The 115072-nt window shown below is 63.4% G+C and carries 101 protein-coding genes and 1 pseudogene (1 of these 102 cut by a window edge); 53 read left to right on the top strand and 49 right to left on the bottom strand.

Translation table 11 applies throughout. The annotated features are described in order from the left end of the window. Both NKJ88_RS24950 and NKJ88_RS24955 read right to left on the bottom strand, forming a co-directional pair. Positions 1–454, bottom strand: a 454-nt coding sequence (locus NKJ88_RS24950) for a phasin family protein (protein WP_502904771.1), incomplete at its 3' end; no start/stop codon positions are given. A 107-nt stretch (positions 455–561) separates the two neighbouring features. Then, positions 562–1857 (bottom strand): DUF445 domain-containing protein, encoded by a 1296-nt coding sequence (locus tag NKJ88_RS24955; RefSeq protein ID WP_352445948.1) that lies wholly within the window; start codon positions 1855–1857, stop codon positions 562–564. Between the two features lie 295 nt (positions 1858–2152). On the opposite strand from NKJ88_RS24955, the gene rirA reads away from it, so the two are divergent. Continuing rightward, on the top strand, positions 2153–2614 hold the full coding sequence (gene rirA / locus NKJ88_RS24960; RefSeq protein WP_023823048.1) for an iron-responsive transcriptional regulator RirA: 462 nt from the start codon (positions 2153–2155) through the stop codon (positions 2612–2614). A 108-nt stretch (positions 2615–2722) separates the two neighbouring features. Here rirA and NKJ88_RS24965 read toward each other — a convergent pair whose 3' ends face one another. Genes NKJ88_RS24965 through hemP form a run of 5 tightly spaced genes read right to left on the bottom strand, consistent with a single transcriptional unit; the run spans position 2723 to position 6810 of the window. Beyond that, complete coding sequence (locus NKJ88_RS24965) at positions 2723–3511, bottom strand: heme ABC transporter ATP-binding protein (protein ID WP_352445950.1); 789 nt, start codon at positions 3509–3511, stop codon at positions 2723–2725. Between the two features lie 6 nt (positions 3512–3517). Beyond that, positions 3518–4612, bottom strand: coding sequence for a FecCD family ABC transporter permease (locus NKJ88_RS24970; RefSeq protein ID WP_352445951.1), 1095 nt, complete (start codon positions 4610–4612; stop codon positions 3518–3520). Positions 4613–4616: 4 nt separating this feature from the next. Then, positions 4617–5498 carry a heme/hemin ABC transporter substrate-binding protein gene (locus tag NKJ88_RS24975; RefSeq protein WP_023815472.1) on the bottom strand — a complete coding sequence of 294 codons (882 nt, stop codon included), beginning with the start codon at positions 5496–5498 and terminating at the stop codon, positions 4617–4619. Positions 5499–5508: 10 nt separating this feature from the next. Continuing rightward, on the bottom strand, positions 5509–6567 hold the full coding sequence (locus NKJ88_RS24980; protein ID WP_352445954.1) for a hemin-degrading factor: 1059 nt from the start codon (positions 6565–6567) through the stop codon (positions 5509–5511). A gap of 36 nt (positions 6568–6603) precedes the next feature. Then, positions 6604–6810: a hemin uptake protein HemP gene (hemP, locus tag NKJ88_RS24985; RefSeq protein ID WP_023673860.1), complete on the bottom strand. Its 207-nt coding sequence runs from the start codon at positions 6808–6810 to the stop codon at positions 6604–6606. A 273-nt stretch (positions 6811–7083) separates the two neighbouring features. On the opposite strand from hemP, the gene NKJ88_RS24990 reads away from it, so the two are divergent. The 4 genes from NKJ88_RS24990 (at position 7084) to hmuQ (ending at position 11115) form a co-directional block, all read left to right on the top strand. Next, a complete protein-coding gene (locus NKJ88_RS24990) occupies positions 7084–9213 on the top strand; it encodes a TonB-dependent hemoglobin/transferrin/lactoferrin family receptor (protein ID WP_352445956.1) in 2130 nt (709 codons plus the stop codon). 5 nt (positions 9214–9218) lie between these two features. Further along, a complete protein-coding gene (locus NKJ88_RS24995) occupies positions 9219–9653 on the top strand; it encodes a hypothetical protein (protein WP_023710743.1) in 435 nt (144 codons plus the stop codon). Between the two features lie 127 nt (positions 9654–9780). Beyond that, positions 9781–10746: an energy transducer TonB family protein gene (locus NKJ88_RS25000; RefSeq protein WP_352445958.1), complete on the top strand. Its 966-nt coding sequence runs from the start codon at positions 9781–9783 to the stop codon at positions 10744–10746. A 54-nt stretch (positions 10747–10800) separates the two neighbouring features. Continuing rightward, positions 10801–11115, top strand: coding sequence for a heme-degrading protein HmuQ (hmuQ, locus tag NKJ88_RS25005; protein WP_352445960.1), 315 nt, complete (start codon positions 10801–10803; stop codon positions 11113–11115). 45 nt (positions 11116–11160) lie between these two features. Here hmuQ and NKJ88_RS25010 read toward each other — a convergent pair whose 3' ends face one another. Both NKJ88_RS25010 and putA read right to left on the bottom strand, forming a co-directional pair. Then, positions 11161–12225, bottom strand: coding sequence for a glycosyltransferase (locus NKJ88_RS25010; protein WP_352445961.1), 1065 nt, complete (start codon positions 12223–12225; stop codon positions 11161–11163). A gap of 87 nt (positions 12226–12312) precedes the next feature. Then, positions 12313–15921 carry a bifunctional proline dehydrogenase/L-glutamate gamma-semialdehyde dehydrogenase PutA gene (putA, locus tag NKJ88_RS25015; protein ID WP_352445963.1) on the bottom strand — a complete coding sequence of 1203 codons (3609 nt, stop codon included), beginning with the start codon at positions 15919–15921 and terminating at the stop codon, positions 12313–12315. A gap of 164 nt (positions 15922–16085) precedes the next feature. On the opposite strand from putA, the gene NKJ88_RS25020 reads away from it, so the two are divergent. Then, positions 16086–16538: an Lrp/AsnC family transcriptional regulator gene (locus tag NKJ88_RS25020; RefSeq protein ID WP_352445965.1), complete on the top strand. Its 453-nt coding sequence runs from the start codon at positions 16086–16088 to the stop codon at positions 16536–16538. Between the two features lies 1 nt (position 16539). Here the strand turns inward: NKJ88_RS25020 and NKJ88_RS25025 are convergent, their stop codons facing one another. Then, positions 16540–17739 carry a cytochrome-c peroxidase gene (locus NKJ88_RS25025; RefSeq protein ID WP_023681738.1) on the bottom strand — a complete coding sequence of 400 codons (1200 nt, stop codon included), beginning with the start codon at positions 17737–17739 and terminating at the stop codon, positions 16540–16542. A gap of 4 nt (positions 17740–17743) precedes the next feature. Further along, positions 17744–18187, bottom strand: coding sequence for a FixH family protein (locus NKJ88_RS25030; protein ID WP_023739071.1), 444 nt, complete (start codon positions 18185–18187; stop codon positions 17744–17746). Positions 18188–18341: 154 nt separating this feature from the next. Between NKJ88_RS25030 and NKJ88_RS25035 the strand changes: the two genes are divergently transcribed. Then, positions 18342–19262 (top strand): sugar kinase, encoded by a 921-nt coding sequence (locus NKJ88_RS25035; protein WP_352445967.1) that lies wholly within the window; start codon positions 18342–18344, stop codon positions 19260–19262. Positions 19263–19266: 4 nt separating this feature from the next. Here NKJ88_RS25035 and NKJ88_RS25040 read toward each other — a convergent pair whose 3' ends face one another. From NKJ88_RS25040 to NKJ88_RS25050, 3 genes are all read right to left on the bottom strand, one after another. Continuing rightward, positions 19267–20292, bottom strand: coding sequence for an aldose epimerase family protein (locus NKJ88_RS25040; RefSeq protein WP_023823055.1), 1026 nt, complete (start codon positions 20290–20292; stop codon positions 19267–19269). Positions 20293–20485: 193 nt separating this feature from the next. Continuing rightward, positions 20486–21943 (bottom strand): NAD-dependent succinate-semialdehyde dehydrogenase, encoded by a 1458-nt coding sequence (locus NKJ88_RS25045; protein ID WP_023670445.1) that lies wholly within the window; start codon positions 21941–21943, stop codon positions 20486–20488. Positions 21944–22194: 251 nt separating this feature from the next. Further along, positions 22195–23145 (bottom strand): AEC family transporter, encoded by a 951-nt coding sequence (locus tag NKJ88_RS25050; RefSeq protein WP_023670444.1) that lies wholly within the window; start codon positions 23143–23145, stop codon positions 22195–22197. A gap of 145 nt (positions 23146–23290) precedes the next feature. Between NKJ88_RS25050 and NKJ88_RS25055 the strand changes: the two genes are divergently transcribed. The 7 genes from NKJ88_RS25055 (at position 23291) to NKJ88_RS25085 (ending at position 32080) form a co-directional block, all read left to right on the top strand. Continuing rightward, positions 23291–26305, top strand: a complete 3015-nt coding sequence (locus NKJ88_RS25055; RefSeq protein ID WP_352445969.1) for a caspase family protein — start codon at positions 23291–23293, stop codon at positions 26303–26305. Positions 26306–26403: 98 nt separating this feature from the next. Continuing rightward, positions 26404–26952: a histidine phosphatase family protein gene (locus tag NKJ88_RS25060; RefSeq protein WP_023670442.1), complete on the top strand. Its 549-nt coding sequence runs from the start codon at positions 26404–26406 to the stop codon at positions 26950–26952. A 209-nt stretch (positions 26953–27161) separates the two neighbouring features. Beyond that, positions 27162–27443, top strand: a complete 282-nt coding sequence (locus NKJ88_RS25065) for an acyl carrier protein (RefSeq protein ID WP_010909964.1) — start codon at positions 27162–27164, stop codon at positions 27441–27443. A gap of 55 nt (positions 27444–27498) precedes the next feature. Further along, positions 27499–28689, top strand: a complete 1191-nt coding sequence (locus NKJ88_RS25070; protein ID WP_352445971.1) for a beta-ketoacyl-ACP synthase — start codon at positions 27499–27501, stop codon at positions 28687–28689. Between the two features lie 42 nt (positions 28690–28731). Next, positions 28732–30003, top strand: coding sequence for a beta-ketoacyl-ACP synthase (locus tag NKJ88_RS25075; RefSeq protein ID WP_023700301.1), 1272 nt, complete (start codon positions 28732–28734; stop codon positions 30001–30003). Between the two features lie 36 nt (positions 30004–30039). Beyond that, on the top strand, positions 30040–31068 hold the full coding sequence (locus NKJ88_RS25080; protein WP_023815478.1) for a zinc-binding dehydrogenase: 1029 nt from the start codon (positions 30040–30042) through the stop codon (positions 31066–31068). A 4-nt stretch (positions 31069–31072) separates the two neighbouring features. Next, entirely contained in the window at positions 31073–32080 is a 1008-nt protein-coding gene (locus NKJ88_RS25085; protein WP_031199047.1) for a lipid A biosynthesis lauroyl acyltransferase, read from the top strand. A gap of 13 nt (positions 32081–32093) precedes the next feature. On the opposite strand, the gene NKJ88_RS25090 is transcribed toward NKJ88_RS25085, so the two are convergent. Further along, positions 32094–32525, bottom strand: a complete 432-nt coding sequence (locus NKJ88_RS25090; protein ID WP_023681747.1) for a L,D-transpeptidase — start codon at positions 32523–32525, stop codon at positions 32094–32096. A 223-nt stretch (positions 32526–32748) separates the two neighbouring features. Here NKJ88_RS25090 and NKJ88_RS25095 point away from each other — a divergent pair, with 223 nt between their 5' ends. The 5 genes from NKJ88_RS25095 (at position 32749) to NKJ88_RS25115 (ending at position 39384) form a co-directional block, all read left to right on the top strand. Then, complete coding sequence (locus tag NKJ88_RS25095; RefSeq protein ID WP_023751595.1) at positions 32749–34029, top strand: acetylornithine deacetylase/succinyl-diaminopimelate desuccinylase family protein; 1281 nt, start codon at positions 32749–32751, stop codon at positions 34027–34029. 121 nt (positions 34030–34150) lie between these two features. Continuing rightward, on the top strand, positions 34151–35626 hold the full coding sequence (locus NKJ88_RS25100; protein WP_352445974.1) for an ABC transporter substrate-binding protein: 1476 nt from the start codon (positions 34151–34153) through the stop codon (positions 35624–35626). Between the two features lie 325 nt (positions 35627–35951). After that, positions 35952–36899: an ABC transporter permease gene (locus NKJ88_RS25105; RefSeq protein ID WP_352445976.1), complete on the top strand. Its 948-nt coding sequence runs from the start codon at positions 35952–35954 to the stop codon at positions 36897–36899. Further along, positions 36896–37765: an ABC transporter permease gene (locus NKJ88_RS25110; protein ID WP_023706066.1), complete on the top strand. Its 870-nt coding sequence runs from the start codon at positions 36896–36898 to the stop codon at positions 37763–37765. Before NKJ88_RS25105 ends, NKJ88_RS25110 begins: the two co-directional genes overlap by 4 nt. Next, complete coding sequence (locus NKJ88_RS25115) at positions 37762–39384, top strand: ABC transporter ATP-binding protein (protein WP_023710756.1); 1623 nt, start codon at positions 37762–37764, stop codon at positions 39382–39384. The genes NKJ88_RS25110 and NKJ88_RS25115 overlap by 4 nt, the downstream gene beginning before the upstream one ends. 115 nt (positions 39385–39499) lie before the next feature. Here NKJ88_RS25115 and NKJ88_RS25120 read toward each other — a convergent pair whose 3' ends face one another. Further along, complete coding sequence (locus NKJ88_RS25120) at positions 39500–39931, bottom strand: TerB family tellurite resistance protein (RefSeq protein ID WP_023688142.1); 432 nt, start codon at positions 39929–39931, stop codon at positions 39500–39502. Positions 39932–40126: 195 nt separating this feature from the next. Between NKJ88_RS25120 and NKJ88_RS25125 the strand changes: the two genes are divergently transcribed. Both NKJ88_RS25125 and NKJ88_RS25130 read left to right on the top strand, forming a co-directional pair. Further along, the gene (locus NKJ88_RS25125) at positions 40127–40912 is read left to right on the top strand and encodes a TSUP family transporter (RefSeq protein ID WP_023823063.1); all 786 of its coding nucleotides are present in this window, start codon (positions 40127–40129) and stop codon (positions 40910–40912) included. A gap of 52 nt (positions 40913–40964) precedes the next feature. Beyond that, the gene (locus NKJ88_RS25130) at positions 40965–41135 is read left to right on the top strand and encodes a hypothetical protein (RefSeq protein ID WP_023670429.1); all 171 of its coding nucleotides are present in this window, start codon (positions 40965–40967) and stop codon (positions 41133–41135) included. A 148-nt stretch (positions 41136–41283) separates the two neighbouring features. On the opposite strand, the gene NKJ88_RS25135 is transcribed toward NKJ88_RS25130, so the two are convergent. Both NKJ88_RS25135 and NKJ88_RS25140 read right to left on the bottom strand, forming a co-directional pair. Continuing rightward, the gene (locus NKJ88_RS25135) at positions 41284–42753 is read right to left on the bottom strand and encodes a cobyric acid synthase (protein ID WP_352445979.1); all 1470 of its coding nucleotides are present in this window, start codon (positions 42751–42753) and stop codon (positions 41284–41286) included. 2 nt (positions 42754–42755) lie between these two features. Continuing rightward, positions 42756–43364, bottom strand: coding sequence for a dimethylsulfonioproprionate lyase family protein (locus NKJ88_RS25140; RefSeq protein WP_352445981.1), 609 nt, complete (start codon positions 43362–43364; stop codon positions 42756–42758). A 149-nt stretch (positions 43365–43513) separates the two neighbouring features. Between NKJ88_RS25140 and NKJ88_RS25145 the strand changes: the two genes are divergently transcribed. The 3 genes from NKJ88_RS25145 to mmsB all read left to right on the top strand — a co-directional run bounded on the left by NKJ88_RS25145 (position 43514) and on the right by mmsB (position 46028). Next, the gene (locus NKJ88_RS25145) at positions 43514–44683 is read left to right on the top strand and encodes an isobutyryl-CoA dehydrogenase (RefSeq protein ID WP_023744727.1); all 1170 of its coding nucleotides are present in this window, start codon (positions 43514–43516) and stop codon (positions 44681–44683) included. A gap of 28 nt (positions 44684–44711) precedes the next feature. Then, on the top strand, positions 44712–45080 hold the full coding sequence (locus NKJ88_RS25150; protein WP_023691031.1) for a four helix bundle protein: 369 nt from the start codon (positions 44712–44714) through the stop codon (positions 45078–45080). A gap of 63 nt (positions 45081–45143) precedes the next feature. After that, positions 45144–46028, top strand: a complete 885-nt coding sequence (mmsB, locus tag NKJ88_RS25155) for a 3-hydroxyisobutyrate dehydrogenase (protein WP_023805455.1) — start codon at positions 45144–45146, stop codon at positions 46026–46028. Positions 46029–46453: 425 nt separating this feature from the next. Here the strand turns inward: mmsB and NKJ88_RS25160 are convergent, their stop codons facing one another. From NKJ88_RS25160 to NKJ88_RS25180, 5 genes are all read right to left on the bottom strand, one after another. Further along, the gene (locus tag NKJ88_RS25160; RefSeq protein WP_023670423.1) at positions 46454–47833 is read right to left on the bottom strand and encodes an aspartate aminotransferase family protein; all 1380 of its coding nucleotides are present in this window, start codon (positions 47831–47833) and stop codon (positions 46454–46456) included. A gap of 52 nt (positions 47834–47885) precedes the next feature. Continuing rightward, on the bottom strand, positions 47886–47999 hold the full coding sequence (locus NKJ88_RS25165; RefSeq protein ID WP_245265757.1) for a capsid protein: 114 nt from the start codon (positions 47997–47999) through the stop codon (positions 47886–47888). Positions 48000–48040: 41 nt separating this feature from the next. Further along, entirely contained in the window at positions 48041–50110 is a 2070-nt protein-coding gene (locus NKJ88_RS25170) for a prolyl oligopeptidase family serine peptidase (RefSeq protein WP_352445984.1), read from the bottom strand. A gap of 97 nt (positions 50111–50207) precedes the next feature. Continuing rightward, the gene (locus tag NKJ88_RS25175; RefSeq protein WP_352445985.1) at positions 50208–51365 is read right to left on the bottom strand and encodes an MFS transporter; all 1158 of its coding nucleotides are present in this window, start codon (positions 51363–51365) and stop codon (positions 50208–50210) included. A gap of 111 nt (positions 51366–51476) precedes the next feature. Then, a complete protein-coding gene (locus tag NKJ88_RS25180) occupies positions 51477–52652 on the bottom strand; it encodes an MFS transporter (RefSeq protein WP_023691026.1) in 1176 nt (391 codons plus the stop codon). Positions 52653–52924: 272 nt separating this feature from the next. On the opposite strand from NKJ88_RS25180, the gene NKJ88_RS25185 reads away from it, so the two are divergent. From NKJ88_RS25185 to NKJ88_RS25200, 4 genes are all read left to right on the top strand, one after another. Further along, entirely contained in the window at positions 52925–54502 is a 1578-nt protein-coding gene (locus NKJ88_RS25185) for a trimethylamine methyltransferase family protein (protein WP_352445987.1), read from the top strand. Positions 54503–54575: 73 nt separating this feature from the next. Then, complete coding sequence (locus tag NKJ88_RS25190) at positions 54576–57146, top strand: GcvT family protein (RefSeq protein ID WP_023688129.1); 2571 nt, start codon at positions 54576–54578, stop codon at positions 57144–57146. A gap of 44 nt (positions 57147–57190) precedes the next feature. Then, entirely contained in the window at positions 57191–58759 is a 1569-nt protein-coding gene (locus tag NKJ88_RS25195; protein ID WP_023700319.1) for an ArnT family glycosyltransferase, read from the top strand. A gap of 55 nt (positions 58760–58814) precedes the next feature. Continuing rightward, positions 58815–60110, top strand: a complete 1296-nt coding sequence (locus tag NKJ88_RS25200) for a M24 family metallopeptidase (protein WP_352446018.1) — start codon at positions 58815–58817, stop codon at positions 60108–60110. Here the strand turns inward: NKJ88_RS25200 and NKJ88_RS25205 are convergent. Next, positions 60075–60902: a phosphate/phosphite/phosphonate ABC transporter substrate-binding protein gene (locus tag NKJ88_RS25205; RefSeq protein ID WP_023746821.1), complete on the bottom strand. Its 828-nt coding sequence runs from the start codon at positions 60900–60902 to the stop codon at positions 60075–60077. The genes NKJ88_RS25200 and NKJ88_RS25205 overlap by 36 nt on opposite strands. Before the next feature lie 86 nt (positions 60903–60988). Next, a complete protein-coding gene (locus NKJ88_RS25210) occupies positions 60989–61999 on the bottom strand; it encodes a fatty acid desaturase (RefSeq protein ID WP_027050294.1) in 1011 nt (336 codons plus the stop codon). A gap of 229 nt (positions 62000–62228) precedes the next feature. Here NKJ88_RS25210 and NKJ88_RS25215 point away from each other — a divergent pair, with 229 nt between their 5' ends. Both NKJ88_RS25215 and bmt read left to right on the top strand, forming a co-directional pair. Beyond that, positions 62229–63086 carry a helix-turn-helix domain-containing protein gene (locus tag NKJ88_RS25215; RefSeq protein ID WP_023681768.1) on the top strand — a complete coding sequence of 286 codons (858 nt, stop codon included), beginning with the start codon at positions 62229–62231 and terminating at the stop codon, positions 63084–63086. A 114-nt stretch (positions 63087–63200) separates the two neighbouring features. Next, positions 63201–64223 carry a betaine--homocysteine S-methyltransferase gene (bmt, locus tag NKJ88_RS25220; RefSeq protein ID WP_023746823.1) on the top strand — a complete coding sequence of 341 codons (1023 nt, stop codon included), beginning with the start codon at positions 63201–63203 and terminating at the stop codon, positions 64221–64223. Positions 64224–64231: 8 nt separating this feature from the next. Here the strand turns inward: bmt and NKJ88_RS25225 are convergent, their stop codons facing one another. From NKJ88_RS25225 to NKJ88_RS25255, 7 genes and pseudogenes are all read right to left on the bottom strand, one after another. After that, a complete protein-coding gene (locus NKJ88_RS25225; RefSeq protein ID WP_023753429.1) occupies positions 64232–64498 on the bottom strand; it encodes a hypothetical protein in 267 nt (88 codons plus the stop codon). A 240-nt stretch (positions 64499–64738) separates the two neighbouring features. Continuing rightward, positions 64739–66850 carry a vWA domain-containing protein gene (locus tag NKJ88_RS25230; RefSeq protein ID WP_023746824.1) on the bottom strand — a complete coding sequence of 704 codons (2112 nt, stop codon included), beginning with the start codon at positions 66848–66850 and terminating at the stop codon, positions 64739–64741. Between the two features lie 2 nt (positions 66851–66852). Further along, positions 66853–67413, bottom strand: coding sequence for an RNA polymerase sigma factor (locus NKJ88_RS25235; RefSeq protein ID WP_023696454.1), 561 nt, complete (start codon positions 67411–67413; stop codon positions 66853–66855). Between the two features lie 215 nt (positions 67414–67628). Continuing rightward, positions 67629–68807: a BaiN/RdsA family NAD(P)/FAD-dependent oxidoreductase gene (locus NKJ88_RS25240; RefSeq protein ID WP_023805464.1), complete on the bottom strand. Its 1179-nt coding sequence runs from the start codon at positions 68805–68807 to the stop codon at positions 67629–67631. A gap of 95 nt (positions 68808–68902) precedes the next feature. Further along, a pseudogene (locus tag NKJ88_RS25245) lies at positions 68903–69641 on the bottom strand (dienelactone hydrolase family protein). A 104-nt stretch (positions 69642–69745) separates the two neighbouring features. Further along, positions 69746–70432, bottom strand: coding sequence for a hypothetical protein (locus tag NKJ88_RS25250; RefSeq protein WP_023691016.1), 687 nt, complete (start codon positions 70430–70432; stop codon positions 69746–69748). Positions 70433–70521: 89 nt separating this feature from the next. Further along, on the bottom strand, positions 70522–72096 hold the full coding sequence (locus NKJ88_RS25255; RefSeq protein ID WP_023670403.1) for a trimethylamine methyltransferase family protein: 1575 nt from the start codon (positions 72094–72096) through the stop codon (positions 70522–70524). A gap of 261 nt (positions 72097–72357) precedes the next feature. Between NKJ88_RS25255 and NKJ88_RS25260 the strand changes: the two genes are divergently transcribed. Further along, on the top strand, positions 72358–73056 hold the full coding sequence (locus NKJ88_RS25260; RefSeq protein WP_023670402.1) for a cobalamin B12-binding domain-containing protein: 699 nt from the start codon (positions 72358–72360) through the stop codon (positions 73054–73056). A gap of 89 nt (positions 73057–73145) precedes the next feature. Here the strand turns inward: NKJ88_RS25260 and NKJ88_RS25265 are convergent, their stop codons facing one another. Next, a complete protein-coding gene (locus NKJ88_RS25265) occupies positions 73146–73286 on the bottom strand; it encodes an entericidin A/B family lipoprotein (protein WP_023670401.1) in 141 nt (46 codons plus the stop codon). Positions 73287–73351: 65 nt separating this feature from the next. On the opposite strand from NKJ88_RS25265, the gene NKJ88_RS25270 reads away from it, so the two are divergent. The 12 genes from NKJ88_RS25270 (at position 73352) to NKJ88_RS25325 (ending at position 83364) form a co-directional block, all read left to right on the top strand. After that, complete coding sequence (locus tag NKJ88_RS25270) at positions 73352–73981, top strand: DUF1638 domain-containing protein (RefSeq protein ID WP_023691015.1); 630 nt, start codon at positions 73352–73354, stop codon at positions 73979–73981. A 114-nt stretch (positions 73982–74095) separates the two neighbouring features. Continuing rightward, positions 74096–74671 carry a DUF4893 domain-containing protein gene (locus NKJ88_RS25275; RefSeq protein WP_023681777.1) on the top strand — a complete coding sequence of 192 codons (576 nt, stop codon included), beginning with the start codon at positions 74096–74098 and terminating at the stop codon, positions 74669–74671. Between the two features lie 110 nt (positions 74672–74781). Continuing rightward, positions 74782–75564, top strand: a complete 783-nt coding sequence (locus tag NKJ88_RS25280; protein WP_352445992.1) for a formyl transferase — start codon at positions 74782–74784, stop codon at positions 75562–75564. A 56-nt stretch (positions 75565–75620) separates the two neighbouring features. After that, positions 75621–75887, top strand: a complete 267-nt coding sequence (locus tag NKJ88_RS25285; RefSeq protein WP_023735234.1) for a type II toxin-antitoxin system TacA family antitoxin — start codon at positions 75621–75623, stop codon at positions 75885–75887. Further along, a complete protein-coding gene (locus NKJ88_RS25290) occupies positions 75875–76390 on the top strand; it encodes a GNAT family N-acetyltransferase (RefSeq protein WP_081731010.1) in 516 nt (171 codons plus the stop codon). Before NKJ88_RS25285 ends, NKJ88_RS25290 begins: the two co-directional genes overlap by 13 nt. A gap of 273 nt (positions 76391–76663) precedes the next feature. After that, a complete protein-coding gene (locus NKJ88_RS25295) occupies positions 76664–76966 on the top strand; it encodes a virulence factor (RefSeq protein WP_023670397.1) in 303 nt (100 codons plus the stop codon). After that, the gene (locus NKJ88_RS25300; protein WP_023735231.1) at positions 76959–77570 is read left to right on the top strand and encodes a methylenetetrahydrofolate reductase C-terminal domain-containing protein; all 612 of its coding nucleotides are present in this window, start codon (positions 76959–76961) and stop codon (positions 77568–77570) included. Before NKJ88_RS25295 ends, NKJ88_RS25300 begins: the two co-directional genes overlap by 8 nt. Continuing rightward, entirely contained in the window at positions 77567–78658 is a 1092-nt protein-coding gene (locus NKJ88_RS25305) for a methylenetetrahydrofolate reductase (protein WP_023681780.1), read from the top strand. The genes NKJ88_RS25300 and NKJ88_RS25305 overlap by 4 nt, the downstream gene beginning before the upstream one ends. 80 nt (positions 78659–78738) lie before the next feature. Further along, positions 78739–79713 carry a methyltetrahydrofolate cobalamin methyltransferase gene (locus NKJ88_RS25310; protein ID WP_023670394.1) on the top strand — a complete coding sequence of 325 codons (975 nt, stop codon included), beginning with the start codon at positions 78739–78741 and terminating at the stop codon, positions 79711–79713. Continuing rightward, a complete protein-coding gene (locus NKJ88_RS25315; protein WP_352445995.1) occupies positions 79664–81793 on the top strand; it encodes an ASKHA domain-containing protein in 2130 nt (709 codons plus the stop codon). Before NKJ88_RS25310 ends, NKJ88_RS25315 begins: the two co-directional genes overlap by 50 nt. A 186-nt stretch (positions 81794–81979) precedes the next feature. Next, positions 81980–82147, top strand: a complete 168-nt coding sequence (locus NKJ88_RS25320) for a hypothetical protein (protein ID WP_198029700.1) — start codon at positions 81980–81982, stop codon at positions 82145–82147. 251 nt (positions 82148–82398) lie between these two features. Next, on the top strand, positions 82399–83364 hold the full coding sequence (locus tag NKJ88_RS25325) for an alpha/beta hydrolase (protein WP_352445997.1): 966 nt from the start codon (positions 82399–82401) through the stop codon (positions 83362–83364). A gap of 125 nt (positions 83365–83489) precedes the next feature. Here the strand turns inward: NKJ88_RS25325 and NKJ88_RS25330 are convergent, their stop codons facing one another. Then, positions 83490–84389, bottom strand: coding sequence for a LysR substrate-binding domain-containing protein (locus tag NKJ88_RS25330; protein ID WP_023670389.1), 900 nt, complete (start codon positions 84387–84389; stop codon positions 83490–83492). Between the two features lie 202 nt (positions 84390–84591). On the opposite strand from NKJ88_RS25330, the gene NKJ88_RS25335 reads away from it, so the two are divergent. The 3 genes from NKJ88_RS25335 (at position 84592) to NKJ88_RS25345 (ending at position 86563) form a co-directional block, all read left to right on the top strand. After that, positions 84592–84777, top strand: coding sequence for a hypothetical protein (locus NKJ88_RS25335; RefSeq protein ID WP_023681786.1), 186 nt, complete (start codon positions 84592–84594; stop codon positions 84775–84777). 363 nt (positions 84778–85140) lie between these two features. Next, positions 85141–85275, top strand: a complete 135-nt coding sequence (locus tag NKJ88_RS25340) for a hypothetical protein (RefSeq protein WP_352446000.1) — start codon at positions 85141–85143, stop codon at positions 85273–85275. Positions 85276–85624: 349 nt separating this feature from the next. Further along, positions 85625–86563: a GlxA family transcriptional regulator gene (locus NKJ88_RS25345; protein ID WP_348524244.1), complete on the top strand. Its 939-nt coding sequence runs from the start codon at positions 85625–85627 to the stop codon at positions 86561–86563. A gap of 13 nt (positions 86564–86576) precedes the next feature. Here the strand turns inward: NKJ88_RS25345 and NKJ88_RS25350 are convergent, their stop codons facing one another. From NKJ88_RS25350 to NKJ88_RS25415, 14 genes are all read right to left on the bottom strand, one after another. Then, complete coding sequence (locus NKJ88_RS25350; protein ID WP_023823080.1) at positions 86577–87374, bottom strand: ABC transporter ATP-binding protein; 798 nt, start codon at positions 87372–87374, stop codon at positions 86577–86579. Next, positions 87371–88144, bottom strand: a complete 774-nt coding sequence (locus NKJ88_RS25355; protein WP_023670383.1) for an ABC transporter permease — start codon at positions 88142–88144, stop codon at positions 87371–87373. The genes NKJ88_RS25350 and NKJ88_RS25355 overlap by 4 nt, the downstream gene beginning before the upstream one ends. Positions 88145–88249: 105 nt before the next feature. Further along, the gene (locus NKJ88_RS25360; RefSeq protein WP_023823081.1) at positions 88250–89200 is read right to left on the bottom strand and encodes an ABC transporter substrate-binding protein; all 951 of its coding nucleotides are present in this window, start codon (positions 89198–89200) and stop codon (positions 88250–88252) included. Between the two features lie 99 nt (positions 89201–89299). Beyond that, positions 89300–90145, bottom strand: coding sequence for a DUF1194 domain-containing protein (locus NKJ88_RS25365; protein WP_023823082.1), 846 nt, complete (start codon positions 90143–90145; stop codon positions 89300–89302). Between the two features lie 91 nt (positions 90146–90236). Continuing rightward, complete coding sequence (locus tag NKJ88_RS25370; RefSeq protein ID WP_023823083.1) at positions 90237–92798, bottom strand: GcvT family protein; 2562 nt, start codon at positions 92796–92798, stop codon at positions 90237–90239. Between the two features lie 154 nt (positions 92799–92952). After that, complete coding sequence (locus NKJ88_RS25375; protein ID WP_023823084.1) at positions 92953–93708, bottom strand: FkbM family methyltransferase; 756 nt, start codon at positions 93706–93708, stop codon at positions 92953–92955. Beyond that, positions 93705–94931 (bottom strand): glycosyltransferase 87 family protein, encoded by a 1227-nt coding sequence (locus NKJ88_RS25380; RefSeq protein WP_023706096.1) that lies wholly within the window; start codon positions 94929–94931, stop codon positions 93705–93707. The genes NKJ88_RS25375 and NKJ88_RS25380 overlap by 4 nt, the downstream gene beginning before the upstream one ends. Positions 94932–94964: 33 nt before the next feature. Next, positions 94965–96395: an aspartate aminotransferase family protein gene (locus tag NKJ88_RS25385; protein ID WP_245259874.1), complete on the bottom strand. Its 1431-nt coding sequence runs from the start codon at positions 96393–96395 to the stop codon at positions 94965–94967. A gap of 67 nt (positions 96396–96462) precedes the next feature. Next, positions 96463–97470, bottom strand: coding sequence for an NAD-dependent epimerase/dehydratase family protein (locus tag NKJ88_RS25390; RefSeq protein ID WP_023700339.1), 1008 nt, complete (start codon positions 97468–97470; stop codon positions 96463–96465). Next, on the bottom strand, positions 97467–97910 hold the full coding sequence (locus NKJ88_RS25395) for an EamA family transporter (RefSeq protein ID WP_023700340.1): 444 nt from the start codon (positions 97908–97910) through the stop codon (positions 97467–97469). The genes NKJ88_RS25390 and NKJ88_RS25395 overlap by 4 nt, the downstream gene beginning before the upstream one ends. A 124-nt stretch (positions 97911–98034) precedes the next feature. Beyond that, positions 98035–99387, bottom strand: coding sequence for an FAD-binding oxidoreductase (locus NKJ88_RS25400; protein WP_023706098.1), 1353 nt, complete (start codon positions 99385–99387; stop codon positions 98035–98037). A 3-nt stretch (positions 99388–99390) separates the two neighbouring features. Then, positions 99391–100824 (bottom strand): UbiA family prenyltransferase, encoded by a 1434-nt coding sequence (locus NKJ88_RS25405; protein WP_023691000.1) that lies wholly within the window; start codon positions 100822–100824, stop codon positions 99391–99393. 206 nt (positions 100825–101030) lie between these two features. Next, complete coding sequence (locus NKJ88_RS25410; protein ID WP_023670370.1) at positions 101031–101294, bottom strand: hypothetical protein; 264 nt, start codon at positions 101292–101294, stop codon at positions 101031–101033. Between the two features lie 144 nt (positions 101295–101438). Then, complete coding sequence (locus NKJ88_RS25415; protein ID WP_023700342.1) at positions 101439–103928, bottom strand: mechanosensitive ion channel family protein; 2490 nt, start codon at positions 103926–103928, stop codon at positions 101439–101441. A 317-nt stretch (positions 103929–104245) separates the two neighbouring features. On the opposite strand from NKJ88_RS25415, the gene NKJ88_RS25420 reads away from it, so the two are divergent. The 5 genes from NKJ88_RS25420 (at position 104246) to NKJ88_RS25440 (ending at position 111027) form a co-directional block, all read left to right on the top strand. Beyond that, positions 104246–105505, top strand: a complete 1260-nt coding sequence (locus NKJ88_RS25420) for a sarcosine oxidase subunit beta family protein (RefSeq protein ID WP_023670368.1) — start codon at positions 104246–104248, stop codon at positions 105503–105505. Between the two features lie 11 nt (positions 105506–105516). Beyond that, on the top strand, positions 105517–105813 hold the full coding sequence (locus NKJ88_RS25425; protein ID WP_023670367.1) for a sarcosine oxidase subunit delta: 297 nt from the start codon (positions 105517–105519) through the stop codon (positions 105811–105813). Then, complete coding sequence (locus tag NKJ88_RS25430; RefSeq protein WP_352446005.1) at positions 105810–108821, top strand: sarcosine oxidase subunit alpha; 3012 nt, start codon at positions 105810–105812, stop codon at positions 108819–108821. The genes NKJ88_RS25425 and NKJ88_RS25430 overlap by 4 nt, the downstream gene beginning before the upstream one ends. Beyond that, a complete protein-coding gene (locus NKJ88_RS25435; protein ID WP_352446007.1) occupies positions 108814–109431 on the top strand; it encodes a sarcosine oxidase subunit gamma in 618 nt (205 codons plus the stop codon). Before NKJ88_RS25430 ends, NKJ88_RS25435 begins: the two co-directional genes overlap by 8 nt. Positions 109432–109584: 153 nt before the next feature. Further along, a complete protein-coding gene (locus NKJ88_RS25440) occupies positions 109585–111027 on the top strand; it encodes an MFS transporter (RefSeq protein WP_352446009.1) in 1443 nt (480 codons plus the stop codon). A gap of 18 nt (positions 111028–111045) precedes the next feature. Here NKJ88_RS25440 and NKJ88_RS25445 read toward each other — a convergent pair whose 3' ends face one another. Next, positions 111046–111750: a nitroreductase gene (locus NKJ88_RS25445; protein ID WP_023725586.1), complete on the bottom strand. Its 705-nt coding sequence runs from the start codon at positions 111748–111750 to the stop codon at positions 111046–111048. A gap of 282 nt (positions 111751–112032) precedes the next feature. Between NKJ88_RS25445 and NKJ88_RS25450 the strand changes: the two genes are divergently transcribed. Together NKJ88_RS25450 and NKJ88_RS25455 are read left to right on the top strand one after the other, a co-directional pair. Continuing rightward, positions 112033–112575, top strand: a complete 543-nt coding sequence (locus NKJ88_RS25450; protein ID WP_023815506.1) for a helix-turn-helix domain-containing protein — start codon at positions 112033–112035, stop codon at positions 112573–112575. 96 nt (positions 112576–112671) lie between these two features. After that, positions 112672–115072 carry the 5' portion of a GcvT family protein gene (locus NKJ88_RS25455; RefSeq protein ID WP_023823087.1) on the top strand. 53 nt of this gene lie beyond the right edge of the window, so 2401 of the gene's 2454 nt are visible here — the first part of the coding sequence; the start codon lies at positions 112672–112674; its stop codon lies beyond the right edge, outside the window.

Genomic DNA, 115072 nt, shown 5'->3' on the forward strand with positions numbered 1-115072 from the left:
GATGCGGCTGCGCAGGATTTCGATCGATTCGGTGCCGGATTTCTTGACCAGCTCGGCCACTTCGCCGGCATTTTTCAGGGCGGCTGCGCAGGATTTCGATCGATTCGGTGCCGGATTTCTTGACCAGCTCGGCCACTTCGCCGGCATTTTTCAGGGCGGCTTCGAAGGATTTCCTGGCGAACTCCGCCTGTTTTGTCATCAGTTCCTGGGGATTGCCCGGCGCCTTGTAGCTCTGCGCCATGTCGCTGACTTCACGCAGCGTGTCCTGCAGCATCTCGCGCTGTCTGGACAACAATGAGGTCGCGCCGGCAGCTCCCGCCCGCGCCGATCTTTCCAGGGCCTCGAGGTTCTTGCGATGATGCGCGAGGATCGCCTCGACATTCGGCACCTTCAGGTCACGGCCGAACCGGCTGAACATGTCAAGGAACGAATCGGAGTCGGGTTGTTTGGCCATTGCTCGTGCTCCCCAGTGTCGCAAATGCTGAACCCTGTTCTGGACAATAGCACTCGCGCGCCGTGTGTCCATTCGGACGCCCAAGCAATTCAGCGGCAAATGCAGCATCAGCCAGCGAGAAACAGCCTCTCCGCCGTGTAGAGCACGATACCCGCCAATCCGCCGATAATCATGCCATTGAAGCGGATATATTGCAGGTCCTTGCCGATGTTCATCTCGATCAGCCTCGTCAGTTGGGCAAGGTCCCAGCGCTTGACCTGGTCGGCGATGAATGTCGACACACCGCTCTTCTGGCTCTCGACGAACGACGACAGCGCCACGACAAAGCCCTGGTTCATGTCGGCCCTGATCTGCGGATCGCCTGAGAGATGGCGGCCGACCTCGACGAACATGTTGGCGAGATGCGCGCGAACAATCGAATTCTCCGCCTTGGCGTCCTGTTCGATGAACAGGCTGAGGCTCTGCCACATGTCGCCGGCGAGCGACTTCACTTCCGGCCGCGCCAGGAAATCGCGTTTCAGCTTCTCGGCCCGTTTGGCGTATTGCTTCGAGGTTCTGAGCCGCTCGATGAAGCTGTGCGCGAAACGGTCGAATTCGGCGCGCATCGGATGGTCGGGATCGGCGCGCACCTCGTCGAGCAGCGAGCCGGCGGAAGCGACGATCTTCTTCAGCAGATAGGCGTCGGCTCTGAACAGGTTGAACAGCGACGGCAATTCCTCGCGGATTTTCTCGCGCATGGTCGCCAGCGCCTCTTCATCGTTCAGGAACCGGCCGATCACCCTGGTGAATTCGTCGAAGAGTTTCTGGTGGCGGCGGTCGTCGGTCAGTGCCGACAGCAATTCGGCCGCGAGCGGCGCCAGCGGCACCTTGTCGATCTGCTCCAGCATGCGGCTGGTGACGAAGCCCCGCAGGCCGGATTGCTCGATCGCCGCAAGCGTCTGCGGGACCAGCCGTACGACGAAGCGCGACAGGCCGGCAGAGCGTTCGGCGTCAGTCAGCCAGTCGGCGACGAGTGCTGCAAAATCGACCTCGGCCAGCTTTTCCCGCACCGGCCCGGGCGCCAGAAAATTGACCTCGATGAAGCGGCCCAGATTATCGGCGATGCGGTTCTGGTTCGCTGGGATGATGGCGGTGTGCGGGATCGGCAGGCCCAGCGGCCGCTTGAACAGCGCCACCACCGCGTACCAGTCGGCCAGGCCGCCAATGGTCGCCGCCTCGGCGAAGGCCGCCACGAAGCCCAGCCACGGATACTTGGCCTCGAACGATTTGGCCACGGCAAAAACCACGACGCAAAGCACCAGCGCAGCCGTGGCGAGGAACTTTGTCCGCCGCAACGCGAAAAGCTTGGCGCCCGTCTCGGCATCAAAACCGCCAGGCGCCAGGGACGAAGCCGATTGGGACATGATACGCCGCTCCTCATCGATCTCTTGGCTATCTGGCATGGGCTATTTAGGGGGTGTTTGGGCCCGTAGCATGATCGGATGGGCCGATTTCGGCCGGGAATTGCCGGTTTCGCACGCAAAGTTGACAAGAATGTTCATCTATCATGCAATCCCAGTCTGGAATTGTTCCAAGGTATAGGCCATATTCCGATCAGGCCAGTGTGGGCGAATCCGAAACTCCGGGTGAGAAAGCCGCACCAGCACAATCTAAAATCTGGTGCAGTTCCAACGCGCCAGCACTCGGGTGAGGAATGAAATGCGGCTGACGCGCCAGACCAACTACGCCATGCGCATCCTGATGTATTGCGCCGCCAACAACGATCGCCTGAGCCGCATCCCCGAGATTGCGGCCGCCTATTCGGTGTCGGAGCTTTTCCTGTTCAAGATCCTGCAGCCGCTGGTCGAGCATGGCCTGGTCGAGACAGTGCGCGGCAGGAATGGCGGCGTGAGGATCGGCCGCCCCGCCGAGCAGATCAGCCTGTTCGACGTCGTACGGGTGACCGAAGAGAGCTTTGCCATGGCCGAATGCTTCGAGAACGATGCCGCCGAATGCCCGCTGGTCGACAGCTGCCAGCTGAATTCGGCGCTGCGCGAGGCGCTCAACGCCTTCTTTGCCGTACTCTCCCGCTACACCATCGCCGATATGGTGGCGGCGCGCCCGAATGTGCGTCATTTGCTCGGCATCGACATGCTGATCCAGCGAGCACCGGCCGCCTGAGTTTTCTAGTGCATGTCGCTCAAAAGTGGCCCCGGTTTTGAGACAACGACATGCATAAAGACAAAGACCTAAAGCGCGTCGCCTGAGTCCGTTCAAACGCGACGCGCTTTAGGCGGCTGACTGCGGCAAGACAAACGGCATGTTCGCCGCCGGCAACACACCGACCCTTAGCCGACAATCGAACACCTTTTCGATCAGATCGTCGCTCAGGACCTCCTGCGGTGAACCGTCGGCGGCGAGCCGGCCGCGATGCATCACGAAAATCCGGTCGGCATACATGGCCGTCAGATTGAGGTCGTGCAGGATGGCGATCACACCGCCGCCGCGCCGGGCGAAATCGCGGGCGATGTTCATGATGATCAGCTGGTGCTTGATATCGAGGCTGGAGACCGGCTCGTCGAGATAGAGATAGCGCGGCTTGCCGTCCAGCACCGGCGCCCAGACCTGGCACAGCACGCGCGCCAGCTGCACACGCTGTTGTTCGCCGCCCGAAAGCTCCTGATAGAAGCGGCCGGCAAAGCCGTCGAGGTCGACCCGCGCCAGCGCCCGCTCGGGCAGACGATCATCTTCGCCCGGCAGAACGCCGGAACGGCCGCCGATAAGGCCGAGCCTGACCACTTCGTGCACGGTGAAGGGAAAGGACAGGGTAGTCGCCTGCGGCAGCACGGCACGCACGGTCGCGGCCTCCACCGGCCTCATCGCGGAGAGGTCGCGCCCGTTGACGGCCACTGTCCCCGTAAACGCCAGATCGCCCGACAACGCCTTCAAGAAAGTCGTCTTGCCCGAGCCGTTCGGTCCGACGATGGCGGCGATCTCGCCCGGCCGTGCGACAAAATCGACATTAGCGACGATGCGTTTGCCGCCCATCGCCACCGAGACATCGCGTGCTTCGATCATGCCGCCTCACAAGTCGATTACGCCGCGCTTGCGCAGCAGGATCCAGAGGAAGAACGGCGCGCCGGCGATCGCCGTGACGATGCCGATTGGCAATTCGGCCGGCGCCACGATGACGCGGGCAACTGCGTCGGCAAGAAGCAGCATCGAGGCGCCGAGCAGCGCCGACGCCGGCAAGAGATAGCGATTGTCCGGACCGATCAGCAGCCGCAAGAGATGCGGCACGACGATGCCGACAAAACCGATGCCTCCGCTGACTGCGACAGAGGCGCCGACCGCTGCCGAGACGCCGACGATCGCGGTGTATTTCAGCCGCTGTACCGGGATGCCGAGATGTCCGGCCGTCGCCTCGCCGAGCGCCAGGGCGTTGAGGCCTTTGGCCAGGAACGGCATTGCCGCAAGCGCCAGCACGATGATCGGCCCGACGGAAGCGATCTTCGGCCAGGTCGCGCCGCCAAGCGAGCCCAGCTGCCAGAAGGTCAGGTCGCGCAACTGCCGGTCGTCGGCCATGAAAATCAGGATACCGGTCAGCGCCATGGCAAGGGCTGCGAGCGCAATGCCGGCAAGCAGCATGGTGGCGACCGAGGTGCGCCCCTGCCGCGTGGCGACGCGGTAGAGCACCAGCGTCACCGCAAGGCCGCCGCAGAAAGCGGCGAGCGGCAAGGCCATGCCGCCGAGCGCCAAAGTGAGCGGCGCCAGCCATGTTGTGCCGAGCACGATGACGGCGACGGCGCCGAGGCTGGAACCGGCTGAAACGCCGATCAGGCCGGGATCGGCGAGCGGATTGCGAAACAGGCCCTGCATGACCGCGCCCGATACGGCCAGCGCCGCACCGATCAGCACGCCGAGCAGCACGCGCGGCATGCGGATGTCGTAGACGATCAGCCGGTCGCGGGCGCCAAGCGCGGCGTCGGCCGGCACGGCGCCGGTTAGCCAGTCACGAATGACACCGACGGCCGATGCATCGGAAGCGCCCGACCTCAGAGACAGGAACAGCGAAAGGGCAAGGGCCACGCACAGGAGCAAAATAACCAGGCGCGCGCGCCCGGAACGATCGCCCTCGGCCATCTTGCGCGCCGTGCCGGCGATCGACTGATCCACCATCGGCTCAGTCCGTGACCTGGCTGCCATAGAGCGAGACTGCGAGATCGTGGATGGCATCGGCCGTGCGCGGCCCGAAGCCGAGCAGATAGCTGCCATCCATCAGGATCAGTTTGCGGCCTTCACCCGCCGGCGTCGAGGTGATCGACGGGATGGCGAAAAGCTCGGCCTCCGCAATCGGCGGTCCGGCATTCTTCATGGCCAGGATCACGTCCGGCCTGGCGGTTACGATGGCCTCGTCGGACATCTGCTTGTAGCCGGAAAAACCTTCGACGGCGTTGACCGCACCGGCGAGCTTGATGATGCCATCACCGGCGGTGTCGGTGCCGGCGGCCAGGATCTTGCCGCCCTGGATCGACAGCACGAACAGGATGCGCTTGCGCTGCTTGATCGACGCCGTCTGCTTCTCGGCCGCCTTCAGCTTGGCGTCGGTCTCAGCCACCAGCGTCTCGGCCTTGGCGTCGACGCCGAGCGCCTTGCCGACGATGCGGATCTTTTCCAGGATGCCGTCATGGCTGTAATGCTCGGGCACGTCGATGAACGGAACGCTCGACTTTTTCAGCACATCGACCGCTTCCTTCGGCCCACTGCCATGCAGCGCCAGAATGCCCGAAGGATTGACCGACAACACGCCTTCCGGCGACAGCTGGCGCATATAGCCGACGTCGGGCAGCGCGACCGCGGCGGCGGGGTAGCGGCTGGTCGAATCGCGGGCGACGAGATGACCTTCCTCGCCAAGCGCGTAGACGATCTCGGTGATCGAACCGCCGATCGCCACGATCCGCGACGTGTCGGCAAACACGGCCACGTTCTCGCTGGCCGGCACTGGGGCGGCAATAAACAGCGACAGGCCCATGGCCGCGGCAAGCGTCCTGAACAGTGAAATCATCGTCGTTTCCTCAGGCTGCGGTCGGGCTTGGAATGCGCGGCAGGTTCTCGGCAAGGAACCGCCAGTCGTCGCGCTCGCCCTCGCCTTCATGGCGCTTGCCGAAGAACTGGATGATCATCTTGCCGTCGGCGCCATAGGCTTCGAGCGAGGTGACATGACCGTCCTTGGTCGGTTTGCGCACCGCCCACACCTCCTGGATTTGGTCGGTGCGCAGATGCAGGTGGAACGTCTCGTCCATCACGTTGATCCACGGCCCCATCGGCCTGATCGACTTGACGGGACCGGAATGGATCTGGATGCAGCCTCGGTTTCCGACAAAACACATGATCGGCATGCCGTCGGCGGCGGCATGGTGGAACATGGCGCCGATGGCGTCATTGTCGAGCAGCCAGGCATAGTCCTGGCCGACCATGCGCACGGCCTGGCGGCGGGTAAGCTTCAGCGTTTTCAACATGCCAAAGAACTGATGCACGTCGGTCAGCCGGCTCCAGCGGTCGCGCAGATCATCGATGTCTGCGGCAATGCCCGACGTCTCCGCGTCGTCGTCGGCCACGCCTGCGATAGACACGGTCGCCTCCTGGTTCGGCGATTCGAGTGCGGCCACGAGCTTCTGGTAGGCATAGAGATTGGACGCCGGCCGCAGATGCACCTTGTGCACCGCATCGCCGGCCGCGTCGAAGAATTGCAGGCTGCGGCGGATGTCGCCGCCGTCGCGCTTTTCCACGGCAAAGCCATGCGCCCAGACTTTGGGAAAAATGCGCAGGTCGATGTTTTCGCCCAGCACCATGGCATTGTGCGCGCCTGTGACAACCTTGTCGTAGACGCCGATCTTCTCGTGCACCGCGCTTTCGTTGCGGGTCAGTGCCATCACTTCGCCAACGGCATCGAGGCCTGTCAGAAGATCGTTGACCCTGGGCTCGACGCGCACGACGCCGTCGCCGCAATGCGCGGCCACCAGCTCGGCCTCGGAAATACCGAGCTCGGCGGCAAGATCGCGCTCGCGCGCTTTCGGATTGTCTGCCCGCGCCCGCCGGATTTCATGCGGGGCGGGTTTTGCGCGCTGGTCCATGTCCTGCTTACCTGTCTGCCGTGTTTGGTCGTTTCGTCACTTGTTGAGGATGAGCTTGCCCTGGCGGGTGATCTTCAGCCGATAGAGCGCGCCATGGTGCTCGATGCCGATCTCGTGCTCGCCCTGGAACAGCGTGTTGGAGGACAGCGTCCGCACCGCCAGCGGCACCCGGTCGAAGCGGGTCGGCGTCTCCTCGGAACGGCGGACGCGGTAACGGAAGTCGTTGGGATTGTGGGTGTTCATCTCTTTCGATCCCTTTCCTGTGCCGGGCAACTGGCTAGGCGTTGCAAAAATGCCGATTCATTTCTTGACTCGCATAATCATGTTTATTAGTCAGTGCAATACCGGACCAAATGAGTCAACATTTAAGACGCCGGACAGAATGAAAAATGCCAGCGAGCACCAAGCCAGCCAGCATCGAACCTGGAATTTTGGAGTTGGGGCATGGGCTTGGGAAATTGTGGACGACTGGGTCTGGCGAACGCCGATCCGGTGCATCGACCTATGGCAAAGGCAATGGCAGCCTTGCTTGCGGGGGCAGCGACGATCGCGCTGCTGACATCGCCGGCCAGCGCTCAGCCGGCCGCTGACCAGGCCGACCAGACCAGGAAAACCGAGGACACCAAGCCGGCGCCCGCCGGCGCGACCCTGCTGGACAAGATCCTCGTCATCAGCCGCACCGGCGAGACGGCAATCGAATCGCTGGCCTCGGCCAGCCATGTTGACCAGGAACAGCTCGACCGCCGCATGGCGACGACGCCGAACGAAATGCTGCTCGGTGTGCCTGGTGTCGCCGTGCAGGCCGATGCGCGACGCGTCAGCTCCAGCATCAACATCCGCGGCCTGCAGGATTTCGGTCGCGTCGCGGTCATCGTCGACGGTGCCAGGCAGAATTTCCAGCGCTCAGACCACGGCACGCAGTCGACCTTCTATGTCGATCCCGAGCTCATCAAATCCGTTGACGTCATTCGCGGACCGACCGCCAACACCTACGGCTCCGGCGCCATTGGCGGCGTCGTCTTCTTCGACACCAAGGATGCGGTGGATTTCCTCAGACCGGGCGAAACCTGGGCCGGCTCCGTCACCGGGCGCTATGAAAGCAACGGCAAGGGCTGGACCGCCAGCGCCAGCGGCGCCTACAAATTCAACGACGATTTGGATGTGCTGGGCAACATCGTCTACCGCGACTACGGCGACTACAAGAATGGCAGCGGCGACACCGTCGCCGGCACCGGCTTCGACCTGCTGAGCGGCCTGCTCAAGACCACAATCCGCCCCAGCGAAGACAGCGAATTGAAGCTCGGCTGGGTCGGCTCGAGCGACGGCTGGACGGAAACCAGCGGCGGCGTGCCGGCCAACGACGTCTACGTGAAGTCGAACACCTTCACCGCCCGCTACAACATCACCGACGACGCCAGGAGCTGGCTCGATCTCCACATCAACGCCTCCTACAACAAGACCAATCTCGACCTCACCACGCTGGTCCCGCAGAACCGCTTCGATCCGACGACCGGCCTTCCCGTGCTGCTGCCCGTCGGTTCGACCTCGACCTTCGACGTTGGCACGGCCGGCGTCGACATCTGGAACACGTCGCGCTTCGAAACAGCCGGTGTTGCGCACGAATTGACCTATGGCGGCGACTGGGTGGGTGACGATGTCGAGACCGGCGGCACCGCCGGCGGCGACAGCTTCTACACCCCATCGGGCAAGCGTAGTGTTTCGGGCGCCTACATCCAGGACAAGCTCACCTGGGACTGGCTCGAGGTCATTGCCGGGCTGCGTTACGACAATTACAGCCTCGAAGACAGCACCCACGAAACGTCAGGTGATCGTCTGTCGCCGCGCATCACCGTTGGTGTCACGCCCTTCGAAAGCGCCAGCCTGGCGGGCCTGCAGTTCTATGGCACCTACGCGGAAGGCTACCGCTCGCCGTCGCTGACCGAAACGCTGATCAGCGGCAACCATCCGGCAGGCGTCACCTTCCCGTTCCTGCCCAACCCAAACCTGCGGCCTGAAACCGGCAAGACCACCGAGTTCGGCGTCAACTACAAGCTGAACGACCTTATCGAGGCCGGCGACGCGTTCCGGCTCAAGGCCGCCTACTTCCACAACGATGTCGACGACTACATCGAAGGCGTCACACTGTCGGCATTCGACCCGACCAGCGGCTGCCCGTTCGGCCCCGGCGTTCCGATCTGCTTCCAGTACCAGAACGTCGCCCAGGCCAAGATAAACGGCTTCGAACTGGAAAGCGTCTACGATGCCGCCTGGGGTTATGCCGGGCTCTCCGCCTCGATCACCAACGGACACACCATCTCCGATGAAGGTGAGCGCGCCGACCTTGCCACCATCCCGTCCTCGCAGGTCACCGGGCAGCTCGGCTTCCGCTTCCTTCAGGACAAGCTGACCGTCGGCGGCGAGGTGCAGTACAACAGCAAGCCGAAGGGCAACCCCGTAGCCAAGGATTATACTCTGGTCAACGCCTTCGCCAGTTACCAGGCCACCGACAATCTGAAGGTGGACTTCCGCGCCGACAATTTGTTCGACGTCAAATACACCAACCCGCTGAACGGCGGCACCACCGCCGTCATCTATGAACCCGGCATCACGCTGAAGCTGGCCGCAACCATGCGCTTTGGAGGCTGACACCCATGACAAGTTTGACGGCATCGCTTCGGCTCCTGACCTCGACGCTGGCGATGTCGCTTGGCTTGATGCCGGCGTGGGCTCAGTCCGCGCCGGCTCCGCAACTCAGCCTCGAGCTCAATGCCGCGCAGCCCTCCGAAAAGGGTTGCCGCCTGACCTTCGTCGTCAACAATGCGCTCGGCGCCGATCTTTCCAAGGCGGCATTCGAGATCGCGCTGTTCAACGAGGCCGGCATTGTCGACCGCCTGAGCGTGCTCGACTTCAAGGACCTGCCGGCCGGCAAGACCAAGGTGATCCGCTTCGACCTCGCCGGCACCGACTGCACCAAACTCAGCCGCGTGCTGATCAACAGCGCCACCGAATGCGCCGGCGTCGAACCGGGCGCCTGCATGCGCGGCCTGAAGACGCAGACCAAGACCGGTATCGCATTCGGCGTTTGAGGTGGGTCTGCATCCCGCCTTCCTGCACGACAATGCGACACGACCAGTCGCAGCTCCGCCGTTATGGCCGGCAACCGATCTTGATTTGACAATCCCGCCGCGCTCGCGGCAGGTCTCGCCGCAAACCATGCAGGACATCACCCCCCTCCCCGACGCCGGCAACGAACCGGCGATAACAATGGACGAGCTCGTACAGCCGGCGGCCGCGGACCGCAAATGGACTGTGGCGATCGTCGCGTCCTGCCTGCTCCATGCCGCTGCCGCAGCGGCGTTCATGGTCGCACCCGCCGGGACATTTGATACCGGGAAGGCAATACAGGCCGAAGGCGCCGATCGATCAGGCGCAGACGTCCTCGGCACCGCTTTGCAAAACCCGGTACCCGACGCGATGGATGTTACCCTGGTAACCGATCCGCAGCCGGCCAAGCCCGTCCAACCCACGCCGCAAACCGAGGCGCCTCAAGCCGTAGAGGAGCCGGCGGCGCCCAAATCTGCGCCGGAATCTGCCAACCAGGCAACCGTCGCTCCCGATGCACCAACGGCCGCCATCCCGGATGATCAAAGTGTCGCCCCAGAGGCTGAGACGCCTGCACCGTCACCGGTTCAAACGCAGAGTTCGGAGGCGTCTCCCGCCAATCAGCCTGCCGTTGAATTGCCTGCCGCGAGGCCACCAGTCCCAAGCCCGAGGCCAAGTACATCAATATCGGGCGCACCAATATCGGGAGAGACTGGCGGCACGGCAGATGGCGAGGAGCGCGAGGCAACGGCGGTTGCCAGCAAAGGCGGAAAACAGAGCGCGGCGGGCAATTCGATGGAATCCGGCTACAGCGTTGAAGTTCAGAACAAGCTTGTCCGCGCCAACCGCCACGTTTCGAAGGCGGTTCAAGCCAAGGCTCGCAACAATGCCAGGGTCTATTTCGTCGTCATGGCCGACGGCAGCGTCAGCGACTTGCAGCTTGTCGAAAGTTCAGGGTCTGCCGAGCTAGACCAATTCGCTTTGAAACTGGTGCGCCAGCAAGCCCCGTTCCCGCCCATTCCACCCGAGACCGGATTATCAAGTTGGGTGTTCAGGGCGCGGATCGGTCCGTTTTAAACAGCTTGTAGACCTTCGCCAAATGGCATCGTCCACCAATTCGAGAGGAAGCCAATGTACATCGCCATGAACCGCTTCAAGGTCCAGAATGGCTCGGAGACCGCCTTCGAGGATGTCTGGAAGAACCGCGATTCGAGCCTCTCGGAGATGAAAGGCTTCAGGGAATTCCACTTGCTGCGCGGCCCGGTCAACGAGGCCGAGGGTTACACGCTGTTTGCCTCGCACACGGTGTGGGCAAGCCATGAGGATTTCGTCGCCTGGACCAAATCCGAGAATTTTCGCGCCGCCCATCGCAACACCGGCACCTCGAAGGTGCATTATCTCGGCCATCCGCAGTTCGAAGGCTTTTGGGTCGTCGAAGGGGCCTGATTGAGATTTCACCCGTCGACGAGATCTGACGACGGTCAGATGCCGTCAGGTTCCGGTTGAATTCCGGCCGCCCAGTCGCCGAAGCCACTGGGCAATGTGCAGGCGCAGCCGCCGCCAGGGCTGTCCGCGTGTCAGGTAGCGCGCCAACCGCGGATCACCGGCCAACTCCGGGAACTGGCGCACATGCTGCGTCAGGAATGCAGGTATGAAATTGCGCCCGTTGAGATCGCTGAGCCAGGCAGAATTCGCCAGCAAATAGTCTGCGGCATCCGCCGCCAACACGCTCCTGTAGCTCCTGTATGCAGGCGTTTGCCGCACATTGCCGCCAGCAAAGGCAGTTCCGGTGGACAGGTTGGAGCCATGCAGGCGATAGAGGCCGAGACCTTCTGACAGGATGAGGCTGCCGCCGGCCTGGTGCGCGAGTGTCGCCGTCAGATAATCCGTCCCGACCTTGGCCTTGAACGGGAAGGACAATACCGGTTCCAGCGCGCCACGCCGGTACATGATCGCCGAGCATTGCGACCACAGCCAGCCCGTCACCGCAGGTGCGAAATAGGTTACCGGATGCTCCGATGCGTAGGCGATCCCGGGCGCCATGCCGGCAAGCCGGCCACCGGGCGCGATGGCGACGCCACTGCGATCCGCTCCGGACCGCGGTTTGCGCAAGGCAAGGAAGGTACCGCCCAGCAAGGTGCCGTCGCCATCGACAAGGAACACATCGGAACTCGACAGTGCGGCCGAATGCGTCGTGTTGAGGTGGGCGGACAGATGCGCGAGGAGAAAATCCGGCAGCCACACGTCATCGGCGTCGAGAAACGCGACGAAGGGCGCGTCGGTTGCGGCAAAGCCGTCGCGGAATCCCGCGGTCTGGCCGCCATTCTCCTTGCGCGCCAACAGGCGCAGGCGCGGGTCTTCTATATCCCTTAGAAGCTGTCGGACATGGTCGGCCGAGCCGTCCGTCGAGGCATCGTCGACGATGACGCATTCCCAATTCCGGTAGGTCTGCGCAAGCACCGAGCGGATCGCCTGTTCGACGTACGGCCGATAGTTGAAGCAGGTGATGACCACCGCCACGCGCGGCAGCTCAAACGGTCGGGACGTGTCTTCCATCTGTTCGGCTGCCCCGCTCGAGTTGCTCTCTGTCCCTTGCGCATACCCTTGCAACCCGACGCAGGCAAGCGAGCCGCGAAAAGCCCCCTAGGCCGCCGCGAGCAGGCTGGCATTGCCGCCGGCAGCCGTGGTGTCGACGCAGACAGCGCGTTCATGCGCATAGGCAGCCGGGTTGAGCACCTCGCTGACCAGAGGCACGATCGGCCCGCTGCGGTCGGCAATGACCTTGCGCACGATCCGCGCCGCCTCGGGCCTGCCCGAGAAGGCGACGACATCGACGCGCAGCGAACGCGCTTCGACTGGGTCTGGCCGACCGTCTATGGCCGCCAGCGGCAACCCCTTGCCGGTCAGCGCCGACAGTGCCGCCGGCGCGCCCGGCGCCACGGCCAGCACCGCATTGCCGGCGGCCAGCGCCTGGATCGTCTGGGCAAGCAGCGTTTCGGCGTCCGGACCGAGGCACAGCACCCGGCCGCGCGGCGACAGCGACAGCGTGTTGGCCTCGCCGGTCGGTCCGGGCAGGTCGACCTGGCCGAAATCGATGGCGGCTGCAGCGCCGATCGCTGCAGCGCCCTTGCCGCGCAGATGCTTTCTCAAGATGGCGATGCGGTCCGGCCGCGTCGACCAGCCGCCAAGCGTCGGATCGGGCAGATTGTCGGCCAATTCGGTCGCCGTCACCTTGTGGCCCTCGGCAATCTCCGTGCCCGCCTCCGGCCCCTTGCGGAACCGCCGGAGATAATGCGGCCCGCCGGCCTTCGGCCCGGTGCCCGAAAGCCCCTCGCCGCCAAAGGGCTGCGAGCCGACGACGGCGCCGATCTGGTTGCGGTTGACATAGATGTTGCCGGCATGGATGCCGTCGACGAAATGCTGGACGCGGCCTTCTATGCGGGTGTGCAGGCCGAAGGTCAGGCCATAGCCCTTGCGGTTGATGGCGGCGATGACGGCGTCGATCCCGTCGGCGTCGAAGCTGGCGACATGCAGCACCGGACCGAACACTTCGCGCTCCATCTCCTCGATGCCCCTGACCCGGAACACATGCGGCGCAACGAAGCGGCCGTCCTTCGGTGCTTCGAGCTTGGCAATCAACCGGCCCTGCAGCCCCATCTTTGTGCAATACTCGCTGATCGATTCCTGCGCCTCGTCATCGATGACCGGCCCGACATCGGTCGAAATCTGCCAGGGATCGCCGATGGTGAGCGCTTCCATGGCGCCCTTCAGCATCTCCAGCATCTTCTTCTCGACATCCTTTTGCACGTAGAGCACGCGAAGCGCCGAACAGCGCTGGCCTGCACTCTGGAAAGCCGATGCCAGTATGTCGCGCACCGCCTGTTCGGGCAGTGCGGTGGAATCGACGATCATGGCATTGAGACCGCCGGTCTCGGCGATCAGCATGGCGTCCGGCGCGGCCGTCTCGGCCAGTTGCTTCTCGATCAGCTTTGCAACCTCGGTCGAGCCGGTGAAGCAGACGCCGGCAATGCGCGGATCCGCAGTTAGCGGTCCGCCGACCGCCGGACCGTCGCCCGGCAGAAGCTGGATGACATCTTCCGGAACGCCGGCCTCGCGCAGCAGCTCGACGGCGCGGAAGGCGATCAGCGGCGTCTGTTCGGCTGGCTTGCCGATGACCGAATTGCCGGTGACGAGCGCTGCCGCGATCTGGCCGGTGAAGATGGCGAGCGGGAAATTCCACGGCGAAATGCACACGATCGCGCCGCGCGCCTCGCTGCCCGCTTCGTTGTTGGCCGCTTCGGCAGCGTAGTAGCGCAGGAAGTCGACGGCTTCGCGCACTTCAGCCACGCCGTCGGCCAGCGACTTGCCGGCTTCCCTTGTAGCCAGCGCGAAAAACTCGACCGCATTGGCCTCATAGAGGTCGGCGGCGCGGTTGAGGATGGCGGCGCGCTCCGCAACGGGACGCTTCGCCCAGGCCGGCTGCGCTTCCACAGCAAAGCGCACCGCGGTCGCGACCTGCTTGGCAGCGGCTTCGGCGACCGTGCCGACGATCTCGGCAGGCTTTGCCGGATTGACCACCGGGCGCTGCTTGCCGTAGCCGGCGGCGCGCGTGATCGGCTTGGCATGCCAGCGCTCGGGCCCGGCAAAGGCCGCCTTGGCCTTGTCGATCGCCGCCAGCGTCACCGGATCGGTGATGTCGAACCCCTTCGAGTTGCGCCGACCAGCGCCGAAGATCGTCGCAGGACGAGCGATTGCCGGATTGGCGGCGGGGCCCTGGCTCTCGACCGTCTCGAGCGGATCGCGCGCAATATCCTCCGGCTCGACGTCCTCGTCGGTGAGCTGATGGACGAAGGAAGAGTTGGCGCCGTTTTCCAGCAGACGGCGAACCAGATAGGCCAGGAGATCGGAGTGCGCGCCGACCGGCGCATAGATGCGGCACCGCGTGCCTTCGGCCTGGCGCACCGTCTCATGCAGCGCTTCGCCCATGCCGTGCAGGCGCTGGAATTCGAAAGCGTCGCGATTTGTCGCCATCGACAGGACGGCGGCGACGGTATGGGCGTTGTGCGTGGCGAATTGCGGATAGATGCGGTCGGTCATCGACAGCAACTTTTTGGCGCAGGCCATGTAGGAAACATCGGTGTTGGCCTTGCGGGTGAAGACGGGGTAGCCGGAAAGCCCGAGCGTCTGTGCCCGCTTGATCTCGGTGTCCCAATAGGCGCCCTTGACCAGCCGCACCATGATGTTGCGGTCGTACTTTTCCGCCAGCGCATAGAGCCAGTCGATGGTGAAGGCCGCGCGCGGGCCGTAGGCCTGGACGACGACGCCAAAGCCATTCCAGCCGGCAAGCTCCGGCTCGGACAACACACGCTCGATGACGTCGAGCGACAGGTCGAGCCGGTCGGCCTCCTCGGCGTCGATGTTGAGGCCCATGCGCGAATGGCGTGCGGCCAGCGCCAGCGACAGCAGCCGCTCGGCCATCACCGGCAGCATCTTTTCCTTCTGTGCCTCTTCGTAGCGCGGATGCAGCGCCGACAGTTTGACCGAGATGCCGTGGTTCTGGCGGATATCGGGACCGTTGGAGCCTGAATCGAGCGAGGAGATTGCATCGGCATAGGCCTTGAGGTAGCGCAGCGCGTCGGCCTCGGTGCGGGCCGCCTCGCCCAGCATGTCGAAGGAATAGAGATAACCTTTCTGGATCATCGACTTGCCGCGCTTGACGGCTTCCGCAATGGTGCGGCCGAGCACGAACTGCTCGCCCATTTCGCGCATGGCGGCGGCGACCGCCTTGCGGATCACCGGTTCGCCCAGCCGGCGAACCATCGAGCGCAGCGTGCCTTCAATGCCGCCCTCGCCTTCGTCGAGCACACGGCCGGTCAGCATCAGCGCCCAGGTCGAGGCGTTGACGAAGATCGAGCTCGAACCGCCCGAATGCGCCGACCAGTCATGCGGTGCGATCTTGTCGGCGATCAGGTCGTCCATAGTCTCGGTGTCAGGCACGCGCAGCAGTGCCTCGGCCAGGCACATCAGCGCCACTCCTTCCTTGGTGGAGAGGCCGTAGGCCGAGAGAAAAACCTCCATCAGCCGCGGGTCGGACGAGCCGCGCACCGCGCGCACCAGATCCGCGGCACGGGCCGAGACGGCTTTGCGGTCATCGGCCGAAAGTTCTGTCGCGGCAGCCAAGCGCTTCACAGCCGCGTCTTCGTCGGGCAGGTAGTTGGCGCGGATCTGCTGGCGGATGGTGTCGAGCGGCATGGCGGTCCTGCGGAGCAAGCATCTGGGAGCGGGCCGGCGGTCGCCGGACCGAATGGCGCAAGCTAGCACAGAGCCGTATTTTCGGCCGGTCCAAAGAAATCGACATGGCAGGCCGAATAATCTATCATTGCGGCTCAATTGTTATCAGATGGGCTGTGATATCCGTGACAGAAGACCAATTGGACCGCATCGACAGAAACATCCTGTCGGCGCTGGCGCGCGACGGGCGGCTGTCCATGTCGGAACTGGCCGGCAAGGTCGGCCTGTCGAAGACGCCCGTGCAGGCGCGGGTGAAGCGCCTGGAGAAGGACGGCTATATCAGGGGCTATCAGGCGATCATCGATCGCGAGCGCATGGGCGAAGGCCATGTCGCCTTCGTCCAGGTCAAACTGTCGGACACGCGCTCGGCCGCGCTCGATGCTTTCAACCGTGCGGTGCAGGCCGTGCCGGAGATCGAGCAGTGCCACATGATGGCGTCGAGCTTCGATTATCTCCTGAAAGTCCGTACCACCGACATCGCCGCCTATCGCCGCGTGCTCGGCGAGCGCATCTCGGCACTGCCGCAAGTTGCGCAGACCTCGACCTTCGTGGCCATGGAGACGGTGAAGGATCGCTAGCTCACTCCGACAGCGTCTTCAAAAACGCCACCAGCGCCGCGCGTTCGCGATCCGACAGTTGCAACGGGTGCACTTCGGAGGTGCCTTCAACGGCCGCCTCCGCCTTCGCGTAGTGCGCCACCACCTCCTCCAGCGAGGAAAACTGTCCGGCATGCATATAGGGCGGCCGCGTTGCCGCGCCCCGCAGCGACGGCGTCTTGTAGGCGCGCATCAGTTCGGGTGCTGCCTTGACGATGAAGCGCAGCTCGCCGCAGGCGCCGGCGTCGCCATCGCGGAAGGCGCCGAAGCAGTTGAATGGGTCGGCCTGAACCTGGGCCACCGCATCGAAACGGCCACGATCCAATGGCAAATCCCTGACCGGCGGCACGCCGGTGTTGTGGAAAGCGTTGTCGGTGAAGCGCGGGCCGTTATGGCAGGTGACGCAATTGGCCTTGCCGATGAACAGTTTCAGCCCGAGCATCTCCTCCTGCGAAAAGGCATCGTCGGCTTTCGGCTTGGCGCCTGACACAAGATCGATGGCAAAGCGGTCAAAGCGCGTCTGTGCCGGTTCGATCGACCGTTCGAAGGCGGCGATCGCCTTGCCGATGTTGGAAAAGACGCGGTTGACGTCGTCCATTTGGGCCGCGGTCATTGCCTTCCACGCCGCCTGCTCGGCCTCACTGCCGAGCGGGCTGGCGTTGGCCGGCACGGCGGAAAGATCCGGCAGTGGCCCGAAGATGCGCTCATAGCGCTCGCCGAACCGCTTCTGGATGTAATGCGCGAAGGCCGCGCGGTTCCCCGCCTGCTCAAGCGGGTTTTCCAGCGGCGTCAGCGCCTGCGCCCACAGGCTGTCGCGCCGTCCATCCCAGAAGAACCACGGATTGCGGGCAATGCCGGCCAGCGGCATCGAGCGCCTGTTGGTTCGGCCAACGCCGACGGATTGCGGCAGGTCATCCTGGAATTGCCGGTCGATCTTGTGGCAGGTCGAGCAGGATACGTTCCCGTCACGGCTCATGCCCTGGTCGAAGAACAGAGTGGAGCCCAGGGCGGCGGCGGCTGGCACGTCGGCGAAGCGGTTGGTGGTGTCGGGTTTGAGCGCCGGCAAGGTGTTCAGCGCCAGCGAGGCGATGGTCTTCTTCTCGGCATCGGAAAAATCCGGTTTGCCGCAGCCGGCAACGAGCACGACCGCCGCCAATGCCAGAAGGCGCAACAGGCGGCTCATTCGCTCACAGCACCACGTTGAAGACGACCGTGTCGGAACCGGCCGCCGCCGAAATGGCGAAGCGCAACTGCCACACGCCGCTCATGGTGAATTTCAGCCCCTCGATCCGGTAGCGCCCCTCGCCAAGATAGTCGGTCGCCTGCGGACTGGTCGGCAAGCCGTGATTGTGCTGCGGCATGCCGCCGGACACCGAGATCGCCGCACCTTCCACGGAATCGCCCTTGACCGTCTTCAGGGTCAGCAACCAGGATTGCAGTTCGCCTTGCCGGATAACGCCGCGTTCCGGCTGAATGCTGGCGACAAACAAGCCGTTCGCCGTCTTCTTCGAGCGCGAAACATCGGGGCCTGGCGCCGACTGCGGCGCGGTCAGATAGACGATCGCCAATATGCCAGCCAGCAAGGCGGCCAGACCAACGCCCGCAAGAAGATAACGCCATATCGATGCCAAACCGGTTCCTCTTCTGGGCATAACGTCTCGGGAAGCAATTCGCGTCCCGCCGCTTCTGTGGGAAAACGCTTCTGGCGCAAAAAACCGCCGCCGCCAAGCATGGCGCTGCCGGCCGCAAAAAGCTACAGCAGCGAACTGATCCGGAGACAGATACATGGCAGCAGACGGCGTCGCTTCGATCGGTGAATGCATGCTCGAACTGTCCGGCCAGGCCGGGCCGAACTGGCGCATGGGCTTTGCCGGCGACACGTTCAACACGCTGTGGGCGCTGCATGCGCTGAGCGGCAAGCGGCCGGCGACCTATGTCTCGGCCTTTGGCGACGATCCCTTCTCGCAGGGCCAGATTTCGTTCTTCGCCGAAAACGGCATCGGCATCGGCGCCAGCCCGGTCATCCCAGGCGCGCGGCCCGGCCTCTACGCCATCACCTTGACCTGCGCCGAACGCGCCTTCACCTATTGGCGCAGCGACGCGGCGGCCAGGCGGCTTGCCTCGGACCCGGCCGCCTTGGCAAAAAGCCTTGAAAACCAGGCGCTTGTGTATTTTTCCGGAATCACTTTGGCAATTCTGGATGCCGCCGCGCGCAAGACGTTGCTGGCAGAAGTGGCCAAGGCGCGGGCCGCCGGTTCGCTCGTCGCCTTCGACCCCAACTACCGGCCGCGCCTGTGGCAGAGCCGCGAGGAGGCGCAAGCCGCGATCCTCGACGCGCTTGCCGTCGCCGACATCGCGCTGCCGACCTTTCCCGACGAGCAGACGCTGTTTGGCGACACGGCATCGCAAGCGACCGCCGAGCGGTTCGGAAAACTGGTCGGCGAAGTCGTCGTCAAGAATGGCGAGGAACCCGCGCTGATCGCCACTGGCGGAGCCCTGCAGCCGGTTCCGGCCCAGCATGTCACCACCCCGGTCGACACCACCGGCGCCGGCGATTCCTTCAATGGCGGCTATCTCGCCGCCCGGCTTGCCGGCCATGCCCCGGCGGATGCCGTGCAGCGCGCGCATCGCGTCGCCGCCGCTGTCGTGCAGGTGCGAGGCGCGCTGGCGCCGTTCGAGGTTCTAAGAACCGCTTTCGAGGGCTAAGACCTTAGGGAAGCCTGAAACGATATTCCGTCACCTGATGATAGATCTGGCCCGGCCACAGCGTGGCCTGCGGGAAATAGGGCCGGTTCGGCGCGTCGGGCCAGGTCTGCGCTTCCAGGCAAAAGCCGGAAAACGCCTTGTAGCGCCGTCCGTCCAGGCCGCCCGAGGTCGGCGCGACATACTGGCCGGTGTAAAGCTGCAGGCCCGGCTCGGTGGTCCAGACTTCCATCTCGACGCCGGAATTGGCGCCTTGCGCCCACGCCACCTGGTGAAGCGGGCCCCGGGCTGACGCCAGGCAGAAATTGACGTCGTAGGGAAGCTGCTCGCCTTCCGTTTCCATGCGCAGCGGCCGCGCCTGGCGGAAGTCGAAGGGCGTGCCGTCGACAGGTTTGACGACGCCGGTCGGGATCATCTCGCCATCGACAGGCGTATAGGCGCCGGCGTTCAGCATCAGCCGGTGGTCGAGAATGTCGCCGGCGCCGCCATCGTCGAGATTGAAATAGGAATGCTGCGCCAGATTGCACAGCGTCGGCTCCTCGCAAGTGGCGGTCAGTTCCATCGAGAGCGTGCCGGGGATCTTCAGCCGGTAGGTGCAGGTGACGTCGAGCGCGCCGGGAAAGCCCATCGGGCCCTCGGGATCGTGCAGGGTCAGCGTGACAAAATCCCGGCCGTGCAGCGAAACCGTCCACGGCCGGTGGAAGAAGCCCTCCGAGCCGCCATGCAGCGTGTGCTTGCCGAGGAAATTGCGCTCAGTCTGGTAGCGCTGGCCGGCAATGGTGAAGCGGCCGTCGCGGATGCGGTTGGCATAGCGGCCGACGACCGCGCCGAAGAAGGCCCGGTCGGTCTCGTAAGGTTCGAAGCGGTCGTAGCCCAGCACCAGCGGCGCGTCGTGACCGGCGAGCCGCAGATCCTGGATGATTGCGCCGAGCCCGATGATGTTGGCGCTGACGCCGCCGCCCCGGATGGTGAAACGGCGAACGGGTTCGCCTGCCTGCGTCGTGCCGAAGACTTCGCCGTCCTTCATCGCTATGTCCAAATGCTAATTCGTCGATCTATCGACTTAGAGCAATTCCAGGAAAAGTGTGAAACGGTTTTCCGTCCGGAATTGCAAAAAACAAAGAACTGGAGCGGTTCGGCGTTTCCGTGAAACGCTGAACCGCTCCAGTCCGGCTGAATGTCGTCTGGCAAGGGCCGGCCCGCGGCCTGCCCTGCCCGTCAATGATTTAGAGGCCGAGCCCCCCGATGCAGACATATTTGGTGTCGAGATAGTCCTCGATGCCCTGATGTCCGCCTTCCTTGCCGAGGCCCGATTCCTTGACGCCGCCGAACGGCGCTTCCGGCGTGGTGATCAGGCCTTCATTGACGCCGACCATGCCGTATTTCAGGCCTTCCATGACCCGGAAGGCGCGGCCGAGATCGCCGGTGTAGAAATAGGCGGCCAGGCCGAACTCGGTGTCGTTGGCAAGCGCAATGGCTTCCTCTTCGGTCTCGAACTTGAACACCGGGGCGATCGGGCCAAAAATCTCTTCCTTCATGAAGCGCATGTCAGGCTTCGCATCGGCGATGACGGTCGGCTGGAAGAATGAGCCGCCAAGCGCGTGGCGCTTGCCGCCGGCAACGACCTTGCCACCCTTCGACGTGGCGTCGGCGATGAATTCCTCGACCTTCTCGACCGCCTTCACGTCGATCAGCGGTCCCTGCTGCACGCCCTCTTCCAGGCCCGAGCCAACTTTCAGCGCATTGCTGGCAGCGGCCAGCTTCTCGACAAACTTGTCGTAGATGCCGGCCTGCACCAGGAAGCGGTTGGTGCACACGCAGGTCTGGCCTGAATTGCGGTATTTGGCGGTGATGGCGCCGGCGACGGCGCGATCGAGGTCGGCATCGTCGAAGACCAGGAACGGCGCATTGCCGCCGAGTTCCATCGAGACCTTCTTGACGGTGACGGACGACTTCTGAATCAGCAGCTTGCCGATCTCGGTCGAGCCGGTGAAGGTGATCTTCGACACCAGCGGATTGGCGCAGATCTCGTCGCCGATTTCGCCGGCAGCACCCGTCAGGATGTTGATGACGCCCTTTGGGAAGCCGACTTCCTCGGCGAGCGCGCCCCATGCAAGGCCGGAATACGGCGTCTGCGAGGCCGGCTTGACCACGGCGGTGCAGCCGGCGGCAAGCGCGGGGCCAAGCTTGCGGGCAAGCATCGAGGAGGGGAAATTCCACGGCGTGATGGCGGCAATGACGCCGACCGGCTCCTTGGTCACCAGGATGCGGCGATCGCCCCATGGCGATGGCACGACATCGCCATAGGTGCGGCGGCCTTCCTCGGCAAACCACATGATGTAGGCGGCAGCCGAACCGATCTCGCCCTTGGATTCGGCGAGCGACTTGCCCTGCTCGATGGTGAGCAGTTCGGCCAGCACATCCTGATTGTCCATCATCGCGTCATGCAGCTTGCGCAACAGCTTCGAGCGCTCAAGCGCGGTCGTCTTGCGCCAGGTCTTGAAGGCTTCGCTTGCGGCTTCGATGGCGCGGCGGGTTTCCGCCTTGCCCGACTTCGGCACGGTGCCGATCTTGAGACCGGTGGCCGGGTTGTTGACGTCGACCGTCTGGCCGCTGTCGGCCTGCACCCATTCGCCGTTGATGAGATTGGCCTGGCGCATGAAATGGCTGGTTTTCTGCAGCATGGTCTAGCCTCCGTTCGGCGCACTGACGGGCCGGTTTCCTGGATCTCTTGAACGAGCGTGCACAATGGCGGCGGAGCCGACACGCTGAAGCCACTGCTCTTTACCTAGGGCAAGCCCGGCAAGCAATTGCAAGATGGCATATAGGCTTTGGGCCAGCCCAACGCCAGAGAAAATTCACATGTAAATTAGTTTGGGCCGCAGCCTTGTCAAAGACCAGCCTTGCCAAAGACCAGCCTTGCCGAAGACCAAGCCTACCCAAAGACATGAACCACCACCGTCAGCCAAAAGGCGGTTGTAACAACCGCGCTTGCCGTGGCGATGGTCATCTGGTTCGACGCCAGCGCCTGGCCGGTGTTGAACTGAACGGCGATGAGATAGGAATTGATGCCGGACGGCAGCGCCGCCACCACGACCGCCACTTTGGCCGTCAAGGGCGGCAGGCCAAACAGCCAGACCAGGCCGAGCACCAGCGCCGGCATCAGGAACAGTTTCAGCGTCGACAGCGCCAGCGCCGGTCGGATGTTACCGGAAATGCCGAAACGGCGCAGGCTGAGCCCCATGGCGAACAGCGCCACCGGCCCGGCGGTGTTAGCCAGCGCATCGACCAGCCGCGTCGCAAGGTTCGGCAGCGGCGCGCCGGTGAGGCGCCATGCCAGCCCGGCCAGGATGCCGATGATCAGCGGGTTCGTGAACAGTCTTCTCAGAAAGCTCTGGATGATGCGCAGCGGGTGTACGGGCTCGCTGCCGCCGCGGCCAAATATCTCGAACATGATGATCGAAGCCATCATCATGGTCGGCAGGTGCACGGAAACGAGCAGCGACAGCACTTCGAATCCGCTGGACCCGAATACGCCGAGAACGAAGGGAATGCCCAGCAACACCACATTCGAGAAGGATGACGACACTCCACCGACGATGCCGGTGCGCGCGTCCCGCCCGAAGATCCGTGTCGTCACCAGATGGCCGGCGGCCCATGTCATTGCAACCGCCGCGAAATAAGCACCCCACAGCGACCAGGGCGCCACGCCGTGGAAATCGGAATTCACCATCGTCCGAAACAGCAGCAGCGGCATCGCCACGTTGATGGCGAATTCGGAGATGCCGTCCCCGCTGGCCGGTTTCAGATAGCCGGTGAGCCCGGTGACATAGCCGAGCGCAACGAGGCTGAAGACGAAAAGAACGGTTTCGGTAAGCGGAGACATTTTTCAGGGATAGGCGAGCCCGGATTCCAGCGCAATCGCCATGATCTTCAGAAACTGATCCTCGATCCGCCCGGCGCCTGAATTTGATCATGGTCGGGTGGCAGCGCTATACAGGCTTGGGATCATCAGGGCGGACACACAGCGAATGGTTGCGACGCCGAAACAGCGTCATTTCAGACAGGGGTGGCTGGCGGGTTTCGTCGCTATACTGCTTTGCCTTGGCGTATCTGTGGCCCAGGCCGCCGAGACCAAAAGTCTCAAGGGCGTGGCGCTGATCATCGGCCAGTCGAAATACAAACACATCGCAGCCCTTGCCAACCCGGCCAACGACGCCCGCGACATGGCCAAGATGCTGACCGACCTCGGCTTCGACGCCCGCAACGTCACCGATCGCGATGCCGCCAAGCTGAAGCGCGATCTCGATCGGTTTGTCGAGGACGCCGAAGGCGCCGACGTCGCCTTCATCTATTATTCCGGCCACGGCATCGAGGCGGGCGGCGAGAATTATCTGGTGCCGGTCGATGCCGACGTCTCGTCGTTGAAAAATGCTGGTGAGGCGCTGGTGCCGATTTCAGCCGTCATGGACGAGCTGAAAAAGACCGTGCCGGTGACGATCGTGCTGCTTGACGCCTGCCGCACCAACCCGTTTCCGCCGGACGCGGTCGTGCGACGCGGGCCGACGGCTTCCGCCGAGCCTGTCGGCGCCGGCGGGCTGGAACCGGTGCGCGGCGCAAAAGCCCTCGCCGATGCCTCATTGGATAATGCCAGCCTGGGAACCGTGGTCGGCTTCGCCGCTGAGCCGGGCCGACCCGCACTTGATGGCGCCGCCGGCGAAAACAGCCCCTACGCCGCCGCCCTGCTGCGCCACCTCACCGCGATGAAAGGCACGGAATTCGGCTCGGTCATGCGCATGGTCACCGAGGAGGTCTATCTCGACACCAAGGCAAAGCAGCGCCCCTGGGTCAGCGAGAGTCTGCGTCGCCTGCTCTATTTCGGCGTCGCGCCGCCGGAACCGACCGGCGACGACGGGCTGATCACCGGTGAGCGGCGGCAATTGCTGCTGACCATTTCCGACCTGCCCGATCCCAAACGGGCTCAGGTGGAGTTGGCTTCTCTGCAGGACGGCGTGCCCCTTGACGCGCTCTACGGCGTGCTCAAGGCGCTCGGCACGGAAAAGATCCCTGAGGATCCCAACGACCTGCAGAAGGTGCTGGACAGCCAGGCCGAGCGTCTGAAGAAGATGATGGCCGAGCGCGCCGCATTACGCACCGACGATCCCGAGATCAGTCGCCTGGTCGCATCCGCCGACAAGGCCATAGGCCAGGGCGCCATGGTGACGGCGCGCAAATTCCTCGACGACGCGGTCGGCCGGATCGAGGAAAACAGCGGTGCGGTCGACGAGGCCGAGGACCTGCTCCGGCAAAAGCGCATCGCCGACGCCGCCATCTATGCCAAACGCGCCGACGCCGCCGCGCTGGTCTTCGACTACAAATCCGCCGCCAACGACTATGCCAAGGCGTATTCGTTGGTCGAGAAGTGGGACGAAAAGCTGCGCTGGAACTACAAGAACCAGGAGGCCGAGGCGTTGAACGCTCATGGCTACGCCACCGGCGACCTCGATGCGCTGCAGCACTCCATCGAGGCCTATCGCACCATCTTGAACTTCATCCCCAATGGCGAACAGAATCGCGACTGGGCAATCACCCGCAACAACATGGCGGTGGTGCTGCAGACCATTGGAGAGCGCGAAACCGAGACTGCGCATCTCGAAGAAGCAGCGGTGATTTTCCGCGATTCGCTGGTGGTGTTCGAGCGCGAGAAGGACGACCGCAACTGGGCCGCGGCGCAGAACAACCTGGCCAACGTGCTTCTGAAGATCGGCGAACGCGAGAGCGACCCGAAGCGTCTCAATGAAGCGGTGGCGGCGACGCGCGCCACCCTTGAGAAGCGTCCGCGCGACAAGCTGCCGTTGGACTGGGCCGGTTCGCAGAACAATCTAGGCCTCGCGCTCTATGCACTCTCCGAGCGTGAGCCTGCCGGCGAGCATCTCACCCAGGCCGAAGCAGCCTACCGGCTGGCGCTTGAGGAATACACACGCGAGAAAGCACCCGTGGAATGGGCGATGGTCGAGAACAATCTCGGCAACACGCTTGTAACGCTTGGCATCCAGCTCAACGACAAGGCGAAGATCAACGAGGCGGCCGACGCGTTTCGCGCCGCGCTGGAAGTGCGAACCCGCGAAACTTTCCCGGTGTCCTGGGCGACCAGCCGCCTCAACCTGGGCAATGCGCTGAGCGGTATCGCCCGCTTCGATATGGGCACGGCTACGCTCGAAGAAGCTGCTGCTGCCTATGACGACGCTCTGACGGTGTTTACCCGCAAGCGCTTCCCGATGGACTGGGCGTCAGCCCAGAACAATCTCGGCTCGATCTATCAGACGCTGGGCCAGCGCACGCGTGATGCGGCCAAGCTGGAACAGTCGGCGGCAGCCTTCCAGGCGGCACGGCAGGTCTATGTCAGGCGGAAGTTCCCGCAGGACTGGGCGATGAGCTACTACAATCTCGGCAACACGCTGCAGCTTCTCGGCGGCGTCACCGACAAGCCCGAGCATTACAGCGAGGCGGTCGACGCCTACGGCAATGCGTTGCGCGAGTACAAGCGCGAGACCAACCCGCGGCAATGGGCAATGGCCCAGGCCGGCCTGGGCTCGACGCTGCACTGGTTGAGCATGAGCAATGGCGATGCCAAGACGCTGCAGGATTCGATTGCGGCGCGGCGGGCAGCGCTCGAAATACTCACCATCGAGGCCGCGCCGGTCGACTGGGCCAACGCTCAAAATGGCATCGGTATGAGCCTGCTCAATCTCGGCAATCTCCAGCGGACCGACAAATATCTCAACGACGCCGAAGCGGCGTTCACGGCGGCGCTGAAGGTGTTTACGCGCGAAAGTCAGCCGCTGCAGTGGGCCTTCGAGCAGAACAATATCGGCGACGTCCACTGGAACCGCGCCAGCTATGGCGCGGGCAAGCCGGAATATCTCAAGGCGATCGAATTCTTCGAGAACGCCAAGCAGGGCTTCACCGAAGCCGGCTACACGATCCCTATCCCGCTCACCGATCAGAAGATCGAGCTGGCGAAGAAGCAAATGGCGAAAATGTGAAGCGAACCGAGGGTTCGCCTTTCGCTTGTCTTTGTGCCGGCTTTCCGATCCCTATATCAGAATGACCGGAGCGGCATCCGGCTCCCGGAAAGGTTTCGATGATTCGGTTTGTGCTGTCGCTGTTCCTGCTTGCTGTTCCCGCCGTCGCCCACGCGACCGACGCCGGCTGGGCGCTGCTGCGTGACGGCGGCCATGTCGTGCTGCTTCGCCATGCACTGGTCACCGGCACCACCGACCCCGCCAATTTCGTCATCGACAACTGCGCCACCCAGGTCAACCTATCGGCGCGCGGCAAGCAGCAGGCGAGCAAGATCGGCGCCTTGTTCGGCGCCCGCGCCGCCCCCATCGAGCGGGTGCTGTCCAGCCGCTATTGCCGCTGCCTCGACACTGCCCGCATCGCCTTCGAAGCGGAGCCGGAGCTCTTTGCGCCGCTAGACCTCCTGAGGAGCGATCCGACCGAGAAGGCCGCGCAGCTCGACGCGGTGATGAAGGAAATCCGCGCCTACACCGGTTCCGACAATCTGGTCATGGTCACGCATCTCGAAAACATCGTCGCGCTGACCGGCGTCTCGCCGCGCGAGGGCGAAGCGGTGGTGGTCGAGCCGCAGGGCGATGGCTTGCGCGTGCTCGGCCGCGTCACGTTCTGAGAAAGCCAGTGGTCAAGCTCCGCGAAAACTGAGCTGACGTAACGTCAACTGGGAGGGCCGCCGGCTTGTCGGGCTGCCCTTCTTGTCTTCACGGAAGGGCCATCCCATCTGCGCCCGGCGCATCAGGCCTTTTCCTGCCGGGAAAAACCGATTAGACAGCGCCCAAACCAGATGCGGACAGATTCCGCCCGCAACCGAAGGAAGAGCCCTTGTCCACCACGTTCGACAAAGTCGCCAAGATCATTGCCGACACCAGCGAGATCGATATCGACACCATCACTCCCGAGAGCCACACGATCGACGATCTCGGCATCGACAGTCTCGATTTCCTTGATATCGTCTTTGCCATCGACAAGGAATTCGGCATCAAGGTGCCGCTGGAAAAGTGGACCCAGGAAGTCAATGACGGCAAGGCTTCGACCGACGATTACTTCGTCATGAAGAACCTGTGCGCCAAGATCGACGCGCTGGTCGCCGCCAAGACCGCCTGATATCGGCTGGCGCGCGGCCTTGACGGGCTGCGCCGCCTGACCCACAAAGCCGCTCATGAGCAGCCGTCGCGACGTCGTCATCACCGGTATCGGCCTTGTCTCCTCGCTGGGAGAGGGTCCGGATACCCACTGGCAGAAGCTGGCGCAGCCCGGCTTGCAGCCGGTGCTCGAAGCCGCGCGCTTTGCGCCCTACACCGTGCATCCCCTGCCGGAGATCGACTGGAACCTGCAGATCGCCAAGCGCGGCGACCAGCGGCAGATGGAAACCTGGCAGAGGCTGGGCACCTATGCCGCCGGCATGGCGCTGGACGACGCCGGCATCAAGGGCAATGACGATCTCTGCACGACGATGGACATGGTGGTGGCCGCCGGCGGCGGCGAGCGGGACGAGGCGGTCGATGCCGCCATCCTCGCCGCGTCCGAGAGCCGCAACGACCGCGACGTGCTGCTCAACGAGAAACTGACCACCGAATTGCGGCCGACGCTTTTCCTGGCCCAGCTCTCCAATTTGCTCGCCGGCAACATCTCCATCGTCCACAAGGTGACGGGGTCGTCGAGGACCTTCATGGGCGAGGAAGGTGCCGGCGTCGCCGCCGTCGAGACCGCCGCCGCGCGCATCCGCTCCGGACAGTCGACGCACATACTGGTCGGCGGCGCCTTCCAGACCGAACATTCCGACATGCTGCTCGGCTATGAGCTGGCCGGTTATCTGCATCGCGGCCCATGGAAGCCGGTCTGGCAGAGACAGGGCGCCGAGGGCGGTGGCCTGGTCTCCGGCTCCGGCGGCGCGTTCCTGGTGCTGGAGCAGCGCGAACACGCGCAAAGCCGTGGGCGGAAAATCTATGCCGAGCTCGGACCGGTCGTCTCAGGCCGCGCCCGGCGCTCGCGCGGCGAGCTTGACGCCGAGATCGCGGCATTGCTCAAACAGGCGGCTCTCCCGAACGGCAAGTTGCTGGCCCTGTCGGGCGCATCCGGGGCGCATACCGCAACGTCAGCCGAAAAGTCAGCGCTGGATGCCAATCCGGCGATATCGGCGCGCGGCTTCGCCACGCTGACCGGGCATATGAAGGAAGCGCAGTTTCCATTCGCGGTCGCCCTCGCCGCCCTGGCCGTCGACCGCAAGGCCGCCTACCCCGTATTCGACGCCGCGGCCGAGAAGCCGTTCGAAGGCATTCCCGAAACCGTGCTCGCAACGGCGATCGGCTATCACCAATTCGAGGGCATGGCGCTGGTCAACGCTGCTTGAAGCAGCGCTGCGCGATCGTGCTGCAAAGTTAAGAGGTTCCGGATGGCCAATCTCAGAGATCACATGGGCAGGCCGATCGTCGCCGTCACCGGCATCGGCGTGGTAACGTCGCTCGGCATCGGCAAGGCCGATAACTGGGCGGCACTGACCTCCGGCAAATCGGGCATCCACCCGATCACCCGCTTTCCCGTCGACCACCTCAACACCCGCATCTCCGGCATGGTCGACTTCCTCGACTCAAGCTCGAAAGGCGCCAGCCTGCTGACCTACGAGCTGGCCGAAACCGCAGCGAAGGAGGCGGTGGCCGAATCCGGCCTCGATTCCTCTGATTTTGGCGGGCCTCTGTTCCTCGCCTCGCCGCCGGTCGAACTCGACTGGCAGGATCGCTTCGCGCTCTACAATTCCGACGGCAAAGGCGCCGGCGCCGAAAGGCTGCTCAGGGTGGCGCGCGGGCTGAAGGAAACAGATACGTTCGCAAGCACGCAGTTCGGCGCGATCGCCGACCGGCTGGCCGACCGCTTTGGCACGCGCGGCCTGCCGATCACGCTGTCGACGGCCTGCGCTTCGGGCGCCACCGCCATCCAGCTCGGCGTCGAGGCGATCCGGCGCGGCGAATGCGACCGGGCGCTGTCGATCGGCGCCGACGGTTCGGCAACCGCCGAGGCGCTGATCCGCTTTTCGCTGCTCTCGGCGCTGTCGACCCACAATGACATCCCGGAAAAGGCGTCAAAACCCTTCTCCAAGGACCGCGACGGCTTTGTGCTGGCCGAAGGCTCCGGCGCTCTGGTGTTGGAATCGCTTGAGGCGGCCCTTGCACGGGGCGCAAGCGTTCTCGGCATCCTGCGCGGCTGCGGTGAAAAGGCCGACGATTTCCATCGCACCCGTTCCAAGCCCGACGGTTCCCCGGCGATCGCAGCAGTGCGCGCCGCTCTTGCCGATGCCGGCTTGAGCAAGGACGAGATCGACTACGTCAACGCTCACGGCACCTCGACACCGGAAAACGACAAGATGGAGCATCTGTCGCTGTCGACCGTGTTCGGCGATCGCATCGGCTCGATGCCGGTCTCGTCCAACAAGTCGATGATCGGCCACACGCTGTCGGCGGCCGGCGCCGTCGAAGCGGCGTTTTCGCTGATGACCATGCGCGAAAGCGTCATTCCGCCGACCATCAACTACGACAATCCCGACCCGGCAATCGTGCTCGACGTGGTGCCCAACAAGAAGCGCAATGCCGAAGTCGGCACCGTGCTCTCGAACTCGTTCGGCTTCGGCGGCCAGAACACTTGCCTTGTCATGGCGCGGGAACCGGTCTAAGCGACCTTTTTCAGCCAGACTGAACTGACAGGCCCCATGCGCGCACTGCAACTTATCGAGGACCGCCGTCTTGAAACGGTGGACCTGCCGCCCCCGCCGCCCCCCGCATTGGGCGAAGTCACGCTGCGCATCAAGGCGGTGGCGCTGAACCATATCGACGTCTGGGGCTGGCGTGGCATGGCCTTTGCCAAGCGTAAGCTGCCGCTGGTCGTCGGCGCCGAAGCCTCCGGCGAGGTCGAAGCTGTCGGCCCCGGCGTCTCCAGCCTGCTGCCCGGACAATTGCTGTCGATCTACGGCGCGCGCACCTGCGGCCTTTGCCGCGCCTGCCGCGAAGGCCGCGACAATCTCTGCGAACATGTCTCGGGCGTCCACGGCTTCCATCTCGACGGCTTTGCCCAGGAGAAGATCAACCTGCCGGCGCGCCTGCTGGTCCCTGCTCCTCCCGGCGTGACCGATGTCGGCGCTGCCGTCGCCCCCGTCACCTTCGGCACCGTAGAGCACATGCTGTTCGACAATGCCAAGCTGCAGCCCGGCGAAACCATCCTCATCCATGCCGGCGGCTCCGGCATCGGCTCGGCGGCGATCCAGCTGGCCAAGCGCATGGGTTGCACCATCATCACCACGGTCGGTTCCAACGACAAGATCGACAAGGCCAAGGCGCTCGGCGCCGACCATGTCATCAACTACCGCGACGATCGTTTCGAAGGCGTCGTGCGCAAGCTCACCAGGAAGAAGGGCGTCGACGTCGTCTTCGAACATGTCGGCGCCGACACCTTTGCCGCCTCGATGCTTTGCCTCAAGCGCGGCGGCCGCCTCGTCACCTGCGGCTCGACCTCGGGCGTGTCGACGCAGATCAATCTGATGCAGCTGTTCCAGCAGCAGCTGAAGCTGCTCGGGTCCTTCGGCTGCCGCATGGAGAACATGGCCAACGCCATGCAGAAGATGGCGGCGGGACAGGTCGCACCTGTCATCGACACCGAAGTCGGCTTCGACGGCATCGACGCCGCGTTGAAGCGCATGGAAGGCCGCGACGTGTTCGGCAAGATCATCCTGCGCGTTTCTTAGGACTATGGTCGGCAAGGTGTTCAAGAAAGCCCGCCGGGACTTCATGTTCCGCTATGGCCGAAGACTGCGCCAGATGGAGCACTGGCTGGTGGCGCGCGTGGCGATGACGATCATCTCGCTGCTGCGCCTCCTGCCCGCGGACAGGGCGCTCAATTTCGCCGACCGCGCGGCCCGGCGCATCGGTCCGCGGGTCGGGCGCCACCGTGTCGCCATCGACAATCTGCGCCTTGCCTATCCCGAAAAGAGCGATGTCGAGATCGAGGCCATCGCCTCCGACATGTGGGGCAACATGGCCCGGCTCGCCGCCGAATACATCTTTCTTGACGCGCTCTTCGATTATGATCCGAAGGCAGCGACGCCCGGCCGCGTCGAAGTCGGTGGCGCCGATCATTTCCATCAGATAGCTGGCGAGGACAAACCGCATATCCTGTTCACCGGCCATCTCGGCAATTTCGAGCTGCTGCCCGTGGCAGCCGCGACGTTCGGCATGAAGATCACGGCGCTGTTTCGTCCGCCCAACAATCCTTACCTCGCCGATTATATCCATTCGACGCGGCGTTCGAGCATGGGCGCCTTGCTGCCGTCTTCGACCGGCGCCTCCTTCGCGCTGGCGTCGATTCTGGAGAAAGGCGGCAATATCGGCGTTTTAGTCGACCAGAAATTCTCCAGCGGGCTGGAGACGATCTTCTTTAACCGCCCATGCCAGAGCAATCCGGTTCTGGGCATGCTCGCCCGTCACTATGATTGCGACGTCTATCCGGCGCGATGTGTGCGGCTGCCTGGCAACCGCTTCCGCCTCGAGATCGAGGACAAGCTGACCTTGCCGCGCAATGAAAGCGGCAGCGTCGATGTCGCGGCCACCACCCAACTGCTCGCCGACGTGGTCGAGCGCTGGGTGCGCGAGGATCCGGGACAGTGGATGTGGTTCCACAAAAGGTGGGAAATCTCAGGCCGGCGTCGCCGCCGGCGTGGACAGGCCAACGCCACCGGCCAGCGGCAGCGTCAATCTTAAGTCGCCGATAGGCTCAGTTCGTAACAACGATCCGCGTATTGCCGAAGCCGACTTCGCGCACCATCGCATAGAACATCGCGGCATTGGCGGTGTGCAGCCGCACGCAGCCATGCGATGCCGGACGCCCTAGCTGCCTGACCGCGCCGGTGCCGTGGATGGCGTAGCCGCCATGGAAGAACACCGAGTAAGGCATTGGCGACATGTGGTATTTCTTCGAATACCACATCCGCGCCGTGCGTTGCGGCCGATAGGTGCCACGCGGCGTGAAATAGCCGCTGCGCGCGGTCGACACGCTCCAGCGATAAAGCACCTGGCCGTATTGGCTGACGGTCATGGTCTGCGACGAGACGTCGATGCTGGCCACCAGCGAGGCAGCCCTGCTTTCGATGGACGTGCCGAACAGCATCGCAGCAAAAGCAGCTGCCATGAGAACGATTTTAGTCATGAGATCAAACCCCTTTGATGCCCCTTGCCTGCCCTGTCATCACGCGGTTTTTCATCTTTTTAACGACAGGTGAGTGACCTAGCACACACTCCTTGATAAATTCGCCAATCTAAAGCAGCGAATTTGAACGATTTTCCCGCCATAGTTGCCGCTGCGACACGAAGTTTCGGCGCCAGTGGCGCGATGCTTGCAAAACCACCCCCTTGCCTGCTCAAATCCGGGAATGAGCGAACGACTCTTCAAAGCGATAGACGCCCGTGTTGATGACCTGGTCGCACTGACCGCCGACCTGATCCGCTTCCCGACCATCAACCCGCCCGGCGAAGCCTATCGCCCCTGCGCCGAATATATCGGTGCGCGCCTAGGCAGGCTTGGCTTCGAAACCGAATTCATCCGCGCCGAAGGCACGCCCGGCGACACCGACCGCTATCCCCGCGTCAATGTCGTCGCCCGCTTCGACGGCCGCTCGCCTGGGGCCTGCGTCCATTTCAACTCGCACATCGATGTGGTCGAAGCCGGCGAAGGCTGGAGCGTCGATCCCTTTGCCGGGGTGGTGAAGGACGGCAAGGTCTACGGCCGCGGCGCCTGCGACATGAAAGGGGGCATGGCCGCCTCGATCATCGCGGCGGAAGCCTTCATGGAGGTTTTCCCCGACTTTCCCGGCGCCATCGAAATCTCCGGCACCGTCGATGAAGAGTCCGGCGGCTTCGGCGGCGTCGCCCATTTGGCCAGGCTCGGCTATTTCTCGAAACCCAAGGTCGACCACGTCATCATCCCCGAGCCGCTGAACAAGGACCGCATCTGTCTTGGCCATCGCGGCGTCTGGTGGGCGGAGATCGAGACCAAGGGCGAGATCGCGCATGGCTCGATGCCGTTCCTCGGCGACAATGCCGTGCGCCACATGGGCGCCGTGCTGCAGGCCTTCGAGGATGAACTTTTTCCGGCGCTCGACCGCAAGGTGACGCGCATGCCTGTCGTGCCCGAAGGCGCAAAGCGCTCGACCATGAACATCAACTCGATCCATGGCGGCCAGACCGAGGATTTCCGCCCCGGCCTGCCCTCACCCAACGTGCCCGACGCTTGCCGGCTGACCATCGACCGCCGCTTCCTGCTCGAGGAGGACCTTGCCACGGTCAAGAGCGAGGTGACCGATATCCTCGACCGGCTGAAGCGCGAGCGCAAAAAGTTCGACTACGAGATTCGCGACCTGATGGAGGTGCTGCCGCTGATGACCGAGCGCGATGCGCCAGTGGTCAAGGCGGTGGCGCAAGGCATCATGGCGATCTTCGACCGCGAGCCGGATTATGTCATTTCACCAGGTACTTACGACCAGAAGCACATCGCCCGCATCGGCCACATCTATGATTGCATCGCCTATGGCCCGGGCATTTTGGACCTCGCCCACCGGCCCGACGAATGGGTCGGTATCTCTGACATGGTGGAGTCGGCCAAGGTGATGGCGATCGGGCTGAATGTGCTGCTTAGGGGCACGGCCGCGGACTGAACCATCGACTTCGCTGAAAAAACATTCCTCCCCGCGCCGCTGCAGAGCACGAAACGCAATTTACTCCACCTCGAAATCACGCTTCTATCGTACCAGGGTTCGAGCATTTGGGAGTTGCACGATGAAATTGTGGAAAACCATTCTTGCCGCCGCAGTGCTGGCACTGGCCGGCAGTCAGGCATTTGCCGCACGCACCGACCTGGTGATCGGCATTACGCTCGAGCCGCCACATCTCGATCCGACCGCCGGTGCTGCCGCGGCGATCGACGAAGTGCTCTACGCCAACGTCTTCGAGGGCCTGACCCGCATCGGCCCGAATGGCGAAGTGCTGCCCGACCTTGCCGAGAGCTGGGCCATTTCCGACGATGGCAAGGTCTACACCTTCAAGCTGCGCACCGGCGTCAAATTCCATGACGGCAGCGATTTCGACGCCGGCGACGTGAAGTTCTCCCTCGACCGCGCCCGTGCCGACAATTCCGTAAACGCGCAAAAGGCCTTGTTCGCCGCCATCGATACGGTCGAAGTCGTCGATCCGGCAACGGTCAAGGTGACGCTGAAGAACCCGCAAGGGTCGTTCCTTTACAATCTGGGCTGGGGCGACGCCGTGATCGTGGCGCCCGAGAGCGCCGACACCAACAAGGAAAAGCCCATCGGCACCGGCCCGTTCAAATTCCAGAGCTGGGCCAAGGGCTCGTCGATCACGCTGGTGAAATCGGACACTTACTGGGGCGCCCCGGTGTTCCTCGACAAGGCCGAGTTCCGCATCGTTCCCGACGCCGCCGCCGCCGTGCCGGCGCTGCTCTCCGGCGACATCCAGGCTTTCCCTTTCTTCGATCCCGACAGCGTCGCGCAGGTCAAGGACGATCCGCGCTTCAAGGTGGTGATCGGCTCGACCGAGGGCGAGACCATTCTGGCGATCAACAACAAGAAGCCGCCTTTCGACAAGCTCGAGGTGCGGCAGGCAATTGCCTTCGCGCTCGACCGCAAGGCGATCATCGACGGCGCCTCGGCCGGCCTCGGCGTGCCGATCGGCTCGCACATGTCGCCGGCCAGCAAGGCCTATGTCGACCTCACCGGCCTCTATCCGCACAATGTCGACAAGGCCAAGGAACTGCTGAAGCAGGCCGGCCTGGAGAACGGCTTCAAGGCGATGCTGAAACTGCCGCCGCCTTCCTATGCGCGGCTTGGCGGCGAGATCATCGCTTCGCAGCTGCGCGATGTCGGCATCGACCTGGAAATCATTCCGGTCGAATGGGCGCAGTGGCTGGACCAGGTGTTCACCAAGAAGGATTACGACCTGACCATCGTCTCCCACACCGAGCCCAACGACATCGATATCTACTCGCGCAAGGACTACTACTTCAACTACGACAACCCCGCCTTCGACAAGATCATCGCCGAGCTGAACCTCACCTCCGACGACGCCAAGCGCAACACGCTGCTCGGCGAAGCACAGAAGATCCTGGCCGACGACGCCGTGGTCGGCTTCCTCTATGAACTGCCGAAGGTCGGCGTCTGGGACGCCAAGCTGCAGGGCCTGTGGGAGAATGCGCCGATCCAGGCGAATGATCTGACCAAGGTGAAGTGGACGGATTGAGGCGGCGGGCCAAAGGGCGGCGTTTGCGCTCCGTCACACCCCCCTCTGCCCTGCCGGGCATCTCCCCCGCAAGGGGGGAGATCGGGCTCTCATCTCCGCTTTCGCCTATCGCGAACGTTGAACGCTGGTCGACGACACAGAACCTGCTGATCTCCCCCCTTGCGGGGGGTGAGGAGTGGTCCGCGCAGCGGACGGAAAGCCAACTGCTTGGCTTTCCGAACAACGAACGCCCGAAGCGACAGCGAAGGGCCGGGTCCGGCAGGACAGAGGGGGGTGGGGGGGAACTCGACTTTCAAGGCGCAGCCGCACCGGGCGCCCCTCCACCATGACCGCCTACCTCCTCAAACGCCTCGCCATCGCCATCGCAACCTTGATCCTGGCCTCGATGGTCGTCTTCGCCGTGCTAGAAATCCTGCCCGGCGATCCGGCGCGGCTGATGCTTGGCCTCAACGCCAGCGCCGAGCAGGTCGAACTCCTGCGCAACCAGATGGGCCTCAACGCGCCGCTTCTCCTGCGCTACCTCCACTGGGTCGGCGGTCTGCTCAGCCTCGATTTCGGCCGCTCCTACACTTATTCAGTGCCGGTCATCGACCTTGTCCGCGAGCGCATGGCGGTTTCCCTGCCGCTGGCGCTGATCGCGCTGGCGCTGTCCACCATCATTGCCATCCCGGTCGGGCTCTATTCCGCCAGCCGGCGCGGGCGGGCCGGCGATACGATCGCCATGGGCGCCGCCCAGCTCGGCGTTGCCATCCCGAACTTCTGGTTCGCGCTGATGCTGATCTACCTCTTTGCCGTCTGGCTGCGGCTGGTGCCGGCCGGCGGCTTTCCCGGCTGGAGCGCCGGCGCCTTGCCGGCGCTGAAATCGCTGCTGCTGCCGGCCATCGCCCTCGCTCTGCCGCAGGCGGCGATCCTGGCGCGCGTTGCCCGCTCGGCGCTGATCGAGGTGCTGAACGAGGACTATATCCGCACCGCCCGCGCCAAGGGCCTGCCTTACCGCGCCGTGCTATGGCGGCACGCGCTGCGCAACGCGATGATCCCGGTTCTGACCATTCTGGGCCTGCAATTCGCCTTCCTGCTCGCCGGCACCATCATCATCGAGAACGTCTTTTATCTCCCCGGCCTCGGACGGCTGGTGTTCCAGGCGATCACTCAGCGCGACCTGATCGTGGTGGAAAGCATCGTCATGCTGCTGGTCGTCGCCGTCATTGCGGTCAACCTCGTCGTCGACGTCTCCTACGCCATCGTCGATCCGCGCCTTCGAGGCCGGCAATGACGCTGCACATCGACATCCCGCAGGAGACGTTGGGCAGCATTCTGGCCAAGGCCTTCCGCAACCGCTCCTTCCTCATCGGCTTCGCCATCACGGTGCTGGTGGCTGCAATAGCGGTCATCTCCTACGTCTGGACGCCCTACGACGTGACCAAACTGGTGATCTCGGACAAGACGCTGGCGCCCTCTGCGGCGCACTGGTTCGGCACCGATCATTTCGGCCGCGACATCCTGTCGATGATCATGGTCGGCGCCCGCAACTCGATTGCCGTGGCGCTGGTCGCGGTCGGCATCGGCATGGGCGTCGGCGTGCCGCTCGGCGCCTTCGCCGCGGCGCGCGGCGGGTTGGTCGACGAGGCGCTGATGCGGCTGACCGACCTCGTCTTCGCCTTCCCGGCGCTGCTGTCGGCGATCATGATCACCGCCATCTTCGGACCGGGCGCAATCAACGCCATCATCGCCATCGGCATCTTCAACATCCCGGTGTTTGCGCGCGTCGCCCGCGCCGGCGCGCTGGCGATCTGGCCGCGCGAATTCATCCTCGCCGCCCGCGCCGCCGGCAAGAGCAAAGCGCAGATTACAACCGAGCACGTGCTGCCCAACATCGCCACGCTGCTTCTGGTGCAAGGCACCATCCAGTTCGCGCTTGGCATTTTGGCCGAAGCCGGCCTCTCCTATGTCGGCCTCGGCGCCCAGCCGCCAATGCCGAGCTGGGGCCGCATGCTGTTCGACGCTCAGACGCGCATGGTGGTGGCGCCTTGGATGGCCATCTTCCCCGGCATGGCCATCGTCGTCACGGTGCTTGGGCTCAATCTGCTCGGCGACGGCATCGCCGACATACTCGACCCGAAATCGCGGCGGCAGCGATGAGCCTGCTGCAGATGGAGAACCTGTCGCTGGCCATCGGCGACACGCCGATCCTGAAAGGGGTCGACCTCTCCGTCGCGCCCGGCGAGGTGATGGGGCTGGTCGGCGAATCCGGCTCGGGCAAATCGATGACGGCGCTGACCATCATGCAGCTTCTGCCGCATGCTGCGCGCGCCACCGGCCGCGTGACCTTCGACGGCATCGATATTCTGGCCGCAACCGAGGACCAGATGTGCGCGCTGCGCGGCGACGACATCGGCATGGTGTTCCAGGAACCTATGACGGCGCTTAACCCGGTCAAGACGATCGGCGAGCAGGTCGCTGAAGGCATACGCTGGCACACCAGGGCAAGCCGCGCGGAAGCCGAAGACCGGGCGCGCAAAATGCTCGACCGCGTCGGCCTGCCCGAGGCCAAATTCCCGCTGTCGCGCTATCCGCACGAACTGTCGGGCGGCCAGCGCCAGCGCGTCGTCATCGCCATTGCCTGCGCATTGAAACCCAAGCTGCTCATCGCCGACGAGCCGACCACGGCGCTCGACGTGGTGCTGCAGGCGCAGATCCTCGACCTCTTGCGCGGCCTTGTCAGCGAAAACCGCATGGGCCTGCTTCTGATCTCGCACGATCTCGCCGTCGTCACCGAAATGGCCGACCGCATCACCATCCTGCGTCATGGCGAGGTGATGGAAGCCGGCGACACCGCACGCACGCTATCGGAACAGCTGCATCCCTACACGCGCCAGCTGGCGCTGGCCTCCATGCACGTGCCCGCGCGCGCCAAGGTTCACGCCACCGGCCAGGGCAAACCGCTGCTTGAGGTCGAAGGCGTGACACGGGACTATCCGGGCCGGCGCACCTCCCTGTTCAAGTCAGCGGCTCCAATCCGCGCCGTCGACGACGTGTCCTTGTCGCTGGCGCCGGGCCAATCGGTGGCGCTGGTCGGCCGCTCCGGCTGCGGCAAGTCAACGCTTGCCCGCATGATCCTGGCGCTCGACAAATCGACATCGGGAACGATCCGCTTTCGCGGCGAGACCATCACCGGCAAAAGCGAGGCGGAGCTCAAAGCCGCGCGGCGCGACATGCAGGTGGTGTTCCAGGATCCCTACGGCTCTTTCGACCCGCGCCAGAAGGTCGAGAAACTGGTCGCCGAGCCGCTGCATGTACTGGAAAAGAAGCCGACACCGGCCGAGCGGCGCGAGATGGTGGCGCATGCGCTGCACGAGGTCGGCCTCGGCGTCAGCGACATGGACAAATATCCGCATGAGTTTTCCGGCGGCCAGCGCCAGCGCCTGTCGATCGCCCGCGCCATCATCACAAGGCCGAAGCTGGTCGTCGCCGACGAGCCGGTCTCGGCGCTCGACGTGTCGATCCGCGCCCAGATCCTCGATCTGTTCGCAGAGCTCAACCAGAAGCTCGGCATTGGCTATCTCTTCATCACTCACGATTTGACCGTCGCCCGCGCCATCACCGATGAGGTGCTGGTCATGCATGACGGCAGGATCGTCGAGCGCGGCAAGACCGGCGACGTGCTCGATCATCCGCAGTCGGAGGCGGCCAGGGCGCTGGTCGCGGCTGCGCCCGATCTGCATCGGGCGATCGCTCACCGTATGCAGGAACAGGGCTGAGCGACCGGTTCGCGGAGCGAATTCATCGTGCCAGTGGCACGATGAAAGGTCACGAACGCTGGGACGCTGCGAAGCAGCGGGGACCCGGCCGGGCGGCCGTTGCCCCTGGTCTGCCTCACTCCTCCGGCTTCACCACATCGACCGGGCTGATGTCGAGCAAATCGAGCGTGCGGCGCAACAGCCGCACTTCGCTCTCTGCCAGTTTGGAATCGGCTTTGGCGATCTCCGCCATGTGGAGCGCCAGCAACTTGCGCCGTTCGACATCGAGATCGCGGAACAGCGCAATGGCTTGCGAACCGTTGGTCTCGTAGCCGAAATCATTGAGATATTCGATGACCGCGTCGATGCTGGTTTCCGGGATGCCGAAGGCGTCCTTGCAGATGCGCCGGAAGGCGACCATCTCGCTCTCCGAAACCGAGCCGTCGGCCAGGATCATGCGAAACAGCATCAAGAGTTCCGCCGACAGCACCGGGTCGTCGGCAACCTTGCGCACGCCGGGGTCACCATCGAAGATCGAGCGTATCTGGTCGAGCAATGCCATCGCCAACAGTATCCCTTTTCCGAGTCCGCCCAGTGCACATGACCCAAAATTGCCCAGCGGTATTGGGATAATGACATGCACCACAGGAAATCCAAGCGCAACGCGCTTGGATGGACGTAGCGCGGAATCGGCCTTGCGCAAACCAGATGGCCATGAGAAGGCGCGGCATCACCTTTCCCGCCGGAATGTTCAGAAATCCCGATGCTCGACCTCGCTACCCACACCGTCATCATGCTTGCCTTCGCCGCCTTTGCAGCCGGCTTTGTCGATTCGATAGCCGGCGGCGGCGGGCTGATCACCATCCCGGCCCTGCTGCTTGCCGGATTCCCGCCGGTCGCAGCACTTGGAACCAACAAGCTGCAGGGCATTTTCGGCACCGCTTCGGCGACCATCCACTATGCCAGGAATGGCCATGTCGATCTGCGTCGACAGCTGCCATCGGCGCTTCTGGCCCTTACCGGCAGTGCCGTCGGCGCCTTGCTGGCGGCATTCGTGCCAGGTGATCTCCTGCGGGCGCTGCTGCCGCTGCTTTTGATCGCCATCGCGATCTACTTCGCCGTGAAACCCAACATGAACGATGTCGACCGCGCCGAGCGCCTGTCGCCCTTCCTGTTCGGGCTGATCATCGCCCCTTTGGTCGGCTTCTATGACGGGCTGTTCGGGCCGGGAGCCGGCTCCTTCTATATGCTGGCCTTCGTCAGCCTTGCCGGCTTCGGCGTGCTCAAGGCGACGGCACACACCAAGCTGCTCAATTTCGCCTCCAACATTGGCGGCTTCATCGTCTTTGCCATCGCCGGCGTCGTCTACTGGAAGATCGGGCTGATGATGGGCGTCGCCCAGTTCCTCGGCGCCCGGCTCGGCGCCAGCCTTGCCATCCGCATCGGCGCCCGGCTGATCAAGCCGCTGCTGGTGATCATCTGCCTGGCGCTGGCGGTGAAGCTGCTGGCCGACCCGGCGAACCCATTGCGCCAGCTGATTGGTGTATAAGCCTCACGCCTGATAGGATGCCGTTGTACGAATCATGTTGGAGGGACCACACATGAATCTTAGTGCACCCACTCAGCTTGTTTTCATCATATCCCTAGTCATCGCCATCATCGGCGTGCTCGCCGCGCTTGGCGTTCTTGCGTTCATTCCTCTGGCTGCGGTGTGGATTGTCCTCATCGCATACATTGTGCTTGCCGCCGCCTGCCTGATGCGCGGCGCCTAGGCACCCGAGACTTCTGCAATTCGAAGCGCCCGGTCAAAAGCCGGGCGCTTTTGCTTTGGATGCATGGTCCGTTAGGCTCTTCCGCGGAAGGATGGCCATGAAGCGAAGCGGACGCGCAGACCCGAGGATGGCGAAACGGTGGACGGCCCTACCTTGCTAACCCAAAAATCGCATCGCACTCAAGATGGCGCTCCAGCTCGGTGGCGATCTCGTCCAGCGCTTTTTCCACGTCCGCGCGATAGTCGATGCCGCCGCCTTTCACGCCGAGGCTTTCCAGGAATCTCGCCCGGAAAGCGTCGGCGGAAAACAGGCCGTGCAGATAGGTGCCAAAAACCTTGCCATCGGCGGAAATGGCACCGTCGTCGATGCCGTCGATCACAGCCGACGGCCGCGCCATGTCCGGCCCGGTGGTGCGGCCGAGATGGATTTCGTAACCTTCAAGCGCCAGTCCAAACGGCACCGAGCGGGCGCTGACATTGCGCACCGTCTTTTCCGGTTCCATCACCGTCTCGATGTCGAGCAGACCAAGACCTTCCGCCTCGGTGACGCTGCCCTCGATGCCATCGGGATCGCGCACCAGGCGGCCGAGCATCTGGAAGCCGCCGCAAATGCCGACGATATGGCCGCCGCGTTTGCGGTGCGCGAGGAGATCGCGATCCCAGCCATTCTCGCGGAATTTCATGAGATCCCCGATCGTCGATTTGGAACCGGGAATGACCACCAGGCCGGCATCCTCCGGCAAGCGCTGCCCCGGCGGCACGAACACCACTTCGACCTGCGGCTCGGCCTTGAGCGGGTCGAGGTCGTCGAAATTGGCGATGCGGCCAAGCATCGGCACGGCGACCTTCAACGCCCGCTTCTCGCCCGATGCCAGGCGTTCGAGCACGACCGAATCCTCCGAAGGCAATCGCGCCGCCGCCTTCAGCCACGGCACGACGCCAAAGCAGCGCCAGCCGGTGAAGCTTTCGATCGACCGGATGCCGTCGTCGAACAGCGAGACATCGCCGCGGAACTTGTTGATGAGGTAGCCGACGATCATGCGCCTGTCTTCCTCCGGCAGGATCAGATGCGTGCCGGCGACCGAAGCGATGACGCCACCGCGGTCGATGTCGCCGACCAGGATGACCGGCACGTCGGCGCGCGTGGCAAAGCCCATATTGGCGATGTCGCGGCTGCGCAGGTTGATTTCGGCCGGCGATCCGGCGCCCTCGACGACGACCAGATCGGCGCCCTCACCGACCTTCGTCCAGGACTCCAGCACGGCGTCCATCAGCCCCGCTTTCATTGTCTGGTAGTCGCGCGCACGCGCCTCGCCGAACACCTTGCCCTGCACGATCACCTGCGAACCGATGTCGCTCTGGGGTTTGAGCAGCACCGGATTCATATGCACGGTCGGCTGAACACCACACGCCAGCGCTTGCAGCCATTGCCCACGGCCAATCTCGCCGCCGCTTTCGTCACCCGCAATGTCGGCGACGGCGGCGTTGTTCGACATATTCTGCGGCTTGAACGGCCTGACCTTCAGCCCGCGATTCTTCGCCGCGCGGCAGAGCCCCGCCACCAGCACCGTCTTGCCGACATCCGAACCCGTGCCTTGCAGCATGATCGCCTTGGCCATGCTCAGCCCCTGCCCTGCGCGCCGGAAACGGTCGACTTCTGCGACAGCGGCCCGCCGCGCCAGATGTAGAGCGCCAGCAACGCTTCGCTGCCGGTGCGCATGGCATGGCTGACATTGGAGGCGTGATGGATAATTTCGCCCGCCTGGCGGGTGTGAAAGCCGCCTTCGCCCATGCGCCACTCGGTGCCGCCGGTCAGCGGAATGTAGATCTCCTCGGCAATGTGATGATGGTCGGGATAGGTGATGCCGGGCCCCAGGATCAGCAATCCGGCCGCGACCTCTTCATTGGCGAAATGGCCGCGCGTGCCAAACACCTCCAGCCAGCCGTATTTTTGCAAGAACGCTTCACCAAAATCGCTCGCGTTGTAGGTCTGCCCCCAGCACAGATCGTCACGACGCTCCGCCAGCAGTCGCACCAGGGGCTGCGGGTCCGGCGGCGCCAGTTCGACAATGCGGTCGAGCAGACCAAGGCAAGGCAGCGGATGCGCTTCGAGCACGCGCGCCGTCATATTCCAGCCGATCCGGGTCACGGCGTCCCGCACCAGCGCGTTGTCCACGCCCCGGAGATAGGCATGGAAGCGGTCGAGCAATTCGTCGAAATATGTCGGCACGCAATGCTCCGTTGATCCATTCATGCACAGCGGCTGCGCGGCGAGCCGGGTTGCGCGGCGGCATCATTGGTCTAGATTGAGCGGCGCGCAAAGCCAAAAACAACAGGCCAGCAAGCCAACCCCAGCTGGGGAAACATAGGGAGCACGCCATGGACGCCGCGGTCGATGCGAGCACCAGTCAGTTCGAACTCAATGAGGAGCAGCGCGCCATCCAGGAGATGGCACAGGCCTTCGCCGCCGATCGCGTTGCGCCCAATGCGCTCGAATGGGACCGGGCAAGACACTTTCCCGCCGATGTAATCCGCGAGACCGGCCCGCTCGGCCTCGGCGGCATCTATGTCAGGGACGATGTCGGCGGCTCGGCGCTCGGCCGGCTCGACGCCGTGCTGATCTTCGAGGCACTGTCGCACGCCGATCCGGCGTTTTCCTCCTTCATCTCGATCCACAATATGGCGGCGTCGATGATCGACCGCTTCGGCGACGACGAGCAGCGCCAACGCTTCCTGCCGAAGCTGACCTCGATGGAATGGCTGGCGAGCTACTGCCTGACCGAGCCGGGCTCAGGCTCGGATGCCGCGGCGCTGAAGACGCGCGCGGTGAAGAGCGGCGACGACTATGTGCTCAACGGCGCCAAGCAGTTCATCTCCGGGGCCGGCGACAGCGACCTCTATGTCGTCATGGCGCGCACCGGCGCCGACGGGCCGAAGGGCATTTCCACCTTCGTCGTGCCGAAGGATGCGCCCGGCCTGTCCTTCGGCGCCAACGAGCACAAGATGGGCTGGCACATGCAGTCGACCCGCCAGGTGATCTTCGAGGACTGCAAGGTGCCGGCTGCAAACCTGCTGTCGGGGGAAGGCGCAGGTTTCGGCATCGCCATGGCCGGCCTTGACGGCGGCCGCCTCAACATTGCGGCATGCTCGCTCGGCGGCGCGCAATCGGCGCTCGACAAGGCTTTGGCCTATACGGGCGAACGCAAAGCCTTCGGCTCGAAGATCAACCAGTTCCAGGCGCTGCAGTTCCGGCTGGCCGACATGGAAACCGAACTGCAGGCGGCACGCATTTTCCTCTATGCTGCCGCCTCGAAGCTAGACCGCAAGGCGCCGGACGCCGGCAAATGGTCGGCGATGGCCAAGCGCTTCGTCACCGACATCGGCTTCAACGTCGCCAACGAGGCGCTGCAGCTGCATGGCGGTTATGGCTATCTTCATGATTACGGTATCGAAAAACTGGTGCGCGACCTGCGCGTCCACCAGATCCTCGAAGGCACCAACGAGATCATGCGCGTCATCATCGCGCGGGCGTTGATTGGACGGCAGTAGGCAGTAGGCAGTAGGCAGTAGGCAAAGGATGACCGGCAAGATCAACTCGTACAAGGATCTTATCGTATGGCAGCAGGCGATGGATCTGGCTGTCAGCACCTACTCATTGACCAAGACATGGCCCAAAGAGGAATTGTATGGGCTGACCAGCCAAATCCGCCGTTCAGCAACCTCTATCCCTGCAAACATCGCGGAAGGCTATGGCCGAGACAACCGAGGCTCCTATCAGCAATTTCTCAGGATAGCCCAAGGCTCGCTGAAGGAGTTCGAGACACACCTCCAAATCGCTCAACGCATTGGCGTTGCCACGCATGGGCAAGCTGAGCACCTGCTTCTGGCGGCCGAGGCCATCGGAAAGATGCTTCGCCAACTTATTATCAAACTCGCACCCGAATAGGTCGCCCTACTGCCTACTGCCTACTGCCTACTGCCTACTGCCTACTCATCATGGAGCACCGCTATGACCACCATCGCCTTCATTGGTCTCGGAAATATGGGCAATCCGATGGCTGCCAATCTCGTCAAGGCGGGGCACGCGGTGCACGGCTTTGACCTGATGCCGGAAAACCTCACCGTCGCCCGCGAGCATGGCGTCATTGTCACGGCGAATGCCGTGGCGGCGGTGAAGGACGCCGATGTCGTGATCACCATGCTTCCCGCCGGCAAGCACGTGCTCTCGGTCTACGAGGACATCGCACCCAAGGCCAAACCAGGCGCCCTGTTCATTGATTCCTCGACCATCGATGTCGAGTCGGCCCGCAAGGCGCATGCCGTAGCAAGGAAGCACGGGCTGCATTCGATCGACGCCCCCGTCTCCGGCGGCACCGGCGGTGCTGCTGCGGGAACGCTGACCTTCATGGCCGGCGGCGCCAAGGATGCCTTCGCCAAGGCCGAACCGGTCCTGAAGCCGATGGCAGGCCGCATCGTCCATTGCGGCGACGACGGCGCCGGTCAGGCAGCCAAAATCTGCAATAACATGATGCTCGGCATTTCGATGATCGGCGTCGCAGAGGCCTTCGTGCTGGCCGAAAAGCTCGGCCTCTCGCATCAGGCCCTGTTCGACGTTGCCTCGACCTCGTCGGGCCAGTGCTGGTCGCTGACCACCTATTGCCCGGTGCCGGGTCCCGTGCCGGCCTCACCCGCCAACCGCGACTACAAACCGGGCTTTGCCGCAGCACTCATGCTGAAGGACCTGAAACTGGCGCAGGAGGCGGCCCAAAGCGCCGGCGCGGTGACGCCAATGGGGGCCGAAGCGGCCCAGCTTTATGCGCTGTTCAACGCCCAGGGAAATGGCGGATCGGATTTTTCCGGCATCATAAATTTCCTTCGCGGCAGTTCTCTATAAGTTTCGAATTTGGCAGCGCTTTTCTCGATTTTTATTGCGCGGAAAAATTGCAAATTTAGATTTGCTTAAGCTCTCGATAACCCGGCGGTAACGATGTGCCTATATAACGGATGGCGAGGCGGACATATCGCATCCGCCCGGCGCTCCGGATCAGGTCTCGCGTACCGGAGCCCGTAAGTTTCGCAAGTGTATTGTTGGCGAAATGCCATGCGTATCTGGCAAAGCCGCGTTCCTATGGAGCGCGGTTTTTGCGTTTTGCAGTACTATACTGCTCGGTCTGAATTATTATTCCGATTGCAGCGTTCGGAATTGCCTCATGGCCTTCATTGACCAGCACGATCGGTGCGCTGACCCCGTCGACCCTGACGATAAGCAGGCGCACAGTCCGGGCGCCCTGTTTGCAAGGCGCCCGGCGCTCGTTCCATCTACTTCTTGCGCAAATCCGCTTGCGCCAGATCCAGCGCTTTGGCGATGCGATCGCAAGCCATGTCGATCGTCGCGCGGGTCCAGATCAGCGGCGGCGACAGGATCATCGTGTCGCCGGTGGCGCGCAGCATCAGGCCTTGCGCGATGGCGTGGTCGCGGACGGTGACGGCGGCACTGCCCGCCGGCAGGAAGCGCTCCTTGGTCGCCTTGTCCTTGACGATCTCGATCGCGCCCATCAGCCCGATCGATCGCACCTCGCCGACCAGTTCGTGGCCGGCAATGCGCTCTTGCAGCGCCTGGGCGAAGTAAGGTCCGGTGTCGTTCCTGACCCTGTCGACCAGGCCTTCGCGCTCCATGATCTCGAGATTCTTCAGCGCCACCGCGCAGGCCACCGGGTGACCCGAATAGGTATAGCCGTGGTAGAATTCGCCGCCCTTTTCGACCAGCGTCGCCGCGATACGGTCGCCGACCAGCAGCGCCGACAGCGGCTGATAGCCCGAGGTCAGTGCCTTGGCCGTGGTGATGGTGTCGGCCTCGACGCCGAAGGTCTGCGCCGCAAACCATTCGCCGGTGCGGCCATAGCCGGTGATGACCTCGTCCAGCATCAAAAGCACATCGTATTTGCGGCAGATGCGCTGCACTTCCGGCCAATAGCTCATCGGCGGTATTTTCACCCCGCCCGCGCCCATCACCGGCTCGCCGATGAAGGCCGCCACCTTGTCGGCACCGGCTTCGAGGATGGCGTCCTCGACGGCCTTGGCCGCGCGCAGGCCGAAATCATGGTCGCTTTCGCCAGGCAGCGCCAACTCATAAGCATAGGGCATCATGACATGGACGATGTTGGGAACCGCCCCGCCGAGCTGCTTGTGCATCAAATCCATGCCGCCCAGCGACGTCCCGGCGACGGTCGAGCCGTGATAGGCCGACTTGCGCGAGATGATGCGGTTCTTCTCCGGCTTGCCTTCCAGCACCCAATAGTGGCGCACGAGCCGCAGTGCCGTGTCGTTGGCCTCCGAGCCGGAGGAGCCGTAGAAAACCTGGCTGATGCCCTTGGGCGCCAGCTCGGCCAGCTTCTTCGACAGCAGCACGGGCGTCGGCGTCGAGCATTTGAAGAAGGAATTGTAGTAGGGCAATTCCTTCATCTGCGCGTAAGCGGCGTCGGCCAGCTCGTCGCGGCCATAGCCGACATTGACGCACCACAGCCCGGCCATGCCGTCGAGTATTTCGGTGCCGTCGGCATCGTAGATGAACGGGCCGTTGGCGTGGGTGATGATGCGCGAGCCGGTCTCGCGCAATTCCTTGTGGTCGGTGAAGGGATGCAGATGATGCGCGGCGTCAATCTGCTGAAGCTGCTTCAGCGAATAGTTCTGGTAAGTCATGGGTTTGCTCTTTCCTCTGGAATCAAACCGGCAAGCTGCCGGGGCGACTTCGTCAGAGGACGGCGGGCGGCGAATAGCCGATGCGAGCGCACAGCCTGAGCAGTTCGGCGCGCAGCGTGCGCGGCGACGGTGTCACCGCGACCCCGAAGGCGCCGGATGTGCTCATGTAGACCATGGCGGCAGTCTATGCCGCCCGAGGCCCGGAATTCAAGCGGTGCCGCTCAATACCCTTTGCAGGAACACGTATTTCATGGCGGTTTGCGCCGCTTGCGGCCGGCGGTCGCCGCGCCCGCCATGGCCGCCTTCCGTCTCCTCGAAGAACAACGTCTTGCCGTGACCTGCTTCCTGCAGCTTCGCCGCCATCTTGCGGGCATGGCCGGGATGGACGCGGTCGTCGGCGGTTGATGTCGTGAGCAGCACCGGGGGATAGACGGCATCGGCCGAGACATGATGGTACGGCGAATAGGCGGCGAGCCACTTGGCTTCTTCCGGTTTTGCCGGATCGCCATATTCGCCGATCCACGAGGCGCCTGGCGGCAGTTCGGTGTAGCGCAGCATGTCGAGCAGCGGCACCTCGATGATGACGGCGCCGAACAGTTCGGGATGCTGCGTCAGGGAAACGCCGGTAAGCAGGCCGCCATTCGAGCCGCCCTGGATGCCGAGGGAAGCAGCCGTGGCGATGCCGCGCCTGACGACGTCCTGCGCCACCGCGGCGAAATCGTCGAAGGCAGTCTGGCGATTGCCCTTCAGCGCCGCCTGGTGCCAGGCCGGCCCAAACTCACCGCCACCGCGGATGCAGGCCTGCACATAGGCATTGCCCTTCTCCAGCCACAGCCTGCCGCGCACGCCGGCATAGCCGGGCAGCAGCGGTATTTCGAAGCCGCCATAACCATAGAGAAGCGTCGGTACCGGACCCTTCTGGTCGCGCCGCCTGACGACGAAATACGGGATCATGGTGCCGTCCTTCGAGCGCGCCTCGAACTGTTCGGAGACCAGCGGCGCGGCGTCGAACCGCGCCGGCTGCGATTTCACGGTGGCCAGCGTCACCCCGTTATCGTCCGACCAGATGATCGAACTCGGCGTCAGGAAATCGGTGAAGGAGAAGGAGACGCTGGAACCGAAATGCTCGGCATGCGCGATGCCGACATTGCCGTTCTCGGGCAGCGCCACCGGCTTCAGCGACCAGCGGTCGCCGCTGCGCTGGGCGACGATGACCTTGCCGCGCACATTGTCCATCAGGTTGATGAACAGCCGGTCCTGCGTGCGGGCAATGCCGGCGATCGACACGCGATGCGCCGGCTGAAGCATGGTTTCGACAGGACCCAGTTCGCCGGTGTCGATCCAGCGTTCGAAATCCAGGGAATAGAGGCCGTCCGGCAGGCATTCGGTGCCATCCGGCGCCGTCCACGGGCTGCGCACGCCGAACACAAACCGACCCTTGAACAGGGTGCTGTCGGTGACATCGTCCGGCAACGGGATGCGGCGGTTTTCGCCCGACGGCAGGCGCAGAAAACTGTGCGAGGAGAAGAAGGCGATCGTGCGGGCCAGAAACAAATACTGCCTGTCGCCATCATGCTCGACCCCCGCGCCGGCCGCGAGATCCTGCTTCTCGGCCTCGAAGATCGGCGTCGCCTCCTCCAACCGGGTGCCGCGCTTCCACAGCTTGACGACGCGCGGATAACCGGACTGGGTCTTGTCGTCTTCATCGAAGGCAGCCGAGACAATGACCGTGTCCTTGTCCAGCCAGGAAAAGCCGGATTTCGAGGCGGGAGCGCGGAAGCCGCCCTCGATGAAGGATTTGGTCTCGATGTCGAATTCGCGCATCTCGCTGGCATCGCCGCCATCCGGCGACATCGCCACCAGGCTAAGGTTGAAATCGGGGTAAAGGCGGCTGGCGCCGCTGAACACCCACTTCACCCCCTCCTTGGCCGACAGCACGTCGAAGTCGATGATCGTCTCCCACACAGGCTTCTCGGTCTTGTAGGAAGCAACCGTCGTGCGGCGCCAGAGGCCGAGCACATTGGTCTTGTCCTGCCAGAAATTATAGACTTGACCGTTGAGCGCGGCACCGACCGCAATGTTGTCCTCGGCCGTCATCAGGTCGAGCGCCGTCTCGAACGCCGCCTGGTAGGACGGATCGCCCTGCAGTTCGGCCATGGTGATCTCGTTCCGGCGATGCACCCAGTCGAGCGATTCCTTGCTGGTCCGGTCCTCCAACCAGAGGAACTTGTCCTCCGCGGTGGCATCCGTCTGGCGTTTTGTCGTCGATTGGGTCACGCATGGTCTCCAGGCTAGTGGCGGGCAGCCCTGCCTACATCGCGTTGCAAGCGGTTTTATTCAAGATGGTACGTCAGGTCATCGGGGGAATGCGGCCTCAAACCATCCGCCGGCGCAGGACCGTGGCCACAGCCAGTGCCAGACAAATCGTGCCCAGCGTGATCGGCAGGCCGGAGGCGCCGATCACATCCATGACGCCACCCGCCAGCGGCGGCACCACGATGCCGCCGACGCCCCACATCAGGGAGAAGGCGGCATTGCCGGCGACCAGCGCCGAGCCGGTAAAGCGGTCGCCGAGCTCGATGATCGACATGGTGTAGATGCCATAGGAGACCGCGCCCCAGATAAAGACGCAAGGCCAGATCAGCGGCGTCTCGATGAGCAGCGGCAACAGGGCGCAGCCCAGCACCGTCACCACGACGCAGATGAATCGCACCAGCCGCGCCGTCAGCCGTTCCGCCAGCAAGCCGAGCGGCACCTGCATGGCGATGTTGCCGGCGATCATCACCGACAGCAGCGCCGACATGCGCGCTTCCGCGATGCCATAGTGCGTGCCGTAGACCGGCAGCAGCGCCAGCACGCCCTGTTCGAAACCGGCGGCAACGACCACCGCCGACAGCAGTAGCCATGCCAGTGGCACGAAGCCCATGACCGAAACCCTGTGCCCGGCTTCGTCGACCTTCGGCAGTCGCGGCAGCACCAGCGCCAGGCAGGCGCCGCAGAAGATGAAGGCGGCGATCCCCACCAGGAATGGCGGCCATCCCACGGTGCCGACAGCGAGCAGGCAGAGCGGCCCGGCAGCGAAGCCGGCCGAGATGATGGTTGAATAGACACCCATGACGCGACCGCGGCGCGATGGCGGCGCCAGTGCAATGACCCAGATTTCGCTCAAGACATAGAGCGGATTGGTCACCACCCCGATCAAGAAGCGCAGAGGAAACCACAGATAGACATTCTGCGTCCAGCCGATCAGCGCAAGCACAATAGCCGAAAGCGCCGCGCAGGTAAGCGCGGTGCGCCCTGCCCCGAACCGGCGCGCCAGTGCCGGGATCAGCGGCGACGAGACAATGAAGCCGATCGGCGTCATTGCCGCCGAGAGCCCGATGATGGCCGGCGAAACGCCTTGGCGTTGCAGGATGAAGCTCAGCAGCGGATAGGACAGGCCTTGCGCGATGGCGAACACCGAGACGGTCGCGATCACGCCGCTGATCGCCGCCCACTGCATCTTCTCGTTGTCAGCTTCCGCCAGGTTCATCATTGGCACCTAAACCAGGTTCAGGACTAGCTTTTCTGTCCGACGCGGGTAAGCCCCGCCCCGCGAAAAACCGTTTGCTCCAGACAAGGCCTGTCAGGAGCTTTTGGGCCGTCAGGAGTTTTGGCGCTTGAACGATCGATAGAGCGCGAAGCTCACCAGCAGCGCGTCGAGTCCGGCGATCACCACCGGCAGACCGAGCGGACCGATGATCTGCATCAAGGCACCGGCGCCAGGCGGGCCGACAATGCCGCCGGCGCCCCACATCAATGCGAAGGCGGCGTTGCCGGCGACCAGCACGGTTCCCCTGAAGCGGCTGCCGAGTTCCACCAGCGCCATGGTGTAGACGCCGTAGCCGACAGCGCCCATGACGAGAAGGACGAGCCAGATCGCCGGCATCGTGATCAGCAACGGCAGCAAAACCGCGCAGGTCGTTGTCGCCAACGCACAGAAGATGATCATCGCCCGCCCGCCGAAACGCTCGGCCAGCAGGCCGAGCGGGATTTGCAGGAAGATGTTTCCCAGCGACAGTGCCATCACCAGGGCCGCCAGCGTCCTTTCGGGCAGGCCATAGGCGGCACCGAAGACCGGCATCAAAGCGTAGGTGCCCTGCTGGACCGCCGCCGAAACCAGCACGGCAAACAACAGCGCCGGCGCCAGCCTGGCGAAACCGAAAAAGCCGCCGGGCAATTGGCCGTCATCCTCGAAGCCGGCGAGGCTTGACGAAACAGCACGAAGGATCGCGGCGCACAGGATGAAGCCGGCCATGCCGACCAGGAAAGGAACCCAGCCCGATATCCCAACCGCGGTCAGGACCAAAGGCCCCGCAGCATAGCCAGCGCCCAGCACGGTGTTGAATGCCCCCATCACCCTGCCGCGGCGCGACGGCGGCGCCAGCGACAGCGCCCATACTTCGCCCAGTATATAGAGCGGGTTGATGACGATACCGATGATGAAGCGGATGACGAACCAGCCCACCCAGTCCTGCAGGTAGCCGATGCCGAGGAAGCACAGCGCCCCAATCAATGAGCAACCCACAGCCAGGTTGCGCGCGCCGACCAGCCGAACGGCTGCCGGCACGAACGAGGCCGAAAGGATCAGGCCAAGCGGCATCATCGCTGCCGACAAGCCGATCAGCGCCGGCGACATGCCTTGCTTCTGCATCAGCAGCGTAAACAGCGGCGAGCTCAGCCCTTGCGCCGCACCGAACATCGCGAGGGCGGCAGTTACGCCGGCAAGCGCCGCCCATTGCGTCCCCGCTTCGCCATCGCTCGAACCGGTCGCAGCCATGATGCCTTCCACATGAATTGCCGGCCCGATCCAGCGGCAAACCATTGAGCTAGCGGTTCGATTTAGGGAAAGGAAGGGCCGCGCCTGAAATCCCCTTGCGCCAAGAGCCGCAGTGGGCGCGTCCTGTCCGCCAATCCCCGGCAAGGTTGTCAGCTATCGGACTGCCGTTCGGGCATGTCGCTTCCCTCGTCCTAGTGGTCGCCGCCTCCGCAATGGCCGGACAGCCGCCGGTCCATTATGCCGCCCGCTACCAGCATCGTACGAGGACCATCATGACCGCCGCCCTGCATCCAGCCGAACCGCCTTTGGCAGCCGACCGTGCCCGTCGCGGTGGCCGTGCGGGCAAGCGCGCCGGCGGCTCGGCCGCCTTCGAACAGCCGGCTTTTCGACAACTGAGAAATCCGCTGACGCCGACCAAGCTGATCTCGGACGACGAGCTGGAATCGATCCACCTCGCCTCGCTGCGCGTCTTGAGGGAAATAGGCGTCGACGTGCTGCATGACGAAGCGCGCCGCATCATGAAGGAAAATGGCGCTGATGTCCGCGAGGGCAGCGAGCGCGTGCGCTTCGACAGCGACATGATCCTCGATCTCATCTCCAACTGCCCGTCGGAATTCACGCTCCATGCCCGCAACCCGGCGCACAATGTGCGCTTCGGCGGCAACAATGTGATCCTGTCGATGATGGCGTCGGCACCGAACTGCTCCGACCTCGATCGCGGCCGCCGTCCGGGCAACCAGCAGGACTACCGCAACTTCCTGCGCCTGGCACAGATGCACAACATCCTGAACTGCACCGGCGGCTATCCGGTCGAGCCGACCGACATCCACCCGTCGGTGCGCCACCTCGAATGCATCCGCGACCTCGCCACGCTGACCGACAAGGTGTTCCACATCTATTCGCTCGGCAAGGAGCGCAATGTCGACGGCATCGAGATCGCCAGGATCGCCCGCGGCATCAGCCATGAGCAGATGCTCGAAGAGCCGTCCGTCTTCACCATCATCAACACCAACTCGCCGCTGAAACTGGATGTGCCGATGATGGAAGGCATCATCCAGATGTCGAGCAAGGGTCAGGTCGTCGTCATCACGCCCTTCACCCTGTCCGGCGCGATGGCGCCGGTGACCATCGCCGGTGCGCTGGTGCAGCAAAATGCCGAGGCGCTGTCCGGCATCGCCTTTGCCCAGATGGTGAGAAAGGGCGCGCCGGTTGGCTATGGCGGCTTCACCTCGAATGTCGACATGAAGTCAGGCTCGCCGGCCTTCGGCACGCCTGAATATATGAAGGCGCAGCTTGTCGGCGGCCAGCTTGCCCGCCGTTACAAGATCCCCTACCGCACCTCCAATACCTGCGCCGCCAACGCGGTCGACGCGCAGGCAGCCTATGAAAGCGTGTTCTCGCTGTGGGGCGCCATCCAGGGCGGCGGCAATCTGATGATGCACGGCGCCGGCTGGCTCGAAGGCGGCCTGCGCTGTTCCTACGAGAAGACCATCCTGGACATCGACCTGTTGCAGATGGTGGCCGAGTTCCTCACCCCGCTCGACCTGTCCGACGAAGCGCTCGGCTTCGACGCCATCCAGTCGGTCGGCCCCGGCGGCCATTTCTTCGGCACCCAGCACACGCAGGACCGCTACAAGACAGCCTTCTACTCGCCCATCCTCTCCGACTGGCGCAATTTCGAAACCTGGGCCGAAGCCGGATCGCCGACCGCGCTGGAAAAGGCCAACAAGGTCTGGAAGGAGCGGCTGGCATCCTACGAGGAACCCTATATGGACCCGGCGATCCGCGAAGAGCTCAACGACTTCGTCGAAAAGCGCACGGCCGAAGGCGGCGCGCCGACCGATTTTTGATCGGCAAGCAACTGGCGGCATCCTGCCAACCGACACACCTGATTCAATTTACGCAAAAACGGACCTATCTCTCATGAAATCTCATGTAAAAGCGGTTGTCATTGGCGGCGGCGTCGTTGGCTGCTCGGTGCTCTATCACCTGGCCAAGGCCGGCTGGACCGACATCATGCTGATCGAGCGGTCCGAGCTCACCTCCGGCTCGTCCTGGCACGCAGCCGGCGGCTTCCACACGCTGAACGGCGATCCCAACGTCGCCAAACTGCAGGCCTATACGGTGCAGCTCTACAAGGAGATCGAGGAAATCTCCGGCCAGTCCTGCTCGCTGCATCTGACCGGCGGCGTGATGATGGCCGATACGCCCGAGCGCATGGATTTTCTGCGCCTGGCCCACGCCAAGGGCCGCTATCTCGGCATGGACACCGAGCTGATCACGCCCTCCGAAGCCAAGGCGATGTTCCCGCTGATGGACGAGACCAATTTCGTCGGCGCCATGTGGGATCCGGTCGAAGGCCATCTCGATCCCTCCGGCACGACGATCGCCTACTCCAAGGCGGCCAAGAAGCTGGGCGCCGAGATCGTGCTGCGCAACCGCGTCGTCGACTTGACGCAGGAAGTTGACGGCACCTGGAACGTCGTCACCGAACAGGGCACCGTCCACGCCGAGCATGTCGTCAACTGCGGCGGCCTGTGGGCGCGCGAGATCGGCCGCATGGTCGGCGTCGAACTGCCGGTGCTGGCCATGGAGCACATGTACCTGCTCACCGAGCCGATGCCCGAGGTCGAGGAATTCAACAAATCGACCGGCCGCGAGATGATCGGCGTGCTCGACTTCAAGGGCGAGATCTACACCCGCCAAGAGCGCAACGGCATCCTGCTCGGCACCTATGAAAAAGCCTGCAAACCCTGGTCGCCGGTCAATACGCCGTGGGATTTCGGCCATGAACTGCTGCCGCCCGACCTCGACCGCATCGCGCCGTCGCTGGAGATCGGCTTCAAGCATTTCCCCGGCATCGAGAAAGCCGGCATCAAGCAGATCATCAACGGCCCCTTCACCTTCGCGCTCGACGGAAATCCGCTGGTCGGGCCGGTGCAGGGCCTGACCAATTTCTGGTGCGCCTGCGCCGTCATGGCCGGCTTCAGCCAGGGCGGCGGCGTCGGCCTCGCGCTGTCCAACTGGATGGTGCATGGCGATCCCGGCTTCGACGTCTGGGGCATGGATGTCGCCCGCTTCGGCGAGTGGGCCGGCCTGCGCTACACCAACGCAAAGGTGCGCGAAAACTATTCGCGCCGCTTCTCCATCCGCTTCCCCAATGAAGAGCTGCCGGCTGCGCGCCCTGCACAAACCACCCCGCTCTATGACACGATGCTCGCCAACAACGCCGTAATGGGCGATAGCTGGGGCCTGGAGACCCCGCTGTGGTTCGCGCCGAAGGGCAAGGAGCCGAAGGACGTCGTCTCCTTCCACCGCTCAAACGATTTCGGTCCTATCGGCGAGGAAGTGCGCGCCACGCGCGAACGCGTCGGCGTCACCGAAATCGCCAACTTCGCCAAATACGAAGTGTCGGGACCTGCGGCTGAGGATTTCCTCAACCGGCTGATGACCAACCGCATGCCGAAGATCGGCCGCATCGTGCTGACGCCGATGATCAACGAGTTCGGCAAGCTGATCGGCGACTTCACCATCGCCAAGGCAGGCGAAGACAGATTTATGATCTGGGGTTCGTCCGCCGCGCAGAAGTACCACATGCGCTGGTTCGAAAAGCACCTGCCGAAGGATGGTTCGGTGCGCATCCACCGCTTCGATCAGACGCTCGTCGGCCTGTCGATCGCCGGGCCGAAATCGCGCGATCTCTTGCAGAAGCTGGTCGATGTCGACATCTCGACCAAGGCGTTTCGCTTCATGGATTTCCGCGAAATGGCGGTCGGGGGCGCGCCCTGCATGGTCAACCGCATCACCTATACCGGTGATCTCGGCTATGAAATCTGGATGGCGCCGGCCTATGAGCGCCTGGTCTACAAGGCGATCAAGGACGCCGGCGAGGAGTTCGGCCTCGTCGATTTCGGCATGCGCGCTTTGCTCTCCATGCGCCTGGAGAAGAACTTCCCGACCTGGTACCGCGAGCTGCGGCCGATCTACGGCCCGTTCGAAGGCGGGATGGACCGCTTCATCAAGCTGGAGAAGAACGACTTCATCGGCCGCGAGGCCGCCGCCAAGGAACAGGCGGAAGGACCGAAACTGCGCCGTGTCTCCTTCATCATCGATGCGGCCGACGCCGATGTCATGGGCGACGAGCCGATCTGGGCCAAGGTCGGCAAGGACTATGGCACGGTGGAAAAGCCGCATGGCTATGGCGCGCCGCGCTTCGACATGGCGGGCAAGGAAGTGCGTGGCTCGAAGGCTGCCGAAGGCGCTTCCGCCGTGCGCGGCATCGTCGACGGCGACTGGCGCGTGGTCGGCTGGGTCACCTCGGGCGGTTATGCGCACTATGTGCAGAAATCGATGGCGCAGGGCTATGTGCCGGCGGCACTCGCCGAGGACGAAAGTGCCGGACTGTTCGAGATCGAGATCCTCGGCCACCGGCGTCCGGCGCGTATCAATGTCGAGGCGCCCTTCGACCCCAGCGGCGAGAAGATGCGGACCTGAAAAGGCGACAGGGAGCGTGAGATCGTGTAAGGGGCCTTCGGCAGTTGGCCGCAGGCATTTCCCTCGATGAGAAGACGATCCCCTTGCAGTATCTAGAGAAATGGACGGACTGGCTCGGCGAAGGCAAGGTCGGTCCCTTCAACGCCGCACTGGTCTGCGTCGCGGTCTATTGCGTCGTCCAGATCGTGGTGATGGCGCTGCTGTCCCGTGTCGTGGGAACCGGTGTCGGCGTCGACGATTCCGAACAGCTGATGTACATGCGCTACCTCTGGGCTGGCTATGGCGGCTCGCAGCCGCCGCTCTACACCTGGCTCGCCCGCCTCGTCGCCGCCGTGGTCGGAACGAACATCCTCGCGCTCAAGATCGTGAAGTACCTACTGATCGGAGCGGCGCTGGCTTCGGTTTTCATCGCTGTCCGCCGCCTGGGCTATTCCAGCCGCGCTGGCGCCGCCGCATTGTTCGGCCTGCTGTTGTTTCCGCAGATGGTGTGGGAGATGCAGCACGCCCTCACCCACTCGATCGCCGCTTTCTGTTTTTCAGTGGTGCTGTTTCTTGCGCTCGTCGAACTGGTGCAGCGGCGTTCCCTGGCCACCTATGTGCTGTTTGGCGTGGCGATGGCCGCCGCCATCCTGTCGAAATACAACAACGCGATCTTTCTCGGCGCGCTGATCCTGTCCACCCTGTCGCTGCGCGAAACGCGCGGCGTCATCCTCAACCGCCGGTTTTCGATCAGCCTTGTCGTGGCGGTGCTGCTTTGCCTGCCGACGCTCTACTGGAACCTGACCTACACCGACCAGTTGCTGTCGCACAGCGGCGGCTTCGGCATGGGCAGAGGAGAAAGCGCCATACAAACCGCATTCTACGGAATGCGCGGACTGGGCAAGGCTATCCTGTATTTCGCCGTGTTGCCGGCCGGCATATTCGTCGCGGCTTTGCTCATCGCATGGAAAAAGCCGGCGCCGGCTCTGCAACCGGCGCCATGGACCGAGAAACTGGTGTGGCGCACCATCGCTTTTGCCCTGGCGATGACCATCGTGCTCGTCCTGGCGAGCGGGACGACGCAATTTCGCGATCGCTGGATGCTTCCCATTCTTGTGTTGCTGCCGGTCGCGCTGGCCTTGCGGATGGATGCCAGAGGCGACAAGGGAAGGAAGGTGCAGGACGTCGTCGTCTTTGTCGGCGCAACGCTTGCCATCCTCGTGCTGCCGGTGACCTGGTACACGCACCTCAATGGCGGCGACAGCCGCGGCAGCATCGTGCGTGTCGACTACCAGTCGCTCTATGGCCAGCTGACGGCAAACGGTCCGGTTCGCACGGCGATATCGAGCTGGCACTGGGTGGGAAATCTGCGTCTTGTCGATCCCGATCTGGTCGTGCTCGACGACGAGATGCCGGACTTCGGCCATTTGCTGATCGAGCCGGCGGTGCTCGTGATGGCCAATGACAAGGAACCTCCCGAGGGCATCCTGCGGGCCTTGAGCGAGGCCGGCTATGTCGCTGACGGCTCGCCGCAGCAGTTGGTCGTCCCGATGCTGTTCGACAGCGAGCCGCCCACCCGCACGCTGACGGTCACGCGGCTGAAGAAAGCGGCCGCGGGCGCAGCGCCACAGTAAGTCGGCAGGGAGGCGTCGGGTGGAGAAACAAGGGTTCGGCCGTCACCGCAAGATCATGCCGTTCGAGCCGGGCTCCGTCGAAGCCTCGCGCCAGAAAGCGGCGTCGCTGAACCAGCATGTGCTGGGCTATGGCGCGCTGGCTGAAACCGAATGGCAAGCGGCAGGCATCGCCGCGCCCGATTTTGCCGCTATGCGCCAATACCGGCTCGAGCGCATCCGAGCCGAACTGAAGCGCCGAAACTACGCCGGCGCGCTGCTCTACGACCCCGTCAACATCCGCTACGCCACCGATTCGACCAACATGCAGCTGTGGGTCGCGCACAATCCGACCCGCCACTGCTTCATCGCCACTGAGGGACCCGTGGTGCTGTTCAACTATTTCTCCTGCGAGCATCTGTCCGACCATTCCGGCGTCGTTGACGAGGTGCGGCCGGCAGTGTCGTGGATGTACCTCTATGGCGGTGAGCTGACCGAGCACAAAGTCCGCCGCTGGGCGGCCGGCATCGCCGATCTGGTCAAGGAGCATGGCGGCGGCAACAGCCGCATTGCGGTCGACCACATCAACCCGGAAGGCGTCGAGGAACTCGCCCGGCTCGGCATCTCGATTGGCAATGGCGAAGCGGTGATGGAAAATGCGCGGCTGATCAAATCGCCGGACGAGATCCTCGCCATGCGCCGCGCAATCGTCGCTTGCGAAGCGGCGATGGGTGAAATGGAGAAGGCGCTGACGCCGGGCATTTCCGAAAACGAATTGTGGGCCGAACTCCACCGCGGCAACATTGCGCGCGGCGGCGAATGGATCGAAACCCGGCTGCTTGCCTCGGGGCCGCGCACCAATCCGTGGTTCCAGGAATGCTCATCGCGTGTGATCGAGGAAGGCGACCTCGTCGCCTTCGACACCGACCTGATCGGTCCCTACGGCTTCTGCGCCGATCTCTCCCGCACCTGGCTTTGCGGTGACGCCAGGCCGTCGAACGAGCAGCGCGACCTGTTCCGCATCGCCGCCGACCAGATCGCCCACAACACGCAGTTGATGCAGCCCGGCATATCCTTTCGCGACCTGGTCGAACGCTCCGTGGTGCCGCCGGGAGATTGCTTCCCGACACGCTACGGCGTGCTCTATCACGGCGTCGGCCTGGCCGACGAGTACCCGACCCTGCCACATGCCAGCGACTGGACGCCGGACACGCCCGATGGCGTGCTGGAGCCGGGAATGGTCCTGTGCGTGGAAAGCTATATCGGCCGTCTCGGCGACCATGAGGGCGTCAAGATCGAGGAACAGATCCTGATCACCGAGACCGGTAACGAGCAGCTTTCAACCTACCCGTTGGATGCGAGGCTGCTCGGCTGATCCGGCAAGCGCCTCGCGCAGAGCCTTGAGCGTCTTTTCCGGCGTCGTCCTGGCGGTGATGTAGGGCAGGCCTTTGCGCCTTGCCGTCCAGCCGACGACCTTCACGGCGTTTGCCGCAGGTTCGAAACGCTGCGCCAGCGCCCAGCTCTCACAGTCGATGGCAGCTATATCCGCCTTGCCCTCGGCGACCGCGACGATCGAGCCGCGATGGCCACCGCTTTCGCTGCGCGAGGAAAAGATATCCAGGCTTTCGCCGGCGGCCTGCAGATCGCGCGCCAGTGCAATGATGCCCGACATCGAATCGAGGCTGTTGTAGGTAAAACGCTTGCCACGCATCAGATCGAGCGGCAGCAAGGCTTTGCCATCCGCGGGCGAGCGAACTTCCGATCCCTCGCCTGTGCGCATCACCAGCGCGCTGGAATAGAGTTCGCCCTGGCCGCCTTCGTAAGCGTCGTAGCTCGGCTGGCCGACCACCTGCACATGCTTGTTCAGGCCGAGTTCCATCGGCCCCCAGCAGGTCTGCGCGAACAGCAGCGCCGGATGCAGCCAAAGCTGGTGATGGTCGAGTTCGTTCGGCGGCAGTGTCGCCGGATCGGGCGCGATTAGCTTGCCCTCGGCGTCCCGGATACCGCCCGGCACCGGCGGCAGGTCGCCACTGCGGCGCACGATTGTCTGCGGCGCATCGATGCCCTTGTGCCGAAAAGCCTCGCGCAACGCTGCCCATTGCGCGTCGACCTCGCCGCGCACTTCGGGCCAGTCGTACATCGGCAATGCCGCAATCAATTCACTCATGCCGACACTCAATCATCATGGCTCGGGAAAGGATCGCAAAAACGCGGCGTTCAATCAGAATTGGCCGACACCGGGATGTCCGGGGATTATTCCTTCGGCGGCTCGGCCGGAACCGGCGCGCTGCCAAGCCCGCTGATGCTGCGCGCCCTGATGCGCGGCTTGAACGCCCTGCCCGGCTCGGGCTGGCGGCGCAGCACCGGGTGCACGATCGGCTCCTTGGCCTTGAATGCGTAGGCCTTGATCAGTGCGAAATAGTTCGGATAGGCGTAGCCATTGTTCATCCGCAGCCACTCGTCGCGGCGGTCGGCAAACAGTTTTGGAAGCCTGTACCAGGCAACGGTCGGGGTCTTGTGGTGAACGAAGTGCAGATTGTTGTTGAGGAACAGGAACGACAGCGGCGAGCGCTCGATGATCACCGTGCGTCCTTCAGGGTGCTCGCACCACTGATGTTCGGCGAAAGTCCGGACCGCGATCAGCGACTGGCCGAGCCAGACCGGCACCAGAATGTAGAGCCATACGGGAATGCCGAAGCCGAACTGCACGATCGGCACTACGATGGCGAGGCCGATCGCATGCAGCAGCCATGCCTTGCCGATCACCTTGTCGCCGGCAATCACATGCCTGGCGTCGTCGACGAAGAAACCGATGCAGGACAGCCAAGGGCCGAGAAAGAAACGGCCGGCCATGGTGTTGTTTATCTTGAGCAGGAATTTCATCGTCGGCGGCAGATCGTCATGCATCCACAGCGCCTGGTAATAGCTCTCGGGATCGTCGAGCGGATCGGTCAGGCGCTCGTCGGCGTGGTGGCGCAAATGAAGCGTCTTGAAGCGACGGAACGGCCAGACCAGGCCGATCGGCAGGAAGACGAAGGCTTCGTTGATGAGCGCGCTGCGCGTCGGATGGCCATGCAGCACTTCGTGCATGATCGACGACTGCAAGGCCAGGATGAAGCCGAGGAGAAGAAGTGCCAGGATCGGATAAGAGGGCCAGAGCAGGAGCCCGGCAGCGAGCCACATTCCGTAACAGAAGAAAGCGAGAACCACGGTCGGCCACTCGATGGCTGCTGCGTTGCGTCGCTTGATGCTCTTGCCTGTCATGCTATCGACCACTGTCCCTCAGCCGCCGAAACCCCAATTGGTTCCTGACAACATAGTGTCAGGAGAAGCGATTCCACTCAACGAGACAAAGTGTACAAAATGTTGCATTTGCGCATTTTGACCGCAGATGTTACACATTGTAAACAACCCTAGGGATTCATTTACGCCTGGAGTGCTGATTCGACGGCTATGGCGCAAATTTTTCCTAAGTGAGCGCGGAGAACGAACAGTGGACAAACGGGACCTGTCGGCAATCTTTCGGGAGCGTCTGAAGCTGCTCCTGACACGGTCCGACCTCAACCAGTCGGCCTTCGCGTCAGCAGTCGGCATCGATCGGTCGGCGCTGTCGCAACTGATGTCCGGCGCCTCGACGCGCCTGCCGCGCGCCGAAACGCTGCTCAACATCGCCGCCGAATTCAAGATCTCGCTGGACTGGCTCCTCGGCCTCTCCCAGGACGAAGGCGTCACCGGCGAAATCCGCGAAAGCCTGGAGATCGAAGAGGCGCCCGACGGCTTCGACCGCACGCTGCTCGCCAAATGGTTCGCCGAGGCCGCAGGCACCAAGATCCGCTATGTGCCGGCCGGCATTCCCGACCTCCTGCGCACACGCCAGCTGGTCGACTACGAAGCCAACATCACCAACCGCAGCCGCCTCGCTCAGGCGAGCGAGACGCAGTACCGCATCGAGTACAACCGGCGCCCTGAGACCGACATGGAGGTCTGCATGCCGCGCCACACGCTGGAGATTTTCGCCCGCGGCCTGGGCGTCTGGGACCGCTTTCCCGAGGCTGACCGCCGGCAGCAGCTTGCCCATATGGCGACGCTGCTTGACGATCTCTACCCCACCTTCCGCCTGTTCCTCTATGACGGCCGCATGCGCTATTCCATCCCGCTGACCATCTTCGGCCCTTACCGCGCCGCCATATATGTCGGCGACATGTATGTCGTGCTGAACGCCACCCAGCCGGTCCAAGCGCTGACCCAGCATTTCGACAATCTGATCCGCGCCGCCGACATCAACCCGCATGAGGCCGCCGCCTACGCGCGCAATCTGGCCGGCGCGTCATTTCCATCGGGTTCTGCCTGATCCCCAACGCCCCGGAAAGGTGCGCCGCCCGGCAATTGCCGGTCGCAAACACATTGACTGGACATAAAGACTTCTTTATATCCTTATTCCATTCAAATACTGAAAGTCGATCCGATGACCGCGAACAATCCCATCGATGCTCTGCTGGCCGAAAAGGGCGTGCTGCTCGCCGATGGCGCCACCGGCACCAATCTGTTCGCCATGGGGCTGGAGGCCGGCGAAGCGCCGGAGTTGCTGAACGAGGCAGCGCCCGACACCATCACCAGCCTGCACCAGAATTTCGTCGACGCCGGCGCCGATATCATCCTCACCAACTCGTTCGGCGGCACCCGCCACCGGCTGAAGCTGCATCATGCGCAGGACCGCGTGCATGCGCTGAACAAGCGCGCCGCCGAGATTGCCCGCGCGGTCGCCGACAAGGCCGACAGGAAAGTCATCGTCGCCGGCTCGGTCGGTCCGACCGGCGAGTTGCTGGTGCCGCTCGGCGCCATGACCTATGACGAAGCAGTCGAGGCTTTTGCCGAGCAGATCGAGGGTCTCAAGGAAGGCGGCGCCGAAGTCGCCTGGATCGAGACCATGTCTGCGCCGGACGAAATCCGCGCCGCGGCGGAGGCCGCCATCCGCGTCGGCCTGCCCTACACCTATACCGGTTCGTTCGACACTGCCGGCCGCACCATGATGGGCTTGCTGCCCAAGGATATCCACGGCGTCGTCGACGGACTTTCAGAGACACCGCTCGGTGTCGGCGCCAATTGCGGTGTCGGCGCCTCCGACATCCTGGCCTCGCTGCTCGACATGACCGAGGCGAAGCCGGAAGCGACGGTGATCGTCAAGGGCAATTGCGGCATTCCCGAATTTCGTGGCACCGAGATCCATTATTCCGGCACGCCGGAGCTGATGGCCGACTATGTCCGGCTGGCGGTGGATGGCGGCGCGAAGATCATCGGTGGCTGCTGCGGCACGTCGTTCCAGCACCTTGCCGCCATGCGCAAGGCGCTCGACGCGCACACCAAATCCGAACGCCCGACCGTCGCGGCGATCGTCGAGCGCATCGGTCCGATGCGCAACAAGGTGGCGACGGAAAACACCGCCGAGACCAGCGAAGCCCGCCGCGAACGCCGCCGCACCCGGGCCTGATATCGAACTTATTCGCTGTTTTCAGCGTAACGCGATAGCGCCGTCTTGAAATCCAGGGCGGTGCTGTCGGCGCTTTCATTCATCGTCACCAGGTCACCCGACGACTGCGGATTGCCGATCTGCTCCAGCATGACACGAAAGCGGTCATTGGTCAGCGCCGACTTTGCGGTATTCCGGGCTGCGTCGACGTCATCCATGATGCGCCTGGATTCTGGCGACAGCGTTCCCGACGCCTGCGTGTGTCTCACCGCCGGCGTCGTGTTTCCAATGTTCATGATCTGCAATTCCCGGCTCCCCAAGCCCAGTCCCGACCCCATGCAATAATAGCAGGGCATTGCGATGACGTTCCGGAAAAGCCGCGCAATTTAACGATCAGGCGGATCATCTGTGCGCTTCGGATCAATCGATCCGAAAAAAGGCCGGCAGGGTTTCCCCCGCCGGCCTGCCTCACCCGCCCGTAGCCGGTTCCCCGTATCAGAACGACCCCCGTCTGAAAGGAACCGGCTGTATTGCCACTACCGGTTACCGCCGAGCGCCGAGGCAAGGCGCACAAGCGAAAGGAACTCGGACCTGTACCCAAACGGGTCGGCTCCTCGGGCGGCGGTGGCAATCTCCATGATCTTGTCGTAGCCGAACTTCGCGGTCGCATCCTCGTCGCGCAGCTTCTGGCCGAAGGCGGCGACAGCGACGGAGAAACGCTGGTCGGTGCTGGCCTGGTCGAAGGACGCGACCTCGTTGGCCGACGTCACCGGCGTGGTGATCAGCTTCGAGACGTCTTCGTTCGGCAGCTTGTAGCGGATTTTCACGAAGGCATATTCGTCGGCGTTGGCGACGCCGCCATTGTCGACCGCGGCCTGGCCGTAGCGCAGCGGATCCATCTGCTCGCCGCCACTGCCCTTCGGCGTGATCTCGTAGATGGCCGTCACCGAATGACCGGAGCCGATATCGCCGGCATCGACGCGGTCATTGTTGAAGTCCTCGCGGTTCAAGGCGCGGGTTTCATAGCCGATCAGCCGGTACTCCGAGACCTTGTCCGGATTGAACTCGACCTGGATCTTGACGTCCTTGGCGATGGTGAACAGCGTCGAGGAGGCATCCTCGACCAGAACCTTCTCGGCCTCGGCCAGCGTGTCGATATAGGCGGCGGTGCCGTTGCCGTTCTGGGCGATGGTCTGCATCATCTGGTCGTTCAGATTGCCGCGTCCAAAGCCGAACACCGACAGGAAGACGCCGGTCTTGCGCTCCTGCTCGATCAGTCGCTTCAGATCGTCGTCATCGGTCTGGCCGACATTGAAGTCGCCGTCCGTGGCCAGCATCACACGGTTGATGCCGTCCTTGACGAAGGACTGCTGGGCAAGCTTGTAGGCTTCCTTGATACCCGCCTCGCCGGCCGTCGAGCCGCCCGGCTGCAGATTGTCGATGGCGTTGAGGATCTTGTCCTTCTCGGTGACCTTGGTCGGCATCAGCACGGTGCCGGCGTCACCGGCATAGGTGACGATCGAGATGGTGTCGTCCGCCTTGAGCTTGCTGACCAGCAGCCGGAAAGCCGACTTCAGCAGCGGCAGCTTGTCCGGCTCATCCATCGAACCCGAGACGTCGATCAGGAACACCAGATTGGCCTTGGGCTGCTCGACCGGCTTGATGTCGAAGCCCTTGATGGCGACGTGCATCAGCTTGGTGTGCCCGTTCCACGGCGTCGGCATGACGCTGACGGTCGAGTTGAACGGCGTCGAAGCCGAGTCCGGACCCTTCCAGTCATAGGGGAAGTAATTGACCATCTCCTCGACGCGGACCGTATCGGCCTGCGGCAGGTAGCCCTGCTTCAGCGAGCCGCGGACGAAGGAATAGGAAGCCGTGTCGACGTCGATCGAGAAGGTCGAGACCGGATCCTGAAGGGCTGCATGCACCGGATTGGTCTTGAAATCCTCGACGCGGTCGCGGTTTGGCTCCTGCGGCGCAATCTGGTCGGCCGGCATCGTCGAAGGCTGTGCCAGGTACTTGGATTCGGTCGCGCCGGCCATGCGGTTGACCCGCGCGCCGCCGGCCGGAGCAGCACTGCCGTCAAGCGAAAACTCGCGGCTCTCAACTGGCGCAGGCTCGGCCAACACGCCGCGTCCCAGCGCATCCTGCTGCGCCGGGGCGACAGCAACGGTCGATTCGGGCTTCGGCGGCGCGGGTGGCGTAAGCGGCGTAGTGGTGTCGCGGCTTCGCACATCGGCGTCGGTCTTCTTGTCGCCTTCAGGCGCCTGCTTTTCTTTTACCGGCGCGTTGATCGCCGGCCCATTGGTTGCCGGCTTGTCGGCCAGCGTCTCGGTGATCTTCTCGTCGCCGCCGAACGGCAACGGCTGTTCCCTCAGCATATGGAAGGTGGCGTATCCGGCGATCGGCAGGGCGACGAGCCCGGCAATGGCCGGCGTGGCGATGAGTTTCTTTTGCATGATCTCGCTCCAGAGCTTTTGTGCTCGCTCTGTGAGACGAAGCCCGCCGACCGATCCTTGGGTGACGGCAGAAATATTTTCCTGATCATAGGCGCTCATGGCGGCTTCGAAGGCGCGTGCCTTCGCGCTTTCGCCCGGCGCCGGTACTGCTGCGTCGCGCAGCCTGTTGAGTTCGTTGTCGTCGACCATGGTCACACTTCCCCGGCTGAACGCATCAACGTCTTCAGCCGTTTCTTCGCTTCATGGATGTGCCAGGAAACCGTCGTCTCCGAGATTGCCATCGCCTCGGCGGCGGCCGCGTGGCTCAAACCTTCGCCATAGACCAGAAGTACTGCATCGCGCTGCTTGTCCGGCAATTGCCGCACCGCTGCCCAGAGCGCCTCAGTCGGATCTTCGGGCTCGGCCGAGGCCTCTCCCGAAATCATGCTGTAGGCGCCGAAAGCCTCGGTCTTGACGTTTTCGCGCGTGGTCTTGCGCATCATGTCGCGCGCCGCGTTCAGCGTCACGGAATAGAGCCATGTCGTGAACGCGCCGCCGCCGCGATAGTCGCGGATCGCCTTGCCGAGACGGACACAGACCTCCTGGGCGATGTCTTCGGCATCGGCCTTCTTTCCGCACCAGCGATAGGCGGCGCGATAGACGAAGTCGTAGTGCCGCTCCAGCAATTTGCCGAAGGCACCCCTGTCTCCGCCCTTCGCCCGCCCGATCAATTCGGCGTCGGAGGCTTCGCTTTCATCCAGCATCATCGCCATCATTTGCCTGTTGGACGAAGGCTAATGGCCAATCCTTGGGGTTATGGAAAGATTTTTTTCCGAGGCGACGGATGCACGCGCAACAGGTGCGCTGAGATTCAGGTGAGGCCGAGCCGAAAACGATGGATTTCGAGAACCGGAGTGGAGCGTACTTTTGGTACGCGAGCACCGGAAGCACTGAAAGCCGTCGTTTGCAGGCCGGCCTCACCTGAATATCAGCACACCTGGCCCGAGGCCCAGCCGGACGACCAAGCCCACTGAAAATTATAGCCGCCCAGCCAGCCCGTGACATCGACGACTTCGCCGATGAAAAACAGCCCCGGCACGGATTTCGCCTGCATCGTCTTCTGATCGAGCCCGTTGGTATCGACACCGCCAAGCGTCACTTCCGCCGTGCGGTAACCCTCGGAGCCGGCCGGCTTGATGCGCCAGTCGTTGACGGCGGCTTCGACGGTTTTCATTTGCAGGTCTGTCAAATCAGCGAGATTGCCATCGATCCCACTGCGCTCGGCGACTGCTTGCGCAAGGCGCTTCGGCAAATGGTTTGCAAGCACCGTCTGCACCGCTTGCCTGCCGTTGACGCGCCGGGCGGCGCGAAGCAGTTCCGCCACATCCCTCCCCGGCAGCATGGCGATGCGGATCTCGTCGCCCTCGCGCCAATAGGACGATATTTGCAGGATGGAAGGCCCGCTCAAGCCGCGATGCGTAAACAGCATCGCTTCTGAAAACCGCGTCTTGCCGCAGGCGACTTCGGCATCGACGGCATTGCCGGCCAAAGGCGCCAGCCGCTCCAGCGTTCTTGCGTCGAAGGTAAGCGGCACCAGCGCCGGCCGTGTTTCCACCACCGCAAGGCCGAATTGCGCCGCAAGCTCGTAGCCGAAACCGGACGCGCCCATTTTGGGGATCGACTTGCCCCCGCAAGCCACGACTAACGAGCTGCAAGCGACGCTGCCAGCGGAGAGCGTCAGCACAAACCCGTCCGCGGTCTTGCTGACGTTCCTCACCTCGGTCGACAACGCCAGTTCCACACCCCAATCCTGCATGTCGGAAACCAGCATGTCGATGATCAGCCGCGCCGAGCCGTCGCAAAACAGCTGTCCCAGCGTCTTCTCGTGATAGGCGATGCCGTGGCGTTCGACGAACTCGATGAAATCGCGCTGCGTGTAGCGGCTGAGCGCCGAGATGCAGAAATGCGGATTGCCCGAGATGAAATTCTTCGGGCTCGCATGGATGTTGGTGAAATTGCAGCGGCCACCGCCGGAGATGCGGATCTTCTCGCCGGGCTTTGCCGCGTGATCGAGCACCAGGACCGAGCGGCCGCGCTTGCCCGCCTCGATGGCGCACATCATTCCGGCCGCACCGGCGCCGATCACCACGACATCATAGGATTGCATCAGGCTGTTCGTTCCCGCTCGACCGGCGCTGTTTTAACAGGCCGCGCCAATCGTGCAGTCTCTACCCGTTCGTTGCGACTTCAGGCAACGCCTCGTTAGATCAGCGTCTCGGCGAACAGCGTCGTCAGTCGCTTCCAATGACGTTCGGCGCCGGCCGCGTTGAAGACGCTGTGGTCCGACACGCACCAGCCATGCGCCATGCCGGCATAGTTTTCGATGGCGTGGTCGACCTCCGCCACGCGCAGCGCCTCGACCAGCCGCGCCGACTGCTCCGGCGGAAAGCTGCGGTCGACGCCCGATGTCCCGACATAGACGCGCGCCTTGATCATTGCGGCCTTGCGGTGCGGGCTGTCGGCGGCATCGCTGGCCAGATTGCCGCCATGGAAGCTCGCCGCCGCCACGATGCGATCGGGATAGGTTGCAGCCGCATTCAAGGCCCGCGCCCCCGCCCATGCAGTAACCGACGACACCGACCGGTCCGGTGACACCTTCAGCGGTAAGCGTGTCGAGGAACGCCCTGCTGTCGCGGATGGTCATGTCCTGTGTCGTGCCGTGGACCAACGCCGTCAGCGCGACCTTGGTCTCCTCGACGACGAAAGCGGTCTTGGGCTCGAACGGCCCGTAGGGTGCTTTGCGATAGAAAAGATCCGGCACCAGCACGGCATAGCCCTCGCCTGCCAGCCGTTCCGCCATTGCGTCGAGCGCCGGTCGCGGACCGAAAGCGTCCATATAGAGAATGATGCCGGCCCTGGACGAGGAAGCGGTCGCCGAGCGGAACAGCCCGGCTTTCGCCACGCCGTCCCCGGTCTTGATCTCAATGTCCTGCTTCGCCATGGCCCGCTCCGTTAAATGTCGTGCGATACATATAAGCAGGCACCGTCAGGGCAAGCCGTTCCCTGACAATCCCGTTCAACACTTTGTGCGGGCTTTCGACCCGGCTACAGGCCGGCAAACGCCGTCATGTGAAAGGCCTGAACCTCAGGCGGATAGCGATGGGCCGTGCCATACGGACAGGCGTTGCGGTCGAGGCAGCCGCCGCCGCGGCATGGTTCGCCCTTCGATCCGCGCACATGCGCCAGACAAGCCTGATGAGCGAAACCATCCGCGGAATAGGCGTCAACCGGACAGGATTTCAGGCAAGGTTTTGCGACACAGGCGTCGCAAAGGTGAATCGCTTCGCGACGTTCAGGAAGCGCGATCTCATCCTCGAACAGCAACGCGCCGCGATAGGCATGCCAGAGCCCGTACTGCGGATGCATCAGGATGCCCAGCGGCGACGGTCTCAGCCCCTCCGCTCGCATCGCCCATTGCTGGAACGGCAGATAAGGTCTGTCCGAAGGCGAAACGGCGCGCGCGCCGAATTTCTCCGCCACCGCACCGATCACTGCGCGCGACCATGTGTCGAGCGGATTAGCAATGGTTTGCGGTTGCCGGTCGCGCCAGCGCAGGAAATGCGGCCAGGGTGCCGCTCCCGCCTGCCCCACCAACAGCACGGATTTGGCGGGGGCAACTGAAGGGCCATGCGGCGGCGTTTCGCTTGTTGCGAAATTGAAGCCGCCGCGCAGGATGAGGCCGTCGGCGGAAAGCGCGGCCGCTATCTCGTCAGCCCGGCGCCGCGCAATCATCCCTTCTTGTCCGGGTCGGAGAAAGCGCTCCGCCAGACTTCCTTGTGGATGATGTTGGCGACTTTAGCCCCGCCTGACTCGGGCTCCTTTCAGGTGAAGGCGTCAGCCATCGACGCCTTCTTCGTCGCTATGTAGTCCTTCAGGCCGTCGTCGATGCCCGGATCGAGATAAGGCGCCTCGTAGGTCTCCAGCCAGCGGCGGGCGAGTTCGTTGGCGCGCTGCGGCGCTGTCTTCTCGCCCTCGGCCAGCCACTGCTCGTAGGAATTGTTGTCGGCGATGCTGGAGCGGTAGAAGGCGGTCTGGAAATTGGCCTGGGTGTGGTCGCAGCCGAGATAGTGGCTGCCCGGGCCGACCTGGCGGATGGCGTCCATCGCCTGGCCGTTTTCCGAGAGGTCGACGCCTTCGGAAAACTTTTGCGTCATGCCGAGCTGATCGATGTCCATCATGAATTTTTCGTAGCAGGACGCCAGTCCGCCTTCGAGCCAGCCGGCCGAATGCAGGACGAAATTGGTGCCGGCAAGAATGGTCGAGTTGAGCGTGTTGGCGCTCTCGTAGGCGGCCTGCGCATCCGGAACCTTGGAGGCGCAGAGCGAGCCGCCGGTGCGGAACGGCAGACCGAGCCGGCGGGCAAGCTGTGCGGCGCCGTAGGAAACCAGCGACGGCTCCGGTGTGCCGAAGGTCGGCGCACCAGACTGCATGGAGATCGACGAGGCGAAGGTGCCGAACAGCACCGGCGCGCCGGGACGGATCAACTGCGTGAAAGAGGCGCCGGCCAGCACCTCTGCCAGAACCTGCGTCAGCGTGCCGGCCACCGTGACCGGGCTCATCGCGCCGGCAAGGATGAACGGCGTGACGATGCAAGCCTGGTTGTGACGCGAATAAACCTTCAGCGCGCCCAGCATGGTTTCGTCGAACACCATCGGCGAATTGGCGTTGATCAGGCTGGTCAGCACGGTGTTGTTTTCGACGAAATCGTCGCCGAACACGATCTTGGCCATGGCGACGGTGTCTTCGGCCCGCTCTGGCGCCGTCACCGAACCCATGAACGGTTTGTCCGAATATTTGATGTGGCTGTAGATCATGTCGAGATGGCGTTTGTTGACCGGCACGTCGACCGGCTCGCAAACCGTGCCGCCCGAATGGTGAATCGACGGCGCCATATAGGCGAGCTTCACGAAATTCCGGAAATCCTCGATCGTCGCGTAGCGCCTGACACCGTCGAGATCGCGCACGAAGGGCGGACCATAGACCGGCGCGAAGACCGTGGCGTTGCCGCCGATCTGCACCGAACGTTCGGCGTTGCGCGCATGCTGGGTGTAGATGGGCGGCGCGGTCTTCAGCAGCGAGCGGCAGAGGCCCTTGGGAAAATGCACGCGCTCGCCCTTGACGTCGGCGCCCGCCTCTTTCCAAAGCTGCAGCGCCTCGGCGTCGTCGCGAAAGATGATGCCGATCTCTTCCAGCACCGTATCGGTGTTGTTTTCGATAATCGCCAGGCCTTCCTCGTTGAGGACCTCATAGATGTTGATCTTGCGCTTGATATAGGTGAGCTGGGTGCCCGGTCCGCCGCCCGAGCGCGCCGCCCGCCTTGCAGCCGCGCCGCCGCTGGCAGCACGTCCACGTCGCGCATTGGACGCTTCCTGGTCGACTGACGCGTTTTCACTCATGATCGTTTTTCCCTAAAAACCGTTTGCGGCCGCGTATGGCGGCTTCTCGCCCGGATCGTAGCCATGCACCCTATTCGAAACGGCCCGCCAGCGCCAACGCCTGTCGCAAAATCGACAAGAATTCCAATAGATTTGCGGTCGCTTTCCTTTTGCGGGAAGTCGCAAATCAGCTATGGATACCTGCCCCCGCCGGGTTAGGTATTGACGCGATTATTTTAAGCCGCCGTGGTCGCATCCCGTGCGGCAAGGAGCCCGAGAAAAATGGCCGACGACGAGATCATCCTCTCCGAGCTTTCCGACGACGAGTTGGTGCAGCAGATGCACGACGATCTCTATGACGGGCTGAAGGAAGAGATCGAGGAAGGCACCAACATCCTGCTCGAGCGCGGCTGGGTGCCCTACAAGGTGCTGACCGAAGCTCTGGTCGAAGGCATGCGCATCGTCGGCGAGGACTTTCGCGACGGCATCCTGTTCGTTCCCGAGGTGCTGCTGTCGGCCAACGCCATGAAGGCCGGCATGTTCATCCTGCGCCCGCTGCTGGCCGCCACCGGCGCGCCGAAGCAGGGCAAGATGGTGATCGGCACCGTCAAGGGCGACATCCACGACATCGGCAAGAACCTCGTCGGCATGATGATGGAAGGCGCCGGCTTCGACGTCATCGATCTCGGCATCAACAATGCGGTGGAAAAATACCTCGACGCCATCGAGCAGCACCAGCCCGACATTATCGGCATGTCGGCGCTTTTGACCACGACCATGCCCTACATGAAGGTCGTCATCGACACGATGAAGGAAAAGGGCATCCGCGACGACTATGTCGTCCTGGTCGGCGGCGCGCCGCTCAACGAGGAATTCGGCAAGGCCGTCGGCGCCGATGCCTATTGCCGCGACGCGGCTGTGGCGGTCGAGACCGCGAAGGACTTCATGAAGCGCAAGCATAATATGCGCGCTTCAGCCTGATCTCTTCCGTAAGGCGTCTGGCCCACAATCGAAAGCCGCGCCTTGCAGCGCGGCTTTTTTGTTCCCAGCTATTGGAACGGATGGCTGCGTCAGGGTTTGGTGACGGTGTCGTCGACGGCTTTGGCAGTCGATTTGATATCCCGGCCGACACCACGGACGGTGTTGGCACAGGCCGTAAGCGCCAGGACGCAGGCAAGGATTGCAATCGGCGCAACGCGTAACAGTTTCATGGACGGTTTATCCCTCTCTCGATAGATTCGCCCCACAGCAACGAAGGCCGCTTCGACCGGGTTCCATGGCCAGAATGCAAAAAACGAAACCGAACCAAGACGACAGGCTGCTGGTCATCGCCTGTGGAATGATTGCGCGCGAAGTTTTGGCCGTCAAGGAGCAGCTCAAGCTCGACCATCTCGACCTGACCTGCCTGCCGGCGGAGTTCCATTTCTACCCCGACCGCATCGCACCGGCGATGGACAAGGCGATCGAAAAGGCCAAGGCGGAAGGCTATAGCAACATCTTCGTCGGCTATGCCGATTGCGGTACCGGCGGCATGCTCGACCGGGTCCTGGAGAAGCACGGCGTCGAGCGCATGGCCGGGCCGCACTGCTTTGCCTTCTACCAGGGCATGGACGCCTATGCGAAGGTCGCCGACGACGACATGATGTCGTTCTACATGACCGATTTCCTGTGCCGCCAGTTCGACGCCTTCTTCATGAAGCCGCTCGGCCTCGACAAGCACCCGGAGCTGATCAAGGACTATTTCGGCAACTACCAGAAGCTGATCTACATCGCCCAGACCGACGATCCGGAACTCGACAAAGTCGCCGAGAAGGCCGCGAAGATGCTTGGCCTCGCCTATGAGCGCCGCTCGACGGGCTATGGCGACCTGACGGCCGGGCTGGCGCAGGCCGCCGCCCACGCCTGAAGCGGTTCTTGAGCCGGGACGCTGTCGAGAACAGATGACAGGCCGCCGCGGATGGTTAAGTTGTGAGCAACAAGCAAACAGGCTGATTCAGCCATCCGAACACGGAACGTCCCGATGACCCCTCGCGTCCTGCTCTCCGCCCTTGGCCTCCTCTGCCTCGTCTTGCCCGCTCGCGCCGACGGCGAGGTGCAGAAGATCATCACGCCTGCCGACAAGGTGCGGCTCCACAAATATGGCGAGACCCGCAAGGCGGCGCTGGCCGAGGCAAAAGCGGGAGACCCGGCTGAGGTCAGCCAACTCGACGCGCTGCTGGCAAAGCCGATAGTGGCCTTTTCCGACAAGGACCTGAGCGGCAACTGGCAATGCCGAACCATCAAGGTGGGCCTGACCGGCCCGCTGGTCATCTATGGCTGGTTCAAGTGCAAGGTCACGGACGATGGCTCCGGCTGGCAGCTGGAAAAGGTCAGCGGCTCGCAACGCACTAAGGGCCGTTTCTTCGACGATAGCGAAAAACGCGCGATCTATCTCGGCTCCGGTTATGTCAATGACAACAAGCCAAAACCCTATGGCAGCGGCCCGGAAAGCGACCAGGTCGGCTATGCCTTCCGCACCAGCGCCAATGAATGGCGCATCGAATTCCCGGCGCCCTACTACGAATCGAAACTCGACATCATCGAGTTCAAGCGCTGATCCGTTGGTCTCTCGCTGGCCGGGCGGTCATCAAGATTTAACCTCGCCCGGCACAGAATTGAGCCGGGCAGCGCACGGCAAATGGTTGCGCGCCGGCAAGAAAGCGCGCCATGGCATCAGCGGTTGAAAAAAGTGCTGCGATCGTCATCGTCACCGAAGGCGGGCCGCACATCTGGGCCATCGTCAACGCCATCGCCGACCAGCTCGACCCTGTCAGCGTCATCCTCGAAAGCCCTGAATCCAAAAAACAATTGCTGCTCGGCCGGGCGCGCCGCCAGGGCTGGTTTTCGGCCATCGGTCAACTCGGCACGATGGTGTTGACGAGGCTCGGCAAGCGCTTCTTCGCTGGCCACGCAGAGCGGCTCATCGCCGATCAGAAGCTTGAGACCGAGCCGAAGCCGGGACAAAAGATCATCCACGTCTCCTCCGCCAACGCAGCCGATTGCCTGCAGGCGATCGCCGACATCCGCCCGGGCGTGGTGCTGCTCGCCGGCTGCCGGCTCTTGTCCCGGCAGACGCTGGCGCAAATGCCCTGCCCGGTGCTCAACTACCACGCCGGCATCGCGCCGAAATACCGCGGCATGAATGGCGGCTACTGGGCGCTGGCCTGCGGCGATCTCCAGAATTTCGGCACCACCGTGCATCTGGTCGACGCCGGCGGCGACACCGGCGGCGTGTTGAAACAGGCGCGCGGCAAGCCGGAGCCCGGCGACACTATTTCGAGCTATGCGTTGCGCCAGGCGGCGTTCTCGCGTGACATCTGCGTCGAGGCGGTCCGCGGGGCCTTGGACGGCAAGCTTGTCACGATCGACCCCGGCCTGCCGTCGAAACAATGGTACCACCCGACGATCTGGTTCCATCTCTGGACCGGTGTGCGCCGGGGTGTGTGGTAAGGCACTGTCAATCTGACGGCTTGTACGCTATTGTCATACAGAAAGCGAGTTTGCCGATGTCAAATATGGCCCCCCTCAGTGTCCGCGTCACCTCTGATGAACGTGACATTCTTGAAGCCGCCGCCAGTCAGGCAAACACCAATCTCAGCGACTTTATCAGGCGCAAGGCGGTCGAAGCCGCCGAAATGGAGGTACTGGACGGACGTATCGTGACGATTCCGGCCGCCGATTGGGAAAAGTTCGAGGCGTGGGCGAAGTCTCCCGCGAAAACCCGTCCTGGGCTGCGGAGGCTCGCTGCCTCACGACCTGTATGGCAGGACTAACGCCTCCCCGGCCTCTTGCGGCGGATGACGACAGAGAGGCCTTCGATTGCGGTCGCGAGTCGCTCAACAACTGGCTTCGCCGCCATGCCTGGCGCAATCAACAGGATGGGACCTCGCGCACCAGCATCATTTGTGATCTCGCGACCGGGGCTATCGCCGCCTATGTCACCTTAAGCACGGGTCAAATCGAGCGCGCCCATCTGCCAAAATCGGCGCAACGCAACCGCCCCGATCCCATTCCAGTTATCTTGCTCGGCCAGCTTGCCGTGGACCGGCGGTATCAAGGTCATGGCTGTGGACGTTCGCTTCTCCTTTTCGCCTTGAGAACAGCGGTGCGGTTCTCAAGGGAAATAGGCTGCTTCGGTGTCCTGACGCATCCGCTCGATGATGATGTAAGAGGCTTCTATCTCGCCTTCGACTTTGAAGATCTCCCATTCGACCCAAAACGCAGCATGATTGTTCGGATCGCGGATTTGAAACAAAACGGCTTCGAGGACGAATGACGACGCTGTTGGAAAAGCGGCGATGTTCACCCTGCCAGGCGGTTTGTACGCACCCTCTTACCCTCGCCTCAGGCCATCTCAGCCCGTAACAAAGTCAAAGATTCTTGCCTTTCTTTTTGCGACGTCCAATAGCGTCGCTTTTGAATGCGCGCGCGTCGTCCCATAACAAGCAGCCCCACTGCGCATCCGGCAATGCTCGCACCTGCTGGACAAAGTGGTGGAGCGTCGTTTCCCTCATGGACGCACGGCGCTCTACAGGGAGTGAGAGAATTCATGGCCGATCTGATCGTCGTCTATTGGCGCGACATCCCCGCCCAGGTCATCGTCAAGAAGGGCCGGCAGAACGCCAAGCGCGAACTGCCGCTGCGCTTCACCGAGGCGATCGATATGTGCGCCATGCGCACCGGCGCCGGCGGCACCGACGATTACCTCGCCGAATGGCGCAAGGCCGATCCGATCCCGGTCGGCGACGACCTCGAAGCCGAGGTCGAGAAGGCATTCAGCGACATCGACGCGAAATACGACCGCGAGCGGCTGGTCGCTCTGGTCAAGGCGGGCGGGAAAGAAAATGTCTGACACGACTCCCGGCAAAGGGGGCCCGGCGGTGACCCAGGCCACGCAGGTCAAGAAGGCAGCGCCGAAATCCGACTACAAGCCGGCCGACGTATCGCCGCAGCGGCGCGTGCAGCGCTCGTTTGCGATCAGGCTGTGGTCGATCCGCCATTCGCGATTGCTCGAATGGTTCTACTCCAGATTCGCAGACATGTTCCTGCTGCTCCATCCGCTGTGGAAAGGCCTTGGCTACGGCCGCGTCGAAGCGCCGATCAAGTTCGTTGAAAAACGCGTAAAAGGCTTCATGTTCGACTGCCGCATGTGCGGCCAGTGCATCCTGTCCTCGACCGGCATGTCGTGCCCGATGAACTGCCCCAAGCAGCTGCGCAACGGCCCTTGCGGCGGTGTGCGCGCCAACGGCAATTGCGAGGTCGAGCCCGACATGCCTTGCGTATGGGTTAAGGCCTGGGAAGGCTCGCGGAACATGGAGCATGGCGACAGGATCCTGACCGTGCAGAAGCCGGTCGACCAGTCGCTGCGCGAAACCTCGGCCTGGCTGCGGGTGACGGCCCAGTCGGCAGCGGCCCGTGAAGCAGCGGCCAAAGCCAACACTGGAGCGGCCGCGTGATCGGCCGCCAGCGCGATGAAAACCCGGCCGGCATCCATCTGCCGCTCGATCCGCTGCCCGGCCACTCCTCGCGTGGCCGGCTGGAGCGTGTGCTGCGGCGCGGCGAATTCGCGGTCACCACCGAGCTCAACCCGCCCGACAGCGCCGATCCCGAAGACGTCTATAACCGCGCGAAAATCTTCGACGGCTGGGTCGACGCCATCAATGCCGTCGATGCCTCCGGCGCCAACTGCCACATGTCGTCGGTCGGCATCTGCGCGCTTTTGACCCGCATGGGTTACGCGCCGATCATGCAGATCGCCTGCCGCGACAGGAACCGCATCGCGATCCAGGGCGACGTGCTGGGCGGTGCCGCCATGGGCGTCGCCAACATGCTGTGCCTCACCGGCGACGGCGTCCAGGCCGGCGACCAGCCCGGCGCCAAGCCTGTCTTCGACCTCGATTCCATGTCGTTGCTCGAAACCTGCCGCATCATGCGCGACAACGGCAAGTTCCTGTCCGGCCGCAAGTTGACGACGCCGCCGCAAATTTTCCTCGGCGCCGCCGTCAACCCCTTCGCGCCACCCTTCGATTTCCGCCCGATCCATCTCGGCAAGAAGATCGCCGCCGGCGCGCAGTTCGTGCAGACGCAATACTGCTTCGACGTGCCGATGTTCAGAACCTTCATGCAGAGGGCGCGGGACTTGGGGCATACGGAAAAAGTTTTCATCCTGTGCGGCGTCGGCCCGCTGGCTTCGGCCAAGACGGCCAAATGGATCCGCTCCAACGTGCCGGGCATTCATATTCCCGACGCCATCATCAAGCGGCTGGAAGGTGCGCAGGACCAGAAGAAGGAAGGCAAGCAGCTCTGCACCGACATCATCAACGAGGTGAAGGAAATTCCTGGTGTCTCCGGCATCCATGTGATGGCCTACCGCCAGGAGGAATATGTCGCCGAGATCGTCGATGAATCGGGTGTGCTGAAAGGCCGCCAGCCATGGAAACGTGAGATCCGCCACGACGATCAGATGGTCGCCGACCGGCTCGAGAGCATACTGCACGACGACATTACCGAAACGCAGGTGGATATGGTGAAGACCGCGCACTGACAGCGCGGACGGCCAGCCATTCGCTTGAATGAAACCAGACAACGATATAAAGAAATCTTTATATCAGGCGGAGAGACTTCATGACCCGGACCATCGTCGCCTCGGCGACACGAGAGATCATCATCGGCTTCGACCAGCCTTTCTGCGTCATCGGCGAGCGCATCAACCCGACCGGCCGCAAGAAGCTGGCCGCCGAGATGATCGCCGGCAATTTCGAGACAGTCATCAAGGATGCGCTGGAACAGGCCGCCTGCGGCGCCACCATGCTCGACGTCAATGCCGGCGTCACCTCCGTTAATCCGAACGAAACCGAACCCGGCCTGCTCGTGCAGACGCTGGAGATCGTCCAGGGCCTTGTCGACCTGCCGTTGTCGATCGACTCGTCGGTGACCGCCGCCATCGAGGCAGCGCTCAAGGTCGCCAAGGGCCGGCCGCTGGTCAACTCCGTGACCGGCGAAGAGGAAAAGCTCGAAGCCATCCTGCCGCTGGTCAAGAAGTACAACGTTCCGGTCGTCGCCATCTCCAACGACGAGACCGGCATTTCGATGGATCCGGATGTGCGCTTCGCCGTCGCCAAGAAGATCGTGCAGCGCTGCGCCGATTTCGGCATTCCGGCGCATGACGTCGTCGTTGACCCGCTGGTGATGCCGATCGGCGCGCTCGGCGATGCCGGCCGCCAGGTCTTCGCGTTGCTGCGCCGTCTGCGCGAAGAGCTCAAGGTCAACACCACTTGCGGCCTGTCCAACATTTCGTTCGGCCTGCCGCACCGCCACGGCATCAACGCCGCCTTCATCCCGATGGTGATCGGCGCCGGCATGACTAGCGCTATCATGAACCCGGTTCGCCCGCAGGAAATGGAAGCCGTGCGCGGCGCCAATGTGCTCAACGGCACCGACGAGAACTGCACCAACTGGATCCGCACCTACAAGGATTACAAACCGGCCGAAGGCGGCCAGGCGGTCGCAGCGCCCACCGCCGTTAACGCTCCGGGCGAAGGCGGCGGCAATGGCGGTCGCCGGCGCGGCGGCCGTGAAGCCCGCATGGCCAGGGGATAAGCGCGCAATCGTGAACTCGCCTGCAAACATTACTGATCCGCTCGTGCTGTTCATGCCGTCAGGCAAGCGCGGGCGGTTTCCCGTCGGCACACCGGTGCTCGATGCCGCGCGTCAGCTCGGCGTCTATGTCGAGAGCGTCTGCGGTGGCCGCGCCACCTGCGGTCGCTGCCAGATCGAAGTGCAGGAAGGCAATTTCGCCAAGCACAAGATCGTCTCGTCCAACGACCACATCTCGCCCAAGGGCGCCAAGGAAGAGCGCTATGAGCGCGTCCGCGGCCTGCCCGAGCGGCGGCGCCTGTCCTGCTCGGCGCAGATTCTCGGCGACCTCGTCATCGACGTGCCGCAGGACACGGTCATCAACGCCCAGACCATCCGCAAGGATGCCGACACGCGCGTCATCGCCCGCGATTCGGCGATCCGCATGTGCTATGTCGAGATCGAAGAGCCCGACATGCACAAGCCGCTGGGCGATCTCGACCGCCTCAAGATCGCCTTGATGAAGGATTGGGGCTTTAAAAACCTCGAATTCGACTTCTACCTGATGCCGCAGGTGCAAGGCATACTGCGCAAGGGTAACTGGACCGCGACCGCGGCCATCCACAAGGATGCCGAAAGCGACATCGCCCGCGTCATAGCACTCTGGCCCGGCCTCAAGAACGAGGCCTATGGACTGGCCTGCGACATCGGCTCGACCACCATCGCCATGCATCTGGTGTCGTTGCTGTCGGGCCGCGTCGCCGCTTCGTCAGGCACCTCCAACCCGCAGATCCGCTTCGGCGAGGATCTGATGAGCCGCGTCTCCTATGTGATGATGAACCCGGACGGCCGCGAAGGCATGACGGTCGCCGTGCGCGAGGCGATCTCGGGCCTGGTCGACAAGGTCTGCGCGGAAGGCAATGTCCAGCGCAACGACATCCTGGATTCCGTCTTTGTCGGCAATCCGATCATGCACCATCTGTTCCTCGGCATCGATCCGACCGAACTCGGCGGCGCGCCCTTCGCACTCGCCGTCTCGGGCGCGGTGCGCATCAAGGCCGCCGATATCGGCCTGAAGCTCAACCAGGGCGCCCGCCTCTATATGCTGCCTTGCATTGCCGGCCATGTCGGCGCCGACGCCGCAGCCGTGACGCTGTCGGAAGGCCCGCATCGTCAGGACGAGATGATGCTGATCGTCGACGTCGGCACCAATGCCGAGATCGTGCTTGGCAACCGCAAGCGGGTGGTCGCAGCCTCCTCGCCCACCGGTCCCGCCTTCGAGGGCGCCGAAATCTCCGGCGGCCAACGCGCCGCCCCCGGCGCAATCGAGCGCGTGCGCATCGACCCCGATACGCTCGAGCCGAAATACCGCGTCATCGGCTCTGAACTCTGGTCCGACGATCCCGGCTTCCTCGATAGCGTGCAGGCGACCGGCGTCACCGGCATCTGCGGCTCCGGCATCATTGAGATCGTGGCCGAAATGTACCTCGCCGGCATCATCTCCGAGGATGGCGTCATCGACGGGTCGCTGGCCGAGCGGTCGCCGCGCGTCACGGTCAACGGCCGCACCTTCTCTTATGTCTTGAAGGAAGGCGAACCCAAGATCACCATCACGCAGACCGACGTGCGCGCCATCCAGCTTGCCAAGGCGGCGCTCTATGCCGGCACCAAGCTTCTGATGGAAAAGCAGAACACCGAACACGTCGACCGCATCCATTTCGCCGGCGCCTTCGGCTCGTTCATCGATCCGAAATACGCCATGGTGCTTGGGCTGATCCCGGACTGCGACCTCGACAAGGTATCGGCCGTCGGTAACGCCGCCGGTGCCGGCGCGCGGATGGCGCTGCTCAACCGCGGCTATCGCCGCGAGATCGAGGACACGGTCAGCCACATCGAGAAGATCGAGACCGCATTGGAGCCGAAATTCCAGGAGCATTTCGTCTACGCCATGGCGCTTCCCAACAAGGTCGATCCGTTCCCGAAACTGTCGGCGGCGGTGAAATTGCCGCCACGCAAGACCGTCAGCGAGGATGGCGTCGCCGGCGACGCCGCCCCGCGACGGCGTTCGCGCGAAGGCCATGCCGCCAGGCGCAGCCGGGAATAAGCCGTCTTACGAAGGCCGCCAATTCGCCCAATTTCATTTGTATGCAAATGTTTCCAGATCGCACCGATCTGGAAACCGAAACGCTGTTTTGGCGCAATACGTCCGATACAGACGTGAAGCATTTAACGGACATCGAATGGCGGACCGGGCTATTCCGCCGCCACAACGCTCCAAAGGAGAATAGAGATGTTCGAGACCCTCGGCCGTTTTCGTGCGGTCATGAAGAATGCACAGGCCGTGCGCGCCATGAACAACCTGCCACCCGAAATCCAGAAGGACATCGGCTGGCCCGTGTCGCCGCGCATCGACGCCCAGACCAACCTGTCGCGTCTGATCCTGGGCTCGGGCCGCTGATGACCTTCGCCGACAAGTGCAAATTGCTGACCAAGCGCCGGGGCCGCCGCATGGTCCCGGCTGCGACCGACATCAAGCTGCGCGCCGCGCTGCTGCCCCGGCGCTGATCCGCGCTGCGCAGAACCGCGGACGTGGCTGATCAAACAACCGTGTTGGCTTGGGCCAGAATCTTGAGATTTCGGCTGGAGGTACGATCTTCGAGACAGTGGGGGAATTCTCTTAGTCGGCTGCGGCCGAGCTTGTGTACGCGAATGCCCAGTTTCAAAAGCCACCTCGTTTCCTTCATCCTCCGGCACAGCCGCAAGAAGGCATTTGCCAGCCCGGAAAACCTGCAGCGCTGGATCGCCTATGCCCGCAAGACCGAGGATCATCATCCCCCGGCATTGCTGCGGGAGCGGCTCGATATCACCGAGCGCAGCGTCGATGGCTTCCCTGTCTATGAAATCGCGCCGAAGGCCGGCGAACGCAGGCGCATTCTCTACATGCATGGCGGCGCCTATGTCTTCCAGATCACATCCTATCATTGGGGGTTGATCGCCGAGATGGCCGAGCGCTTGGGTTTCGGCATCACCGTGCCGATCTATCCCATCGCGCCGGAGCATGATTTCCACGCCATGTTCGGCATGGTCGGCGACGTCTACCGGCAGATGCTGGATGAGACCGACGCTGAAGACATCGTCTTCATGGGCGATTCCGCGGGCGGCAACATGGCCGTCGTGCTGACCATGATGGCGGCTGAGGAAGGCCTGCCCTTGCCGTCGCGCCACGTGCTGATTTCACCCGGCCTCGACATGTCACTGTCCAACCCCGAAGTGTTCGAGGCGGAACGCAACGATCCGTGGCTCGGCATTTCCGGCGGGCTGGAAGCGATCCGCATGTACAGTGCCGGCATCGATCGCAGCGACTGGCACATCAGCCCGCTCTATGGCGACCTCTCGGTGCTGCCGCAGACCCTGCTTCTGACCGGCTCGCACGACCTGCTCAGCCCCGACAATCTGATCTTCGCCAAAAAGGCGCGCGCTGCCGGCGTCGACGTCCAGGTCGTCTACGAGGAAGGCATGTTCCACGTCTGGCCGCTGATCGAGATGCCGGAGGCGCGTCGCGCCAGGGACAGCATCGTCGCCTTCCTTGAAGGTGAGCCCACCAGGCGGCGCGCAACTGCGCGGCGCACGGCGCGACCCGCTCTCGCGGCGCGCCCCGCCCAAGCAGCGGAATAGCAGAGCAATTCCAGGAAAAGTGTAAAACGGTTTTCCCGGGAAAAGCGTGTAGCGCTTTCCGTTGGGAATTGCGTCAAAACCAGGAGTTAGAGCGGCTCGCCGTTTCCGTGAAACGGTGAACCGCTCTAGAACTTGCCGGTTTCGCGGAAAAGCTCGAACGTCGCACGGATATGGTCGGCGACGGCCTTGACCGGCGCGCTGGCGTCCGGCGACACCACCATCGCCAGATTGTAGGTGCCGATATCGGGCATGCCGTCCTTCGGGCAGAGCTCGACCATGTCGTTGCCCAGGAACGACTTCGGCAACGGTGCAACCGCGAGGTCGGACATGATGGCGGCGCGCTGGCCGGCCGTGTGGGCGCTCATATAGGCGATGCGGTAATTGCGGCCTTCACGGCTTAGCGCATCGAGCGCGCCGGCCCGCCAGGCGCAGCCCTCTTCCCACAGCGACACCGGCAAAGGCTCGCGCAGATGCGCGCTGCCGCCCTTGGCGCCGGCCCAGACGATCGGCTCGGTGAGCAGCACCTCGGCGCCGAGTGCGCTGGTCTTGTAGGAATTGGTCAGCAGCGTGATGTCGAGCGCCCGGTCGTCCATGCGACGGCGCAGATTGCTGCTCTGGTCGATGGTGACGTCGACGGCAATCGACGGATGCGACTGCGCGAAACGCTTCAGCACATGCGGCAACACGCGCTCGCCATAGTCGTCCGGCGAGCCGAGCCGCACCACGCCGACGATCTCGGGGATGATGAACTTCGACACCACCTCGCGGTTGATCGACAACAGCCGGCGGGCATAACCGAGCAGCATCTCGCCATCCGTGGTCAGCGTCACCGAGCGCGCATCCCGCGCGAAAACAGAGCGCCCGAGAATGTCCTCGAGCTTCTTGATCTGCATGGAGACCGCCGACGGCGTGCGGAACACCGCATTGGCCGCCGTGGTGAAACTGCCGGTCTCTGCAATGGCCACGAAGGTGCGCAAAACGTCGAGATCGAGCAGCGGCAGCGGATGATTGAGTGGGGCGTTCATCGGGATCGACCTTCAATTTTTCTGATGTGAAGCATCATTCCATTTCGTTTGATTGAACATCAGATTGGGAGGATAGTCAACTCCATCGAAGGCAGGACGTGCCATGGCTCCAACGCTCCTGACACGGAATTGCACTCGATGCGGAATATCCAGGCGACGGAACGCGTTCATGCGGGACGTGCCACAACCAAAGGAGAATGAAATGTCTATCCTGTCATCCATCGGTCGGCTTGCGACCGAATTGAGCGCGGCCCGCGCCCGCTTCCAGACCGAACGTGCGATCCGCTCGCTACCGATCGAACTGCAGAAGGATATCGGCTGGCCTGAAGCTGCCGACACCAAGACCGGTGCACGCCACGGCGTCGGATCCTGGGCTGGAGCAAAGTAAACCATTGTGTACCTTGTGCTGAAGGCCTGCCGCGCAGACCAGCCCGGCAGGCCTTCTCTATTCGCCCTGCAGGCTTTCTCCAACTTATTTGCACTCAAATGATTTTCAGAGCCGTGTCGCCGCTGCATGGCGCATATGCGTCACTTGCATGGCGCCTCAATGTCGCCGGTAACACACTGTAAGTAATCGTAAATTTTGGGCACCATGCCCAATAATGTCGCAAACGATGTCGCATTTCCATTCAAGCGCTTCGCATTTGCGATTTAGTTTCTGCCCACGCAGGCCTATATCACCGTCAGCAAACGAGCTGCCCCACTCCATCAAGCGAAGGCGACCCGTCTGAGCAACCGATAGGAGATGATGATGAAGCTTTTTGCCCGCCTCTTTGCCCGCCGCGAAATGAACCTGAAGACCGCTCTCGAGCGCCAGCGCCTTGCCAATACCATGCCCGGCCAGACCGGTGCCATGAATGCGGTGCGCCTCGGTTTCGTTGCCTGAGATAACGGCTAGCGCTCAGCGCTTCCCTGCCGCTGCCGATAGTCGATATCAGCGCCGCTTCGGCTTGACCGAAGCGGCGTTTCTCATTTTTGGCACCTATGCCGCCGCCACCATGCCCAATCCGTCGGCAGCCCGTGCCTGTCATCCCGGACGATTGCTCATTTGCGACCCATGTCGCAAATATAGTTTCCGCTTAGCCCCCTAGCCAATTGACAGGAATGGTTTTTCCTGATGTCGCTGTGCTGTTCGCGACATCCTGTTCGCGCCATGGCCGCGTGAGGTTCCCTTGAACGCCGTAAAGCATCCGATCAAGCGATCGTTTGTATTCTTCCTTGTCCCGGACTTCACCATGATCGCCTTTGCGACGGCGCTCGACCCGCTGCGCTCGGCCAACCGCATGCTCGGCTATGAGGCCTATCGCTGGCGCCTCGCCAGCATCGACGGCAAGCCGGTGCGCGCCTCCAACGGCGTCGAATGCGCCGTCAACACCTCGCTCGAGGAAGAGCGCAAGAAAATGGCCGGGCCGGATCGGCCGAACATGGCCATCGTCTGCAGCGGCATGAATGTCGAGCGCTACCAGAATAGGTCGGCCTTCGCCTGGCTGCGCGAGGAATACAACAGAGGCGTCGCCGTCGGCGGCCTGTGCACCGGCGCGCATATCCTTGCCGCCGCCGGCCTGCTCTCCAACAAGCGCTGCGCCATCCATTGGGAAAACCTGCCGGGCTTTTCCGAGGCCTTTCCCAAGGCCAACGTCTTTGCCGACCTCTTCGAGATCGACCAGAACATCTACACCTGCGCCGGCGGCACCGCCGCCCTCGACATGATGCTCAAGCTGATCGGCGACGATTTCGACGACAATCTGGTCAACCGCGTGTGCGAGCAGGTGCTGACCGACCGCGTGCGCAGCCCCACCGACCGCCAGCGCCTGCCGCTGCGCGCCCGCCTCGGCGTGCAGAATTCCAAGGTGCTGACCATCATCGAACTGATGGAAGGCAACCTCTCCGAGCCGCTGTCGCTGATCGAAATCGCCGACCACGTCGACCTGTCGCGCCGCCAGATCGAGCGGCTGTTCCGCACCGAGATGGGCAGGTCCCCTGCCCGCTACTACCTGGAAATCCGCCTCGACCGCGCGCGACACCTTTTGATTCAGTCGTCGATGCCGGTGGTCGAAGTGGCGGTCGCCTGCGGCTTCGTCTCGGCGTCGCATTTCTCCAAATGCTACCGCGAGCTCTATGCCCGCTCGCCGCAGCAGGAGCGCGTCGACCGCAAGCAATTGCTGGCGGCCTGATCCGAAAACGCACTCAGGCTTCGGCGGGCTGCGCCTGTACTGTGCGCATCGCCTCGACGCGGATATCCTCGGTCAGCCGCGCCTTCAGGCCTGAGAACTCCGGGCTGGTCTTCAGCGTGTAGTGGCGTGGATGCGGCAGGTCGATGGCGACATCCGACTTGATGCGGCCTGGCCGCGCGCTCATCACGATCACCCGCGAGGCCATGAAGATCGCCTCCTCGATGTCGTGGGTGACGAACAGCACCGTCTTCTTGCGCCGTTCCCAGATGCCGAGCAGCAGCTCCTGCATCAGCCCACGGGTCTGGTTGTCGAGCGCACCGAACGGCTCGTCCAGCAACAGGATTTCGGGGTCGTTGGCCAGCGCCCGGGCGATCGCCGTGCGCTGCTGCATGCCGCCGGACAGCTGCTTTGGCCAATGGTTCTCGAAGCCCTTGAGCCCGACGAGGTCGACATAGGAAGCGACGATCCCGTCTCGCTCCTTTTCGGCCATGCCGCGTTCGCGCAGGCCGAAGGCGATATTCTGCGCCACCGTCAGCCAGGGAAACAGCGTGTAGGACTGGAACACCATGCCGCGATCCGGTCCCGGCCGCGTCACCGCCTTGCCGTCGAGCAGCACACGGCCTTCGCTCGGCCCTTCCAGTCCGGCAACGATCCTGAGCAGCGTCGACTTTCCGCAGCCGGACGGCCCCAGAATGGTGATGAAGTCGTTGGCGGCGACCGCAAGGTCGACCGGCATCAGCGCCTTGACCGGCTGCCCGCCACGCACGCCGGCGAAGGTTCGCGAGACGCCTTCGATAAGCAACTTGCTCATGCCAGGCTCCAGGGGAAGAGCCAGCGATTGAACGCCTTGAAGGCGAAGTCGGACAACAATCCGATCAGCCCGATGACGATGATGCCGAAGATGATCTGCCCTGTCGCCAGCCGCGATTGGCTGTTGATGATCATGTAGCCGATGCCTGAGGACGAACCGATCAGCTCGGCGACGATGACATAGGTCCAGGCCCAGCCGAGCACCAGCCGCAGCGTCTCGGCAATCTCGGGCGCATTGGCCGGCATGATGACCCGTTTGACGATGCCATTGTTGGTCGAGCCCAGCGTATAGGCCGCCTCGACCAGGTCGCGCCGCGTCGAGCCGACCTTGACCGCGACGATCAGGATGATCTGGAACACCGAGCCGACGAAGATGACCAGCAGCTTTTCCAGCTCGCCAATGCCGGCCCACAGGATGAGCAGCGGAATGAAGGCCGAAGCCGGGAGGTAGCGGGCGAAGGAGACGAACGGTTCCAGAAACGCCTCTATTGGCTTCCAGGCGCCCATGGCGATGCCGATCGGCACGGCGACGATCGACGCCAGCAGGAACCCGCCGAAGACCCGCCAGATGGTGATCAATATGTCGAGCCAGAAGCGATCCTCGACCAGCAGCCGCCAGCCATCCCGCAGCATTGACAGCGGATCGGCGAGGAAGATGCGGTTGACGTGGCCGCCAAGCGTGATCCACGCCCAGAAGGCGACGAACAGCACGAAGAAGGAAATGCCAAGCACGGTTCGAATGCCCGGCGACACCGGATGCAAGGGGCGCATCTTCAGATCGTCCGCATCGTCAGATCGTCCCCATGCTCAGTCGCGTTGCCCGGTAGAAAGCGGCGGCGCGCTGGCACCGCCGCATGATGGTCAAAGGCCGGACTATCAGTTCGCCACCGCGCTGGTATCGGCAAGCGCTGCAACATCTGGCGCTTCCTTGATCAACCCCATCTGCAGCAGAAGCTCGCCGGCGGTCTTGGAAAAGTCCTGGAATTCCTTGGTGAAGAACTGCTTGTTCTCCGCCTTGTCGGCCCATTTCAGGTATTTCGCCGAATCCTCGAATTCTTTCGCAGACTGCTTCACGTCGGCGCCCATGGTCTCGTAGGATCTCTGCGGATCGCTCTTGATCAGGTCGAGCGCTTCGAAATAGCTGTCGGCGAGCGCCTTGGCGGCGTCGGGATTGGCGGTGAGGAATTCAGGTGTGCAGCCGACCGTGTCGAGCACCATTGGATAGTCGAGCGTCGTCGCCAATATATGGCCCTGGTCGGACTTGTCGCGCACCGCCGAGATGAACGGCTCGTAGGTGACCGCCGCATCGTTCTGACCGGCGAGGAAGGCTTGCGCCGCCGCATCCGGTTCCAGATTGACGACCGTCACGTCCTTGGTCGACAGGCCGTTCTTGTTCAGCACCCAGGCCAGCATGAAATAGGGCGACGTGCCCGGCGCCGAGGACGCGACATTCTTGCCCTTGAGGTCGGCGACGGTCTTGATGTCGTTGCGCACCACAATGCCGTCGGCGCCATAGGATTTGTCGAGCTGGAAGATCTGCTTGGTGGTCACCCCTGAGGCGTTCCACACCAGCCAGGTCTCGACCGTGGTGGCGGCGCATTGCAGATCGCCGCTGGCGATGGCGAGCGGCCGGCTGGCCTGCGGCACCTTCTTCAGGGTCACGTCGAGGCCATGCTTCTCGAAGATGCCGGCCTGCTTGGCGAGCGTCAGCGGCGCAAAGCCGGTCCATCCGCTGATGCCGATGGTGACCGATGTGGCAGCCTCGGCCGGCACGGATATTGCAGCCGCAAGCGCCAATGCCGCGGCAGCGACGATGGTCTTGTTCATGTCGGTTCCCCTTGTTTTTTCGGATGTCGAATTGTGTCACAGACGCCCATGGGCTTGTCAATGAAGCCGGCCCTTCACGGCAGCGTGATGATGCGCACGCTAACGCGAATCGAACATCCAGCTGCGGTCGCGCCACATCTTTTCGCCGACCTGGCAGTCGGTCGGCCGGTCCTGCGCCAGCACCACCAGCGGATGCCCGGCCTCCTCGCTCGCCCGTTGCGGCGAAGCGGCGCCGGCCAGCTCCAGCACCAGCTTGCGGCGGATCGCTTCGGGAAACTGCGTCCAGTCATTGACCGGGATCATGAAGGATCCGGGACCGCCGATGACGCAGTCGCTGTAGTAGCGGTCGAGACTGTTGACGTCGTAGGCGCCGCCGAACCCGCCGCGCGTCATCAGCGGCAGGCCGTTGATGATGATGCCTTGCTTGACCACCGCGTCGCGGGTGATGTCGACGGGCCCGCCCTGGTTGTTGGGGCCGTCGCCGGAAATATCGATGACGCGCTTTGTCCCCTGAAAACCGCTTTCGGCGAACAGATCGCTGCCGAATTCCAGCGCGCCGGAAATCGAGGTGCGCCGGGCGCTGGCCGGCGGATGGGCGGAAAGCTGCGCGGCCACCCGCTCAGCATCGGCCCGGCTGGCGATCACCGTCCACGGCACGACGACCTGCTGCGTGGTCGCACCCGCCCATTCGACATAGGTGACGGCGACCTTGCCGTAGGCGCCATCGGCGATAGCCTGCAGCACATTGTCGTGCGTCAGCGCCGCCGCATAGCCGTGACGCTGGATTTCGAGTTCGCCCGGCGACATCGACAGCGACACGTCGACGGCCAGCACCAGCTCGACGTCGACCGGCTCGGCGGCTTGAACCGGCGGCACCAGCCAGAGCCCCAGCGCCAGCGCGGCGCTGCCTGAAAGGAAATGTCGTGCGCAAGAAAAAGCAGACATACCCGAAGGTAAGCGAAAACCGGCTGCTGACAAAGCAAAAAGCCCGGAGAGGTGCCGGGCTTTTCGATGTGTTGGTTGGAACCTATGACGCTCAACTCCGCGGTTTCAAATTCTCCGGATCGTAGAGCGGCTTGTAGCCGACGGCAGCCACCTCGACCGGGTAGGTCTCGCCGAAATATTCGATGGCGAACTTGCGGCCCTCCTGGGCATGGGCCCAGGGCAGATAGGCGAGGCCGATGTTCTTGCCGATGGTCGGGCCATAGGCCATCGATGTGGTGAAGGAGCGGCGGCCGAGTTCGTCGACCAGCGTCTCGCCGGTCTTCGGATCCATCACCGGCATGGTGCCGACGGGATAGCGGGCAACACCCTTCGAATCGACGTTTTCCGTCATCACCAGCGTGCACAGGATCGCCGGCTGGTGCTCGCGGGCGCGGTATTCGACATGTTTTGCCTTGCCGCAGAAATCGTTCTCCTTGACCTTCGGTCGGGCAAGGTCGGCCTCGAGCAGATTGTACTCGGTCAACAGGTCGGCGTTCTGCAGGCGCAGGCTCTTTTCCATGCGCCGGGTGTTGGCATAGGTCTCGACGCCGAACGGCATGACCCCGGTCGAGCGCAGCGCGTCCCAAACGGCCAGGCCGTCTTCGTAACGCATATGCAGTTCCCAGCCCTGCTCGCCGACATAAGAGATGCGGAAGGCGGTGACGTCCTTGCCGCCGATCCTGACCGGCTTGATCGCCGCGAACGGGAAGTTCTCGAGCGAGAGACCATCCGGATTTTCGACCACTTTCTGCAGCGTCGTGCGGGCGTTCGGTCCCCAGATGCCGATGGTGACATATTTTTCCGTCACGTCGGTGATGGTGACGTCAAAGCCTTTATCCTGCGCGGTGCGCTGCATGTAGCGGAAGTCGCGCGGACCGGCGTCGGCGCCGTCGATCAGCCGACAGCGGTCGGCCATGCGGATGACGGTGAAGTCGGCGCGCACCATGCCTTCCTCGTCGAGGAAGTGGGTGTAGATACCCTTGCCGATGTTGTTGTCGCCACCGATCTTGGCCGCACACAGCCACTCCAGCAGCGCGACATGGTCCGGCCCTTCGATGTCGTACATCGAGAAATGCGAGAGGTTGACGATGCCGCAATCCTCGCTCATCGCCAGGTGCTCGGCATTGGACACCCGCCAGAAATGGCGGTTGTCCCATTCGTTCTCACGTACGGGAACCCGGTTGCCATACTTCTCCAGCAGATGCTCGTTGGCGGCATAGCCATGCGCGCGCTCCCAACCGCCCAGCTCCATGAAGTAACCGCCAAGCTCCTTCTCGCGCTCCCAGAACGGCGAGCGGCGGATGTTGCGACCTTTGGAGAACGGCTCGCGCGGATGCACCGCCGGATTGTAGACCTTCATCGCCGTCTCGGTGCAACGATCCCAGATGAACTGCTCTTTCGTCTGGTGCGGATAGAAGCGCGCATAGTCGATGGCGTGATGGTCGATTTCCGTGCGGCCGTCCGTCATCCAGTCGGCGATCAGCTTGCCCATGCCGGGGCCGTCCTTGACCCAGATGGCGACGGCGTACCAGAGGCCCCTCACCTTCTGGCTCTCGCCCATGGACGGGCCGCCATCGGGGGTCACCTGCAACAGGCCGTTGAAGGAATGGCTTTCATTGTAGCCGAGTTCGCCCAGGATCGGCGTCAGCTCCATGGCGCGCTCAAGCGGCGCCAGGATCTGCTCCATGTCGAGATCGCGCTGCGACGGTGACAGCCGCGCCTGATCCTTTTCCAGCAAATCGCGCGGATGGCAGAGGCGCGGATTGGTCTCTTCGTAATAACCCCATTCGATCTGCCCACCCTCGGCGGTCCTGGGGTCGCCGGTGTCGCGCATATAGGCCGAATTACCCTGGTCGCGCAGCAGCGGCCAGCCGATCTCCTTGCCCGTGCCGGCAAACTCATTGTAGGGACCGAAGAAGGTCAGCGGATGGTCGATCGGCATGACCGGCAGGTCCTCGCCGACCATCTCGGCGATCAGCCGGCCCCAGATGCCGGCGCAGACGATGACATAATCGGCCATGATCGTGCCGCGGTCGGTAACGACGCCCTTGATGCGGCCTTCCTCGACGATGAGAGATTTGGCGGGCGTGTTGGCGAAGGATTTGAGTTTCCCCGTAGCTTCCGCCTGGTCGACCAGCTTGCCGGCGACGGTCTGCGAGCGCGGGATGACCAGGCCGGCGTCCGGATCCCACAGGCCGCCCTGCACCATGGACTCTTCGATCAGCGGGAATTTTTCCTTGATCTCGGCCGGTTCGATCAGCCGGGCGCGGGTGCCGAAGGATTTGGCCGAGGCGATCTTGCGCTTGATCTCGTCCATGCGGCTGTCGTCGCCGACGCGCGCCACTTCGAGGCCGCCGATGCGGGCATAATGGCCCATCTTTTCGTAGAAATCGATCGAGTAGAGCGTCGTCCAGCAGGACAAGAAGTCGTGGCTGGTGGTGTAGCAGAAGTCCGAGGCATGCGCCGTCGAGCCGATGTCGGTCGGGATGCCCGATTTGTCGATGCCGACAATGTCGGTCCAGCCGCGTTCGATCAGATGATGGGCGATCGACGCGCCGACAATGCCACCCAGGCCGACGATGACGACCTTCGCCTGTTTCGGAAACTCTGCCATTGCCGCGACTCCAAGGGGATAAAGCGGGCGTGTCCGCGCCCGTTCGAATGGCGCACAATATGCAGAGGACGTGGATGGAGCTACCGCCTGTTTGCGACACGTCGCAGATGCGACGCGACCCGGCGCGCCGGCGTGCCGCCAGTGGCGATCTATCTCAGGCGAAGGCCCAGATGTCCTCGGCCTGGAAGCCGACCTGATAGCCTGATGTCTTGAGCTTGACCACGACCTCGCCGATTTCAGCCGCCGGCAGCGCGCCGACCTCGACCTTGATCATGCCGGGGCGGTAGCGCTTGAGGTCGAGCTGTTCGAAGACGATCCAGTCGGCGCCCTCGCAATCGACCAGGAAGGCGTCGATATGCGTGATGCCGTTGCGGTCGAGCAGCGTCTGCAGCGTTTCCGACGTCACCTCGATATCCCTCACGTGCGGCGCGAACTTGTTGAAATTGGCGTCGTCCTCGCCCCAGGCATTCTTGCCCGACATCAGATTGGTGTCGGTGACCGACGAGCAGCCGATGAAATCGATCGGCAGCGTGCCGGCCTCGAGTGCCGCGGCATCGAAAGTGTGGACGGTGATCGTGCCCTTGGTCTTCGTCACCGCGACCGGTTCGATGACGAAGCGTTCCGTGTCGGGATAGTTGGCGCGCAACCGCTTCTGATTGTACGGGATCGGCTCGACCAGCACGGCCCGCGCCCGCGGAATGCGGTGCAGCCACGGCGTGACGTCGTCGAACAGCGCGCCGTCGCAAGCGCCGACATTGACCATCTGGAAGGCTTGCCCACCGCCAAACCGCGCCTTCAGCGCCGCCTTGGCCAGGAATTTCGTGCCACGCAACGCCGGCCCGCGATCGAGCAGGCCGGCGGGCAGGCCGAGCGAAAGGGCGATGCGCGCCAGCCCGGAAATGGAACTCATGGCTTACCTCCAGGTATGGCGATGGGCCGCCTTCCATTCAGGCTTGCCGACGCCCACAGCGCCATGATCGGGCCGACAAGCAAAAGGTAGGGCGGCAGAAGGTTCGGGAAGTAGATGCGGGTGTCGTGGATCGGAAAGACGGTGAATTTCGCCAGCACGCCGAGCACCAGTGCTGCAAGCAGGATGCCGGCGCGGCGATCGAGCCGGAAGCCGGCGCGGCCGAGCGCAAACCACGCGGCCAGCGCCAGAACCGAGACCCCGACCCAGCTGTTGATGCTGATAGCGCGAATGAAGGATGCGGCAAACGCCTTGAGATAGGCGCCAACCGAGAACGGCGGCTCGAAGCCATCCATATTGTAGTGCTGCTCGATGCTGGAGAACCACAGATGCGGCCACCAGCCGGGATGCTGGGCCCAGTGCGAAATCGCGAAATAGGCGACGAAGGACGCGGCAAAGCCGGCCAGCGCGCCCCACGCCCGCTGCCGGAAGACCAGCAGCAGCACGGCGAAAATGGCCAGGAACACGATGTTGTCCGGCCGCGCCATGAAGGCCAGGAAAAGCAGGACAGCGGTCGCTGCCTCGCGGCCGCGCACATAGGCAAGCAGCCCGCCGAGGAACAGCGCCGAGCACAACAGATCCGGGGTCGAGGCGCGTGCGGCATCGCCGAAATCGGCCATGATCAGCACCGCGCCGACCACAGGCGCCAGCGCAAGCGCGCCTTCGGTTCGCAGCCACAGCAGCGTGATCATCCCGAACAGCAGCACCGAGACCACCTGCAGCACCCGCATCGCCTCGACCGGCGACATCACCGAACTCATCGTCGACAGCATCTCGGCATAGAGAAACTTGATCCGGTACATGCCAAGCAGCGAGTGAAAGTCGGCGGCATTTTGCGCCATATGGCTGCGGAAGCCGCCGCCATCGTCTGTCAGCGCCTTGTAGTCGGCGGCCGAAACGCCGGCCTGGACCGTCCTGTAGGCATAGTCATGCAGCGCCTGGGCATCTGGGTAAGCGCCCTCCTCGGCGATTGTGAGATAAGGCAGCATGTCCCAATTGGCATCGGGCATCGTCCAGGCGGTAAACGCCGTCAGCAGGATATAGAGCGAAAACGCGATCGCGCCGATTGGCGCGGCCCATCGCGCATAAGTCCCCTCGCCCCACGCCAGAGCGGCCGCGGTCAGCCGGTCGAGTGTGTTTTGCGGGGCGGGAGACTTGCTCAGCATTGTCGGACTCGGGACTTCGCTCAACGGACTTCTTTAACGGACCTGGCTTTTGACGAAATCCTTCACGATCCCCACGATGCCGCGCGACAGCAGGCTATCGAAGGCATCGACGAAATGGTCGACATGCTCGCGCTGGCAGATCAGCGGCGGCTCGAGACGGATGACGTTGCGGTTGTATTCGGTGAAGGCGACGAGCACGTCATAGTCGCGCAGCAACAGCGCGCCGACGAAGCCCGACAGCGAGCCCTTCAGCTTGTCGTCGAGGACGCTGACGATCGGACGCAGCACCATCGGCAAGGTCTGCGAGAAGTCGTGGAACTCGAGCCCGACCATAAAGCCTTTGCCGCGCACATCCTTGATGATCTTCGGGTACTTCTCCTTCAGCGCCTGCAGGCGCTGCAGCAGATAGTCGCCGGTAGTGGCGGCGTTGTCGATCAGCCCCTCATCATAGAGCACGTTGATGCCCTCGATCGCGGTGACGCAGGCCTCGCCCATGCCGCCAAAGGTGGCCATGGCATGGATCATCGCCGTCTTCGGCGTGCCATAGGCCTTCATATAGACCTCGCGCCGGGCGATCATCGCGCCGACCGCCGCCTTGCCGGCGCCGAGCGATTTCGCCAGCGCCGTCACATCGGGCACGACGCCATAATGCTCGAAGGCATAGAAGCGTCCCGAACGGCCATAGCCGCACTGCACTTCGTCCGCCACCCACAGCACGCCATACTGGTCGCAGAGCACGCGCAATTTCTGCCAGTATTTGGCCGGCGCCTGGATGATGCCGCCGCCGCCCTGGATTGTCTCAAGCACGATGACGCCGACCTCCGGGTCGGAGCGGAACAGCCGCTCGACCGCTTCGATATCGGCGAACGGAATGCGAACGGTGTTCTCAGCCATCTTGAAGTCCGCGCGGTAGAGCTGGCCATCGGTAATGCCGAGCACGCCCTTGGTCTTGCCGTGGAAGGAATTCTCGGCATAGACGATTTTTGGCCTCTTAGGCCCGGCGGCGCGCTCGGCGAGCTTCACCGCCGCTTCCATCGCTTCCGAACCCGACGAGCCCAGAAACACCATGTCGAGATCGCCGGGCGAGCATTTGGCGATGTTGTGCGCAAGGGCCGATGCATATTGCGACATGAAGGCGATGGCGATTTCCTGGCGCTTCTCCTCCTGGAATTTGCGCCGGGCCTCCAGGATGCGCGGATGGTTGTGGCCGAAGGCCAGCGAACCGAAGCCGCCGAAGAAGTCGAGAATCTTGCGGCCGTTCTGGTCGATGTAGAACATGCCTTCGGCACGCTCGATCTTGATCTTGTGGAAGCCGAGCAGCTTCATGAAATGCAGCTGGCCCGGATTGAGATGCGCCTTGAACAAGTCGGTCATGCGCGCAACATCCATCGCCTTCGCCTGCTCGACGCTGATCAGGTCGGGCTTGGCGATGGCGGTAGGCGACAACGCCGGCGCGCCGACCATGGTGCGCGCGTTCGTCTGCTCAGGCTTGGCCATGACGGTCATTTCGGAGTTCTCCTGGTCGTCCCACCTATTCGGCGGGGACATGATTTGCGGTGACGGCAAGCCCGTCTTTCTTGGCGCGGTATTCGCTGTAGGCGGCGATCAGCATGTCCTCGTCGCGATATTGCGGCACCCAGCCGAGCTGGCGCTCGGCCTTGGATACGTCGAGCACGCACTCCTCATCGGCGATCAGATATTGTTCGGGATCCATGATCGGCATGTTCATGAGATCGAGCAGGTCGAGGGTGCGCTTGACCGCCCAGCCCGGCGTCGGGATCAGCAGCGATTTCGAGCCGGCATGCTTGATCAGGTCGCCCAGCAATTTCTTCACCGGCGGCGGATTGAGGGAGCCCAGATTATAGGCCTGGTTGGGCACGCCTGCCTTCCAGGCCGCGCGGGCAGCTTCCGCGCAATCGAACACCGAGATGAACTGATAGGGGTTCTTGCCCGAGCCGATCATCGGCACAGGAAAATTCCAGTCGATCAGTTTGAACAGCTTTTCCAGGATCCCGAGCCGGCCGGGACCGATGATCAGCCGCGGTCGAAAAAGCGAGATCGACATGCCGCGCTTGCGCCATTGCGCGGCGAGCTCCTCGGTCTTCTGCTTCGACCAGCCATATTCGCCGAGCGGCGCGACCGGGTGCTCCTCGGTCATCGGCTGGGTGACCGTGTGGCCGTAGATCATGTCCGTGGTGTAGTGGACGAGCTTGGACGCGCCGGCCTTGTCCATCGCCTGCATGATGTGTTCGGTGCCGTGGAGATTCACCGGAAAGAAGAAGTCGTGACGCTTGGCCCGCACCTGGATCGGCGACAGCATTTTGGCCGACAGGTTGTAGACCATGTCGTCGGCCTTCAATCCGATGTTGGCCACCGAGGCCGTATCCGTGACATCGCAGGTGACGAAGCGAACGTTGCGATAGTGCGCCAGGTCGCTCTTGACGATGTCGGCAACGACAACCTCTTCACCATCGGCCACAAGCTTCGGGGCAAGATGACGGCCGACGAAGCCGTCGCCGCCGAAAATAACATGTCTCATCGAACGATCTCGCTGGTCTTGTTGGGGATGATGGAAGCGGTTTGGTCGTCATGCCCGCGCCCGCCCAAGTCTCGACCGCTTTGCGCGATCAGCACGGTGCCGACGCAGATGAAGGCGATGCCGGCAATGCGCCAGGCATTGAGGTCCTCGCGGAAGATGAAATAGGCGAAGATCGCAACCGCGACATAGGCAAGGCTGAGGAACGGATACGCAAAGCTGAGCTCGACCTTGGACAGCACATAGAGATGCGAAGCCATCGAGATGACGAAGGTGCACAGGCCGAGAAACACCCATGGGCTGAAAACGACCTGCAACAGCCTCAACAGCGGATTGGTGCCTTCGAACGAAATCGGCCCGAGTGACATCATGCCTTGCTTCAGCATCAGCTGCGCGGCGGCATTGGTCATGACCGTGAACAGAATGAAGACGATGTATTTCATATTTTGCACCCGCCACTCGCAACGGTCGTATTACGAACCTGCAAACATTTCATGAAGTCACGACAATGCTTTGAGTAAACCACGGAAATTACGATCTATTCACCATGACTTATTCGGATTGTACCTATTCAGCTGCCTCGACACGCCCTGGCCGGACGTTGAGCTTTTTCGCCGTCCGCAGCCAGAAACTGGACACGAACGCCGGGTCGCGCAGCGCTTCAAGCCGCTGCCAATTCGGGAAGGAGGCCGCGAAAGTATCAGCGCCCATGCGCGCATCCTTGTACGGGTTGACCGCGCCGCCGGCCGCGACCGTGATGCCGTCGAGTTCGCTGAGCAGGGCCAGCGTCCTGTCGCCGCGATTGGGGAAATCCAGCGTCAACGTGAAGCCTGGCCGCGGAAAAGACAGCAGCCCCGGCGAGCGGATCGAGCCGAAGCGCTTCAACACGGTGAGGAAAGAGCCCTGCCCGGCCCGTCGCGCCGCCTCGAGCAGCGCCGGCACGGTCTGGCGCGCGACATTTTCCGGCACCAAGCTCTGGTGCTGGTAGAGACCTTTCGGGCCATACAGCCGATTCCAGTCGCCGACACCATCAAGCGGAAAGAAAAAGCCCTGGTAGCCGGTTTGGCTCGGCCCCGGCGAGCGCCCCTTCTTCCACCGATAGGCGGCGTTGAAGGCGGTGAGGAACGGCCGGTTGAGCACATTGAACGGCGGCTGGAACGGCACTGAAAAACGGGAGCCGGCGCGAGACGCCGCATGCGAGCCATACTCGGCATGATTGCCTGTCAACAACAGGCCGCGCCCGCGGCCATGGCCGCCGGCAAGCTGGTCGATCCAGGCGACGGCATATTCATTGGCCTGGTCGGCGGCCTCGGCCAGTTCGAAGAATTCGCCGAGATCGGCAAACCGCGTTACCTTCTCGGCGATATCGAGCGAATGCACCCGCATCAGCCGGATCGAGGCCGACAGGATCAGGCCGGTCAGCCCCATGCCGCCGATCGTCGCCGCAAACAGCCTTGCATTGTCGGTTGCCGAGCAGGTGTAGGTCCGCCCGTCCGAGCGCAGCAGCGTGAACGACTCGACATGGCAGCCAAAGGTGCCGCGCCGGTGATGGTTCTTGCCATGGACGTCATTGGCGATCGCGCCGCCAAGGGTGACGAACTGGGTGCCTGGGACGACAGTCGGAAAGAAACCGTAAGGTGCAGTGTGCGCAATGATATCGGAGAGGAACACGCCGGCCTCCGCCTCGAGCAGGCCGGTCTCGGCATTGAAGGCGCCGATGCGGTTCAGCGGCCGCATGTCCACGACCGCACCTGGCCCGTTCTGGCAGGAATCACCGTAGGAGCGGCCATTGCCATAGGCGAGCAGAGCGTTCTTTGTCGCCTTGCCGCTTCGCATCAGCGCGATGGCATCGTCGGCCGCGATGGCTCGCTTTGCGGCCGGCGTGGCGAGGCCAAAACTCCGGTACCGTTCGCCGGCCATGCCCTACCAGCCTCCCGCGACCAGAAGGGCGGCGCCGATCACCACGACGATCTGGCTTCGCCAGTCGCGAATGATGAAGATGACCGGATCATCATTCATCTCGTTGCGGCGCGCCAGGATCCAGACCCGCATGGTCAAATACAGCACGATCGGCGCCAGCGGCCAGACCAGCCTGGGATGCGGATAGAGTTCGCGCACGGAGACGCTGTCCATGTAGAGCGCCAGCACCAGCGCCGAGGAGAAGGCCGACGCCATGCCCGCCTGGGCGACGATCTCCTGATCTTCGATGCGGTAGCCGCGACCGGCAATGCGCTCGCCCACCGGAATGGCTGTGGTGCGCAGTTCGACATAGCGCTTCACCAGCGCCAGCGACAGGAAGAAGAAAATCGAGAAGGCGAGCAGCCAGAACGAGACTTCGACCCCGGTCGCCGCAGCACCTGCCAGCACACGCACTGTGTAGAGCCCCGCCAGCGTCAGTACGTCGGCCAGGAGCATGCGCTTGAACGACAGCGAATAGGCTGTGGTCACCACCAGATAGCCGGCGAGCACGCCCAGGAACTCGATCGGCAACAGAAGCCCGGCGGCGATGCCGATCGTCAGCAGAGCGGCCATCGCGCCGAGACCGAACGGTATCGACAGCGCGCCGCTGGCGAAAGGCCGGTTGCGTTTGGTCGGGTGCTTGCGGTCAAGCGCAAGGTCGAAGAAATCGTTGAGGATGTAGATGGCGGAAGCCACGGCGCTGAAGGAGACGAACGCCAGCAGGCATTGCCAGATCATGTTGATGTTGAAGTATTCATGCGACAGCACCATCGGCACCGCTATCAGCGAATTCTTCAGCCACTGATGCACCCGCAGCATCTTGACGAATGTCTTCAATGTCCTTTTCGGCGCCGGCATCCTTTCGGCGCTATGCGCGGCCTGCCAGCGCCTCGCATGGCGGTCGGGCGCCACGACGATGGCGTTGCGTGCGGCTCCGAAAACCTTGAGGTCGTGCCGGCTGTTGCCGGCATAGTCGAAACCGCCGTCGCCATAGGCGGCGATGAGCGCGTCGCGCTTGCGGCCCGAGGTCATGTTGTGGGGACCGTCGGTCGCCAGCACATAGTCGAAGACGCCCAGATGCGCGGCGATCGCCTCGGCGAACTTGCGTGGCGTACCGGTCGCCAGCACGATCTTGCGTCCGTCGCTATGGTCGGCGCGCAGCCGCTGCAGCAGCGCTTCGCGATAGGGCAGCGAGGCCGGATCGATGTCGATGCGGTCTGCGATCGCTTGTTTCAGCCGCGCCGGGCCGGCGGCCAGCCAGAACGGAACCAGGAAAACATAGAGCGGATTCTTCTTGAGCAGGATGAACAGGCCTTCCCAAAGAAGATCGGTCGCAATCAGCGTGCCGTCGAGGTCGACCGCAAGCGGGATTGCGTTCTTGTCCGACCGCGCATCCATGTCCGTTCTGCCCTATTCATAACCGGTTGCGCCGTGTTTCGGCGTCTTCGCACCGGTATAGCGGCGGAACGGCGTATTGAACGTTAAAACGCACGGTTGCAGCCGGTAGGCGCCACGATATTTCCCGCGTCATTGTTAAGCAATCGCTACCGCGAACAATAAAAGGCCGGGCATTGCCCGGCCTCTACTACATCTGCCTGCCGACTTTACTTGATGCGGGCAACGCCACCCGAGATTTCGACCGTTTCCGAGCCGGTCAGGGCCTCGAGGTCACCATTGGGCAAGGTGACAAAACAGCCGTTCGGGCAGAATTCCACGGTTTCGCCAGCGGCCAGCGCCAACTCCGTCTTGCCGCCGCCTTCCGTCACGATCAGCGTACGGGTCTCAGCATCCTTGTTGACCGCGCTGGCGGCAAAGGCCGAGCCACTCGCTGCGGTAAGAGCGATGGCGACGACGAGCGACTTCCACATTTTGCAATATCGGTGTTTCCACACCGCCTCTGTTGCATTTCGCAAGGCATTCTCGCCTTTGCATGTGAGCTTATATGAGATGCAAGCTGAACCGCAACTGAATGCCGCATTCATGCCGCAATCGGTTTGGGAGGAGCTTGGGGCCTAGCTGGGATCGGGTTTGCGGGCCTTGCGACCAGTTTTGGCCAGCCGCTTCGCCTCGGTGGCGGCTCTGGCCTCCGCCTGCTCCTTCTCGGCGAACTCGACTTCGATCTTGTCGTCGTCGATCGGCCATGCGTCGGTCTGCTTGACCTTGACCTCGGCGCGCGGCGTCGAGGGGATTTCTATGTGCTCGGCGTCAAAAGCATCGAGAACGGCAAAGCGGATATCGTTCTGAACGATGGCGCCGTTCAGCACATCGGCCAGGAACACGCGGATCTCGAACTCGAGTGCTGCCGGCCCGAAATTGGTGAACAGCACGAAGGGTTCCGGGTTCTTCAGCACCAGCGCATGGCCGCGCGCAATCTCAAGCAGGACCGCGTGTACCCGCTTGACGTCGCTGCCATAGGCGACCCCGACCTTGATCTCCACACGTCCGAGCTTGTTGCGGTGCGTCCAGTTGCCGACGGCGTTGTTGATGAGGTTCGAATTGGGCAGGATCACCGATTGCCGCTGGAAGGTCTCGATTTCGGTGGCGCGCACGCTGATCTTCTTGACCGTGCCTGATGTGTCGCCGGCGACGATCCAGTCGCCGACCTTGAACGGCCGCTCGGCGAGAAGGATCAGGCCCGACACGAAGTTGGACACGACATTCTGCAGGCCAAAGCCGATACCCAGCGAGAGTGCGCCGGCAACGAGCGCCAAATTGGAAAGATCGATGCCCGCCGCCGAGATGCCGACCAGGCCGGCGAGCGCGACGCCGGCATAGCCGACCGCCAGCCGGATCGAGTTGCGCACGCCGGTATCGACCTTGCCGCGAGCCATAACCGAGCCGTCGAGCCAGCCCTGGAACCAGCGGGTCAGGAAATAGCCGATGATGAAGACGACGATGCCGGTGAGGATGCCGGTGACCGAAATCGTCACCGAACCGACGGTGACGCCTGTCGCCAATTTATAGCCCCAGGCCTGGATATCGCCGGGCTGGAAGCCCCACATCAACAGGATCAGCGGCAGGAACACCAGCACGATCATCAGGTTGATGGCGACGCTGACGACGAGGCCGAGTTGGTCGAGCGCGGTGTCCTCATAGCTGGAATTGGTCTTCAGCCAGCGCCCGATGGACGTGCCGGCGAAACCACCCTCCTCGCCGATCTCGCGCGCCGACAGGAAGCCGATATAGGCGGTGAGCAGGATGGTGCCAGTGACCACGACCTGCAACGAGACGAAGATGGCAAGACCGATATAGCCGAACAGCGCCGCCGCAATCGTGAACAGGCCGAGCGCGACACAGGTGTAGCGCAGCCAGGCCGGCCAGCGGCGCCAGCGCCCAGCGACGTCCTTGTAAGGCTTCAGCAGCGCCATCAGGATCAGGATGACCCCGACGATCACGGTGGCGACAAAACTCCTGGCCACCGTCAGCGACAGAGGCGAGCCCATCTTGTCGTTGACGATCGACAGGAAATTGTTGATGCCGATGACGACTGCCATGGCCGTCGTCAGCCGCACCAGCCAACGCGCCGGGCCGGTCTCGACCTGGATCAGACGCCAGTTCGGCATGCTGGGCGACAGAGCCGCATTGGTCAGGCGGTTGACACAGAACACTATGGCGATGACGGCTGCCAGAGCGTTGAGGAACACGCCTATGTCGCCGCGCAGCACATTGTAGTAGTTGTACAGGAACACCGTCGAGGCGAGGAAGGCGCTGACCGCCAGCGTCGGCAGCAAGGTCGACCAGAACGCCACCGACAGGCGACTGAGATACGTCGGATCTTCAACCGACGCGTCGGGCTCGAAGATGCGCCCAAACAGGCGGCGCCCACCGACCAGAAGCACCACGGCCAACGCAAGCGCCATGAGGGTCGCCGCGAGCATCGCCTGGAACTTGAACTTGAAGGCAAAGCTCAGCCACGACGACACCGCCCTGTAAAAATTGGCGTATTCGTCCCTTGCGTCGGAAAACACCTGCGGGCTCAGTGCATCGGACAGCACATAGCGCTTGGTTAGGCCGCTGCGAAACAGCTCGCTGCGCATATTACCGATCTTCTCGATCAGCGAATTGATGCGAATCGACAGGTTCTGCGCCCCGGCGATGACGGCGTTGATCTCCGCCTTTTCCGACGCCAGCGCCTGGCGCTCGCCGGTCACGATGTCCGGTTCAGGGGGCTGTCCGGCAGCCGGCGGGGCGCCAAGCTGCTCGAGCCTCGAATTGATCTCTCCCAGCCGCGAACGAAACGCCAGCGCGCTGTTCAGCGCACCGCGCGACAGCTCTTCCAGCTGCAGGCGGATCTCGACGAGGGTGGTGTCGTCGACGCCGTCCTCCTGGACTTTCTTCTCCAGAGCGTCGGTTTTCGTCGTCAAACCCTGCAGGATTTTCTGCTGGTCGGCGACCAGCCCGGCAGGCGCCTGGCCCAGCCCCTGCGCCATCGCGCCGAACGAATGCGGCGCCAAGGCAACGAGCGCGAGGACCAGGATCAGGCGAAAGAAGCGAAAAAGCATAATGGTGGCGACTCAAAGGGCGGCAAGGCCGCTTCTAAAGCGGTCCTTGATAGAGACGCTCATCCCGTGGAGCAAGTCGTGGCGAAGTCATGACAGTTGGGCGCCTTGCGGGAGTCGGCCAGTCGAAAAGCCATGGCGCAATCTTGGCTTTGCGCCCGCCGCCTGCTCTATAGTCTGCCGCATCGCACCCGAGCCGGATGGCTTCAGGTCTGTTGGACCTGAAATCATCCGGCCTACAAATCAAAGATATAGAGCATGATGTCGTCCGAAAACCGCTTCACACTTTTCGGCATCATGCTCTAGGGATGACATGAAGAATGGCGGAATATTCAGCCCTTTCGCTTCTCACGAACGCGCTCAAGGGAAACAAGGACTGGAAGCCGGCCTGGCGCAAGCCCGACCCCAAGGCTTCCTATGACGTCATCATCATCGGTGGCGGCGGCCACGGCCTGTCGACGGCGTACTATCTGGCCAAGGAGCACGGCATCACCAATGTCGCGGTGCTGGAAAAGGGCTGGCTGGGTTCCGGCAATGTCGGCCGTAACACCACGGCGGTGCGCTCCAACTACCTTTTGCCGTCCAACACCCGCTTCTACGAACATTCGATGAAGATGTGGGAGAACCTTTCGCACGACCTCAACTACAACGTCATGTTCTCGCAGCGCGGCTGCCTGAATCTGGCTCACACGCCGGGCCAGTTCGACGACTTGGCAAGGCGCGGCAACGCCATGCGCCATCTCGGCGTCGATGCCGAGCTGATGAGCACCGCCGAGATCGCGCGCCTGGTCCCGGCGCTGGACATGTCGGCCTCCGCGCGCTTTCCCATCGTCGGCGGCCTGATGCAGCCGCGCGCCGGCACCGCCCGTCACGATGCGGTTGCCTGGGGTTATGCCCGCGGCGCCGACCGACGCGGCGTCGACATCGTCGAGAATTGCGAGGTCACCGGCTTCCTGCGCGACGGCGACCGCATCACCGGCGTGCAAACGACGCGCGGAGAGATCCGCGGCAAGAAAGTTGCCGTGGCCGTTGCCGGCAGCACCGGACGGGTGATGCAGCTTGCCGGCATCGACAGGATGCCGATCGAGAGCCATGTGCTGCAGGCCTTCGTCACCGAATCGCTGAAACCTTTCGTCGACACGGTGCTGACCTTCGGCATGGGTCATTTCTACATGTCGCAGTCCGACAAGGGCGGCCTCGTCTACGGCGGTGACATCGACGGCTACAACAGCTACGCTCAGCGCGGCAACCTGCCCATCGTCGATGAGGTGATGAGCGAGATGCTGGCGCTGTTTCCCGGCCTTGCGCGTGTACGCATGCTGCGCTCATGGGGCGGCGTCTGCGACATGTCGATGGACGGTTCGCCGATCATCACCACCGGCCCGCTGCCAGGCATGTATCTCAATTGCGGCTGGTGCTATGGCGGCTTCAAGGCGACGCCGGCCTCGGGCTGGTGCTTCGCATACACCATCGCCAAGGACGAACCGCACGCGTTCAACGCGCCGTTCACGCTCGACCGTTTTTATCGCGGCCTAGTGATTGACGACAAGGGCCAGGGCGCAACGCCCCGGCTGCATTAGGGTTCAAACAAATGCTTATCACTTGTCCCTATTGCGGCCCGCGCGACGTCATCGAGTTCACCTATCAGGGCGACGGCAACCGCGAGCGCCCGCAGCCCAACTCGCAGGACCTCGACGCCTGGAACGCCTATGTCTACGATCGGCTGAACCCGGCCGGCGACCACAATGAGATCTGGCAGCATTCGGGCGGCTGCCGCACCCATCTGAGGATGGTGCGCAACACGGTCACGCATGAGATTTCCAGCACCGGTTTCGCCCGCGGCGACCACAATGCCGCCGCCCGGCACAAAGCCGGAGGCAAGTCGTGAGCCCGCGCCGCACCGAGACCGGCGGCCGCGTCGACCGGCTGCGCACCATCCGCTTCACCTTCGACGGCACGCCCTACACCGGCCATGCCGGCGACACGCTGGCCTCGGCGCTGCTTGCTAACGGCGTCACGCTTTTCGGCCGCTCATTCAAATACCACCGCCCGCGCGGCCTGCTCTCGGCCGGCGTCGAGGAACCGAACGCGCTGGTGACGGTGCTGCGCGGCGAATTGCGCGAGCCCAACATCGCCGCAACCATGGTCGAGATCTATGACGGGCTGGTGGCCGTCAGCCAGAACCGCTTTCCCTCGCTCGCCTGGGACATCAACGCCGTCAACCAGCTCGGCGGCAAGATCCTGGCCGCCGGCTTCTACTACAAGACCTTCATGGGCCCTGTCTTCGGCCCCTTGAAAGGCACCCGCTTCTGGATGTTCTGCGAGCATTTCATCCGCCGCGCCGCCGGCCTGGGCCGCGCCGGTATTGCCGCCGACACCTCGCGCTACGAGCGCATGAACGCGTTTTGCGACGTGCTGGTGGTCGGCTCCGGCCCGGCCGGCCTGTCAGCCGCCAAGGCCGCTGCCGACCAGGGCGCGCGCGTCATCCTGGCCGAACTCGAGCCGCGTTTCGGCGGCTCGGCCAACTGGTCCGGCGAGGCCATCGACGGCGCGCCGGCCGCCGACTGGGCGGCGCGCGCCGTCAGCCAGCTCGAAGGCCATGACACGGTCCGCCTGCTGCCGCGCACCACAGTGTGGGGCTATTACGACGGCAACACGCTGGCTGCACTCGAGCGCGTCACCGACCATAAGGAGACGCCCGGCAAGGGCGAGCCTCGCCATCGCTACTGGGCGATCCGCGCCAAAACGGTGGTGCTGGCCACCGGCTCATTCGAGCGGCCGCTTGTGTTCCCCGGCAACGACCGGCCGGGCGTCATGCTGGCGCATGCCGCCGAGCGCTATGTTAGTGATTATGGCGTGCTGCCCGGCGACAGGATCGCGCTGTTCACCAACAATGACAGCGCCTATCGCTCGGCGCTGGCGCTGAGGAAGGCCGGCGCGGCTATTGTCGCCATCATCGAGGTGCGCCCCGAACTGTCGGCCGAGATGCGCAGTCTCGCCACCGAGGCCGAAGCCGAAATCCTCTCCGGCCATGCCGTAGTCGCCACCGAGGGCGGCAAGGCGCTCTCCGGCCTCAAGGTGCAGCGCTTCGACATGACCTCGGGCACGCTCAGCGGTGACGCCCGCAGCATCCACGCCGATAGCCTGCTGATGTCGGGCGGCTGGTCGCCGACCATCCACCTCGCCAGCCAGGCTGGCGCGAGAGCCGAGTGGAATCCTGCCCGCCAGGCCTTCCTGCCGCCAAAGCAAACGCAACAGCGCTGGCCAAATCAGCAATGGATTGGTGCGGGTGCTTTCAACGGCAGCTTCTCGACTATCGAAGCGATCACTGAGGGCCGCGCAGCCGGCCTGTCCGCAGCGGGCGGAGCGGCTGCGCCGGCAGCCTTGCCGGATGTCGAAGCAGCCCCGGGAAACCCAGATCCGGCCCCGGTGTTCGAGATCAAGGCGAAAGGCAAAAGCTTCGTCGACTTCCAGCATGATGTCACCGCCGAGGACGTGCGGCTGGCGCATCGCGAAGGTTTTGTCTCCGTCGAGCATCTGAAGCGCTACACCACGCTCGGCATGGCGACCGACCAGGGCAAGAACTCCAACGTTCCGGGCCTCGCCATCATGGCCGAGGCGTTGGGCAAACCGATCCCCGAAGTCGGAACGACGCGCTTCCGCCCGCCCTATTCCGCGGTGTCGATCGGCTCGCTTGCCGCCGAACGCTTCGGCGATCTGAAACCCGAGCGCCTGACGCCCATGCATGACTGGCACCTCGCCAATGGCGCAACGATGTATTCCGCTGGCCTCTGGTATCGACCAATGATCTACGGCCTTGCCGGCGAGACGGTCGAGCAGGCCTATGTCCGTGAAGCCAGGGCGACGCGCGAAAGCGCCGGCATCGTCGACGTCTCGACGCTGGGCAAGATCGCCGTTCAGGGGCCGGATGCGGGCGAATTCCTCGACCGGGTCTACACCAACATGTTTTCCACCCTCCCCGTCGGCAAGGCCCGCTACGGCCTGATGCTGCGCGAGGACGGGCTGGCCTTCGACGACGGCACCACATGGCGGCTCGGCGAACAGGATTTCCTGATGACGACCACCACGGCCAACGCCGGCAAGGTGATGCAGCATCTGGAATATTTCCTCGACGTCATCTGGCCGGAGCTCAAAGTGCACGTCACCTCGGTAACCGACGAATGGGCGGGCGCGGCCATCGGCGGGCCGAAGGCGCGGGCCATCCTCGCCGCCTGTGTCACCGGCACCGCGGTCGACAACACAGCCCTGCCGTTCATGGGCATCGTGCGCGGCGAGATATCAGGCGTGCCGGTGATGATTTGCCGGCTGTCCTTCTCCGGAGAAATGGCCTTCGAGGTCTATTGCGGCGCCGGCTACGGCACCCATGTCTGGGAAGCCCTTATCGAAGCCGGCAAGCCGTTCGGCCTGGTCACCTACGGGCTGGAGGCGTTGGGCACGATGCGCATCGAAAAGGGCCATGTCACCGGCGCGGAGATCGACGGGCGCACTACGGCGCGCGACCTGCATCTCGACTGGATGCTGTCGAAGAAGAAGCCGTTCATCGGCTCGGCGATGATGGACCGCGAAGGCCTGATCGCGCCCGAGCGGCTGCAGCTGGTCGGCCTAGTCTCGCTCGACAATCGGCCGTTCAATGGCGGAGCCCACCTCGTCGAGGAACTGGACGAAGCCAATCCGCACGACTCCATCGGCCATATCACCGCCTGCTGCTACTCGCCGGCGCTGGGCAAGCACATCGCGCTGGCTTTGGTCGAGGGCGGCAAGGCGCGCCATGGCACCCGGGCATTCGTCTCCGATCCGCTGCGCAAGCGGTTCGGGCCGGTCGAGATCGTCTCCAACCATTTCTACGACCCGGACGGGAGCCGCATGCATGGCTGAGCGCCAATCACCCGAACGCCAATCACCCGAGCGCCTCTCGCCGCTCGAGCCGGTGTCCCATCCGGGTTCGCACGGCAATTTCGAGCATGGCGTTGAAGTCATCCTGACCGAGACCCGGCCGGGCTCGATCCTGCAGCTGGCCGCGTGGCCGGGCGCGGAAAAGCAACTGATCGACGTGATCGGCAAGGTCACCGGCCTCGATTTGCCCGATGGCGCCGGCGGCGGTCTCGCCAAGGACGGCAAGGCCGTGTTCGGTTTCGCGCCTGGAAAATTCACAGTCGTCGACGAGGCCGAGGGCCTGGCGGCGCGTTTTGCCGGGGACGTAACCCCGGCAATCGGCACGATCACCGACCTGTCGCATGGCCGCACCGCTATCCGCATCGCCGGCCCTAAGGCCGAATGGGTGCTGGCGAAATTCTTCGCCATCGACTTCGCCCTGCCCGCCTTCCCCACAGGCTCCGGCCGTTCGACCACCCATCACGACGTCTTTGCGCAGATCCAGCGCACCGGCGCCGACCAGTTCGACATCTATGTCTTCCGCTCCTTCGCCCGATCGTTCTGGAAGGCGCTCTGCCATGCCAGCGAGGAGGTCGGCTACGAGGTTCAGTAGGGCCAAAAGCCGTTCTGGCCTCAAGGCCAGCCGGTTCTGCCGCTAGAGAATGCTCCAATGGAAGCCCATGGTGGGGAACGTGGCCCAACCGGCCCAGGGGATTAAAAAGATCCCGTCTCAGAGTCGGCATCGTCGTTTGGTTCGAACATCCCCATGACCGCAGAACTATCCGCCGGCGCCACGGATTGCGCCGATGTGTCGGCCAGAGCCTTGCTCCTGCTGCCGCTCACGGTCGCCTGCGGCGTGTTCATGACCAGCCTCGACCAGAATGTCGTGGTCACCGCCCTGCCCGGCATCAGCGACAGCCTCGGCCGGCCGCCGAGGCAGCTCGGCCTGTTGATCACCGTCTATGTCGCCAGCCTGATCATCTCGATGCCGCTCGGCGGCTGGGCCGCCGACCGCTTCGGCCTGCGCAATGTCTACTGCTTCGCCTTGCTGGTGTTCGCCGCGTCATCGGCGCTGTGCGGCCTGTCCAACGACATCTGGACGCTGGTCGGCGCCCGCGCGCTGCAAGGCTTCGGCGGCGCCTTGATGGGGACGCTCGGCCAGGCCGTCATCCTGTCGACCTTCCCGCGCAGCCGCACGCTGAAGATCAACATGTATATTTCGCTGGCCGGCCAGTCCGGACCGCTGGTCGGCCCGCTGGTCGGCGGCGCCCTGACGACTTATATCTCCTGGCGCTGGATCTTCTTCTTCAACGTGCCGTTCGCGCTGGCGGCGGCCGTTCTTGCCGCCTCGCTGTTTCCGACTGTTACCAAACCGGTGCGCACGCCGTTCGATTTCCCGGGCTTCCTGCTGGTCGGCAGCGGCATGGTCCTGCTGGTCTTCGGCATGGATTCGCTTGCGGCGAAAGACGCCGCCGGCAGCATGATCGCGGCCGAGCTGACGCTGGCGATCGTCATCCTGACGCTTGCCTCCTTCCACTGCCTGCGCGCCTGCAACCCTTTGCTTGACCTGAAACTCCTGCGCATCCGCACCTTTCGCATCTCCTTCCTCACAGGCGGCGGACTGGACACGATCGGCCTCAGCTCGGTCGTCTTCCTGCTGCCGCTGATGTTCCAGCTCGGCTTTGGCATGAGCGCGGTGCAGGCGGGATCGCTGACTTTCGTTGCCGCAATCGGCTCGCTGATCATGCGTGTGTTCATGCCGCGCCTGCTCAACCGCTTCGGCTTTCGCCGTGTGCTGGTTGTCAACACGCCGATCGTTGCCGCCATGGTTGCGGGCTTCGCCTTGATAGAGGCAACAACGCCCGTCTGGATCGTGCTTGCCTATATCTTCGCCTTCGGTGTCCTGCGCTCGGCGCAATGGGCTTCGACCGGCAATCTCGCCTATTCCGACATCGCGCCCGACCAGCTCGCCCGCTTCAGCGCGCTCTACTACATACTGTGGCAGTTGGGGGTGGCGATCAGCGTCGGCCTGGCGGCGGCGCTGTTGTCGTTCCTGGCTGGCGGCAGGCCGGCGGTGACCAACGATTTCCGCATCCTGTTCGTGGTCGAGGGCGTCATCACTTTGTGCGCGCTGATCGCCTATCTCAGACTGACACCGCAGGACGGCGCCCATGTCAGCGGCCATGGCGCGCAGATGAACGTGGAATAAGGCCCCGGTAGCCGAGGCCTAGCCGCTGAACGTCACCCACTCTTCCAGCGGCACGCGGTCGGTGCGGAAGTCGTTTTCGGGTTTCGACGTATCCTCGAGGCCGAGCGCCATGCCGCAGACGACGATCTCCTCGTCGGGGATGTTGAGCACCGGCCGGATCTGCCGGTGATAGGGCGCGAAGGCGGCCTGCGGGCAGGTGTGCAGGCCCCTGCCTCGCGCCGCCACCATGATGTTCTGCAGGAACATTCCGTAGTCGATCCACGAGCCCTGGTTCAGCCGCCGGTCGATGGTGAAGATCATGCCGACCGGCGCGTCGAAGAAGACGAAGTTGCGGTCGTGCTGGGCGCGCATCTTGTCGACCTCGCGGCGGCCGATGCCGAGTGCCCCATAGAGCCCGAAACCGTTGGCGCGGCGGCGGGTGAGATACGGCTCGAAGAACTGGGTGGGGTAATAGCGATACTCGTCCCAATCGGCCTTTTCGGCGCGGATACCGGAATTCAGGATGGCATTGGTGATCTGCTGCTTGACCTCGCCCTTGACGACATAGACCCGCCAGGGCTGCATATTGGTGCCCGAAGGCGCGCGCGCGGCGACGCCAAGAATGGCTCGGATCGTCTCGTCATCGACCATGTCGGGCAGGAAGGCGCGCACTGAACGGCGCGAGATGATCGCCTCGTCGACAACAGCCGCGTTATGCGCTGCCAGGCCGTTTTTTTCCAGCATGGGCCGTCCCTTTGCGCACACTTCGAAAGCCGAACCGGCTATCGGAAAAGACCTTGCGCAGATTTCAATCCTTGGTCGCCGACCCGCATTCCCACACCCGCCGCTCGTGCCAGAGCCTTTGCATGAACCGCCAAAATCGCGCAAGCAAATCTTGTGTGTCCATGAAAATTCGCTTGATTTTTTCACGGACATGAGCTCTCATGAAATTCATTTCCAGTTTTTCATCAAGTGAGCGTTTTGGCCCCAGCTATCCCCAAAACATTGCAGGGACCTGACGAGCGCCTGCTGGCGAGTGACATCCGTGCGCTGCGCAAGGCGCGCGGGCTGACGCTGGCTGAGATCGCGCTGAAGCTTGGTCGCTCCGTCGGCTGGGTCAGCCAGGTCGAGCGCGGCCTGTCTATCCCTTCGCTTGGCGACCTCAGGGCCTTCGCAGACCTGTTCGGCGTGCCACTCAGCCTGTTCTTCAGCCACGACGTGCCGATCGAAAAGGAGCGCGGCGTTGTAGTGCGCGCCGGCAGCCGGCGCACGCTTGGCACAAGCGAATCCGGCCTGGTGGAGGAGCTTCTGTCGCCCGATCTCGGCGGTAGTTTCGAGATGGTGCGTTCGATCTTCGCGCCGGGCGCCGAGATGAAGAGCGAGCAGCTGCGGCCGACCGAGGAAGCCGGCTACATCGCCTCTGGCATTTTCGAGATCGAGATCGCCGGCGTCTGGCACCGTCTTGTCGAAGGCGATTCCTTCCGCTTCGAGCGCAAGCCGTACCGCTGGCGCAATCCCGGCAGCGAGCCGGCCGTGGTCATCTGGGTGGTTTCGCCGCCTGTTTATTGAATGCATGTCGCCCAAAAGTGTGCAGCGGTTTTGGGACAACGACATGCATCAAGCAAAAAATAGAAGCGCAGCGCGCTTCAGGTTTGGGAGAAGAATATGGCCGGTTTGCCGACCACGGCACGCGTGGTGATCATCGGAGGCGGTGTCGTCGGCACCTCCTCGCTCTACCACCTTTGCAAGGCGGGCTGGACCGATTGCGTGCTGCTTGAAAAGAACGAGCTGACATCGGGCTCAACCTGGCATGCCGCCGGCAACGTGCCGACCTTCTCGTCGTCCTGGTCGCTGATGAACATGCAGCGCTATTCGACCGAGCTTTATCGCGGTCTCGCCGACGCGGTCGACTATCCCATGAACTACCACGTTACCGGCTCGCTCCGCCTCGCCCACACCAAGGAGCGCATGCAGGAGTTCCAGCGCGCCAAGGGCATGGGCCGCTACCAGGGCATGGACATCGCCATTGTCGGCCCTGATGAGATCAAGCGCCGCTATCCCTTCATCGAGACGCATGGCCTCAAAGGTGCGCTCTACGATCCAAACGACGGCGACATCGACCCCGCGCAGCTGACGCAGGCACTGGCCAAGGGTGCGCGCGACATAGGCGCCAGGATCGTCCGCTTCTGTCCGGTGTCAGGTGTGCGCCGCGAGAACGACGAATGGGTTGTCGAGACGCCGCAAGGCGAGATCCGTTGCGAGATCGTCGTCAACGCCGCCGGCTACCGAGCCGCGGAAGTCGGCAAAATGTTCGGCCGCGACGTCCCGATGATGGTGATGAGCCATCAGTACATTTTGTTCGAGGAAATCCCCGAACTGGTGGCCTGGTCGAAGGAGCAGGGCAAGAAGCTGCCGCTGCTGCGCGACGTCGACACCTCCTACTATCTGCGCCAGGAAAAGAACGGCATGAATCTCGGTCCCTATGAGCGCAATTGCCGCGCGCATTGGGCAACCCACAACGACCCGATGCCGGAGGACTTTTCCTTCCAGCTCTTCCCCGACGATCTCGACCGTCTCGAGCACTACCTTGCCGATGCCGTAGCCCGCGTGCCGATTCTCGGCACTGCCGGCCTGTCCAAGGTGATCAACGGGCCGATCCCTTACGCGCCGGACGGCAATCCGCTGATCGGTCCGATGCCCGGCGTTCCCAACGCGTTCGAGGCCTGTGTCTTCACCTTCGGCATCGCCCAGGGCGGCGGCGCCGGCAAGGTGCTGGCCGAATGGGTGACGCAGGGCCAGACCGAATGGGACATGTGGTCTTGCGATCCGCGCCGTTTCACCAGCTTTGCGGCCGCCCCCGACTATAGCGTCGCCAAGGGCATGGAGATCTACGGCAACGAATACGCCATCCAGTTCCCGCGCCATGCCTGGCCGGCCGGGCGCGACCGCAAGCTGTCGCCGATCCACGATCGCATCAAGGCGCTCGGCGCCCAGTTCGACGCCTATAATGGCTGGGAGCGTGCCACCTGGTATGCGCAACGCGGTGACGACACGTCGGAAGAAGCAACACTCACCTTCCGCCGCGACGGGCCGTGGCAGCACCGCGTGCGCGAAGAATGCCTGGCGGTGCGCGACGCCGCCGGCATTCTGGACCTGCCCGGCTTCTCGCGCTTCAACCTCGAAGGTCCTGGCGCAGCCGAATGGCTGGCGCTGCAGGTCACCGGCCTGGTGCCCAAGCCCGGCCGCATCGGCCTCGCCTATTTCGCCGACGACAAGGGCCGCATCGTCACCGAGATGTCGGTGGTGCGCCATGGCGAAGAGCAGATGACGCTGATCACCGCGGCGGTAGCGCAGTGGCACGATTTCGAATGGCTGAAGTCGCGCCTGCCGAAGGACGCAGCTTTCACCCTCACCGACAGGACCGAAGACTATTCGACGCAAATCCTCGCCGGCCCCAATTCGCGCAAGATCCTGGCCGAGGTCTGTGGCGCGGATCTCTCGCTGCCCTGGCTGACGCATCAGGAAACCACCATCGCCGGCCGCTGGGCGAAGCTGGTGCGGGTATCCTTCGCCGGCGAACTCGGCTGGGAAATCCACACCAAGGTGGGAGACACCGCCGCCATCTTCGACGCCGTCTGGACGGCGGGACAAAAACACGGTCTGAAACCGTTCGGCATGTATGCGCTGGATTCGCTGCGCCTCGAAAAGGGCTACCGGACCTGGAAGGGCGACCTGTCGACCGACTATACGGTCCTGCAGGGCGGGCTCGAGCGCTTCGTAAAATGGGACAAGCCCGACTTCCGCGGCAAGGCAGCCCTGCAGAACGAAAAGCAGCAAGGCGTAAAGAAGCGCTTCGTCACGCTGGTGGTCGAAAACCCCGGCGATTGCGACGCGCCGTCGGTGTCGACGCTCTGGCATGACGGCAAGATCGTCGGCGAGACGACGTCCGGCGGCTGGGGGCATCGCATCGACAAATCGATCGCGCTCGGCATGCTGCGCGCCGACCTGGCTGAACCCAATACCGCGATCGAGATTGAAATTTTTGGCGATCGTTTCAAGGCGGTCG

Origin of the sequence: Mesorhizobium sp. M0016, assembly GCF_040324035.1 — a bacterium.
Lineage (GTDB): Bacteria > Pseudomonadota > Alphaproteobacteria > Rhizobiales > Rhizobiaceae > Mesorhizobium.

Bases quoted from the DNA above. Each gene is read 5' to 3' on its own strand.
- NKJ88_RS25350 (WP_023823080.1), bottom strand. From the start codon at position 87,374: ATGAGCAAGTTGCTTATCGAAGGCGTCTCGCGAACCTTCGCCGGCGTG.
- NKJ88_RS25135 (WP_352445979.1), bottom strand. From the start codon at position 42,753: ATGGCCAAGGCGATCATGCTGCAAGGCACGGGTTCGGATGTCGGCAAG.
- NKJ88_RS25075 (WP_023700301.1), top strand. From the start codon at position 28,732: ATGGCCAATCTCAGAGATCACATGGGCAGGCCGATCGTCGCCGTCACC.
- NKJ88_RS25385 (WP_245259874.1), bottom strand. From the start codon at position 96,395: ATGGTCGGCGCGCCGGCGTTGTCGCCTACCGCCATCGCCAAGCCCGAC.
- NKJ88_RS25375 (WP_023823084.1), bottom strand. From the start codon at position 93,708: ATGAGTTCCATTTCCGGGCTGGCGCGCATCGCCCTTTCGCTCGGCCTG.
- NKJ88_RS25225 (WP_023753429.1), bottom strand. From the start codon at position 64,498: ATGAACATTGGAAACACGACGCCGGCGGTGAGACACACGCAGGCGTCG.
- NKJ88_RS25425 (WP_023670367.1), top strand. From the start codon at position 105,517: ATGCTTATCACTTGTCCCTATTGCGGCCCGCGCGACGTCATCGAGTTC.
- NKJ88_RS25285 (WP_023735234.1), top strand. From the start codon at position 75,621: ATGTCAAATATGGCCCCCCTCAGTGTCCGCGTCACCTCTGATGAACGT.
- NKJ88_RS25185 (WP_352445987.1), top strand. From the start codon at position 52,925: ATGACCGCCGCCCTGCATCCAGCCGAACCGCCTTTGGCAGCCGACCGT.
- NKJ88_RS25070 (WP_352445971.1), top strand. From the start codon at position 27,499: ATGAGCAGCCGTCGCGACGTCGTCATCACCGGTATCGGCCTTGTCTCC.
- NKJ88_RS25095 (WP_023751595.1), top strand. From the start codon at position 32,749: ATGAGCGAACGACTCTTCAAAGCGATAGACGCCCGTGTTGATGACCTG.
- NKJ88_RS25405 (WP_023691000.1), bottom strand. From the start codon at position 100,824: ATGGATGCGCGGTCGGACAAGAACGCAATCCCGCTTGCGGTCGACCTC.
- NKJ88_RS25100 (WP_352445974.1), top strand. From the start codon at position 34,151: ATGAAATTGTGGAAAACCATTCTTGCCGCCGCAGTGCTGGCACTGGCC.
- hemP (WP_023673860.1), bottom strand. From the start codon at position 6,810: ATGAACACCCACAATCCCAACGACTTCCGTTACCGCGTCCGCCGTTCC.
- NKJ88_RS25190 (WP_023688129.1), top strand. From the start codon at position 54,576: ATGAAATCTCATGTAAAAGCGGTTGTCATTGGCGGCGGCGTCGTTGGC.
- NKJ88_RS25130 (WP_023670429.1), top strand. From the start codon at position 40,965: ATGAATCTTAGTGCACCCACTCAGCTTGTTTTCATCATATCCCTAGTC.
- NKJ88_RS25160 (WP_023670423.1), bottom strand. From the start codon at position 47,833: ATGACTTACCAGAACTATTCGCTGAAGCAGCTTCAGCAGATTGACGCC.
- NKJ88_RS25045 (WP_023670445.1), bottom strand. From the start codon at position 21,943: ATGCTGCAGAAAACCAGCCATTTCATGCGCCAGGCCAATCTCATCAAC.
- bmt (WP_023746823.1), top strand. From the start codon at position 63,201: ATGACCGCGAACAATCCCATCGATGCTCTGCTGGCCGAAAAGGGCGTG.
- NKJ88_RS25080 (WP_023815478.1), top strand. From the start codon at position 30,040: ATGCGCGCACTGCAACTTATCGAGGACCGCCGTCTTGAAACGGTGGAC.
- NKJ88_RS25210 (WP_027050294.1), bottom strand. From the start codon at position 61,999: ATGACAGGCAAGAGCATCAAGCGACGCAACGCAGCAGCCATCGAGTGG.
- NKJ88_RS25240 (WP_023805464.1), bottom strand. From the start codon at position 68,807: ATGCAATCCTATGATGTCGTGGTGATCGGCGCCGGTGCGGCCGGAATG.
- NKJ88_RS25355 (WP_023670383.1), bottom strand. From the start codon at position 88,144: ATGCGCCCCTTGCATCCGGTGTCGCCGGGCATTCGAACCGTGCTTGGC.
- NKJ88_RS25400 (WP_023706098.1), bottom strand. From the start codon at position 99,387: ATGGCCGGCGAACGGTACCGGAGTTTTGGCCTCGCCACGCCGGCCGCA.
- NKJ88_RS25110 (WP_023706066.1), top strand. From the start codon at position 36,896: ATGACGCTGCACATCGACATCCCGCAGGAGACGTTGGGCAGCATTCTG.
- NKJ88_RS25435 (WP_352446007.1), top strand. From the start codon at position 108,814: ATGGCTGAGCGCCAATCACCCGAACGCCAATCACCCGAGCGCCTCTCG.
- NKJ88_RS25335 (WP_023681786.1), top strand. From the start codon at position 84,592: ATGTCTATCCTGTCATCCATCGGTCGGCTTGCGACCGAATTGAGCGCG.
- NKJ88_RS25365 (WP_023823082.1), bottom strand. From the start codon at position 90,145: ATGTCTGCTTTTTCTTGCGCACGACATTTCCTTTCAGGCAGCGCCGCG.
- NKJ88_RS25410 (WP_023670370.1), bottom strand. From the start codon at position 101,294: ATGTGGAAGTCGCTCGTCGTCGCCATCGCTCTTACCGCAGCGAGTGGC.
- NKJ88_RS25200 (WP_352446018.1), top strand. From the start codon at position 58,815: ATGCCGTTCGAGCCGGGCTCCGTCGAAGCCTCGCGCCAGAAAGCGGCG.
- NKJ88_RS24955 (WP_352445948.1), bottom strand. From the start codon at position 1,857: ATGTCCCAATCGGCTTCGTCCCTGGCGCCTGGCGGTTTTGATGCCGAG.
- NKJ88_RS25420 (WP_023670368.1), top strand. From the start codon at position 104,246: ATGGCGGAATATTCAGCCCTTTCGCTTCTCACGAACGCGCTCAAGGGA.
- NKJ88_RS25175 (WP_352445985.1), bottom strand. From the start codon at position 51,365: ATGAACCTGGCGGAAGCTGACAACGAGAAGATGCAGTGGGCGGCGATC.
- NKJ88_RS25250 (WP_023691016.1), bottom strand. From the start codon at position 70,432: ATGATTGCGCGGCGCCGGGCTGACGAGATAGCGGCCGCGCTTTCCGCC.
- NKJ88_RS25320 (WP_198029700.1), top strand. From the start codon at position 81,980: ATGTTCGAGACCCTCGGCCGTTTTCGTGCGGTCATGAAGAATGCACAG.
- NKJ88_RS25280 (WP_352445992.1), top strand. From the start codon at position 74,782: ATGGCATCAGCGGTTGAAAAAAGTGCTGCGATCGTCATCGTCACCGAA.
- NKJ88_RS25255 (WP_023670403.1), bottom strand. From the start codon at position 72,096: ATGAGTGAAAACGCGTCAGTCGACCAGGAAGCGTCCAATGCGCGACGT.
- hmuQ (WP_352445960.1), top strand. From the start codon at position 10,801: ATGTACATCGCCATGAACCGCTTCAAGGTCCAGAATGGCTCGGAGACC.
- NKJ88_RS25105 (WP_352445976.1), top strand. From the start codon at position 35,952: ATGACCGCCTACCTCCTCAAACGCCTCGCCATCGCCATCGCAACCTTG.
- putA (WP_352445963.1), bottom strand. From the start codon at position 15,921: ATGCCGCTCGACACCATCCGCCAGCAGATCCGCGCCAACTACCTGCCC.
- NKJ88_RS25000 (WP_352445958.1), top strand. From the start codon at position 9,781: ATGCAGGACATCACCCCCCTCCCCGACGCCGGCAACGAACCGGCGATA.
- NKJ88_RS25310 (WP_023670394.1), top strand. From the start codon at position 78,739: ATGACCCGGACCATCGTCGCCTCGGCGACACGAGAGATCATCATCGGC.
- NKJ88_RS25380 (WP_023706096.1), bottom strand. From the start codon at position 94,931: ATGCTGAGCAAGTCTCCCGCCCCGCAAAACACACTCGACCGGCTGACC.
- NKJ88_RS25035 (WP_352445967.1), top strand. From the start codon at position 18,342: ATGGCAGCAGACGGCGTCGCTTCGATCGGTGAATGCATGCTCGAACTG.
- NKJ88_RS25295 (WP_023670397.1), top strand. From the start codon at position 76,664: ATGGCCGATCTGATCGTCGTCTATTGGCGCGACATCCCCGCCCAGGTC.
- NKJ88_RS25205 (WP_023746821.1), bottom strand. From the start codon at position 60,902: ATGAGTGAATTGATTGCGGCATTGCCGATGTACGACTGGCCCGAAGTG.
- NKJ88_RS25275 (WP_023681777.1), top strand. From the start codon at position 74,096: ATGACCCCTCGCGTCCTGCTCTCCGCCCTTGGCCTCCTCTGCCTCGTC.
- NKJ88_RS25115 (WP_023710756.1), top strand. From the start codon at position 37,762: ATGAGCCTGCTGCAGATGGAGAACCTGTCGCTGGCCATCGGCGACACG.
- NKJ88_RS24970 (WP_352445951.1), bottom strand. From the start codon at position 4,612: ATGGTGGATCAGTCGATCGCCGGCACGGCGCGCAAGATGGCCGAGGGC.
- NKJ88_RS24995 (WP_023710743.1), top strand. From the start codon at position 9,219: ATGACAAGTTTGACGGCATCGCTTCGGCTCCTGACCTCGACGCTGGCG.
- NKJ88_RS25415 (WP_023700342.1), bottom strand. From the start codon at position 103,928: ATGCTTTTTCGCTTCTTTCGCCTGATCCTGGTCCTCGCGCTCGTTGCC.
- NKJ88_RS25340 (WP_352446000.1), top strand. From the start codon at position 85,141: ATGAAGCTTTTTGCCCGCCTCTTTGCCCGCCGCGAAATGAACCTGAAG.
- NKJ88_RS25270 (WP_023691015.1), top strand. From the start codon at position 73,352: ATGGCCAGAATGCAAAAAACGAAACCGAACCAAGACGACAGGCTGCTG.
- NKJ88_RS24965 (WP_352445950.1), bottom strand. From the start codon at position 3,511: ATGATCGAAGCACGCGATGTCTCGGTGGCGATGGGCGGCAAACGCATC.
- NKJ88_RS25050 (WP_023670444.1), bottom strand. From the start codon at position 23,145: ATGTCTCCGCTTACCGAAACCGTTCTTTTCGTCTTCAGCCTCGTTGCG.
- NKJ88_RS25180 (WP_023691026.1), bottom strand. From the start codon at position 52,652: ATGGCTGCGACCGGTTCGAGCGATGGCGAAGCGGGGACGCAATGGGCG.
- NKJ88_RS25345 (WP_348524244.1), top strand. From the start codon at position 85,625: ATGATCGCCTTTGCGACGGCGCTCGACCCGCTGCGCTCGGCCAACCGC.
- NKJ88_RS25315 (WP_352445995.1), top strand. From the start codon at position 79,664: ATGGCGGTCGCCGGCGCGGCGGCCGTGAAGCCCGCATGGCCAGGGGAT.
- NKJ88_RS25025 (WP_023681738.1), bottom strand. From the start codon at position 17,739: ATGAGCCGCCTGTTGCGCCTTCTGGCATTGGCGGCGGTCGTGCTCGTT.
- NKJ88_RS25290 (WP_081731010.1), top strand. From the start codon at position 75,875: ATGGCAGGACTAACGCCTCCCCGGCCTCTTGCGGCGGATGACGACAGA.
- NKJ88_RS25085 (WP_031199047.1), top strand. From the start codon at position 31,073: ATGGTCGGCAAGGTGTTCAAGAAAGCCCGCCGGGACTTCATGTTCCGC.
- NKJ88_RS25090 (WP_023681747.1), bottom strand. From the start codon at position 32,525: ATGACTAAAATCGTTCTCATGGCAGCTGCTTTTGCTGCGATGCTGTTC.
- mmsB (WP_023805455.1), top strand. From the start codon at position 45,144: ATGACCACCATCGCCTTCATTGGTCTCGGAAATATGGGCAATCCGATG.
- NKJ88_RS25060 (WP_023670442.1), top strand. From the start codon at position 26,404: ATGATTCGGTTTGTGCTGTCGCTGTTCCTGCTTGCTGTTCCCGCCGTC.
- NKJ88_RS25125 (WP_023823063.1), top strand. From the start codon at position 40,127: ATGCTCGACCTCGCTACCCACACCGTCATCATGCTTGCCTTCGCCGCC.
- NKJ88_RS25360 (WP_023823081.1), bottom strand. From the start codon at position 89,200: ATGAACAAGACCATCGTCGCTGCCGCGGCATTGGCGCTTGCGGCTGCA.
- NKJ88_RS25055 (WP_352445969.1), top strand. From the start codon at position 23,291: ATGGTTGCGACGCCGAAACAGCGTCATTTCAGACAGGGGTGGCTGGCG.
- NKJ88_RS24975 (WP_023815472.1), bottom strand. From the start codon at position 5,498: ATGATTTCACTGTTCAGGACGCTTGCCGCGGCCATGGGCCTGTCGCTG.
- NKJ88_RS25330 (WP_023670389.1), bottom strand. From the start codon at position 84,389: ATGAACGCCCCACTCAATCATCCGCTGCCGCTGCTCGATCTCGACGTT.
- NKJ88_RS25325 (WP_352445997.1), top strand. From the start codon at position 82,399: ATGCCCAGTTTCAAAAGCCACCTCGTTTCCTTCATCCTCCGGCACAGC.
- NKJ88_RS25390 (WP_023700339.1), bottom strand. From the start codon at position 97,470: ATGAGACATGTTATTTTCGGCGGCGACGGCTTCGTCGGCCGTCATCTT.
- NKJ88_RS24990 (WP_352445956.1), top strand. From the start codon at position 7,084: ATGGCAGCCTTGCTTGCGGGGGCAGCGACGATCGCGCTGCTGACATCG.
- NKJ88_RS25165 (WP_245265757.1), bottom strand. From the start codon at position 47,999: ATGAGCACATCCGGCGCCTTCGGGGTCGCGGTGACACCGTCGCCGCGC.
- NKJ88_RS25150 (WP_023691031.1), top strand. From the start codon at position 44,712: ATGACCGGCAAGATCAACTCGTACAAGGATCTTATCGTATGGCAGCAG.
- NKJ88_RS25145 (WP_023744727.1), top strand. From the start codon at position 43,514: ATGGACGCCGCGGTCGATGCGAGCACCAGTCAGTTCGAACTCAATGAG.
- NKJ88_RS25260 (WP_023670402.1), top strand. From the start codon at position 72,358: ATGGCCGACGACGAGATCATCCTCTCCGAGCTTTCCGACGACGAGTTG.
- NKJ88_RS25445 (WP_023725586.1), bottom strand. From the start codon at position 111,750: ATGCTGGAAAAAAACGGCCTGGCAGCGCATAACGCGGCTGTTGTCGAC.
- rirA (WP_023823048.1), top strand. From the start codon at position 2,153: ATGCGGCTGACGCGCCAGACCAACTACGCCATGCGCATCCTGATGTAT.
- NKJ88_RS25010 (WP_352445961.1), bottom strand. From the start codon at position 12,225: ATGGAAGACACGTCCCGACCGTTTGAGCTGCCGCGCGTGGCGGTGGTC.
- NKJ88_RS25235 (WP_023696454.1), bottom strand. From the start codon at position 67,413: ATGGCGATGATGCTGGATGAAAGCGAAGCCTCCGACGCCGAATTGATC.
- NKJ88_RS25370 (WP_023823083.1), bottom strand. From the start codon at position 92,798: ATGGCAGAGTTTCCGAAACAGGCGAAGGTCGTCATCGTCGGCCTGGGT.
- NKJ88_RS25395 (WP_023700340.1), bottom strand. From the start codon at position 97,910: ATGAAATACATCGTCTTCATTCTGTTCACGGTCATGACCAATGCCGCC.
- NKJ88_RS25440 (WP_352446009.1), top strand. From the start codon at position 109,585: ATGACCGCAGAACTATCCGCCGGCGCCACGGATTGCGCCGATGTGTCG.
- NKJ88_RS25265 (WP_023670401.1), bottom strand. From the start codon at position 73,286: ATGAAACTGTTACGCGTTGCGCCGATTGCAATCCTTGCCTGCGTCCTG.
- NKJ88_RS25230 (WP_023746824.1), bottom strand. From the start codon at position 66,850: ATGGTCGACGACAACGAACTCAACAGGCTGCGCGACGCAGCAGTACCG.
- NKJ88_RS24980 (WP_352445954.1), bottom strand. From the start codon at position 6,567: ATGGACCAGCGCGCAAAACCCGCCCCGCATGAAATCCGGCGGGCGCGG.
- NKJ88_RS25300 (WP_023735231.1), top strand. From the start codon at position 76,959: ATGTCTGACACGACTCCCGGCAAAGGGGGCCCGGCGGTGACCCAGGCC.